This window comes from Mediterranea sp. ET5 (assembly GCF_023337025.1).
GTDB lineage: Bacteria > Bacteroidota > Bacteroidia > Bacteroidales > Bacteroidaceae > Phocaeicola_A.
In genome coordinates this window covers 1-115343 of sequence record NZ_JAMBLN010000003.1, presented here as the reverse complement: position 1 = coordinate 115343, position 115343 = coordinate 1, and the positions used below count along the sequence as shown (strand labels likewise).

Genomic DNA, 115343 nt, shown 5'->3' with positions numbered 1-115343 from the left:
TCTATGCGCTTCACCCGATGTTCATTGACCTGAACCAGCTGGGCAAGCTGGCGGATGACGGAAAGAATGCCGGGTTCGAGCAGTTGCGTGTCGAGCTGAATGCATTGCCCGATGTGGACTACGAACGGGTAAACCAGGCGAAGTGGGAGTACGTTCGTCTGAAGTTTGCGGAAGAGGGGGCAGCGGTCCTGAAGACAGAGGCTTACCGGAAGTTCTTTGCCGACAACGAAGACTGGTTGCGTCCTTATGCGGCATTCTGCTACCTGCGTGACAAGTTCGGGACGCCCGATTTCTCGGAATGGGGAGATTATGCCGTCTACAGTCGGAAAGCCATCGAGAAGCTGGCGGCTCCCGGCAGTGCCGCTCATGACGAGATTGCCCTCATTTACTACATGCAGTACCAGCTCCACTGCCAGTTGCTGAATGCGAGCGATTATGCACGTTCGCACGGTGTCATTCTGAAGGGCGACATTCCCATCGGAGTCAGCCGGGTCAGTGTGGAGGCATGGACGGAACCGCATTACTTCCACCTGAACGGACAGGCAGGTGCGCCGCCTGACCCTTTCTCGGTGAACGGACAGAACTGGGGACTCCCCACGTATGACTGGGAGCGGATGGCACAGGACGGCTATCGTTGGTGGGTGCGCCGGTTTAGCAAGATGGCGGAATACTTCACGGCATACCGCATCGACCACGTCCTGGGATTCTTCCGTATCTGGGAAATTCCTTCGCATGCCGTGCACGGGCTCTTGGGACACTTCGTCCCGGCACTCCCGCTTTCGCCGCAGGAGATTGAGAGCTTCGGACTGCCTTTCCGTGAAGACTTCTATACGAAGCCTTACATCGACGACGAGCTGCTGAACCGGACGTTCGGCAATGATGCCGTCATCGTGAAGGAAGAGTTTGTCCATCCCAGCTGGGACGGGCGGTATGAGCTGTATCCCGAGTATGCCACCCAACGTCAGGTAGAGGCACATTTTGCCGGGAAGGAGGATGCCCGCAGCCTGCGTCTGCGTGACGGACTGTACGCCCTGATCAGCAACGTGCTTTTCATTCGCGACACGTACCAGCCGAACCGTTTCCATCCGCGTATCCAGGCACAGGACGACTATTTCTACAGCCGTCTCAACCGCTATGAGAAGGGAGCCTTTGCACGGCTGCACCATCATTTCTACTACGAACGTCACAACGACTTCTGGTATCACGAGGCGATGAAGAAGCTGCCGCTGCTGACACAGTGCACCCCGATGCTTTCCTGTGCGGAGGACTTGGGAATGATTCCGGCATGTGTGCCCTGGGTGATGGAGCAGCTGCGCATCTTGAGCCTGGAGATTGAACGGATGCCGAAGACTCCCGGCTTGGCCTTTGCCGATGTGCCGCATTATCCCTACAGCTCCGTCTGCACGGTGTCGACCCACGACATGACAACCTTGCGGGGGTGGTGGCGTGAGACGCCTGCCCTGACGGATGACTATTGGCACTGGGTGCTGCAACGTCAGGGCTCTGCCCCGTCGGATGTGGATGGAGCGACGTGCGAGGCTATCCTGAGACGTCAGCTGGCTTCCCCGTCGATGCTGTGCATCCTGAGCTGGCAGGACTGGATGTCGACCGACGAACAGTTGCGCTGTCCGGATGTGGAGCGCGAACGTATCAATGTACCTGCCAACCCGCTCAACTACTGGCACTACCGCATGCACCTGACGCTGGAAGAGCTGATGCAGGCTGATGAGCTGAATGCACGCATCCGTCGGATGATCGACGAGTCGGGCAGAAGCTGCTGACGTGGAATGGGTCTGAAGAGAGAGGACTACAGACAGGAGACGCCGGTAACACGCTTCCCTTAGCAAAGGCAATCGGGGCGTGTTACCGGCGTCTTGTTGTATCCGGACGGTGCGTGTGGCAGTGGGTTACTTCAGTCCCAGTTCGTAGAGGCAGGCTTCCGTTTCCTGGTCGCTGCCCATGTGCTTGCCCAGGTCATCGGAGAGCTTGACACACTCTTTCCACGGCTGGTTGACATTCATCTTGCAGCGGGCGAGCTTCATCACGATGTTGGAAGGCTTGTAGCCCGTGTCGTTGGTGAGGTTGGTGCCGATGCCGAACGAGCAGCGTATCTTGCCGCGGCAGTAGTCCTGTATCTGGAGTGCCTTGTCAAAGTCGAGGGCGTTGCTGAAGATGATGGTCTTGGTCGTCGGGTCGACTCCCAGCTCGCGGTAACGGGCAATGAGGCGGTCGGTGAAGAGGAATTCGTCACCGGAATCGCAGCGGACGCCGTCGAAGAGCTTGGCCTGCTTGCGGCTGATGTTGCTCAGGAAGATGTCTGACGTATAGGTGTCCGACAGGGCAGTACCCAGGTCGCCGTCGTAGACATTGACCCAGTTCTCAAGTGCCATGTAGTTGGCATGTTTGTAGCCGAACTGTGCGCCGTGGAACATGAACCATTCGTGGGGATGCGTTCCCAGCGGTTTCATGTTGTACTTCATGGCGAAGTAGCAGTTGGAGGTTCCGGCGCAGTAGTGCGCATTTTCGTTGAGGTAGCTGATGACGGCGTCCTGCACGTTGAAGGAGAAACGACGCCGTGTCCCGAATTCCGAGAAGGTGAGTTTGTGCTCGTCCGAGAGTTGTACCTTTTCTGCCAGTTTGGAGCAGATTTGTTCCATGTTGGCTACGTTGCCGAAGAACCGGTTGCGCAGTTCGGAGATGATGGCGAGCAGAGGAACTTCATAGAGGGTTACCTTATACATGAAGTCGCTCACCTCCACGTGCAGGTGATGTTGCTCATCCCGTTCAATGCGGATTTTCTCCGGGTCGAAGTGGAACGACGAAAGCCATTCCCAGTAGAACGGGGGAAGGAAACGGCAGGCGCCCGACATGAACCGGATTTCTCTGGTAGTGAGACGGAGGCTGCTCATGGCTTTCACTTCTTCCTTCAGGGCTTCGACGAATGCGTCGGGATATTCCGTTTCATCCCGGTCCTTGAACGTGAAGGTTCCCATGGCGTACGGGAACAGTTTGATATAAGCGTACGAGGTCGTAAACTTATACAGGTCGGTATCTAGTATGCTCTTGATAATCATAGTCAGCGTGTTTGACAAATAGGATGTATGCGGACAAAATTACTGTTTGTTTTTCAAATGCTGACTGAAATGCGGGGCTTTTTCTGTTTTTCCGGCTGTTTTTGTCCGTGAAAGAAGACGGGAGACACTCGCGTACGGAGGGGAACGGAGAATTTCCGTCCTGTCTGTACGTGGGTGTCTCCCGGTTTTATGTTCAGCAGTTGTTGCGCTGACGGTAGGCGATCAGGTCGGCAATCGAGATGACTTTCAGGCCGAAGCGTCCGGCAATCTCCAGCAGCTGTGGCAGACGTGCCATGGTCCCGTCGGCGTTCATGACTTCAATCAGGGCTCCGGCAGGACGCAGACCGGCAAGGCGTGCTAGGTCGATGGCGGCTTCGGTGTGTCCGTCACGCCCCAACACACCCCGTTCGTTGGCATAGAGGGGGCAGATGTGTCCGGGACGTCCGAAATCATCCGCCTGAAAGGCAGGGTCGCTCAGGGCGCGGATGGTGGCTGCACGGTCGTGGGCAGAGACACCGGTCGTGCAGTCGTGTCCCAGCAAATCGGCGGTGACGGTAAACGGGGTACCCAGCAGCGAGGTGTTCCGTTGTGTCATGGGCTCCAGCTCCAGTTTGCGGCAACGTTCCTGGGTCAGAGGGGCGCAGAGCACACCGCGTCCCTGGGTGATCATGAAGTTGACGATTTCCGGTGTCACCTTCTCGGCTGCCACGATGAAGTCGCCTTCGTTCTCTCGGTCCTCGTCATCGACCACTATGATTACTTTTCCGGCCTTGATTTCCTCAATGCCTTCTTCAATTGTGCTTAGTCCAGTTTGTTTGTTCATCATCATTAAAAATAGAGTTCGGCACAAAGATACGCAGTTTTCCATGATATCCGCGAAGAAACGGACCGGCTTAGCATAATTATGTACAATAAATGTTACCGTCCGGTGCAGGGCTGTCCGTCCTTCGTCTGTCGGGATGACAAGAGGTTGTCGGTAAATCGGAAAGTGACGGATTGAAATGAAAGTTCGATTAAATGCTTTCTGTTTGTCTTTAATAGATGTTTATTTTGTGGTGACTGTAAGAAGGCGCGCTTCGAACGGAATAAAAAGGGACTATCTGTATGACTTTCGGGAGAGGATACCTACTTTTGTAACCAAACGAAAGGAAACTGATGGACTTTGCTTGCATATTGATGGATATGCCGGGGAAAGGATGACATCAGTGAATGTTTAACTCGAAAGAATGCAGACGTTATGAAAGTCAGATTTACGAAAATGCATGGCGCAGGAAACGACTATATCTATGTCAACACGATGAACTATCCGGTCGATGAACCCGGCAAATGGGCGGTGGAGTGGAGCCGTTTTCACACAGGCATCGGCAGCGACGGACTGGTGCTGATAGGCTCGTCGGAGAAAGGCGATTTCAGCATGCGCATCTTCAATGCCGACGGTTCGGAGGCGAAGATGTGTGGCAATGCCAGCCGTTGCATCGGTAAATACGTGTATGAAGCAGGATTGACGGCAAAGAGGGACATTGCACTCGATACGCTTTCCGGCATCCGTCGGCTTCACCTGGATGTCGATGCGGACAACCGTGTGAACCAAGTTACGGTGGACATGGGAGTACCTTCGGACATCCATCCGCTGACACTCGGTTGTGAGGCGCCGGCACACACGGGCATTGCCGTGTCGATGGGTAATCCGCATCTGGTGCTGTTTGTCGACAGGGTGATGGAGATTGATTTGTCGGAAGTGGGACCGCGGCTGGAACACCATCCGCATTTCCCCGACCGGGTGAATGTGGAGTTTGCACAGGTCATCGACGCACGACACATCCGGATGCGTGTCTGGGAACGCGGTTCCGGAGTGACCCAGGCCTGTGGCACCGGTGCTTGTGCCACGGCAGTTGCCGCCATCGCCTCGGGTTTGTGTGAACGGAAGGTGGAGGTGGAGATGGACGGCGGGACCCTGCAGCTGGACTGGGACGCTTCCACCGGACACATCCTGATGACGGGACCGGCAACAAAGGTCTTTGATGGAGAAATTGATTGGAATGTATAGCGGAGGAGGAGCGTCGGCTGGAAAAAAGTCGTATCTTCGTCCGGAGACAAACATACGAACAAAAAAAGCAATAACATACTATGGCTCTGGTAAACGAACATTTTCTGAAACTTCCGGGAAGCTACCTGTTTTCCGACATTGCGAAGAAGATAAACTCTTTTAAAGTGACGCACCCGAAGGCGCAGCTGATTCGTCTGGGTATCGGCGATGTGACCCGTCCGCTGCCCAAAGCCTGCATCGAGGCCATGCATCGTGCGGTGGACGACATGGCGGAGGCTGCCACCTTTCATGGATATGGCCCCGAGCAGGGGTACGATTTCCTGATTGATGCCATCATCCGGCACGACTTCGCACCGCGCGGCATCAGTCTGAGCCCGTCGGAGGTGTTTATCAGCGACGGCGCGAAGAGCGACCTGGGAAACATCGGCGAACTGCTCCGCTGGGACAACAGCATGGCAATCACCGACCCGGTCTATCCGGTCTATGTCGACAGCAACATCATGTGCGGTCGTTCGGGGGTGCTCGATGAGCAGGGAAAGTGGAGCAACGTGACCTATCTGCCCTGTACGGCGGAAAACGGCTTTGTTCCCGAACTGCCCAAGCATCGCATCGACCTGATTTATCTGTGTTATCCGAACAACCCGACCGGCACCACGCTGACCCGTGAACAGCTGAAGCAGTGGGTCGATTATGCCTTGGCAAACGACACGCTCCTGATTTTTGATTCCGCCTACGAGGCCTATATCAGCGAGGACGACGTTCCGCACTCCATCTACGAGATACGCGGTGCGAAGAAGGTCGCCATCGAGATTCGCAGTTTCTCGAAGACAGCCGGCTTCACAGGCGTACGCTGTGGTTATACGGTGGTGCCCAAGGAGCTGACAGCTGCCAACTTCGAGGGGAAGCGTATCCCGCTCAATCCGCTTTGGAACCGTCGTCAGTGCACCAAGTTCAACGGGACGAGCTACATCACCCAGCGGGGCGCCGAGGCGGTCTATACACCGGAAGGTCAGGCACAGATTCGGGAGACCATTGCCTACTACATGGAGAATGCACGCATCATGCGTGAGAGCCTTTCGGCAGCGGGCTTCCAGGTGTATGGAGGCGTGAATGCACCGTATGTATGGGTGCAGGCACCGGACGGGATGAGCTCGTGGAAGTTCTTCGACAAGTTGCTGTATGAGGCCCATGTGGTGACTACTCCCGGCATCGGCTTCGGACCGAGTGGGGAAGGGTATGTGCGCCTGACTGCCTTCGGCGAACGGGAGGACTGCGAGGAGGCGATGCGCCGCATCCGGAGATGAACGCCATCCGGACTGTTTGTCATAATGTCAAAATGTCAAATGAATCGCTCCACAGTGCCCTTCGTTGCACCCGAATACGAGTTGGTGACTGAAAAGGGCATTCTGGAGCGATTCGCAAAATACACCGTGTCAGGTGTGGAGTAGTATTTTCTTTCCTTTTGAACGCTTTCCGGGGGATTGTCTTCTTCCGAAGTGAGTTGTATCCTCTCTGATGTTCCCTTTTAATAGCTTCCGATTTGTTGACGCCGTTCATCTTCCAGCAAGCGAAACCTGCACTTTTTGCCTTTCAGTTTCCGAAGATTTGAGTTTTGCGGACGAAACAATATTGTTTGGAAGGTGAAACAATATTGTTTGACTCGTCAAACACTTGTGTTTCGCACGTGAAACCATATTGTTTGAGCCTCAAAATGTAAGTATTTCGAAAATGAAATGTATAGTTTTCTAAAAACGGAAGCTTTTTAAGCCGTTTTTGTTTACAGACATTTGCATTTGCTTGCTGGTTTGACGGAAATCTGCAAAGTGTGCGTTAGCCGAAAAACGTGTTTTTGTCGGTTTTGTCAAGCATTTGGTGCCTTTCCCTTTCTTTTTGCTTTCCGGGCACACTCGTTGCAAAGTCCCTTGATGACATAGTTGATGCTGTTCATGGAGAAACCTTCGGGCAGGGTGACCCGGGGAATGTGTATTTGCTTGAAGCAGAACGTCCGGTGGCACGCCTCACAGTAGAAATGGGTATGCAGGTCATCCACCTCGCAGTTGCAGTCGCTGCTGCAGAGGGCATACTTCAGCGACCCCGAACCGTCGTCGATGGCGTGGATGAGGTGATGCCCGAGGAAGAGGGTGATGGTGCGGAAGATGGTCGATTTGTCCATCGTCACGAGGCGGTCTTCCAGGTCGAGCAGGGAGAAGGCGCGGTCGGCAGCTAGCATCTCCCTTAGCACCAACAGGCGGTTGGCGGTCGGCTTGATGTCGCGCAGGGCGAGCAGTTTCAGATAGGTTTCTTCGTTTGCCATGGTTTGATAGCGAGTTAGGGGCGTACCGGAAGGGGCGTTTCATACTTGCCCAGCTGGATGCGCAGTGCATTGCAGATGGCGAGCATCGCCACTCCGACGTCGGCAAAGACAGCTGCCCACAGGTTGGCAAAACCCAGTACGCCGAGCAGCAGGATGATGATTTTGATGCCCAGGGCAAAGGTGATGTTCTGCCAGATGATTTGCCGGGTCCGTCGTCCGATGCGGAGGGCGGTTGCCACTTTGCCCGGCTGGTCGGTCTGTATCACCACATCCGCCGTTTCGATGGCGGCGTCGCTGCCCAGTCCGCCCATGGCGATGCCCACGTCGCTCAGTGCCAGCACCGGTGCATCGTTCATGCCGTCGCCCACGAAAGCCACGCGGTGTCCGTGGTCCTTGAGTTCCTTCAGGTGTGCCACTTTGCCTTCAGGCAGGAGGTTCCCGTATGCCCGGCGGACGCCCAATTGTCCGGCAAATTTAGAGACGATGCCCTGTTTGTCGCCCGAGAGCATCTGAATATTATCAATCTTTAAGTCTTTCAGGGCCTGGATGGCGGCTGCACTGTCCGCTTTCACGGTGTCCGACAGCACGAGGTAGCCCTCATAGTGCCCGTTGATGGTGCAGAGGATGACGGTCTCCTCCATCTCGTCCACAGTTGCCGGATAGCTGATTCCTTCCTGACGGAGCAGCCGGCTGTTGCCTGCCAGGTAGGTGTGTCCGTTAGCGGAGGTGGTCCGGATGCCCAGTCCGCTCATTTCCTTCTCTTCGGGGAAGGTCTGCAGGGGCAGTCGACGTTCGTTTGCCGTCCGCACGATGGCCTGGGCGATGGGGTGGTTGCTGTGCTGTTCCATCGAGGCCACCAGTTCGAGCAGTCCTTCCTCGGAAAGCGTGGTGGCGTGGATTTCGCTCACTTCAAATTCCCCTTTCGTCAGCGTACCGGTCTTGTCGAAAACCACCGAGTCAATCCGGGTGATGGCATCCAGGTAGTTCCCTCCCTTGAACAGGATACCCTGTCGGGAGGCTGCACCGATACCTCCGAAATAGCCCAACGGGATGCTCACCACCAGGGCACAGGGGCAGGAGATGACCAGGAACACCAGTCCGCGATAGAGCCAGTCGTCGAACACATACGTGAAGCCGGAGGCAAAGAGACTATATATATAAGGTAAGAGCACGACCAGGGCAGCCAGCAGAGTGACCGTCGGTGTGTAGACACGGGCAAAGCGTCGGATGAAGAGTTCAGCCGGAGCCTTTCGGGCGGACGCCTCTTCGACCAGCTGCAGGATGCGTGCCAGAGCACTCTCTCCGGCAGGACGGCTGACACGGAAGCGTGCAGGGGTGTCGGTGACAATCATGCCTGCCAGTACCTCGCCGTCGCGTTCGATGAGGCGAGGCATGCTCTCTCCCGTCAGGGCAGCCGTGTCGAAGGTGGCATGAGGTGTGAGCAGGACTCCGTCGAGCGGCACACGTTCACCGGGACGCACTTCCACTGTGTCACCGGGGCGTACGGCTTCCGGACTCCGTTCGTCGGTCTGTCCGTCGGCAGAGACGACACGTGCGGTCTCCGGACGCACATCGAGCAGGGAACGGATGTGTCCGCGTGCCCGGCTGACGGCTCCATCCTGAAGCTTTTCGCCCACCGAATAGAAGAGCATGACTGCTACCCCTTCCGGGTATTCGCCGATGTAGAACGCCCCGATGGATGCCAGCACCATCAGGGTAAACTCGTTGAAGAACTCTTTTTCGCAGATACATTCCCAGGCCTCCTTCACCACGGGAACGCCGACCGGCAGGAAGGCAATCAGGAAGTAGAGCAGTTCCGCTCCCTGAAAGGGGAACAGGTCCGTTGCATGGCTGCGAAGCCAGATTCCCAGTGCAAGCAGCACGAAGGAGAGGATTTCCGATATATATTTCTTCATAGCTGTGATGTGTTTTAGCGGTTTGACTGTTGCAAAGGTAAGAGAAAGCACTTGCAACTTGATTGCAAACAGAAATATTGTTCGTAATTTTGGGCGCTGAATCAAATAGAATACAAGAGTTATGGAAAAGACCATGGAGAAGCCCTACACTGTAGGAATTGACATTGGAGGTACGAACACCGTGTTCGGTGTGGTGGATGCACGTGCGAACATTCTTTCACACGACAGTATCAAGACAAAAGATTATCCGGATATCCATACTTACGTGAATACGCTGGCTGAACGTCTGATGGTGCTGATTGATGCCGCCGGAGGCATCGATACCATCAAGGGCGTAGGCGTGGGAGCACCCAACGGAAACTACTATACCGGGCAGATCGAGCAGGCGCCCAACCTGCCGTGGAAAGGCATTGTCCCTCTGGCACAGCTGCTGAAGGACCGTCTGGGTGTCCCGGTGGTCCTGACGAACGATGCCAATGCTGCCGCGTTGGGTGAGATGACCTACGGGGTGGCACGCGGCATGAAGGACTTTATCATGATTACGTTGGGAACCGGTGTCGGCAGCGGCGTCGTTGTCAATGGGCAGTTGGTCTACGGACACGACGGCTTTGCCGGAGAACTGGGACACGTCATTGTACGTCCCGGCGGACGCTTATGCGGCTGCGGACGTCACGGTTGCCTGGAGACCTATTGTTCCGCGACGGGCATTGTCCGCACGGTGCATGAGGTGCTGTCCTCGTCCGACGAACCCAGCCTGCTGCGCAACATTGCGCCGGAGAAGGTCACTTCAAAAGACATTTACGATGCTGCCGAGCAGGGCGACAAGCTTGCCCTGGAGATTTTCCGTTTCACCGGAACCATCCTGGGAGAGGCCTTCGCCAACTTCATCGCCTTCTCCAGTCCCGAAGCCATCGTGCTCTTCGGTGGTCTCGCCAAGGCTGGGCACTACATCATCGACCCCATCTGCGAGGCGATGGAGGCGAACGTGATGCCCATCTACAAAGGCAAGACCCGTCTGCTGGTTTCGGAACTGAAGGACTCGGATGCCGCAGTCCTGGGCGCCAGTGCGTTGGGCTGGGAGGCTTGACCGGGCAGGTTGGGGCAGGCGGACGTCTGCTCCAGCCCGACAAATGAACATACAACCTCAAAAACTTAAGAACTCAAACTATGAAATGGATAGGAGTAGGCTTGTGTCTCCTCTGTCTGCTCTTCCCCGCTGAAGTAGGGGCACAGGTGCAGGCGGCACTCGGCGAGGCACAACAGGCGACGGGATTTCACCAGGTGGTCAAGGAAAAGTTCATCGAAGGCAATGCGGGCTTCATGTCCCTGGTTGCCATCACGCTGGTGCTCGGTCTCGCCCTGTGCATCGAGCGCATCATCTACCTGAGCCTGGCGGACATTGATGCCAAGCGTCTGCTGACGGGCATCGACGATGCCTTGCAACGGGGGGATGTGGAACAGGCCAAGACCCTCTGCCGCGACACCCGGGGACCGGTAGCGTCCATCTGCTACCAGGGACTGATGCGTGCCGATGAGGACATCGAGGTGGTGGAACGCTCCATCGTGGCATACGGCACGGTGCAGGCGGGCTACCTGGAGAAAGGCTGTTCCTGGATTACCCTCTTCATCACCATTGCCCCTTCGCTCGGTTTCCTCGGGACGGTCATCGGCATGGTGATGGCATTTGACGACATTGAGCAGGCAGGCGAAATCTCCTCCGACATCGTGGCGGGAGGTATGAAGGTGGCACTCATCACGACCATCTTCGGACTGATTGTGGCACTCATCCTTCAGGTGTTCTACAACTACATCCTCTCCAAAATAGAGTCCATCACGGCGGATATGGAGGATGCCGCCATCTCGTTGCTCGACATGCTGTTGCAGTATAACTCCCGACGCGAAAAGAAGTAAGTCCCATGAAAGCCCGTCGTTTCTACAAGGTCTCCTATGCCGTGCTCTACGTGCTGTTGGCACTGGTGCTGGTGGCAGTCGCACTCTTCTTCGGGGTTGGCTATGACAATCCGGTCGGCGATTACAACCTGCCGCTGAACACCGACGTGCTGCTCTATGTGGTCTATGCCATGACGGTGCTGGCTGTCGGGGTGGCATTGGGTGCCGTTGCTCTCCGTTTTGCCCGTGTCTGGCGTCAGACACGCAGACGTGCCTACCGTCTGGTGGCGGGTACGGGGCTGTTCATCCTGCTGCTGGGGGTGACGTTGCTGTGTGCTTCGTCCCGTCCGATGCTGGTCAACGGGGAGTGGTTTGAAAGTGTGGTCTGGCTGCGTGTGACCGACATGCTGCTCTATGCCATCTATTTGTTGCTGGTCGTCGCCGTGCTCTGTGCGGTCCTGTCCGTGACGGGCGTGTTCCGTCGTATCCATTTTAAACGCTGAAGTCTATGTTCGGGAAGCGCATCAAACGGGGAGTGCCTGAAATCAATGCCACGTCGACCGCCGACATGGCATTCATGCTGCTGGTGTTCTTCCTGCTCGCCACCTCCATGGGCGTGAAGAAGAGCATCCGTCGTGAGCTTCCCCCTTCGACCGACTCGGTGCGTGTGGAACCCTTGCGGGTGAAGGAACGCGACCTGCTGGTGCTCCGTCTGGACGGAGAAGGCAGGCTGTTTGCAGGTTCCGAAGAAATCCCACTGACGGATGTCAAGGAGCGTGTGAAGCATTTCATTGCCAATCCGGACAATGAGGAGTCGTTGCCGGAGAAGCACTCGCGCGAAGTGCCGTTGCTGGGAACAGTGGAGGTGACGGATACCCATGTCATCGCGTTGCGTTATGACCCCCATACCGATTACCGGACCTATTTCGAGGTGCAGAACCTGTTGCTGGAGGCTTATCGCGAACTGCGCGATGCCGAGGCGGAGAAACGTTTCCACTGCACCTTTGACCGCGCCTCCTCCGAACAGCAGGAAGCCATCCGTGCCTGTTATCCGCAGCGCATTTCTGAGACGATGACCGCGGAGGAGAAAGGAGGGCGTGACTGATGGGAATGTTCATGCGCAGGAAACGTCGGCAGATTCCGGGACTGAACACAGCCTCGCTGCCCGACCTGATATTCACCATGCTGTTCTTCTTCATGATTGTGACCAACATGCGGGAGTCTTCGCCTCATGCACCCTTGGAGTTGCCTGCCGGACGAGGGCTGGAGAAGATGGGTGAGATGTCCGGCCTGCACTATATCTATATAGGTATGGAGCAAGGAAAGACTTATGTACAGTGGGACGACGATGTGTTGCCTCTTGGACAGCTTGAACATCGGCTTCGTCTGTCGCAACAGTCGGTAGAGACCGACGGACCCCTTGAAATTGCCTTGGGGGTCGACGGACGGGTGGAGATGCAGCAAGTCGAAGAGGTGAAGCAGGTGCTGCGTCGCAATCGGGTGTCGGTGGTCTATTATCTGGGTGAGGAATCCCGTCCGGAACATTAAGACGAATCTTTACGTATTTAAGCTTTAAACGTTAAATGCGTCCCGAATCTTTAAAGAATGCCTTTGTCGGGACAAGTGATAAAATGTTCGGATTAATGACTGCATGGGCGGATTGTAACCCTTGTGGATGTCGGTTGAAAACCCTTGCTCTTTCTGTTTTGTTGTCAAAATGTTATTAAGGAGTACTTCTGTTCCGCTTTCGGCTCCTTTCCTTCTTGTTTTTTTATTATCTGTTTTCACTATTTAGCATGTAAAATATTTGTATGTCTATGAAAAGGACTACTTTTGTTCGACAATCATTTAACTATTCAACGAACATGAAGAGAAAGTTACTTTTCCTGCCTCTGCTCTTCCTTTGTCTCTTGGGTTATGCCCAACAGATAAACTGGAACGAGGCATTGCCTGCCGACTCGAAAACGTTGGTGGGTAAATTGCCGAACGGCATGACCTATTATCTTCGTCACAATGAAGAACCTAAGGAGCGCGCCAGCTTCTACATCATCCGTAACGCCGGCGCCTTGCTGGAGAATGACGACCAGGACGGTTTGGCACACTTCCTGGAGCACATGGCATTCAACGGCAGTAAGAATTTCCCGGGCAACAGCATGATCTCCACCCTGGAGCGTCACGGTGTGTCATTCGGTGGTAACCTGAATGCCTACACTGCCCACAACGAAACGGTCTACAACATCAGCTCGGTGCCTGTGACCGATGAGGCTGTCATTGACACCTGTCTGCTGATTCTGCACGACTGGACCTATTACCTGACGCTCTCCGACAAGGACATTGACGAGGAGCGTGGTGTCATCACCGAAGAGTACCGTACCCGTAACACCAGCGCCGCCCGTCTGCAGAAACAGCAGCTGGCTGCCTTGCTGAAGGGTTCCCAGTATGTGGAGCGCGATGTCATCGGTGACTTGAACGTCATCCAGAACTTCAAGCCGCAGACCATCCGTGACTTCTATCACAAGTGGTACCGCACCGACTTGCAGGCCATCGCCATCGTGGGTGACTTTGACGTGGCAAAGATGGAACAGAAGATCAAGGATATCTTCACTTCCATTCCTGCCGTGAAGAATCCTGCCAAGCGTCCGTTCTATGAAATCCCGTCTCATGAAGAGACCTACTTCTGTCTGGCAACCGACAAGGAAGCCACCAGCTCACGGGTGGAACTGGTACGCATTTACCGCGATGAGGACAACACCGGCAAGGTGACTTATCAGGACATCAAGGACGGTCTGATGCAAAGCTTCTACAACACGATGTTGTCAAACCGTATTGCTGAAATCATCCAGCGTGGCAATGCTCCCTTCCTGGGTGCCTCCATAGGGGTAGGAGGTATGGTGCGCGGCTATGCAGGCTATTCGTTGTCTGCCACTGCCAAACCCAATCAGGAGAAGGAAGCCCTGGAGGCTGTCATCCGTGAGAACGAACGTGTCATCCAACACGGATTTACCGAGTCCGAACTGGACCGTGTGAAGACCAACATGCTCACCAGCTTGCGCTCGATGCTGAAAGACGTCGACAAGACCAACAACGAACAATACATCCGCGACATGCAGGCCAACTTCCTGGAGAATGCCGGCATGATCAGTACGGAGGACTATGTGGCTGCTGCCGAGAAGGTCATCCCGACCATCACCGCCAAGGAGGTATCAGACCAGGTGAAGAAATGGTGGAAGGCTGACAACCGTGTCATCCTTATCTCCGGTCCGAGCGAGGGTGTGACCCACCTGACCGAGCAGGAAGCCCGTGACATCATCGCAGCTACTGAGGGCAAGCCCGTGGAGGCTTATACCGACAATGTGGTAAGCGGTAGCCTGATTGCCGAGGACCTGAAGGGTTCCAAGGTTGTAGCTACGAAGGAACTTCCGCAGTTTGAGGCTGTAGAATGGACGTTGGAGAATGGTGCCAAGGTGGTATTCCGTAAAGCTGACTTCGAGAAGGACAACGTGGCGTTGAGCGCCTTCAGTGCCGGCGGTACTTCCATGTATGCCGACCTCGACCTGCTGCCTGCCGCCAGCAACGTGAGTGCTTTCGTGGCTGCCTATGGTCTGGGCGACTATGACGCCATCTCCCTGAGAAAAGTGCTGACCGGTAAGAAGGCAGGTACGGGCATCGGTATCGGCGGTCTGTATGAGAGCGTGAGCGGAAGTGCTACGCCGCAGGATTTCGAGACCATGATGCAGATGATTTACCTCCGCTTCCAGAAACCGCGCTTCGATGCCAAGGCACACGAGGTACTGCTCAGCCAGAACCGCATCCGCGTACAGCAGATGGAGGGACAACCGCAGAAGATGATGCAGGACTCTCTGAGCCTGATTTCGACGGACTACAATCCCCGTACTCTCCTCTTCAACGAGGCTTATCTGGACAAGATTACATTGGACCGTATCGAGAAAGTCTATCGTGACCGCATCTGCGATGCCAGCGACTTCACCTTCATCATTGTCGGTAATGTGGAGCAGGAAGTGGCAAAGGCAATGGTTGAGAAATACATCGGTTCCATCCCGTCACTCAACCGTCATGAGAAATGGGTTGACCGGAAGGTGAGAGGTCCGAAGGGCAAGGTGGAGAAAGTGCTCTACTTCCCGTTGCAGAACCCGAAGTCAACGGTACTCGTGTCGTTCACTCACGAAATGAAGTATACGTTGAAGGACGGTTACCTGGTTGACATCCTTGCCAACATCCTGACCAACCGCTACACCAAGTCCATCCGCGAGGAGCAGGGTGGTACATACGGGGTAGGCGTGAGCGGAAACGTTTCGCGTGAACCGGTGAACAGCTACAATATCTCCATGCAGTTCGACTGCGACCCTGCAAAGGCTGCCGAGCTGAAACCGTTGCTCTATGCAGAGGTTGACAAAGTCATCAAGGATGGTGTGACAACCGAAGAACTCGACAAGGTGGTGAAGAACGCCTTGAAGGAGAGCGAACAGAGCAAGAACCACAATGGCTACTGGATGTCTGTCCTGACCAGCTACTACCAGATGGGCATTGATTTGAACGACCCGAAGAACTACGAGGAAATCATGCAATCGCTGACTCCGAAGGATGTTCAGGACTTTACGAAGAGATTCTTTAAGAATGCCGATGTGCTTGACCTGATTCTTGCACCGGATTCTGCCAAGAAATAAGCGGCTTCCCATAAAGCCGGATTGAAAATTGCCGTCGTGAGCCGGGTGCTTGCGACGGCAATTTTTTTTGTATGCCCGGAGGATTTACTCCGCTTCCTTGCGCTTATTTGGCTGAAAAGCACTAACTTTGCAGACCTTTTATCCCAAATCGTTCATTGGCTGCTCCGAGTCTAATGAACGATTTGGGTTTAGGTTTTGAGTTTCTCGGATGGTGTCGCTCCGGCTTTCGTGTAGACCGGAACAGCTTCCGATGACCCTCTTCTTTAATTTAAACGCATTGAAGGTGAAGAATATTAGACTGATTGTTTGGATAACAGCCTGTCTGCTGTCTGTGCAGTGCTTGTGGGCACAGCCGGCAGTGAGCAGCGACTCGATAGTGAAACACTTCCTGATGGACTCCGGTGTCAAGGTGACTGAAGGCAATCAGGTGAAACTGCTGAAAAGCGGTAAGGACAAGTTTGCAGATTTGTTTGAAGAGGTGCGCCGTGCCCGGCATCATGTGCACCTGGAATATTTCAACTTCCGCAACGACTCCATTGCCAATGCGCTCTTTGCCCTGCTGGCGGAGAAAGTGAAGGAAGGCGTGGAGGTACGTGCCCTGTTTGATGACTTCGGGAACATGTCCAACAACCAGCCGTTGAAGAACAGTCACCTGCGCAAGCTGCGCCGGTTGGGAATCCAGATTTATGCCTTCGACCCCATCCGCTTCCCTTACGTGAATCATGTCCTGAAGCGTGACCACCGGAAGATTGTGGTCATTGACGGACGTGTCGCCTACATGGGGGGCATGAATGTGGCGGACTATTACATCAACGGGACGGAAGTCGTGGGCAAGTGGCGCGACATGCACATGCGGGTGGAAGGTCCTGCCGTGGCGGAACTCCAACTGATTTTCATGGACATGTGGAAGCAGGTGACCCACGAAGACCTGGTTGCACAAGCCGCTTATTTTCCACAGCCCGAGGCGGTGACCGACAGTGTGGAGATGGCGATTGTAGACCGGTATCCCGGACGTACCCCGAAGTCGATACGTCGGGCTTATGTAGCATCCATCGACGCGGCACAGCGGAAAATCCAGCTCATCAATCCATATTTTGTCCCGACCCATTCCATCAAGAAAGCCCTGAAGGACGCCATCGATCGCGGCATCGACGTGGAGATTATGATTTCCGCCAAGTCGGACATCCCCTTTACGCCCGACGCTTCCACTTATTTTGCCTATCAGCTTGCCAAACGGGGTGCAAGGGTCTATCTGTACAACGGCGGATTCCATCATTCCAAGATTATGATGGTCGACGACATCTTCTGCACGTTGGGTTCCGCCAACCTGAACAGCCGCAGCCTGCGCTACGATTATGAGGTGAATGCGTTCATGTTCAACCGGGATGTGACCGACGAGCTGATCCGTATGTTTGAGGACGACAAGCTCTCTTCCACGCCGCTGACACGGGAAGTATGGATGCGCCGTACCCCTTGGAAACGCTTCGTCGGCTGGTTTGCCAACCTGTTTGCCCCTTTCCTGTGATTCCCTGAATACATCCCAAAACTGACTAGTCTCTGTTTCCGTCAACACGGCGGCTCAATTCGGTACACACAGGCGTTTGACATAGAACAAGTGGGGGATTAACAGACCAAAGTATAATACTTAGCCTGCCAAAGTATTATACTTAGACCCCCTAAGTATTATACTTTGCTCCGTCAAGAGCAGGTGCATAGCGTGTCTATACCGTGTGTCCGTCACGTCCATCCCGTATGCTTGTCGTGTCCAGTCTTTATTCCGTCAGGATAGCGGCAGGAAGATGCTTCTTCTGCCAGGTCGAATAGCCCGGTGTCAGGGCACGGGTAAAGCGGGTGGGGGAGGTCCCTTCGTCGGTAGACGTATCGGGGTTCTCCGGGTTCTCAGGCTCCTCCGGAGTCTCAGGTTCCTCGGTCGACCCGGTGTTCTCGGCATTGGGCGGAATGTTGCCTTCTACCCACTCCAGGGTATTGGCAAGGAGCAGCTCGCGTTCGTCGCCCAGGTCATACCAGGGGAAATAGGACAGCTCATTGATGACATACCGGGGCTCGAAGCCGGAGGCATAGTCCGACTCACCCTTGGCATTGTAGACGGTGGAAGTCACGGGGTAGATGACAAAGTCATACGGACTGTCGATGCGCGTCATGGCGACATTCTTGCCGGTGGTAGTTACGCCGATGAGGTTCACCTCCATGTAGGGGCGCAGGCAGTTGATCATCATTTCCGAAGCTGATGCCGTGTAGAGACCCGAGATAATGAAGAGGCGTCCCAGGTTGAGATTGTAGGAACTGTATTGAGGGTCGAGGTTCAGGGCGTAGTTCAGGTCCTGCCGTTTGTCGTTGAACTCGAAGTGTGCGAATTCCTCTCCCAGTGCACTGGAGGGAGCCAGCAGACTACCCAGTTCCTGGGCGCTGGTCACATAGCCTCCCTGGTTGTAGCGCAGGTCGAGGATGAAGTCGTTGACGCCCGCCTGCCTGAATTGCTGGAAGACGGAGAGCATCTGCTGCATGTAGGCGACATCGTCCGTGTTGTTGTCGTCGCGTCCCCTCATGAACTCGTTGTAGACCAGATAGCCAATCTTCCGTCCGTTCCGTTCGATGACCTTCTGTACGAAGAAGGGATTGTTTTCCATTGCCACGGCAGCCGGGAGCGTCACCTCGCGTGTCTCAGGCATCCACACGATGTTTCCCGTTGTCGGGTCGGTCATGGGTGTCGAGAGAGTCAGGCTGACACCCGAGCCGGTCGTCAGCAGGTCGGCATTCGAGGAGCTGACGTTCTTGCCGTTGATGGCGGTGATGCAGTCGCCCCGTTTGATGCCTGCCTGTTCGGCTGGAGACCCCGGCAGGACAAGCAGGACACGTGCCGTCTGGTGGGTCGTTGTTCCCGTAGGGTCGTTGCTGACGACAACGTCCATGCCGTAAGTGACGGGTTGCAGGTAGCTGCGGGTCCGGCTCTCCTCCTTCATCTCCAGGTAAGAATAACGGTCGTGCGAAGCCAGCAGCATGGGGAAGAACTCATCCACGGGGTAGAAGTAGTTTTCCGATTTCAGCTCGGGAATCTCCTGGTAGTAGAGATAGACATCCTTCATCTGGTTGGCAATCCACTGGTCCTCCTCCGTCTTCTCGATATATTCGTGGGTGCGGTCTTCGCCACAGGAGCTCAGCAAGGAAGCGACGGTGAGCAGGAGACCGGTCAGGTAAATGTTTCGTTTCATGTCTGATAAGATTTTTTGTCGTTGCAAAAATAGCCGATTCCACGCACATACGGCAAGGAGTGAGCCTTTCTTTTCGGACTTTTTAGGAGCTTCGCCCAAGATTTTGTACTATATTTGCCTCTCGATATCCCTTGTGCGCAAGTTATGAAGAAATTCCTGAAGGTGGCGGGACTTGTGATAGCCATTCCCGTCGGCTTGTTTATCATATTGGCTGTCCTGCTCTATGTTCCTGCCATCCAGAACTTCGTGGTGGACAAGGTGACGGGCATCGCTTCCGAAAAGACCGGCATGCAGATTCGTGTGGACAATGTGCGTCTGGGTTTTCCGCTCAGCCTGCGTGTCAACGGGGTGGACATCCTGTCGCATCGTCAGGACACCCTGCTGTCTGCCGGACAGTTGCAGGTCGATGTCCAGTTGCTCCCGTTGCTCCGTAAGCAGATTGAGGTCGACGGCGTCAGTCTGAAAGACGTACGGATGAACACCGAGGACCTGATTCCGTCCGTTGCCCTCCAGGGGACGTTGGGCGAATTCTACCTCTCGTCGCACGGAGTGGCACTCGACCCCGAGATTGCCATTGTCAACAAGGCCCTGCTGCGCCGGACACACCTGACCGTCAGTCTGCGTGACACCACTACTACAGATACCACTGAAACCTCTTCCCCCACGTACTGGAAAATCCTGGTGAAAAGCCTCCAATGCGAAGACGTCGATGTCGCGTTGCACCTGACCGATACCACACGGATGGCTGTCGGACTGGGCAACCTCGACCTGCAGGGAGGGGAAATCGACTTGCGACACGCTGCTTACAGCCTGCGTCGGCTGGTTGTGAAGGACGGCGCCTTCTCGATGGACAATGACACGTTGGAAGCCCTCCCGGGACTTGACCCTGCCCACCTGTCTTTCACACAGTGGAATGCCGAGATTGATTCGGCGTCTTATCAGGGACGGCGGATGGCGGCTGTTATCCGGAACTTTGCGTTGAACGAGCGTTCCGGTTTGCAGGTCCGTTCGTTTACCGGACGGCTGGATGCCGACGACGAAGCAATCCGTCTGCCGGAGCTTCGCCTGGAGACCTCCGACTCGTATGTGGAAACACGTGCCCGCATCGACTGGAAGGCACTGGAGGGAGGCGGCACTGCCGACATGAGCGTCCGTCTGCTTGCCGAACTGGGTAAGCAGGACCTGATGCTGCTGGCAGGTGGCATGCCGGAAGCCTTTGTGCGTGCCTACCCGAATGCGCCGCTCACCCTGCGTGCCGGGGTGGACGGCAACATGCAGCAACTGAAACTCACCGGTCTGCAGTCCGAGCTGAAGGGTGTCTATGAGCTGAGTGCCAAGGGAGAGGTCTACGATGTGCTCGACAACAGGAAGCGTCGGGGCGAAGTGGTGCTGGATGCCGTGACGCATGACCTGGACTGTGTGGCAGCCCTGGCAGGTCTGGCGGACAGTACCCTGGTCATCCCGCGGGGCATCACCTTCAAGGGCAATGCCGGGGTTGCCGGTGAACAATACACGGCGGACCTGGTGGTCACCGAGGGCACCGGTCGGGTGGAGCTGCAAGCCGACTGCCGGACGGATACCGAGACGTATGACGTGACATTGGCGGTGGACAGCCTCTACGGACGGGACTTCCTGCCTCACGATTCCTTATATTATGTGTCGGCTACGCTGGCGGCTCACGGACGCGGGTTTGACCCCTACCATCCTGCCACGCACGCACAGGCAGACTTGTCGGTGGAACGTCTGCAATATGCAGCCTATGACCTGACGGACCTGAAGCTCCGTGCTTCCCTGGCAAAAGGCGATGCCCGTCTGGAGTTTGACAGCCGGAACCCGTTGCTGGCAATGACGACCACCCTGGATGCGCAGTTGCGTCGCCGGGGAGTGGGCGGACGGTTGTTGGTGGACCTGGCGGACGTCAACCTGCCGGAGTTGCAGGTCGCTTCATTCCCCTTCCATGTCGGGGCACTGTTCACACTCGATTTCCGTACGGACTTCCGCAAGACACACTGGTGCAAGGGAGCACTGGAGAACCTGAGCTTCCGTTCGGAAAAGAACAACTATAAGGCGAAGAACCTCTATTTCAACGTAGACCTGCGTCCGGACTCCACCTGCATCAATGCCGATGCCGGCGACTTGAACCTGCACCTGGACGGACGGCGCGACATCCAGTCCATCATCCGGGCACTCTCAACCTTTGGGACGGAGTTGGCTGCACAGGCCGAGGACAAGTGGCTCGACCAGAACAAGCTGAAGGCACTCCTGCCGGACCTGTGCCTGCGCTTGAAGGTAGGTACCGATAATCCCATATACAATTACCTGGCGATGAACGGCTTCAAGTACGACGAGCTGTTTGCCGACTTTGACACTTCGCCGTTGAGGGGCATCAACGGGACTTCCCACATCTACTGCTTGCGCACCGACAGCCTGCAACTGGACACCATCCGTCTCAACATGATGCAGGATTCGTTGGGCGTGAAGCTCTTTGCCGAGGTACGCAATGCCCCCACCAACCGCCAGTTCGTCTTCGATTCCCGTCTGAATGCGTTCATCCATCCGAAGGGGGCGGGGCTGGAGCTGAACTACTACGACAGCAAGGGCGAGCAGGGAGTCCACCTGGGACTGAATGCCACGATGGCAGACGACGGACTGCGCTTCAAGTTCTACCCCGAGCAACCCATCATTGCCTTCAGTCCCTACCGGCTGAACCGCGACAACTACATCTACCTGCATAAGAACGGCCATGTGGAGGCTGACCTCCGGCTGGATACCCAGGACGGCGGACGTGCCTTCCAGCTCTATTCCGCTCCCGACACGGACGCTTGGCGCGACCTGACCGTATCGCTCCATCGGGTCGACATCGGCAAGCTGATGCAGGTGCTCCCTTACCTGCCCGACATCGAAGGCATCCTGGATGCGGAACTCCACTACATCCAGGCCGACAGGAACAGCCTGTCGGTGGCTTTCGAGACTGCCGTGGACTCGCTGGTGTACGAGCATACGCCGGTGGGCGACATCGCCTGTTCGGGCATTTACCTGCCCAAGGAGGACAACACCCACTTTGTCGACGCCCGCCTCTCCCTGGATGAAGAAGAAGTCGTGGCGCTCTCGGGCGACTACCACAATACCGGCGACGGACTGTTGGATATGACTTTGGGATTGAAACACTTCCCCCTGAAGCTTGCCAACGGCTTCATCCCGGACCGCATGGTGACGCTTTCAGGAGACCTCGACGGGGAGGTTGCCGTGAAAGGACGTACGGCGGCTCCGGTCATCGACGGACAGCTGGCACTCGACTCCGTCATGCTGGTGGCAGATGCCTACGGGGCACGTTTCCGGCTGGACAACCGTCCCGTGACCATCGAAGGCAGCAAGCTCAAGTTTGACAACTTCAGTGTGTACACCCGGGGCAGCAACCCGTTTGCACTGACGGGAACCGTAGATTTCTCCAACCTGACCAATACCCTGCTGGACCTCCGCATGGTGGCGCGGAACTATGAGCTGATCAATGCGCCGCGGCAGAAGAACTCGGTGGTGTTCGGCAAGGTCTATGTCGACATCTTCTCGACGCTGAAAGGCGATATGAACAACCTGAAGATGCGGGGAAACATCAACGTGCAGGGCAACACCGACGTCACCTACATCCTGAAGGACTCCCCGCTGACGGTAGAGGACCGGCTGAGCGGGTTGGTGACCTTTGTGGACTTCCGCGACACGACGGCCGTGCTGACTCCCGTGCAGCCGGTCTATACGGCTGGAGGAGTGGACATGCTGATGACCCTTCAGATAGATGAGGGGGCACAGGTGCGTGCCAACCTGAGTGAGGACGGCGAGAGCTACATCGCACTGAACGGAGGCGGTACGCTCTCGATGCAGTACACACCGCAAGGGGAGTTCCTCCTGTCCGGACGCTATACGGTGGTCGGCGGACAGATGAAGTATGCCTTGCCGGTCATCCCGCTGAAGACCTTTTCGCTGAAGAACGGAAGCTATGTGGAGTTCAACGGTAACCCGATGAACCCTGTGATGAACATTGCCGCTACGGAGCGTGTCCGTACCACGGTGACGGAGAACGATGTGCCCCGTTCGGTGAACTTCGATGTGGGTGTCGCCATCACCAATTCGCTGGAGAACATGGGGCTGGAGTTCACCCTGGAAGCACCCGAGGATGCGGGTATCCAGAACCAGCTGGTATCCATGTCGAAGGAAGACCGGGGCAAGCTGGCAGTCGCCATGCTGGCTACGGGCATGTACCTGGGTGAAGGGGGAGGCAGCAAGTCCAACGGCTTCAGTGCGAACAGTGCGCTGAACTCGTTCCTCCAGAGCGAAATCACCAACATTGCCGGCAATGCCCTGAAGACGGTGGACATCACGGTCGGCATGGAAGATGCCACGTCGGCAGACGGGTCGCAACATACGGACTACTCCTTCCGCTTTGCCAAACGTTTCTGGAACAACCGCATCAGCATTGTCATCGGCGGACGCATCTCTACCGGTAACGACGACCCCAACAAGGGAGGCACGTCGGAATCCTTCATCGACGACATCTCGGTGGAATACCGGCTGGACAACAGCGGAACGCGCTACATCCGTGTGTTCCACAACACCAACTTCGACAGCATGCTCGACGGCGAGATTACCGAGACGGGTGCCGGTATCGTGCTGCGCAAGAAGGTGAGCAAGCTGAGCGAGCTTTTCATCTTCCGCAAACGGAAGCAACCCGACCGCAACGAACAACCAAGAACTGAAAAATGATGAGACGACACGATTACCTTTTCTATATAGGTGTGCTGGCGCTGCTGTTGGCTGCCTGCTCCACCACCAGGAATCTCCCTGCCGACGAGGTGCTCTACATCGGTATCAAGGACACCGAAGTCGTGAACAAGGACAAGAGCGATGCCGGGAGCACCGCACTGGAGGAAGTGGAGGCAGCCTTGGCGTGTGCGCCCAACCATGCCCTGATGGGAAGCTCTTCCATCCGGGGACCGCTCCCCTATACGCTGTGGATATACAACAAGTATGTCAACAGCCAGTCGAAGTTCGGACGCTGGATGTTCGACAAGTTTGCCGCCACGCCGGTGTTCATCTCCACGGTCAATCCGGAACTGCGTGCCAAGGTGGCGACGAACGTCCTGCACAACTACGGCTATTTCCGGGGCAAGGTGGACTATGAAGTGCTGCCCGACGAGAAGAACCCCCGCAAGGCAAGAGTGCGCTATGTGGTCGACATGCAGCAGCCCTACTACATCGATACCCTCGTGTATGAAGGCTTTCCCGCTCCGGCGGACAGCCTGATTCAGGCAAACCGGAAAGAAGGTCTGTTGCTCCCCGGAGACAACTTCAACGTGACCCAGCTGGAGGCGGAACGCAACCGCATCGCCACGCTCCTGCGCAACAACGGGTACTACTACTACCGTTCCAACTACATCACTTACCTGGCGGACACCGTGCAGCACCGGGGACATGCCAGCCTCCGGATGCAGCCCGTGGCAGGCCTTCAGGCGCAGGTCAACCGTCAGTACACCGTGGGAGACCTGCGGCTGAACATGTACGACAACAACCGCTTCCGTGACTTCGAGCATTCCATTACCCGTCCGGGCATCTCCATTAACTACAACGGGGACAAGATACCGCTCCGTCCCGGAGTGCTGTTCAACAACTTCCGTTTCCGTCGGGGCGAACTTTACTCTGCCCTGAAACAGCAGTACACCCAGGAGAACATCAACAGCATGGGGCTGTTCAGCTCCGTGGAGTTCCAGTATATACCCCGGGACACCACCGGACGCAACAACGTGCTCGATGTGGACATCAATACCCGCTTCGACAAGCTGCTTGACGGCGAGCTGGAGTTCGACTTCAAGTCAAAGAGCAACGACCAGATGGGACCCGGCGCCTCGTTTGCCGTGTCGAAACGCAATGCCTTCCGCGGGGGAGAGACCTTCTCGGTACAGCTTGACGGGTCGTATGAGTGGCAGACCGGTTCCTCGGTCGAGGGCAACAGTGCGGTCATCAACTCCTACAGCTACGGCATCTCGATGGCTGTCGACTATCCGCGGCTGGTCATCCCCTTCTACCGTCCGCGCTGGTCGCCGTTCAAGCGGACGTCGCAGTTCAAGATTTACATGCAGAAGCTCAACCGTGCCGGCTATTACCGGATGCTTTCCTTCGGAGGAACGGCAACCTACACCGTGCAGACCTCTCCCGTGTCGCGCCACACGTTCACTCCCCTGCGACTGACCTTCAATGTGCTGCAAGGGACTACGGAGAAGTTTGACTCCATCCGCAATGCCAACCAGGCACTCTACATCAGTATGCAGAACCAGTTCATCCCCGCCATGAGCTACACCTATACCTATGACGACACCCCGTTCAAACGCAAGCGTCACCACACCTGGTGGGAGACCTCGGTCACCTCGTCGGGCAATGTCACGTCGGGCATTTACGCGCTCTTCGGAAACCGGTTCAATGAAAAGGACAAGATGTTGCTGGGTAACCCCTTTGCCCAGTTCCTGAAGGTGACTTCGGAGCTGCGGCGGACCTTCTCGCTGGGTGACAAGCTCTCACTGGCTACCCGTGTGTTCGGAGGAGTCATCTATGCATACGGCAACTCTTCCGTCGCTCCCTACAGCGAACAGTTCTACATCGGCGGCGCGAACAGCATCCGTGCCTTTACCGTCCGCTCCATCGGTCCCGGACGTTACCAGCCGCAGACGGGCATGTACTCCTACATCGACCAGACGGGAGACATCAAGCTGGAGGCGAATGTCGAACTCCGCTTCCCCATTTTCGGCGACCTCTACGGGGCGACCTTTCTCGATGCCGGCAACATCTGGCTGTTGCGCGAGGACGCACAACGTCCCGGCGCCAAGTTCTCGCTGAAGGACTTTGGCAAGCAGATAGCCCTGGGTACGGGTGTCGGCTTCCGCTATGACCTGGAATTCCTGGTGCTCCGCCTGGATGTCGGCATCGGCCTGCATGCCCCCTACGAGACCTCGCGCAAGGGGTATTACAACATCCCCAAGTTCTGGGATGGTCTGGGCTGGCACTTTGCTATCGGCTATCCCTTCTAATTCCTTTTCTCCCTTTATACACTACAGCCTTATCCTTTCTGCGTATGAAACGGAACAGACCCTCAGACAAAATAGTGCTCATCGCCATAGGCGTGGTGATTGTCTTCGCCTTCAAGCTATGCCGACGGGAGCATACCGAACCAGCCGACAGGTGGGAGGACGGCTCCCGCATCTCTTTGCCCGTCTTCTCGGGAAGCTCCGTCTCCGGTCCGTCTTCAGACACCCTGCAGAATGTGTCCGGTGGAACGGAATACTCCCGACAGCGTCCGTCGAACCGCCAAGAGCGTGACTTGTGGAACCGCCGGAACATGACGATGGACGGCGACGGGGATATCAACCCTGCCGATGCAGACCCGACGGAATATGACCTGATGCAGGAAGACCCCGACCTGTATGATTTCAATGCAGATTGACAATCGTCCCTGTCGTCGGATGCGGTGCCCGGCAGCCTGCACCCTGTCCGTCTGCTTTCTCCGCCCGATGGGACGGTAAGGGGACAAATGACCGATTCGGATTGAAAAAAGACGAAAGAACAGTACAACGCATTCTTCGATTTTCCCTAGCTTTGCAACGCGTTAAGGAGAAGGCACATCGCCCCCTTGACCATTGTCAAATTTAAAATCGCAGTATAGAAATGAAACCTACATTGTTTGTGCTGGCTGCCGGTATGGGCAGCCGTTACGGTGGTTTGAAGCAACTTGACGGGCTGGGTCCCAACGGGGAAACCATTATGGACTATTCTATCTTCGATGCCATCCGGGGTGGCTTTGGTAAGATTGTGTTTGTCATTCGTAAGGATTTTGAGAAAGACTTCCGTGAAAAGATATTGAGCAAATATGAGAACCACATCCCTGTGGAGCTCGTGTTCCAGTCTGTTGACAAGCTGCCCGCCGGCTTCACCTGTCCCGAAGGACGTGTCAAGCCGTGGGGAACGAACCATGCCGTACTGATGGGAAAAGAGGTCATCAATGAGCCGTTTGCGGTGATCAATGCCGATGACTTCTACGGACGAGACAGCTTTGCCGTTCTGGGACGCTGGCTGAGCGAACTGCCCGAAGGCGCGAAGAACCGCTATTGCATGGTGGGCTTCCGTGTCGGCAACACCCTCTCGGAGAGTGGAACCGTGGCACGCGGCATCTGTTCCACCAACGACGAAGGTTGTCTGACCACCGTCGTGGAACGTACCGAAATCATGCGTGTGGACGGAAAGGTATGCTACAAGGACGAACAGGGCGCATGGGTTGCCGTGGACGACAATACCCCCGTCTCCATGAACATGTGGGGCTTCACTCCCGACTATTTCAAGTATTCCGAAGACTACTTCATCGACTTCCTCAAGAACAACCTCGACAACCTGAAGGCCGAGTACTTCATCCCCTTGATGGTCAACAAACTCATCAATGAAGGAACGGCTACGGTGAAAGTGCTCGACACCACGAGCAAATGGTTCGGCGTGACCTATGCAGCCGACCGTCAGGGTGTGGTAGACAAGATTCAGTCGCTGGTTGATGCCGGTGAATATCCCTCTAAATTGTTTGAATGAAATCCATCCGAGAAATCTATCGCATCGGTCAAGGACCTTCGAGCAGCCACACCATGGGACCCCGTAAGGCTGCCGAAGCTTTCCTTGCCCGTCATCCGGAAGCCACCTCGTTCGAAGTGACCCTGTACGGCAGTCTGGCTGCCACCGGCAAGGGACACATGACCGACGTGGCAATCATGAATGCTTTCGCTGACCATGCGCCTGTCCGCATCCTCTGGGAACCGAAGATATTCCTGCCTTTCCATCCCAACGGCATGCTGTTCAAGGCGATGGACGCCAACGGGAACATCACCGAACACTGGACCGTCTACAGCATCGGCGGAGGGGCACTGGCCGAGGAAGGCAAGACGTTGGCAGAAGGTGAGGACATCTATGCCATGGACAGCCTGGTGGACATCATGCACTGGTGTGAACGTACCGGCCGGAGCTACTGGGAGTACGTCCAGATGTGTGAGGACTCCTCGCTGTGGGACTATCTGTCGGAAGTATGGAAAACGATGGAGGCTGCCGTCGTGCGCGGCCTCGATCAGGAAGGCGTCCTGCCCGGTCCGCTCAACCTGCGGCGCAAGGCGGCTTCTTACTACATCAAGGCATTGGGCTACAAGGATTCGCTCCGTTCGCGCGGACTGGTATTCGCCTACGCCCTTGCCGTCAGTGAAGAGAATGCTTCCGGTGGACGCATCGTCACCGCACCCACCTGCGGGTCTTGCGGGGTGATTCCCGCCGTGCTGTATCACCTGCAACAGAACCGTTCGTTCAGTGAGATGCGTATCCTGCGGGCACTTGCCACGGCAGGACTCATCGGGAACATCGCCCGTACGAAGGCGTCCATCTCAGGAGCAGAGGTAGGCTGTCAGGGAGAAGTCGGTGTGGCGTGTGCCATGGCTTCGGCGGCAGCTACCCAACTGTTCGGCGGCAGTCCGGCACAAATCGAGTATGCGGCGGAGATGGGGCTGGAACATCACCTGGGCATGACGTGCGACCCTGTCTGCGGTCTGGTGCAGATACCCTGCATCGAGCGGAATGCCTACGCTGCCGCCCGTGCCCTGGATGCCAACATCTACTCCACGTTCACCGACGGTTCGCACCGGGTGTCGTTCGACAAGGTGGTCGAGGTGATGAAACAGACAGGGCATGACCTCCCTTCGCTCTACAAGGAGACGGGAGAGGGCGGTCTTGCCAAGGATTACCGTCCGATGGACGAATAAGCCCTTCTGAAGACGACGGGCGGATGAGCCGCTTGTCAAAGGTCAACATGTTAAACGAATCGCCTGAGAAGGACCTTCCTCTCACCAACATACAAGCTGGTGGCGGAAGGGGCTTCTCAGGCGATTTGCTATCAGTCAAGTCGGTTATTGGATACCCAAGGATAAGGTTCGATTGGAATTCAAATACCGTTTGAAGGCTTCTCAAAGTGCGTTCATCTTGACTTTCTTCCTTCGTTCTCCTCATAGACAGTTTGCAGCAGCCTTTCGCCGAGGATGGGACGGTAATGTCCGCGTTCGTAGTAGTTGTGGTAGTCGGCGGTGTAGGCGTTGATGCCGCTGAAGTCGAAGACGACACCCCTGCCGAAGAGGTGGTCAAGGGCAGCCTTGTCGGCAGGATTCAGCTTGAGCTGGTCGTAGTCGGGACTGATAATCAGACGCACCTTCGTACGGTGGCGGTGCAGGAGGGCAGCTATCTGTCGCAGGAGCTGTGCCTGTTCGTCGCCGATGACCGGTGCCGCCACCACTTCCTGTGCCGGGCGGGGAGGGAACTCCTTGGGACGGTTGCGCCAGTAGGCTTCCTGCTGCTCGTCGATGAGGCGTTCCCGGGGATTGAGCGCGTCGTTGTTCTGCGGATTGCGTATCCGTCCGTAGGGATTCATGTATTTCATCGAGGAGGAGATGGTGCCCGTCATCCTGTAGCGGAGGTAAGCGAAGAGGAAGTTCGGAAGGGCAAAGGTCTGGAGCAGCTTCAGCTGTACGCCGACAAGGCTCTGTCCCGACACCTCGGGAGGGAGGAGGAAGCTGTAGCCCGATTGGACCTGGCTGCGCGACAACGAGGTGCCGTCGAGCACCAGCAGTACGTTCTTCAGCTCGGCACTGTCACGTTCGAGGGCCTGCAGCTTCAGGTAGATGGCACGCATGCTCTCGCCGTTGCCGAAGAGGCGGATGGCACGGTCGCCCGGGTCCAGGTGCTGTTCCCACATCCGGCAGGGGAATGCCATGGTGCACGAGTTGCCCAGGATGAAGGAGTTGAAGGGGATGCTGTCGCGGTTGTTCCGGTAGATGTTCCATCCCACCATCTCTTCGTTGAGCATCACGGCGGAGTCGTAGACGGGGTAACGGCGGAGCGTCATGAAGGGGTCGTCGTGGAAATAGAGCACGACGATGCCGGCGAAGGGGAGGAGCAGGAGGAGTGCTTTCAGGACAAGCTTCCGTGCGGCGGAGCCTGACTGGAGGGGAGGGGTATTCGGTTGTTTCATCAGAATTGCAGGTAAATGAAGTTTTCCGTCCCGAACTTGCCGTAGGCGAAGAGGACGAAGACAAACAGGTAATAGAGCACCCAGCGCAGGGCGGCAGGCTGACGTTCCAGCCGTTGCAGTACGTCGCCCCGTGCCATGAAGTGCTCATAGACCAGCAGGAGCAGCAGGGTGGCTCCGGCGACGATGCAGCTGCGGTCGGGGATGCCGATGGAGACTTCCTTCCAGCTGCTGTGCACGCGGAAGGACAGGTGGCCGATGTAGTAGAAGGCTTCCTCCAGCGTCTGTGCCTTGAAGAAGATGAGCGACAGGGCGAAGACCAGGTAGGTGCGCACCTGGGAGAGGAGGGTGAAGAGACGGTTGCCGAGACGGTTGCGCAGGGTGTTGCGGGCTTTTGCCGTCCGCTGTTCCCACACGATGACGATGCCCTGGATGAGTCCGTAGACCACAAACGTCCATCCTGCCCCGTGCCACACGCCGAGGGCGACGAAGGTGACCAGCAGGCTGCCGGCGATGCCCCACTGTCCCCATCCGCGGACGACGGACGCCAGCGGGAGGTAGAGGTAGTCGCGTACCCACGACGAGAGCGAGATGTGCCAGCACCGCCAGAACTCTGCCGTGGTCTGCGACGTGAAGGGGCGGTCAAAGTTGGGCGACAGCCGAAGTCCGAAGAGCAGGGCGCCGCCGACTGCCATGTCCGTGTAGCCCGAGAAGTCAGCATACAGTTCCACAGGATAGAGCAGTGCCGCCATGAGCAGCTGCACGCCCGATGCCTCGTGGACCGACGCGAACACATGGTCGATGTAGGGGCCCAGGTGGTCGGCAATCATCAGCTTCTTGATGAGTCCCACGAGGATGAGCTTGGCGCCGTAGGTCATCATGGGATAGGTGGCGGGGCGCAGTTCCTTCACCTGGGCGAGCAGGTTGCCCGGACGCTCGATGGGGCCGGAGAGGAACTTCAGGAAGAGGAGCATGTAGAGCAGGAAGTCCGTCACGTTCCGTTCCGCCTTCTCCTCACCCCAGTAGACCTCCGTCAGGTAGGCGAGTGCCTGAAAGGTGTAGAAGGAGATGCCCAGGGGGAAGAGGATGGAGGTCCCCGTCAGCTTCCCGGCATAGCGGAAGCCCGTCCAGCAGAGCACCAGGCAGAGGCAGGCGCCCCAGAAAGCCGCCTGCTGGCGTCCCGGGCGGTCTGCCGTCTTCTCGATGAGGATGCCTGCCCCGTAGGCGAACAGGGCGACAGCCACCGCCACCAGGAGAAACCCCACGTGGAAGTAGCCGATGAAGATGCAGCTCGATGCGAGCAGGACAGCTTTCCGGAGACGTTGCCCCACGAGGTAGCAGGCGGCGAAGCACAGCACGAAGAGGCAGGCAAATTCAGTGGATATGAATGACATGGGCTACGGCTTCATCTTGTTGGCAATGGCGGCGCAGAGGTCGCCCACGTTCTTCATCTTGACGATTTCGCGGAAGTTGAAGCGGACGCCGAAGGCCTTCTCCACTTCGCTGATGAGCAGCATGTTGGTCAGGGAGTCCCACCCGTCGACGTCGTGGGCGGTGGTCGTTTCGGTCAGGTTCAGACTTTCGTTCTTCAATACGTGTCGGAAGATCCCGTTGAGGGCTTCCAGGATTTCAGCAGTTGTTTTCATTCGGTTGTGTTTTGAGTGTGTACAAGTGAATCAGTGAAATGCGGCGGGACGGGTGGTCTACCCGATCAGTTGCCTGATGCGCGGACGGTCGGTCTTGTTGCTCTTGTTCAGCGGGAAGACCGGCAGGAAATGGATGCGCTTGGGCAGCATGTAGGCAGGCAGACGGCTTTGCAGGTGCTGCATCAGCGAGGCGGTGTCCTCGGGGGCATGTTCCACCACGAGGTGCAGTTCGCAGCCGCCTTCTCCCTGCAGGGCGAGTACGACCGCATTGCACCGGTGGGCATAGAACTCCTTGGCGCAGTGCTCGATTTCGCCCAGCTCGATGCGGAAGCCCTGAATCTTCACCTGGTTGTCCTTGCGTCCGCAGTAGATGAGGTCTCCGTCCGCATCGCGCCGGCACAGGTCTCCCGTCCGGTAGTAGAGCCTGCCGTCCCGACGGACGAAGCATTGTGTCGTCAGCTCCGGTTGCTGCCAGTAGCCTGTCATGAGTTGCGGTCCGCTGAGCCACAGCTCGCCGGTGGTGTCTGTGGGGAGGGGCTGTCCGTCCTCACCGACGATGACTGCCTTCATCCCGGCAAAGGTTTTCCCGATGGCGACCATGCCGTTGTGCTGCTTGCAGCCGTGTGCAGGCACGGTGTAACGGGTACAGTAGATGGTGGCTTCGGTCGGTCCGTAGAGGTTGATAATCTCTGCATGGGGGATACACGGACGGAACGCCTCGAGCAGGTCGGCGTCCGAGGCTTCGGCGGTGACCACGAGGTAGCGCAGGTCCGGGAAGCTGAGTTCGTGGAAGTAGGGACGTGCCAGCCGCAGGACGGAGGGAGCCACGGCAGCGAAGGTCAGGCGGTGCCGTTCCATGAGGTCGAGCACCTGGAGGTACTTCATCCCTTCCTGCGGCACGGTGTAGACGCAGGCGCCCAACGTGAGCGGGTAGAAGAACGACACCACCGAGACGTCGAACGTCAGCTCGAACATCTGCAACAGGCGGTCGTTCTCATTGAGCTTCCAGCCCAGCGAACGGTAGGCGGCATAGAAGGCGTCGAGGTTGGCATGGCTGATGGGGACCCCCTTCGGCGTCCCGGTGCTGCCTGACGTGAAGATGATGTACGCCGTCGTGTCCGCGAGGAACGTGTCGGGCGGAAGGTCGGGACACCCTTCGTCAGCGGTCGCCCCTTCGGCTGTGCAGCAACGGGGGATGGGGAGGTCGTCCGGGAGGATGTCCTGCCGGGCATACAGCACCAGCCCGATGCCGGCTTGTCCCACAATCTGCCGGTTGCGCTCGGCAGGGTAGTCGGGGTGGAGGATGACGTACGCTTTCCCCGTGAACCAGGCGGCGAGCAGGGAGGCATACGTCTCCATGGTGTTCTCGCCCGTCACGCCGACGACATCCCCGGCGTATCCTTCCAGCCGACGGCAGATGACGGCAACCTGCCGGAACAGTTGCGCATACGTGTATACCTTCTCTTCAATCACCAGGGCAGGACGCTCGGCATGTCTCAGGGCGGCAGTCCGGATGGTCGCCAGCAGGTGCCGGCGGTTTGCTTCGATATGAATCATAATTATTGTGTTGTTTTCCCCGAAGACTGCCTTTTGCCGGAATACTACTATTCCCGGATGCCTAAAAAGTGTGAAAAGACGGAAGATTCCCTTCGTGGGGGACAGGTCCGGTTGGGATGAAGCCTGGGCTTGTACCTTCTGCCGAGCAGGCTTGTACTTCGACTATACCGGGGATAGACGGACCAAAGTATTATACTTAGGCACCCTAAGTATTATACTTAGACCCCCTAAGTATTATACTTTGGTCCATACGGGTACGGGGTTAGTCACGTCTGTCCCTGACTTGGTGAGGCTCTAGGTGCGGTCTTTCTTTCCGAACGCCGGGTCTATCTTCAGCAGGGCGGTCACGGCGAAGGTTGCCGCGCAGCAGACCATGACCCAGATGAAGAAGTGTTCGTAGCCCATGAGCTCCTGCAGCTTGCCGGCTACCATGCCGGGCAGCATCATGCCTAGTGCCATGAAGGCGGTGCAGATGGCATAGTGCGCCGTCCGCTGTTCACCCTGCGAATAATATATAAGGTAGAGCATGTAGGCGGTGAAGCCGAATCCGTAGCCCAGCTGCTCCACGAAGATGCACGAGGAGATGACCCACAGGCTGTCCGGTTGGGCATAGCTGAGGTAGACGTAGACCAGGTCGGGGAGGGAGATGGCCCACACCATCGGCCACAGCCAGTGCTTCAGCCCGTGACGGGAAGCCGCTATTCCGCCGATGATGCCGCCCAGGAGCAGCCCGATGACGCCGACGGTGCCCTGCACGAAGCCCACTTCCTGCGTCGTCAGTCCCAACCCTCCTTCCGACACGGCGTCGATGAGGAAGAGGTTCGAGAGCTTGGCGAGCTGGGCTTCCGGCAAGCGGTAGAGGAGCATGAAGAGGACGGCTGCCCAGGCACGCGGCTTGGTGAAGAAGCTGACGATGGTCTGCCCGAAGCCCAGCCAGATATTCCGTCCCTGCATGCCGGACGGGATGCGGTCGGCTGTCGGACGGGGCAGGATGTACAGGTGGTAGAGGTAGAGGGCGATGAACAGTCCCCCCATCAGGAAGAAGGTGAGGGTCCAGGCGTAGGAGATGCGTCCGGTGGTGCTCTCCAGCCACCCCGCCAGCATGATGAGCAGCCCCTGTCCGGCAATGGTCGCGATGCGGTAGAACGTGCTGCGGATGCCCACGTAGAGCGACTGTTCGTGGGGCGTGAGGGCGAGCATGTAGAAGCCGTCGGCTGCGATGTCATGGGTCGCGGAACTGAAAGCCATCAGCCAGAACAGGGCGAGCGAGGCACGGAAGAACCCGTCGAGCGGCAATGTCAGGGCAACCCCGGCGAGCGAGGCGCCGATGAGCAGCTGCATGGTGGTAATCCACCAGCGTTTGGTCTTCATCAGGTCGATGAAGGGACTCCAGAATGGCTTGATGACCCAGGGCAGGTAGAGCCAGCTGGTGTAGAGGGCAATGTCGGTGTTGGAGATGCCGAGCTGCTTGTACATCACCGTGGAGATGGTCATCACGGCAACGTAAGGCAAGGCTTCGGCGAAGTAGAGTGTGGGAACCCAGCCCCACGGAGCGTATTTCGTTGTTTTCATGTCAGTAGCGTGTTTCAATCGTGGTGTGCGGATAGTAGTGATGGAGGATGGCGTCGTACGTGTAGCCTCGTTCGCCCATGACGGCTGCACCTATCTGGCACAGACCCACGCCGTGTCCCCATCCGGCTCCGAGGAGGGTGAAGCGGGCAGGCGGAAGCGACCGGTCACAGTCGACCACAAAGGCGGAGCTGAACAGGTGGGACCGGGAGAGCGCCCGGCGGATTTCCAGTTCCTTGCCCAGCGTGAACGTCCGCCGGGTGCCCTCGATGCGCAGGCGGCAGATGCGTCCCGACGGACCCCGTTGCAGCGGGACCAGCCGCAGGATGTCGCCAAAGTCGATGCCCGTCCGTTCGCGGAGGAGCGTCGCCAGTTCCGCCTGGGTGTAGGTCACCCTCCAGCGGTAGAAGTCGGTGGTCTCGCGGTCGTAGGTGTTGAGCACCTGACGGAGGATGCGGGCGTCCGAGGTGTGGCAGAAGGCGTCGGGGGCGGAGCGTATCCACCGTTCCGCCTCTTCCTCCCGGGTGAGGTCGGGCAAGGGTGCCGTCGTCCCGGCTTGGTCGCGGGCGGGTTGCAGGTAGGCGTAGTCGGTGTCGTCCCAGCAGGTGGAGAAGCGTTCGGTGATACCGCCGCAGCATTTCGAGAAGCGGGCGTCACAGATGCGTCCGTCCGCCACCAGCACCTGTCCGGCAGTCTCGCGCACGGCACGGAGCACGTTGGGGTTGTCCGCACGGGTCACGCCCTGGTAACGTTGGCAATGGTCGTCAGCACAGACATCGAAGCGTGTGTGGTCCTCGCGGTCATACCAGCGGATGAGGCTGTCGTCCGTCCGTACGGCCGACGGGGCGTTGTGGAGGTGACGCTTCTCCATCTGGACCAGCAGCCAGCTGCGGGAGATGACGGCATGCGCCTTGAGGAACTCTGGCGAGGAGGTCGCTTTCATTTCCGAGGAGATGACGCTCACCAGGTAGTCCTCCACCGGCAGGCGGTTGATGGCGAGGAGGCGTCCGTCAGCGACAAGGAGATGCAGCTCTCCGCGGAACGTCTGTGTCTCCCGACGCTCCCAGTGAAAGCCCACGCCGATGGTGACATCCCGGAGCGAGAACGAGGCGTCGGTGTCACAGGGGCGGAAGAGGAATGCCGCCTGCTGCACGCCGTCGATGCAGACCTGTCCTTCCCGGACGGTGGCTTGCCGGATGCCCGGCATGACGGGAGTGCCGTTGACGGTGTAGCCTCCGTGCAGCTCGAAGGAAAGGCGGTCGGCTTGCAGGATGCCGACCTGTACGAAGGGTTCGCTCATGACAGGCAGCTTTTGAGGGTTTCGACCATGCGCCGGCAGTCGGCTTCCGGGATGCCCACTTCGGCAATCAGGGCAGCGGCGGTGGCTGCCGTCAGCCGTTCGAAGTCCTCCCGTCGGGGAGTGATGATGAGTCCGCCCATGTCGAGTGCGCCCGGACTGACGAGCGGTGAAGGATAGGAGGCAGGGCGATGCTTGCTCCGGGGCAGGACCACGACGACGGTGGCGTCCGTCTCCTGCCATGCCAGCAGGTTGATGCCCGGTTCGGGTACGACGGACAAGCCCGGACAGGCAGCCAGGCAGGTGTGGAACACCCTTTCGGCTTCTGCATCGTTCCCCCGGCAGAAGAGCACCCAGCCGGGACAGGCATAGCCCTCCAGCGTGTAGGCGGAGAGACTTCCGTCAGCCGACTGAAGGAAAGGCTCGGCACTGAGCCAGCGGTGCAGGTCCCGTTCCAGGGGGACGACTCCCCGGCTGCCTGCCTGGAAGTGCAGATGGTCGGGAGCAGAGGCGCCGCAGCGCGGTCCGTTGTAGAACACGAGATGCCCCGTCAGGCTGCGTGCCATGCGGAGCAGGTCGATGAAGTGTCCGCGGATGCGTTGCGGGGTGTGCACGAGGCAGGGCAGGGTGAAGTGCCGGGGCAGGATGGGATAGGGGTTGACGAGCAGTTCATAGTGGTCGAAGCACGGGCGGTGCAGCTGTTCCTGCGGACGTTGCGGCAGGCAGAGGAAACACGGGCGCTGTGCCAGTGTCTCCCGGTCCATCTTTGCCCCAGTGGACACGATGCGTGCCGGGTTATGCTGCAACACCAGTCCGTTCTCCAGGGTGCGCTGCTCCACGTGCGCCAGTTCGTCGTAGCGTCGGCGTGTGTCGTGCCAGACTTCCAGCTGACGGCGGAAGTAGCTGTCGGCTTCGGCTTCGTCGGGGCAGCAGGCACGCCGGTCGCGGTTGTGGCGGATGCGTGCCTCCACCTCGAGGGTACGCAGACGGTCCTTATAGAGGTTGTTGGCATTGATGCGCTCGATGCTGAGGGCGGCGTCGGAGTTCCCTTCCCAGCGACGGCAGAGGTAGACCACGTCGTACACCCTGCCGATGCGGTAACGGCGGGAGAGCGTCAGTCCTGCCGCATAGTCCTCGCCGTAACTGGTGTTGGGCAGGAGATGCTGCCGCAGCAGAGGCGTATGGAAGGCACGCGGCGCTCCCAGCCCGTTGATGCGCAAGGCGTTGTTCCTGCCATTGTCGGGCGTCCACTCGCGGTGGTCGATGATGCCCGGCGGAAGGGTGTTCAGGGCAAAGTCCGTCATGCGGTAGGTGCCGATGACCATGCCGCACCGTTGGGTGTAGAAGGCATCGACCAAGGTCTGGAGCGTGTGCTCGTCGCTGTACAGGTCGTCGCTGTCGAGCTGGACGGCAAATTTCCCGCATGCCGGATGGAGGATGCCGGTGTTCCAGCAACCACCGATACCCAGGTCGTCCCGCTGCGGGATGAGATGCACGACGCGCGGGTCGTCGGCATACCGCCGGATGACCTCCGTGGTGCCGTCGGTGGAGTGGTTGTCGATGATGATGAGGTTGAAGGCGAACGAGGTCTGTTGCCGCAACACCGAACGGATGGCATCCTCGATGGTACGGACTCGGTTCCGGACAGGGATGATGACCGATGCCTCGACGGGGAAGGATGCCGCATGCAGGTCGATTTCCTCCCAGTCGTCTGGCTCCAGCCAGGCACCGAGTTGCTTCAGGTGGTCGGTGCAGATGCGTTCCATCTCCAGCTGTACGGCGCGGTTCCTGGGGTCCACGTAGTCGAACTGTTTCTCGCCCGAACGGCGGTTGTCCGTCTCCACTTCCGCATACAGAAATTCATTCAGGTGAACGATGCGCTCCGTCCCTTGTGCCGCTAGCCACAGCCGGAAGTGGTACAGTCCGGCATACGTGCAGTCCGGCACTTCTCCCTCGAAACAACGCCGGAAGTCGTTGCCGTCGACCAGCCACAGGGCGCCGAAGTCAAAGTCGTCGCGCAGGCTGCCCCGTTGGTAGTCGATGGTGGGGTGGGGCGTCCGTGTGCCGTCAACCTTCACCTCGTAACGGTCGGTGTAGACCAGTCCGGCTCCCGTCTGTCGTGCCACTTGCAGCAGACGTTCCAGGGCATGAAAGCCCAGTTGCACCGTCACCGGACGAGTGCAGAAGAGCAGGTATTCGGCATCTCCGGACGCCTGAGCCAGCTGTTTCAGTCCGTCGGTGGAAACAAAAGACGCCCCCGGCAGGAGCGTACATCCGGCAGGAGCTTCCGGTAATCCCGAAGTGCCGGTCAGCAGGAAGATGGAAGAAGGCTGTCTGTCAGTCTGCAAGTCGCGGAGCAATGCCTGCATCGGTTCCGGGTCGGCATAAGGCAGAAAACAGCAGAGTGTGGTTGTCATAAGCTTCGTGTTTTTGAGTATGTCCAAGTGCTTCGACCGCCGCGAGCCCACGTTGTCGCTCAGAGGAGGTCAGAGCCTGTACGATTTGGGGCTGAAAGGTCTGTCAGACCGGTGAAAGTTCAGCCGTCTACGTGATAAAGTGGCGCAAATATAAGGAATATCGTCGTTTTTTCTTTTACCTTTGTCTCGATAAAATGAAGACAAATTCAAAGAAATGGAGAATCAGAAACAACCTCTGCTGGGAATGACCTTGTTTGAGTTGCAAGGTGTGGCGGCAGAATTGGGCATGCCCAAGTTCGCAGCCAAGCAGTTGGCATCCTGGCTTTACGATAAGAAGGTGACGAGCATCGACGAGATGACGAATCTCTCGCTCCGCCACCGCGAACTGTTGAAAGAACGCTATGAAGTGGGCGCTTCCGCTCCGGTTGAGGCGGTGCGCTCGGTCGACGGGACGGTGAAGTACCTGTTCAAGACTCCTGAAGGACGTTTCATCGAGTCGGTCTATATCCCCGACGAAGACCGTGCCACCCTCTGTGTGTCCTCGCAGGTGGGCTGCAAGATGAACTGCCTCTTCTGCATGACGGGCAAGCAGGGCTTCTCTGCCAACCTGACCGTCAACCAGATACTGAACCAGATTTATTCCATCCCCGAACGGGACACGTTGACCAATGTGGTCTTCATGGGCATGGGCGAACCGCTGGACAACCTGGACAATGTGCTGGGAGCCCTCACCATCCTCACGGCAGACTATGGTTACAAGTGGAGTCCGAAGCGCATCACCGTCTCTACGGTCGGCTTGCGGAAGGGGTTGCGCCGCTTCATCGAGGAGAGCGACTGCCACCTTGCCATCAGCCTCCATTCCCCGTTCCCCGAACAGCGCAGCATGCTGATGCCTGCCGAGAAGTCCTTCTCCATCACGGAGGTGGTGGACCTGTTGCAGGACTATGATTTCAGCAAGCAACGCCGGCTGTCGTTCGAGTACATCATGTTCAAGGGCGTCAACGATTCGCAGATTTATGCCAAGGAGCTGGTGCGTCTGCTCCGCGGAGTGGACTGCCGCATCAACCTCATCCGCTTCCATGCCATTCCCGGGGTCGACCTGGAAGGCAGCAGCATGGAGCACATGACGGCTTTCCGCGATTACCTGACGAACCACGGCGTGTTTACCACCATCCGTGCTTCACGCGGAGAAGACATCTTTGCCGCCTGTGGCATGCTCTCGACCAAACGGATGCAAAACAAGGAGTAAGGCTTGGAATCGTCCAAGTCCCGGAATCTCAAGAAACAGAAACCTCACAAATTCAATCAATATGGAAAGAAACAAGATAAGAGTAGGAATAACGCAAGGTGACATTAACGGTGTGGGCTACGAAGTGATTTTCAAGACCTTCTCAGACCCTGCCATGCTGGAGCTTTGTACACCTATTATATATGGCTCGCCCAAGGTGGCGGCCTATCACCGCAAAGCCATGGAGCTGCAGGCGAACTTCAGCATCGTCAACTCGGCCTCGGAAGCCTCCCACGGGAAGCTCAGCGTGGTCAACTGCGCCAACGACGAAGTGAAGGTGGAGTTTGCCAAGCCGGCGGAGGAGTCCGGACGTGCCGCCCTGGATGCACTGGAACGTGCCCTGACAGAGTACCGTGCCGGATTGATCGACGTACTGGTCACGGCTCCCATCAACAAGGCGACCATCCAGTCGGAGACCTTTCATTTCCCCGGACATACGGAGTACATCGAGGAACGTGCGGGCAAGGGGAACAAGGCACTGATGATTCTCATGAAGGACGACTTCCGCGTGGCGCTCGTCACCGGACACATCCCCGTGAAGGACATCGCCTCCACCCTGACGCAGGAGCTGATTGAGGAGAAGCTCTCCATCTTCAACCGTTCGTTGAAAGTGGACTTCAACATCGACTGTCCGCGCATAGCCGTACTCGCCCTGAACCCCCATGCCGGAGACAATGGACTGCTGGGGACGGAAGAGAAGGAAATCATCATCCCCGCCATGGAGGCGGCATCGGCAAAAGGAATCCGTTGCTTCGGCCCTTACGCTGCCGACGGTTTCATGGGCTCCGACCAGCTGACGGCATTTGACGGTGTCTTGGCCATGTACCACGACCAGGGGCTGGCTCCTTTCAAGGCACTGGCGATGGAGGAAGGAGTCAACTTCACAGCCGGACTTCCCATCATACGCACTTCGCCCGACCACGGTACGGCATACGACATTGCCGGCAAAGGCATCGCTTCGGAAGCTTCCTTCCGCCAAGCCGTTTACGTGGCGATTGACGTCTTCCGCAACCGTCAGATTGACCGCGAGATTCATGCCAACCCGTTGCGCAAGCAGTACTATGACAAGCGCGACGACAGCGACAAGCTGAAGCTGGATGCGGTGGAGGAAGACACGTTGTAATCGGGTTAAAATGACACCCGACTGCTAAAAACTGCCAAAATTGCAGGCCTTATTGCGGTGTTCTTCGTACTTTTGTCTGCTAAACAGATAAGAGACTATGGTCACATCCGAAATACAACAAGTAAAGCTGAAGTTTGGTATCATAGGCAATTCGGAAGGGTTGAACCGCGCGATAGACATTGCTATCCAGGTAGCCCCGACCGATTTGTCTGTGCTCATCACCGGTGAGAGTGGTGTCGGTAAAGAACATTTCCCGAAGATAATCCATCAGAACAGCAGCCGCAAGCACGGGCAATACATTGCTGTCAACTGCGGTGCCATCCCTGAAGGCACGATAGACTCCGAGCTCTTCGGCCACGAGAAGGGTGCGTTCACCGGTGCCATCGGCGAACGCAAAGGCTACTTTGGAGAAGCCAACGGCGGCACCATCTTCCTCGACGAGGTCGGCGAGTTGCCCCTGTCCACCCAGGCCCGTCTGCTCCGTGTGCTGGAGACGGGGGAATTCATCAAGGTTGGTTCGTCAAAGGTCGAGAAGACCAACGTACGCATCGTGGCAGCCACCAATGTCAACCTGACCCAGGCGATTGTCGACGGACGCTTCCGGGAAGACCTCTACTACCGTCTGAACACCGTGCCCATCAAGATACCGCCCTTGCGTGAACGGCAGGAGGACATCTACCTGCTCTTCCGCAAGTTCGCTTCCGACTTTGCCGAGAACTACCACATGCCTCCCATCCAGCTGACCGACGAGGCACGCAAGGTGTTGACCGCCTATCCCTGGCCCGGCAACATCCGTGAGCTGAAGAATATCACCGAGCAGATTTCCATCATCGAGAAGAAGCGAGAGATTGATGCCACGACCCTGCAGACCTACATCCCGCTCCATCAGGAGAGACGCATCCCCATGCTGGCAGGCGGACGGGGTACGTCGTCGGGTGCCAGCTTCGAGAGCGAGCGGGAGATTCTCTACAAGATTCTCTTTGACCTCCGTTCCGACGTCACCGAGTTGAAGAAGCTGGTGCACGACATCATGAACGAACGTCAGCCGGGAACTGTCCCTGCGGCTTCCACGCCGTCGGTGCCCTACTATCCCGGACACCCCGACGTGCAGCTGATGCCTGCCCCGATCAACCAGATGCCTACCATCAGCATCCCCTCCACATCGCCCCATCCGTCCGCTGAAGAACAGGATGCGGCGGAATATGTCGAAGAGTCGCTGTCGCTCGATGATGTGGAACGCGAACTCATCAAGAAGGCACTGGAGAAGAACCACGGTAAGCGCAAGAGTGCTGCCAAAGACTTGAACATCTCAGAACGAACCCTATACAGAAAACTGAAAGAATATGGCTTGGAATAAACTCATCCGGAAAGGCATCCCCCTTGCCTTCGTCCTGTTGACCCTGTTGTCATGCACCATCTCCTACCGTTTCAACGGTGCGTCCATCAACTATGACAAGGTGAAGACCATCACCCTGAACAACTTCGAGAACCGTGCCCTCTATCAGTACGGTCCGTTGGCACCGTTGTTCAACAACAAGTTGCAGGACGCCTATGCCCAGCAGACGAAGTTGCAGTTCGTCAAGCGGGGAGGAGACCTGGAACTGTCGGGTGAGATTACCGGATACGATGTCTACAACAAGGCGGTGGCTGCCGACGGCTATTCTGCCCAGGTGGAACTGCGCCTGACGGTCAATGTGCGCTTCGTGAACAACACCAACCACTCCGAGGACTTCGAACAACGGTTTACCGCGTCGCAGACTTATGACTCCACGCTCCAGCTCACGGCTGTACAGGACGGGCTGATTGAAGAGATGACCAAGGAGATTGTCGACCAGATATTCAACGCCACGGTGGCGAATTGGTAACCCCTTTCATAACCCCCTTTGTCTCATGACCGACTTGCAAACCTGGATAGAGCACCCCGACCGTCTGGACCGCGACTCGCTCGACGTGCTGGGACGGCTGGTGGAGCGTTATCCCTACTATCAGACAGCCCGTCTGCTCTACCTGAAGAATCTTTACTTGTTGCACGACCCTGCCTTCACCGGAGAGCTGCACCGTGCCATCATTTATATCACCCATCGTGCCTCCCTCTGCCGTTTCATCGAGGGAGACCGTTCTCCACTGACGAAGGAGAAGTCCGGCGAGGCGGCTCCGGACGAAAGTTCCGACCGCACCCTGGCGCTCATCAATGCCTTTCTCTCGTCCGTTCCCGAAGAATCATCCTATGCCGCCATCGGCAATGGGATTGCGACGGACTATGCCGCCTATCTGCTGAAAGAGGAGGAACAGACGGACGAGAAGCCGGAAACCGAGGTGGCACCCATGCGCGGACAAGCCCTCATCGACCAATTCATCGAACAGGCGGATGAAGGCTTCTCTTTCCAGCGGAAGGACGAAGAAGCCGGATTTTCCACTGACGGAGCCATTGACGAGCGTCTGTCGGTGGACATCGACGAGGATGCCGACATCGACGACAGCTACTTCACCGAGACATTGGCAAAAATATACATCAAGCAGCAGCGATATGCTAAGGCTCTTGAAATAATTAAAAAGCTTAGTTTGAAATATCCAAAAAAAAGCACTTACTTTGCAGACCAAATAAAGTACTTAGAGAATTTGATTATTAACGCTAAATCAAAAAAATAAAATGACTGTATTTGTGATATTAGTTTGCCTCATCGTAGTGGCAGCAATTTTGATGTGCTTCATCGTTTTGATTCAAAATTCAAAAGGTGGCGGCTTGGCAGCCGGTTTTGCTTCATCCAACCAGATCATGGGTGTCCGTAAGACGACCGACGTACTTGAAAAAGCCACTTGGGGCTTGGCAATCTTTATGGTTGTGGTGAGCGTCATCTCGGCATACGCCCTTCCGACTGCCGGTCAACAGGACTCTGTCTTGCTGCAAGAGGCTCAACGTGAGAGTCAGACTAATCCGCAAGGCATTCCCGGTTTCGACGCTTCCAAGGTTAACCCGGCAGAGCAACAGGCTCCTGCACAGGGTGAAGCACCTGCCGCAGCCACAGAAGGCAATACCGCCGAACAACCGGCTGCTCCTGCCCAAGGCGAATAAGCCTCAGACATTTTCCCCGTACAATCTCTCAAATCGTTTATATGAGTCCGTTGCTCTTTCCGACAGGGCAACGGATTTTTTTTTGTATCTTTTCCCTTGGGTGGTATCTTCTTGTCCATCTCCTTTCCGGTGATTCGGGTTGAAGCGTCTGCTTGAAGCTCCAGTCTGTACGGTTACAACCCTGGAATTTGGTAACATGAGAGTACCAGATTGCCTTCCAGCCTTTGGTACTCTGAGTTCCAGCCTTTGGTACTCTGAGTTCCAGGCTTTGGGACCGTGAGTTCCAGGCTTTGGGACCGTGAGTTCCAGGCTTTGGGACTGCGAGTTCCAGGCTTTGGGACTGCGAGTTCCACGGCGTGGGACTGTGAGTTCCATGGCGTGGGACTGTGAGTTCCATGGCGTGGTACTGTGATTCCCACGGCGTGGAACTGCCATTCCCATGTGCTGGTCCTCCGATTCTCTTGCTTATCACCGGCTTCCTCACCTCTTGAAAGACTCGTTTTACAGTTCGTCAACCTTCCCTGAATACTCCTGCTTGAGGACTCCCGCACCAACTTTTTTTAAGTTTCTGGAAAAAAGTCGTAAAAATGGTGCCCGAAATTTTTTCTGAAACGTATTATATATAGAGAAGAAAAACAGGAATATTAACCAAATCAAGTTTCATTATGGAGAAATGCAGATTTTTAAGCTTCGTGATGTTGCTTTGTTGTCTGTTGCTCACACCACCGGTGCAGGCGCAGAATGACGACGGAAAGCGCATCACGATGGAGTTGAAAGGAGAGACCTTGTCAGCTGCTTTGAAGAAGCTGGAAGGGTTGTCCGGTTACCGGATTTTGTTTTCGTATGATGACGTCAGCGACTATCAGGTGAGCGGGCAAGTGAAGAATGCGACCGTTGAGGCTGCCTTGAAGATGATTTTGAAGGGGAAACCTTTCGAATACATCATCGATGGACGATTTATCAACGTCAGCCATCTGAATAAGAGTAAGAAAAAACCGACGGGAGGGGATAAAAAGATTACCGGCACGGTGCTGTCCAAAGAGGACGGACTTCCGGTCATCGGAGCCTCGGTCCGTATTGCCGGGACGGAGCAGGGGGCTGCCACCGACCTCAACGGACAATTCACTTTAGATGTTAAGCCGGGAACAGCCCTGCAGGTTTCATACATCGGCATGAAGACACAGACCCTGCAGGCCATGCCGGGGATGGAGATCATCCTGGAGTCGGATGCCAAGACCCTGAATGATGTGGTGGTGACGGGAATCTTCCGTAAAGCCAAGGAGAGCTATACGGGAGCGGCGACAAAGATAGGCGGGGAGAAACTGAAGATGTACAAAGGTCAGAACCTGCTTCAGACCCTGCGCAACGCCGACGCCTCACTGAATATCCCGATGAACAACATGATGGGTAGCGACCCGAACTCCCTGCCGCAGATGAACATCCGTGGCACATCCTCGTTGCCGCTCAGCATCAAGGAGCTGAATGAAACCACGAAACAAAACGTCAACACGCCGCTCATCATCATGGATGGTTTTGAAATCAGCCTGACCAAGCTGATGGACTACAACGATGAAGAAATCGAGTCGATCACCATCCTGAAGGATGCTTCCGCTACTGCCATCTACGGTTCACGTGGTGCCAACGGCGTCATTGTAGTGGAGACCAAACAGCCCGAACCCGGCAAGCTGAAGATGACAGCCATCGCCGGTCTGAGTCTGGAAATCCCCGACCTGACGTCTTATGACCTGCTGAATGCCCGCGACAAGCTGGAGCTGGAACGTCTGGTGGGACTGTATGAGTCGGAAGGAAAGCCTTCGCAGACCTTGGAGTATCAGAAAGACTATCAGAAACGCTTGAAAGATGTACTGTCAGGTGTAGACACGGATTGGCTGAATAAGCCCTTACGAACAGGAATTGGGCAGAGTTACAATCTGCGTTTGGAGGGTGGTCGCGAGGAGTTTCGTTGGGGAACTTCACTCTCTTGGAGAGATACGCAAGGTGCCATGAAGGGTTCATCCCGTCGGGTGTTCAATGGTGATATTACCCTGATGTACACGTATAAAGATTTGATATTCCGTAACTATACGAATATCGGGAACACATTGAGCGACAATAGCCCGTATGGTTCTTTTAGCACCTATGTGGAGATGCAGCCCTATTATCGCCCTTATGATGATGACGGTCGACTGATCCGTTATTTCCCGGGTCTTCACAAGACCTCGAATACCATACAGAATCCCTTGTATGATGCTACGCTGAACACGTTTAATAAAAGCCGTACGTTAGGAATTATCAATAACTTTTCCATCGAATGGAAAATATTGCCGGAGCTGATACTGCGTGGACAGCTGGGGCTTTCCACAACTCGTTCGACAAGTGACATCTTTTATCCGGCAGAACATTCCATGTTTAATACCAAAGCTAATAACAGTTCGAATCTGGAAATCATTCGTAAAGGTAGATATACGTATGGGAGTGGTGAGGGTTTCTCCTATGATGGCCGTTTGACGTTGAGCTATTCGAAGGTCTTTGCAGACAAGCATCAGCTTTATACCGGTTTTGATTATTCGATCACAGAGAGCAAGAGCAAAAACTACTCTTTCGTAGCAGAAGGGTTCAGCAGTCAGGATTTGCCTTTTTTAAGCAATGCATTGTCTTATGCATCTGGTCAGGCTCCGACCGGTAGCGAGATTATTAGTCGTCGTGTAGGTTTTACCGGGAATGTGAACTATACATATGACAACCGTTATTTTGTGGATGCTTCCTACCGTTTGGATGGATCTTCTCAATTTGGTGCTGACAAACGTTTTGCTCCGTTCTGGAGTATTGGTGCCGGATGGAACATACATCATGAACGGTTTATGGAGCCACTGTCACCCGTGGTCAATGCTTTACGCCTGAAGGCATCGTATGGTGTGACTGGAACCATGGACTTCACCTCGGCAGCAGCACGTACCATGTATCATTACAGTTCTGGAGACCGTTATGTCAGCTGGAACGCTGCTCACTTATCGGGATATGGAAATAAGAAACTGACTTGGCAAGATACCTATGAGACGAACTTGGGACTTGAGTTCTCTTTGTTTGATTACCGGATTAGCGGTGAATTCAACTATTATATAAAAGATACAGACGGACTGTTGTCTTCGATGAATATTCCCTTGGCCATGGGCTTTTCTTCCTATTCAGACAATGTGGGTAAAGTGCGTAACTCAGGTTTTGAAGCCTCTCTGAATGCATACCTGATTCGTGATACCCGGCATGACTTTAGTTGGATGGTCAATGGCCAGTTGGTTTATAATAAAAATAAAATCATTAAGTTGTCCGATGCTATCAAGGCGCAGAATGAAGAGTTTATTTCTGCTTCGTCATCTATAGCTCGTACTCAGCCAGCCCACTTGCTCTATGAGGGCCGCTCGATGTATGGACTTTATGTCGTCCGTTCACAAGGCATCGATCCTGCAACAGGTCAGGAGATGTATCTGGACAAGGATGGCAATGTCACCAAGAGGTGGAATAGGCAGGACTACACGTATGCTGGTGTTGATGCGACTTATGGTTCGCCTTATCGTGGAAATGCCGGTACTATGATTCGTTGGAAAGACTTGACACTGAACATCTCCTTTGGATATCAATGGGGAGGACAGACTTATAATAGCACATTGATCGACCGCGTAGAAGTCACGAATGGAACGATAGCTGTCCAGAATGTCGACCGGCGTGTGTTCAGTGACCGTTGGCAGAAGCCTGGAGACAGGACTTTCTTCAAGGCTTATGGAGACCAGGGAACATATGCCACTTCTCGTTTCGTGATGGATGACAATTGGTTTGATATACAGTCCGTGAGCCTGCAATATCGTTGGAATAGTGTCTGGTTGCAGCGTACAGCCAAACTACAGAGTATACTCTTCGGGTTGAACATGACCGATTTGTGGCACTTCTCTTCCATTAAGTACGAACGAGGTACTAGCTATCCGTTTGCTCGGAATGTACAAGGTAGTGTGACGTTCTTATTCTGATAAAACAGTAAAAGATTCCTATTATGAAAAAGAAATATATTTCATTCCTTTTTGCGGCCTGTTTGCTGGGGACAATGCCGTCTTGTAGCGACTGGCTGGATGTGACTCAAAATATAGAGAAGGATGCCGATAAGATGTTCGACAATTACAGCGGTTTTAAGGGCGCTCTTACGGGGTGTTACTCTGATTTGACAAAGAGAGATTTGTATGGAACACGTATGACGATGTCGACTGTAGATGCGTTGGCTTCTTTGTGGTATCTCGACATGTCAGTGGACTATTATGACTATATCAAGGAAAACTATTACCTGCGTAATCATGACTATAGTCAAACGATGTCTCAATCGATTTTTGAAAGTATCTATAGTAATATGTATAATGCTGTGTTGGAGGTGAATCGGGTTATTCAGGCTTTCCAAGAGGGGAAAGGACTTGTGATATCCGATGCAAAATCGCGCGCAGTGGTTGAAGGTGAAGCTTATGGGTTGCGTGCCTTCCTGCATTTGGACATATTGCGTCTGTTTGGACAGGTTCCCGTGGAAGCATCCATACAAGTAAAACTTCCTTATGCAGAGGTTACCTCCTTTGAACAATCGTTGACTTATTATACCTTTGATGAATACGTCTCGAAACTCAAGGAGGATATTGAGCGAGCTAAGTTGTTATTGAAAGAGAATGATCCGGTCGGACAATATACCTTGTTAGAATTGAACCAAGTAGGCACAAAGGACAGTGATGTAACTCTGGATGATGATTTTATGTCCTATCGTCAATACCGCATGAACTATTGGGCTGTGCGTGCTTTGGAGGCTCGTATATACCTCTATCTGGGAGACAAGGCGAAAGCGCATGATGTTGCGTTAGAGGTAATAAATGCAAAGACAGCTTCCGGTAAGAATGTGGTCGAGCTTAGCAGTTTTCAGGATTATGGTCAGGCAACTCATAAGGTGTATTCTTCTCCATCAGAATGTCTGTTCTCTCTTCATTTTGCTAATTTGCATGATATCTCTGTACCTTTGCTTTATGGCAAGCCGGAAGTGGAAGGGGAAACTAATGCCGGGGTTGTGAGTGCACAGCGAAATCTGGTTATGTCCACGACATGGAAGGATGATTTGTTTGTAGGTTGTGACCCTAATGATGTCCGGGAGGATATATGGTCAGATACTAAAGACTCGCAGAATCATGAATACCCGACTATTAGTAAATATTATGTGGAAGAAGATTCACCGGGAATTATTCCGCTGTTGCGTTTGTCTGAGATGTATCTGATAGCGATGGAGGGTGCCACTACGCTGGAGGAGGTCAATACTCTTTATTCGAAGTACATGGTATCCAAGAATGTATCCCGTTCGGATTATTTTAAATCTTTTGATGACCTGAAAATTGAATTGCCTAAGGAATATCGTCGTGAGTTCTTTGCAGAAGGGCAGATGTTTTACTTCTATAAACGCAATAAGACCCAGCGCCTGTGGTCAAATGAAAGCATGTTGATGGATGAAGGGCTGTATATTATCCCCAATCCTGATACTGATTTTTAACTCATAAATGAAAATAGCTATGAAGAATATATACAAGTTTTTATTAGGTCTTTGTACGGTGTTCCCGGCGTTGACGTCCTGTGAGAAGGATTTACCGGTATACAACAATGAGGCATGTGGTCTGATGTTTGAGTATAAGTATGAACGTGACTCTGTATTTGGTTATTCTTTTGCCTTTGGACCTAGTGATGTGACAATTGATACCGTGTTTATGAAGGTTTCTCTGTTGGGTAATGTAACTGATTATGATCGCCCCATAGCCCTACAGCAGGTGCTTACCGGTAAGAATGATGCCCGACCGGGTGAACATTACGTACCGTTCGATGATCCTTCACTGGCTTCTAAATACATATTGCCCGCCAAGGCTACGTCTGCGACTATACCAGTGGTGTTTAAACGGGACGCAACGTTGAAGTCTGCTGATTATATCCTGAAACTGACGTTCAAACCGAATGAGGCTTTTACTTTTGCTGCAAAAGAGCGTGCTTATCGTACGCTGACAGTTTCTGACCAATTGCTGATGCCGAATAACTGGCGTCTTTATTGCCAACACTTTTTTGGTCGTTATGGAAAGGTTAAACATCAGTTTATGATTGATGTGACAGGTTTCCGCTGGGATAATGAGTATGTGGATAACGAGGTAAAGCGGTATTTGAGCAGCGATCAGAACGTACTGTTCGGCTTGCAATATAAATTGCGGGATGCGGTCAAGCAATACAATGCCACGCATAAGGAACCCCTACGGGAGGGAGAAGAGTATGACAACGCGCTCGTTAAGTTTTAACAATTTAAAGTGATTACGGCTTATGAAAAAGATATATTATGGTCTGTTGGCAATGGTCTCCCTCTTATTGTCCTCATGTTTTGATGATAATGGAAACTATACCTATAAGGATGTAGAGGAGATTAAGATTGAGGGATTGGCTGAAATGTACAGTAATAACTCTTACAACGGAGAGGTGCTGGAGATTGATCCGGTCATTACGTCCAATTATACTGACTTGACTTATGAATGGTATATGTGGAGTATCGATAAAGAGGGAGAAGGCTCAAGCAATTGGGATGAAAATGAGGAACCTTATAAGGCTGAGCTTATCAGTACCGACAAGAAGTTGTCTTACCCGGTTGAGTGTCCGATAGGTCTGTATACACTGATGCTTAAAGTAACATCATCTTCTAATGGATATTTTGCAATGGCTACCACTCGGTTTGATGCGCAAACAGTGTTTACGCGTGGCTTCTATATATTGAAGGAAACGAAGGATGGAAATACGGAATTAGATCTTTACAGTCGTGATGGGAATGTATTGTCTGATTTGTTGACGGCTACAGGACATGGAGCTATGAAAGGAAAACCTTTGGCGTTAGGGGCCTTGCAGAGTCATTCAATGTTGGATGATAACAACGAATCTGTAGCGATACATACCGTATGTGTGACCACGCAAGATGGAGAGATTGGTCTGTTTAATACAGAAAATTTGGAACAGGCGCATAATGCACATACCATTATTACGGGTGGTCTGGATAAAGGGGAGATTCCCTATTTAGCCTTTACTTACGGATATAGTAATTATTTACTGACTGGAAGAGGATGTAATGTGGCATATATTCCAAGCATGATGCCGACTTCAGGAGCCATAGGAATCCCTGCGAAGACAGGAGGTGCCAGTCGTTTTGTAATGACCGATGGTGGATATACTGTCTATTATTGGAATAACGAAGAGCAGCGTATCGATTGTGCAGATTGCATGCAGTTTGGAGGAATGTTTACCTATGATGAGAATGGATTCTCTACCAAGGGAATGGAGTGCTTGATGTGTGGGCTTTCACAGACTGATGCCAAAGGCTATTTTCTTTTGAAAGATAAGGATGGGAAACAATATATTTATGAAATGGCTGCCCCTGTGGTAGGGAAAAATACCCCGACTCCTCATACAAACAAGCGTGTGGAAATTCCGGCAGACTCTAAGTTGGCATTAGCGACAGCCTATGCAGTGAATGCCAAAACAACCAATGTGCTTTATTATGTATATAATAATAAGCTATATACGTATAACTTGCCGAATTATACAGAGAACCCAGCTCCTGTCAATTTGCCGGGACTGCCTGCTGACGAGACTATTACGTATTTGTCTTATCAGTGGCAGGATTATGACAATGACGAGGATAATAATTTCGTTTACCTGGTAGTTGGTACACAAAAGGGAGATGACTATAAGATCTACATGTATGATTTGAAAGCCGGTATGCCTAAAAATCTTGTGAAGTCGTTTGGAGGTCAAGGGAAAGTGAAGATGTGTGTTTACATGTCTTCTGCAGTATATAGCGGTATCATCCGGAAACAAAACAACTCTCTACCCAATTAGCAGTCTTGTATCTCAATGCAGAAAGATGTGCCTATACATGACCCAGGCACCTTATACCTTCGGCAGATGCAAATATTCCATCACGAACTGATAAATGAGATAGACGAGGCGACAGGTCAATAAGTCGGTAGTCTGAACCGTTGCAAGGGGAACGTACCCGTGCTGGAGGTTTGCGGAAGCGAACTGACAGCCATGGTACGTTCCCCTTTTGTTGTATGCCTTTCGCTACACACCTCCATCCAGGCAATGTCCCCCTTTTCCGATGAAATAAATATTCACGAATCGCAAAATTCGTTGATGAACCTCAATATTTTTCTTTTATGACAAGAGTAGATGTTATCTGATGGTTCTACAGGGATTTGCTGCTTGATTAGTCGGTCCGATAAACTAAATCTCCAAATTTTTTTTGAACTTTCTTAGAAAAAAGTCGTAAAAATGGTGCCCGATTTTTTCTTTGAAACGTACTATATATAGAGAAGAAAAATATGAACATTCACTAAATTAAGTAGCATTATGGAGAAATGTAGATTAATGAGCCTTGTGATGTTGCTTTGCAGTCTGTTGCTCACCCCTCCGGTGCAGGCACAGAATGACGACGGAAAGCGCGTCACGATGGAATTAAAAGGAGAGAATCTGTCAGCTGCATTGAAGAAGCTGGAAGGATTGTCCGGTTACAAGATTTTGTTCTCGTATGATGACGTCAGCAAGTATCAGGTAAGCGGACAAGTGAAGGATGCGACCGTTGAGGCTGCCTTGAAGATGATTTTGAAAGGGAAGCCGTTCGAGTATGTCATCGACGGACGTTTCATCAATGTGAACCTTCTGAAAAATGGGAGTCAAAAACCCGTGGGGAGGGATAAGAAAGTTTCTGGAATGGTTATTTCAAAGGAGGACGGACTCCCGGTGATCGGTGCTTCGGTCCGTGTCATGGGGACCAACCTCGGTGCGGCTACTGACGTTGAGGGACGCTTCACACTCAACAATGTGGAAGATGGAGCCAAGCTGCAGGTGTCGTACATCGGTATGAAGACACAGACCGTGGAGGCATTGCCTTCCATGGAAATCCTGTTGGAGTCGGACTCCGAGACCCTGGACGATGTCGTGGTGACCGGTATCTTCCGCAAGGCGCGTGAGAGCTATACCGGTGCGGCAACTACCATCGGTCAGGAAAAGCTGAAGATGTATAAGGGCCAGAACCTGCTGCAGACACTGCGCAACGCCGATGCATCGCTCAACATCCCGATGAACAACATGATGGGTAGTGACCCGAACTCCCTGCCGCAGATGAATATTCGTGGTACCTCTTCTCTTCCGCTGAGCATCGATGAGCTCAACGAAACCACAAAGCAGAGCGTCAACACTCCGCTCATCATCATGGATGGTTTTGAAATCAGCCTGACCAAGCTGATGGACTACAACGATGAAGAAATCGAATCAATCACCATCCTGAAGGATGCTTCCGCCACTGCCATCTACGGTTCACGTGGTGCCAACGGTGTAATCGTTGTCGAGACGAAGCAGCCCGAGCCCGGTAAACTGAAGATGACCGCTACGGCCGGTATCACGTTCGAAGTCCCCGACTTGACATCCTATGACCTGCTGAATGCCCGCGACAAGCTGGAACTGGAACGTATGGTCGGACTGTATGAGTCAGATGGTAAGCCGACGACAACGATGGAATACGAACAGCTTTACAAGTCGCGTTTGAAGGATGTCTTGTCCGGTGTCGAAACGGACTGGATGAGCAAGCCCTTGCGTACCGGTATCGGTCAGAACTATAATGTCCGTCTGGAAGGTGGTCGTGACGAGTTCCGTTGGGGAACCTCCTTGTCCTGGAAGGATACACAGGGAGCCATGAAGGGGTCTTCCCGCCGTGTGTTCAATGGCGACATCACCTTGATGTATACCTACAAGAACCTGTTGTTTAGGAATTATACGAACATTAGCAACACTTTGAGCGACGAAAGTCCTTACGGTTCGTTTAGTAATTATGTACAACAACAGCCTTACAACAAACCTTACGATGAGAACGGGAATGTTATCCGTTATTTTGATACCACAGCCGGTTCGAGCGCTCAGTCACAGAACCCCCTGTATGATGCCATGCTGAACACGTTCGATAAGAGCCGTACGTTGGGATTGATTAACAACTTCTCCATCGAATGGCGGATTCTGCCGGAGTTGATCCTGCGCGGTCAGCTGGGATTGTCCACCACCCGTGGTACAAGCGACCTGTTCTATCCCGCCGAGCACTCCATGTTCAATGAGACGGATAATCTGGAATATGCCGGACTGGAGGGAATCAGCCGGAAGGGAAGCTATACGTACGGAACGAGCGACTCCTTCACTTACGACGGCCGTCTGACGCTGAGCTATTCGAAGACGTTCAAGGATGTACACCAGCTGTATGCAGGTCTTGATTATTCGGTATCGGAAAGCAAGACGCGTGACTATTCATTTGTAGCCGAAGGCTTCAGCAACGAAGACCTGTCGTTCATCACCAACGCCTTGCAGTATCAAAAAGGAGGTGCCCCGACGGGTAGCCAGATTATTGACCGCCGCATCGGCTTTACCGGCAACGTCAACTATACGTATGACAACCGTTACTTCATTGATGGTTCCTATCGTATCGACGGTAGTTCCCAGTTCGGTTCAGACAAGCGCTACGCTCCTTTCTGGAGTGTCGGTGTGGGATGGAACCTGCACCATGAAAAGTTCATGGAAGGTCTGACGCCTGCCATCAGCAACCTGCGTCTGAAAGCTTCCTACGGTGTGACGGGTGCCATGGACTTCAACCAGGCTGCCGTGGAGACCATGTACAATTACCTGTCAGCAGACCGTTATCTGAGCTGGAGTGCCGCCCACCTGCAGGGTCTTGGAAACAAGAACCTGACGTGGCAGGAGACACGTGAGTCGAACATCGGTCTGGAATTCTCCCTGTTCGACTATCGCATCACCGGTTCTTTCGACTGGTACATCAAGGATACGGAAGGATTGGTTTCCCACATGAATATTCCTCTTGCCATGGGCTTCTCCTCTTACTCAGCCAACGTCGGCAAGGTGCGCAACAGTGGTTTCGAAGCTTCTTTGAGCGCTTATATCATCCGGGACATGGAGCGTGACTTCAGCTGGATGGTCAGCGGACAGTTGATTTACAACAAGAATGAGGTCATCAAGCTGTCTGATGCCATCAAGGCACAGAACGATGAGTACGTCTCCACCGGTGACTTGTCCAACACCTCTCCAGCCAATCTGCTCTATGAGGGACGTCCCCAATACGGTATCTATGTCGTTCGTTCCTTGGGCATCGACCCGGCTACCGGTAAGGAAATCTACTTGGACAAGAACGGCAACCCGACTACCGTATGGAACACGGCAGACCGCGTTTATGCAGGTGTAGACGCCACTTATGGCTCTCCTTATCGTGGAAATGCCAGCACCATGATCCGCTGGAAAGATTTCACGCTGAACGTATCGTTCGGATACCAGTGGGGTGGCCAGACATACAACAGTACGTTGATCGACCGCGTGGAAGTGACGAACCTCACCATCGGCCGTCAGAATGTAGACCAGCGCGTGTTCAGCGACCGTTGGCAGAAACCGGGCGACAAGACCTTCTTCAAGGGCTATAGCAACGAGGCGACTTATGCCACTTCACGTTTCGTGATGGATGACAACTGGTTTGACATTCAGTCCGTCAGCCTGCAGTACCGTTATTCGACGGCCAGACTGCAGCAGGCAACCGGCTTGCAGAGCATTCTGTTCGGTGTGAACATGTCCGACTTGTGGCACTTCTCTTCCATCAAGTATGAAAGAGGTACCAGCTATCCGTTTGCACGCAACATTCAAGGTAGCGTAACCTTCTTATTCTAACTCTTAAAATGAATTCTCGATTATGAAGAAGAAATATATCTCAATGGCAATCGCAGCATTGCTGGCATGTGGGTTCGCATCCTGCAACGATTGGTTGGATGTGCAGCAGAACACGGAGAAAAAGGCTGACCACATGTTTGACAATTATGACGGTTTCAAGGGAGCTTTGGCTGGCTGTTATTCTGACCTGCTCAAATCGGACCTGTATGGAACCCGTCTGACCATGACTGACATCGAAGGGCTGGCATGCTTGTGGAGCCTGGACGTCGGTAACGACAACTACACCGACGGTATGTTGACCAGTGCCTATTTCCGTGAGCACAACTATTCGCATAACTTGACCGAGACTGCCATCCGCAGCATCTATGGGGCATTCTATAACACCATTCTTGAAGCCAACATGGTGATCAAGGCGTGTCCGGAGCACGGGCAGAACATCCCGGAAGAAGACTCCCGCGCAGTTGTGGAGGGCGAGGCGTATGCCATCCGTGCGTTGTGCCACTTTGATTTGCTCCGTCTGTTCGGACAGCTTCCGGTGAATGCCACGACGCAGGTGGAATTGCCCTATTCCGAGGTGACGAGCATCGAGGACCCGCTGGTTTACTATTCGTTCGATGAGTTTGTGGCAAAGCTGGAAAGCGACCTGAACAAGGCGGAATCCCTGATGAAGGACAACGACCCGGTGTTCCAGTACACGATGGACCAGCTGAACAACATCGGTGCAGAAGGATATGAGGACGTGTCGGTGGATGATGATTTCATGTATTCCCGCCAGTATCGTATGAACTATTGGGCGGTGAAGGCACTCCAGGCCCGTATGTACATGTACCTTGGTCAGGCACAAAAGGCGCACGACATTGCGATGGAAGTCATCAATGCGACGACCGCCTCCGGCGACAAGGTGGTGGAGCTGAGCTCTGCGACTGACTACGGACGTCCGGATACAGAGGTGACTGACGATAATCCGCGTCTGTTTGCTTCCCCCTCTGAATGTCTCTTCTCGTTGTATGTCCCCGATTTGTACGGACTGGCAAGAAGCCTGTTGAACGGCAATAAGTCCAGTCAGGCACAAGGCGACAGAACCTACCTGTTGCCCCAGAGCATGCTGAACGACCTGTTGCAGGGACTTGATGCGGCAACCGATATCCGTGCGCAATACCTGTGGGCAGTCATCAACGACGGACAACAGCACTACTACGGCACCACCCAGAAATACTATGCGGACGAAGACAGTCCGTCAGGCTGCATCCCCATGCTGAGACTGTCGGAGATGTATCTGATTGCCGTTGAAGGAGCTTCGACGTTGGACGAGGCGAATGACTTGTATGCGACTTACATGAAGTCGAAAGGTTCCTCACCGAAGGCATTTACTACCACCGAAGAGATGCGGACGGAACTGGAAAAGGAATACCGTCGTGAATTCTTCGCTGAAGGACAGATGTTCTACTACTATAAGCGGAACAACGTGAAACATTTGTGGTCGAAGGAGGACGTTGACATGAGAGAAGCCGACTACATCCTTCCTGTGCCCAACACAGAATATAATACGAACCGGTAAATAGGAAATAGCTATGAAAAGAATATATGATACCTTGCTGGCAGGGATGCTTTTGGCAGCTCCCTTGTTCGTCAGCTGTGAAAAGGACCTGTCCATCAATCCAAACCCGGAGAGCCGCATGGCTTTCGTCTATAAGAATACAGAGGATTCGCTCGTGTCCAATTCGTTCGCTTATTATGAAGACGATGTGGTGATTGATACCGTGTGGTTGGATGTCATGCTATATGGAACACTAGAAGATTACGACCGTCCGATTGCGCTGGAGCAGGTGACGACCGGGGAAAACGATGCCGTGCCGGGAAAGCACTATGTGGCGTTTGATGATGCCCAGCTGGCGGCATATTACAAGCTCCCTGCCAATCAGCTGGAAACCAAGTTGCCCATCGTACTGTTGCGCGACGCTTCGTTGAAGGAGGAGAATTACACCCTGAAGATAACCTTCAAGCCCAACGAGTATTTCGGGCAGAGTGTCAAGGAAAGAGCTTCGCGGAGCGTCCTGATTGCCGATCAGCTCGTACGGCCGAACAATTGGGACGGGACCATGGAGTGGTTCTTCGGCGAATATGGAACAGAGAAACACTTCTTCCTGATTCAGACCTTCGGCGGCAACTGGGACGATGCATACATCGAAGAAGAAATCCTGGCGTATTACTATACGGACCAGATGGTGCTCATGGGTATGGCGCGCAGAGCCGGAGAAGCCTTGAGCGAGTTGAATGCCGAACGTGAAGCCAATGGGCTGGGTCTGCTGAAGGAAGCTGACGGAACCGTTGTAGAAATTCCGATATTCTAATTAAAATCTGATTGTTATGAAAACAAGATTATCTATAGTCTTATTGTCATTGTTGACATTCAGTCTGACGTCGTGCTTTGACGACGATGGCAATTATACGTACCACGATGTGGATGAAATCACCATCAGTGGCATTCAGGAGTCTTATGCGAACATTTCCTATAGCGGCGAAGTGCTGGAGATAGACCCTGTGGTTGAGAGCAACTATACCGACCTGAAGTATGAATGGTCCATCTGGGAACCTTCGAAAGAGTTTGGTTCCAGTGGAAACAGGACCGATGATACGTATGCATCCGAGGTCATCGGGACCGAGAAGAAGCTGACCTATCCGGTCGAGTGCCCCATCGGCAGATACACCATCAAGCTGAAAGTCTATTCCGAGTCGACGGGCTATTTCGCTACGGCTTCGACCCGTTTTGACGTCGGTTCCGAGTTTACCCGCGGTTTCTACATCCTGAAGGAGACGGCTGACGGCAATACCGACTTCGACCTGTATGTGAACGAGGATACTCCCATCAAGGAGAACATACTGACTCTGACCGGGCAAGAGACGTTGAAGGGCAAACCGCTTTTCATCAGCAATGTGGCAAGCCATGGCTATCTGGATGAAGCAGGCGATTACCAGGGTGCCCATACCATTTGTGTGACGACTGAGGAGGGCGACCTGGGCTTCTATGACACCAATTCGATGCTGAAGATTCATGACCGGAGCGATGTGCTGAACGGAGGTATGGCAGCGGATGAGAAGCCGTACACCGCCTTCTCTTTTGGAGCCTCGAACTTCTTCCTCTCCAGCAAGGGTACGTACATGAGCTACGTGTATGCCATGATGCCGACATCGGGCACGTTCCAGATGCACGGCACGGGAACGAACGGAGGCAGCCAGTTTGTCTGCAGCGACGGCAGCTACAATGTCTTCTTCTGGGATGAGCAGAATCAGTGTGTCAATGTCTCCGAGAACATCCAGTTCGGACAGGTCTTCGGTACATACGACAACAATGGTTTCTCAACCGAAGGCTTGACCTGCCTGTCCTGTGGTTCCAACCTGGCAGTGAACAATGCGTACTTCATACTGGAAGGTGCGGACGGGAAGAGATACCTGCACGAAGTTTCCATGTCAGGAACGGACGGATACTTCAAGGCAACCCGCCACATGGAGCTGGAACCGGGTTCCAAGTTGGCAAATGCCACCGAGTTTGCCGTGAACGAGCTGACAGCATCTTACATGTACTTTGTCTACAACAATCAGGTCTATGTGTATAATCTGACGAACTATACGGAGGAAGACACGCCGCTGACACTGGAGGGAATCCCATCGGATGAGACCATCACCTACCTGTCCTACCAATGGCAGAACTTCAATGGTGATGCCGATTACAATTTCACCCATCTCGTTGTCGGCACACAGAAGGGAGATGCCTACCGGTTGTATATGTATGACCTAGAAATCGGACGTCCCAGCAAACTGGTTCGGAAGATTGAAGGAAACGGAAACATGAAGATGTGTACCTACACCACGTCTGTAGATTTCAACTACAACCGGGGAGACCAGAGCTCGTTCCCCAATTAAGCGTGACGGCTGGGCGGCATGAAAGAATGATTGCACCCTACATTTCTCTCTCATAAACAACCCTCAATGCAGAAAGCCCGGATGGCTCACACAATGTGAAACATCCGGGCTTGTTTATGGTGGTGGGAGTTCCGGTTATGAGTTCATGCTCATGAGGAACTCTTCGTTGTCTTTCGTACGTTCCAGGTGGTCCTTGACGAACGTCATTGCCTCGATGGGGTTCATGTCCGAGAGGTATTTGCGGAGAATCCACATGCGGTCGAGCGTCTGCTTGTCGAGCAGGAGGTCGTCGCGGCGTGTGCTCGATGCCACGATGTTCACGGCCGGGAAGATACGCTTGTTCGAGAGGTTGCGGTCGAGCTGAAGCTCCATGTTACCCGTACCCTTGAATTCCTCGAAAATCACTTCGTCCATCTTCGAACCCGTATCGATCAGTGCCGTGGCGATGATGGTGAGCGAACCACCGTTCTCGATGTTACGTGCCGCACCGAAGAAACGTTTGGGCTTGTGCAGCGCGTTGGCGTCGACACCTCCCGAGAGCACCTTGCCCGATGCCGGGGAAACGGTGTTGTAGGCGCGGGCAAGACGGGTGATGGAGTCGAGGAAGATGACCACGTCGTGACCGCATTCCACCATGCGCTTGGCCTTCTCCAGTACGATGCCGGCAATCTTCACGTGGCGTTCGGCAGGCTCGTCGAAGGTCGACGCGATGACTTCCGCGTTGACGCTGCGTGCCATGTCGGTCACCTCCTCCGGACGTTCGTCGATGAGGAGCATGATCATGTAGACATCGGGATGGTTGGCGGCGATGGCGTTGGCAATGTCCTTCATCAGGATGGTCTTACCGGTCTTCGGTTGTGCCACGATGAGGGCGCGTTGTCCTTTGCCGATGGGAGCGAAGAGGTCCACCACGCGTGCCGAGAGGTTGTCGTTGTATCCTTTGCAGAGGTTGAACTTCTCATCCGGGAAGAGCGGGGTGAGGTGGTCGAAGGGGACACGGTCGCGCACCACTGCAGGGTCTTTGCCGTTGATTTTGTTCACCTTCACCAGCGGGAAGTATTTCTCACCTTCCTTCGGCGGACGGATGGTACCTTCCACCACGTCGCCCGTCTTCAGCCCGAACAGCTTGATTTGCGATTGGGATACGTAGATGTCATCAGGCGAAGACAGGTAGTTGTAGTCCGACGAACGGAGGAAGCCGTAGCCGTCTTGCATGATTTCCAGCACACCGATGCCCGCGAGGATGTCCTCGAAGTCATATTCCTGCATGCGGCGGTTGTTCTGGTAGCCACGCTCGGACTGAAAGTTGTCGCCCCCGTAATTGTTGTTGTAGTTGTTTTGATAGTAGGGACGTTGCTGGTTGTTGTTATTGTTGTTGTAGAAACGTTGCTGGTTATTGTTGTTGTTGCGGCGTGCCCGTTGGTTGTTGGGGTTCTGGTTGGGATTGTTGTTCGGTTGCTGGGGCGCTGCCGGCTGTTCCATCTTGGTCGCTTCAAACTTGGTGAACAGCTCGCTGGGGATTTCCGCGTTTTCAGAAGGGAGGTCTTCGATAGGGATGAATTCGTCGCCGGTCGAGGTAGCTTCGCCGGTCGTTTCCTGCTGAGGCTTGTCCGTGGGCAGTTCGTCCTCGTTGTCATTGTCCGACTGGTCCTCCAGCTCTTCGAGCAGGGGTACCTCTTTGGCAGGTTTGGCAGCGGAAGCCGGTTTGGCAGCAATCTTCGGTTGGGCTGTTGCCTCAGGCTTGGCGGTCTCCTTGGCGGCAGGTTCCTGTGCGGGAGCCTCCTTCTTTGCCGGGAGTGCTGCCGGGACAGTTGCCTCCTTTACCGGAGCGGCATCAGCCTTGACCTCCTGGTTGGCAGCAGCCGGAGTCGTTTCCGGTTCAGCCTTTATCTCTTTCTCTTTTGCCGGTGTCACCTTGTTCTTGCTGCCCGGTTTGCGTCCCCGTTTCTTCGGAGCGTCGGTAGCAGCTGTCGTGTCGGTGTCGGCGGCAGCCTTGGTGTCTTTCTTTTCAGCCGCAGGTTCAGCGGACGGTTTAGGTGTAGCTGTTTTCTTAGGTTCTTCCACTTTTTCGGCCTTGTTCTGGTTGGCGGTGTAGACTTTCACCTTTTCACTTTTCTCTTTGCCGGCGATGCGTGAGCGCTTGCGGGTGTCTTTCTTCTTGTCCGCGTCAGCAGCCGCTTTCTTGGAAGCACCGGCGATGGCCTGCTCGTCCAGGATTTTGTAGACGAGTTCTTCTTTCCTGAAGGAATGGATGCGGGTGATTCCCATTTCTTGGGCAATAGTTTGCAGTTCCGACAAGGATTTGTCGTTCAATTGAATGATATTATACATATAAGTAAATGATCTTTTGTCCTCCTTTTGTTTTACGGATTCAGTTCCTGCATTGTAGGAAATAAACGCAGTTATCCCACTTTTAGAGTGTCCCACATGACACGTTCCGACAGGATACAGGAAATGGGGGAGGAGACAGTGTTTTTGATTTTATTTAAATTCGTTTGATTGGTTCGGCTTCGGAGTGAAACCTTGGTTTGTTATTGTAGCCGCAAAAGTAGTGATAATATTGAAACCGCGTATCATTTGGCGACAAAAATTTCGCAAAAAGTCAAATCTTCGTCCCTCGCAGCTTCATTTTGTGGCACTGTGACCTGCCGGTATTCCGTTTTGCAGACGCGGATGCGGAACCTGTGCACAACGGAAGACTGCCGTTGACATTTTGTCAAACAAAGGCCTCCACAGTGCCTTTCCTCGCATCCAAATGCAGTTTCGTGGATTTCGTGGCATTCTGGAGCGATTCGCAAAATACACATTGTCACCCATTCGCCTTGGAAGATGTTCTTCCGGAAAGTCTGTCTGGTCGTAATCCCTTCCGCCTGACATCGGACACAGATTGTACCGTGCAGAGTGAAACCTTCCGATTTGTTGACGCCACTCACCTTCCAGCGAATGAAACCTGCACTTTTTGCATTTCATTCTCCGAAGATTTGACTTTCACGGACGAAACAATATTGTTTGGGGAGGTGAAACTATATTGTTTGACGAGTCAAACACTTGTGTTTCGCAGGTCAAACAACATTGTTTGAGCGTTAAAACGTAAATATTCCAGAAATCAGATGTATAGTTTTCTAAAATCAAGGTCGTTTTCGGGGCTTTTCATTCACATACGTTCACGTTCGCGTGCTGGTTTGCCTGATTTTTGAAAAGTACGCGTCAGCCGAAAACACTGAAATCCGCAAATCATGTCAGCAAAAAGAGGATAACGGGTTGCAAACCGTCAAAAGGCGGTTCCCCGGTAACCCCGCGTCCGAATGATGTTAAGGATTGCAAAAGGTTGGAGAAACTTGCTGCATGATGCCGTGTCATACGCATAAATGGTGTAATTTAGCGTTACAAATTGGTTTAACTAAAAAGATACAGCACTATGAAGAAAGTTATCGCAACAGAGAAGGCTCCTGCAGCCATCGGTCCTTACAGCCAAGCCATCGAGGTGAACGGTATGGTGTTCCTTTCCGGACAGATTCCCGTCAATCCTGCAACCGGTGAGGTTGTCGAAGGCGGAATTACCGAACAGACCACCCAGGTGTTCGAGAACATTAAGAGCGTGTTGGCTGAAGCCGGGCTGACTACTGCCAATGTTGTGAAGACCACTGTGTTCATGGCTGACATGTCCTATTTCGCTGACATGAATGCCGTGTACGCCAAGTATTTCGAAGGCGCATTCCCTGCCCGTTCGGCTGTTGCCGTCAAGGGGCTTCCGAAAGGCGTTCTGGTCGAGGTGGAAAGCATCGCTGTGAGATAAAGTCATGATGCTCTCCCAACGTCCTCGCACAGGAAGGTTGATGATTTTGGTCGGGGCGTCCCTGGCCGTCATTTGCGGCATGCTTTACGTATGCCGCAATTTGTTTTGGGACCGCGGCTTCGAGATTACCGATGAGCTGGGTGGCAACATCTTCCCGTCCGCCATTCTCTCGACAGCTGCCACCGATGCCGAAATCATGGTGCCTGCCGACAGCAACTACGTCGGCAAGCCCCTGTCAGGCATTGCCCTGCGTGTGACTTCCGGGCGTGCCAATACCCGTGTGAGGGTCACCTTGAAGGAGTCGCCTTTCTTCTCCGAATCCATTTCGGAGTTTGTCTTGCCGAAGGCAGGAACGGAATATACCGTCTATCCGGAAATCGTGTGGAACTACGAAGCGCTGAAGAACAATGTGCAGTCCACTCCCCTGACCTTTACCGTCCGGATGGAGATGGACGGCAAGGAGTTGCCCGTACGCACCAAGACCCTGTCGGTGCGCAGCGTGAACGAGTGCCTGCTGGGCTATCTGGACTCCCGCAACAAGTATCACGACACCGGCATCTTCTTTGCCGCCTATGTCAACGAGGAGAATCCGTTGATAGACAAAGTGCTCCGGGAGGCTCTCAATGCGCGCATCGTGAAGCGTTTCTGGGGCTACCAGGGGACGGCAGAGCAGGTTGACCGGCAGGTGTATGCCTTGTGGTATGTGTTGCAGAAGCGCAATTTCAAGTACAGCTCCATCTCGAACACCAGCCTGTCGTCGAATGTGGTCTTTGCTCAGCGCGTGCGTACGTTTGACGACGCTCTGGCTGCCGCGCAGATCAACTGTGTGGACGGCAGTGTGCTGTTCGCTTCCCTGCTGAAGGCAATCAACATCAATCCCATCCTGGTGCGTCTCCCCGGACACATGTTCGTGGGGTATTACACCGACAAGACGCACAAGCACGTGAACTTCCTGGAGACGACGCTCATCGGCGAAGTCAATCTCGACGACTTCTTCCCCGAAGAGGCCTTGGACTCCACCGTGGTGGGAAAGTCGCAGGCTGAGGTATCGCGGCTGACGTTCGAGAAGTCGAAGCAGTATGCCACGCGCAAGTATGAAGAAAGCAAGGACAAAATCGAGGCAGGCGAGCGCAACTACATGTTCCTGGAGATTTCCCGGGAGACGCGCAGCCGGGTTCAGCCCATCGGCAAGTGACGTTCGCTTCTCATTCCCTGTTTGTCACACCTAAATACACAGATAACTATGGAAATAAAAGCAAGATTTGACCATTTCAATATCAATGTGCTCGACCTGGAGCGCAGCATCGAGTTCTATCACAAGGCACTGGGCCTGCATGAGCACCACCGCAAGGAGGCAGCCGACGGCTCGTTCATTCTGGTTTACCTGACGGACGACACCGGGCATTTCCTGTTGGAGCTGACCTGGCTGCGCGACCACACGGAGCCTTATGAGCTGGGTGAGAACGAGAGCCACCTGTGCGTCCGTGTGCCCGGAGACTATGACGAGGTGCGCCGTTTCCACAAGGAGATGGGGTGCGTCTGCTTCGAAAACGAGGCGATGGGGCTGTACTTCATCAACGACCCCGACGACTATTGGATTGAAGTGCTTCCGCTGAAAGAGGCGGGCATTTAACGACAGAGTGCCTATGGATAAAAAGAAATACATTGCTCCCGGCGGATGGTTTGCCCTCTACTATCCGGAACGGTGGAGCGAGTTTGAAGACGAAGAGGGCAGCTTCCTGTTCTATGACCCCGAGAAGTGGAACGGCAACTTCCGCATATCCGCCTACAAGGACCGTTCCTCCTCTTATGCCCGGGAGTCTGTTGCCGACGAACTGCGTCAGAATGACCAGGCACGTCTGAAGGCCGTGGGGAGCTGGGAGTGTGTCTACAGCTGCGAGACCTTCATGGAGGGCAACGAGGCCTACACCACCCACTTCTGGCTGACGGGAGCGGGCAACGTGTCGGTGGAGTGTAGCTTCACCGTGGCGAAAGGTTCGTCCGTCGAACCGGCGGAAGACATCATCGCGTCACTGGAGATACGTTCCGACAACCGGCGCTATCCCAAGGAGTACATCCCCGTCCGTGTGTTGGAAATCAACGAAATCAACCAGGCGTATGACTGGGCGTCCTCCTACATCAAGAAGGCACTGAAGAAGGACTTCACCGCTACCGGGCGCGACCTGGACCACATGCAGAAGGTCATCGACGGAGGCAAGCTCAATCCGCGTCAGACGGAAGCCTGGCAGGCATTGGGACTGACGTTCGGCACCATCCTGGTCAATGAGATGGACGGCATGGACTGGGTGACGGTGATTGACGGCAGTGAGGAGTACCCTGCCTTGCGTTTTGCCGATACCGACCTGGTGGTTGCCCCGCTGAACCTGTTTGCCGACAAGGTGCGCCGGGGAGAGCCGTGCGACGTGAAGAAAGAGTTTGAACGGATTAAGAACGAAGTGGAGCGGAGACTGTAATGGCAAATCCTTATTTACAAGTAGAAGGGCTGACGAAGAGCTTTGGCGACCTGCTGCTGTTCCAGCATATCTCGTTCGGCATTGCCGAGGGAGAACGCATCGGTCTGATAGCCAAGAACGGCAGTGGAAAGACTACCTTACTTAATATCCTGGCAGGCAAGGAGGGGTATGACGAGGGCAGCATCGTGTTCCGTCGCGACCTGCGGGTGGGATACCTGGAACAGTCGCCTGCCTATCCCGAAGAGCTGACGGTGCTGGAGGCCTGCTTCTATCACGGCAATGAGACGGTAGACCTCATCCGTGAATACGAACGTTGCATGGAGACCCCGGGCAATCCCGGACTGGACGACCTGCTGATGCGCATGGACCATGCCAATGCCTGGGATTACGAGCGGAAGGCCAAGCAGATTCTGTCGCAGCTGAAGATTGACCGCTTCGACCAGCCTGTCGGTCAGCTTTCCGGCGGTCAGCTGAAGCGCGTGGCACTGGCGAACGTCCTCATCAATGAGCCGGACCTGCTCATCCTCGACGAGCCGACCAACCACCTTGACCTGGACATGACGGAGTGGCTGGAGGAGTATCTGAAGCGCGGCACGCTGAGCCTGCTCATGGTGACACACGACCGTTACTTCCTCGACCGCGTCTGCTCGGAAATCATCGAGATAGACAACCGTCAGATTTATTCCTACAAGGGAAACTACAGCTATTACCTGGAGAAACGGCAGGAACGCATCGATGCCACCAATGCGGAGATTGCTCGTGCGAACAACCTTTACCGGACGGAACTGGAATGGATGCGCCGCATGCCGCAGGCACGCGGTCACAAGGCACGTTACCGCGAAGAGGCGTTCTATGACCTGGAGAAGGTGGCGAAACAGCGCATCCGGGAAAAGGATGTGAAGCTGGATGTGAAGGCATCCTACATCGGCTCGAAGATTTTTGAGGCAGACCATCTGTACAAGAGCTTCGGCGACCTCAAGATACTCGAAGACTTCTCCTACATCTTTGCCCGCTATGAGAAGATGGGCATCGTGGGCAATAACGGGACGGGCAAGTCGACCTTCATCAAGATTCTGATGGGGCTGGAACAGCCGGACAGTGGTACGCTGGACATCGGAGAGACCGTGCGCTTCGGCTATTATTCGCAGGAAGGCTTGCAGTTCGACGAGCAGATGAAAGTCATCGATGTGGTGCAGGACATTGCCGAAGTTATCGAGCTGGGCAATGGCAAACGGCTGACAGCATCGCAGTTCCTGCAACATTTCCTGTTCACTCCCGAGACACAGCACAGCTATGTCTACAAGCTCAGCGGAGGCGAACGCCGCCGGTTGTACCTGTGTACGGTACTGATGCGCAATCCGAACTTCCTGGTGCTCGACGAGCCTACCAACGACCTCGACATCGTGACGCTGCAGGTGCTCGAAGAATATTTGCAGAACTTCAAGGGATGTGTCATTGTGGTGAGTCACGACCGCTACTTCATGGACAAGGTGGTCGACCACCTGCTGGTCTTTAACGGTCAGGCTGACATCCGCGACTTCCCCGGCAACTACTCCGATTACCGCGCCTGGAAGGAAGCACGTCAGCAACAGGAGCGGGAAAAGGCTGCTGCCTCTTCCGAGGAGAAGACGGAGAAGACCGCCCGTGTGCGCCTGAACGACAAACGCCGGATGAGTTTCAAGGAACGCCGGGAGTTTGAACAGCTGGAGAAGGACATCGAAGCACTGGAGGCGGAGAAGGCGCAACTGGAAGCCGACTTGTGCAGCGGAACACTTTCCGTTGACGAGTTGACCGAGAAGTCAAAGCGTCTCCCCCTGTTGAATGAGGAGTTGGATGAGAAGACACTCCGCTGGCTGGAACTGAGCGAGCTGGAGGGATAACAGAACACGGGAAGGTGCGTCTGCAGAGGCTTCATGCCTGTTTCTGCGGACGCACCTTCCCGTATTGTACATTGATTTATTCGTTCAGGCTTTTGTTGATGCTGTCGATGTAGTCGAGCACTTCGTTCCGTCCGGTCTGCTTCTCGGCGGACGTGAGGAAGTAGGGGGGAAGCTCTTCCCATTGCTCCTCCAGCTTGTGGAGGTAGTTGGCGATGTTCTCGCGTTGCTGGGTGATGTTCAGCTTGTCGGCTTTGGTGAAGATGATGGCAAACGGCACCCCGTTTTCCCCCAGCCATTCGATAAACTCCAAATCAATCTTCTGTGGTTCGTGGCGGCTGTCGACGAGCACAAACAGGCAGGTGAGCGCCTCACGGTCCAGGACATAGTCTTCGATGATTTGCTGTATCTTTTCCTGTTGCTTCTTTCCCCGCTTGGCATATCCGTAGCCCGGAAGGTCCACCAGGTACCACTGCTTGTTGATGAGGAAGTGGTTGATGAGGAGGGTCTTGCCCGGAGTGGAAGAGGTCATGGCAAGTTTCGGCTTGCGGGTGAGCATATTGATAAGGCTCGATTTTCCCACATTGGAGCGTCCGATGAACGCATACTCAGGCAGTCCGTCCTGCGGACATTTGTCAATCCGGGTGTTACTGATTTTGAATTCTGCGCTGGTTATTTCCATGATAAGTTCGTGTTTTTAGTATAAATAGACGACAATGCCAGTCCGGCAAAAGTCAGCAGCCCGTTGACCATCAGTAACTCATAGCCGAAACTGTAATTCGTGTACAAAGATACAACGAGGTCGGTTAAGTAGCAAATGACGGGGGAGGCAATGGCAATGAAAGGGACCATCCGGTCGCGCGGACGCAGTCGGGTGAACAGTCCGAAGGCGAACAGTCCAAGCAACGGACCGTAGGTGTAGGAAGTCAGCGTGTAGAGCGTGTCAATGATGCTGGGACTGTCCACCGCCTTGAACACCAGGATGCAACCCACAAAGATGATGGAGAGCAGCAAATGCACTTGTTTGCGACGCCGTTCAGCCTTCGCCGTTTCCATCCGCTCGATGTCGAGCAGGTCGATGCAGACGCTGGTGGTCAGTGCCGTCAGTGCCGAGTCTGCACTGGAGAAGGCGGCAGCCAGGATGCCTATGGTGAAACAGACCAGTACCCCGTATCCCAGGTAGCCCCCGGCAGCAAACATCGGGAGCAGGTCGTCGCCCCGTGCAGGGACAGGCAGGTGGAGCTGTGTGGCGGCAAGGAGCAACAGGATGCCCAGGGAGAGAAAGAGGAAATTCACCGGAAGGAACGAAAGTCCGTAGCAGTACATGTTCTTCTGCGCTTCTTTCAGGTTGCGGCACGTCAGGTTTTTCTGCATCATGTCCTGGTCCAGTCCTGTCATGACAATGGTGACGAATACCCCGCTGAAGAACTGCTTGAAGAAGTTCTGCTTGGACACCCAGTCGTCGAACACGAATATGCGGCTGTGTTCATCGGTGATCACTGCCCTCCAGAGGTCCTCCAGGTCCATCTGTAAGAGTGAAGCTACGGAGAAGAGCATCAGGATGAGCGTCAGGAGCAGGCAGAGGGTCTGGACGGTATCAGTCCAGACGATGGTGCGTATGCCGCACCGGTGGGTATACAGCCAGATGAGCACGACCGTCCCGGCAGCGGTGACGACGAACGGAATGCCGTAAGCGTCGAAGATGAAATGCTGGAGGATGAGGCATACGAGGTAGAGCCGCAGGGAGGCTCCCAACAGTTTCGACAGGAGGAAAAAGGAGGCTCCCGTGCGGTAGGAATGACGTCCGAGCCGTTTTCCCAGATAGGTGTAGATGGAAGTCAGGTTAAGCCGATAGTAGAGAGGCAGCAGCAGGTGTGCGATGACCAGGTAACCGAAAAAGAACCCCATGCACATTTGCAGGTAAGTCATGTCGATGCGGGTGACCATGCCCGGCACGGAGACAAAGGTCACACCGGAGAGGCTTGCTCCGATCATGCCGAAGGCAACCAGTTGCCAGGGCGATTGCCGATTGCCGCGGAAGAAGGTATCATTGTCGGTCCGTCGTGAGGTCATCCGTGCCACGAGCAGCAGCAGACCGAAGTATGCCAGCAGGATGAGGAGGATATAAAGTCCGTTCATGCAAACAGGTTTATGGTTAGACGGCTGCAAAGATAGTGCAAAAACGTCGTAGAAGTACGTACGTTACCTGTAAAGCTGGAAGTGTGTTGTAAGCCGGATTTTGGAGAGAGTGTCTGATGTCTTGATATGTTGCTAAGGTTTCTGTCTTGATTTCTTGGCTACTGGCTCAATAAATTCCCCTGTAATCCGTATCTTTGCGCACCAAAGAACGAGATGATTGTTTCAGACTTATGATAAACCAACAATACCCTTCCGCCCTCTTGGAGAAGGCGGTCAATGAATTTGCCAAGTTGCCGGGCATCGGACGGAAGACAGCGATGAGGCTGGTGCTCTATCTGTTGAGGCAGGACACTGCCATGGTGGAATCGTTCGGCAACGCCCTGATAACACTTAAGCATGAAGTGAAATACTGCAAGGTGTGTCACAACATATCCGATACGGAGGTCTGCCGGCTGTGTGGCAATCCGCAGCGCGATGCATCTACCATCTGCGTCGTAGAGAACATTCAGGATGTCATGGCGGTGGAGAATACGCAACAGTTCAAGGGACTTTACCATGTTTTGGGAGGAGTCATTTCCCCGATGGACGGCATCGGACCTTCGGACTTGGAGATTGACAGCCTCGTCAAACGTGTGGAGGCTGGCGGCATCAGGGAAGTAATCCTGGCACTCAGCTCCACGATGGAAGGCGATACGACCAATTTTTACATCTTCCGTAAACTTTCCAGGTTTGATGTGAAACTGAGCATCATTGCCCGGGGTATCTCCATCGGCGATGAATTGGAATACACCGACGAAGTGACGTTGGGGCGTTCCATCGTGAACCGGACTTTGTTTACCGGAACCAACTGAAAAACGTTGCATAACGAATCAAGATACATTATGGAAGAAATACAGAAATGGACACGCCGACTCCTGGTCGAATACTGCATGTTCTGGCTGATAGCCCTGCTGCTCGTGGCTGCTTTTGAATGTGGCTGGTTGGAGGAGGGAGGACTGGTCGGTCAGGACCGTTGGGAGTTTGCCTTGGAGACAGCCTCTATTCTGTTGACACTGGCTCTCATTCCCGGAGCGTTGAGGCTGTTCAGCAGGAAAGTGTTGACATGGCGTGCCTTGCCCTTGCTGGAAGCTTTGAAGGCTTACCACCGTTGGAACCTGATACGGCTGATTATGTTGGCGGTGATTGCCTGGGGAAACCTGGTGCTCTATTACCTGACGCTGAATAACATCGGCGGATTGTGTGCCTTGCTGGCATGTCTGGCCGCCCTGTTTTGTGTTCCCGGTAAACGGAAGCTGATGAACGAATTGGAAATTACGGAATAATGAAAAGACAACTGCTTTCCACGGAACGAATCGTGTTGCGTGCCCCCGAACCGGAAGACCTGGAGGTGATGTACCGCATGGAGAATCTGCCCGAGATGTGGGCGGTCAGCAATGCTACGGTCCCATACTCGCGTTATGTGCTGCGCCGGTACATAGAGAACTGTCGGAATGATATTTATGCCGATCGTGAGTTGCGTCTCATGATTCAGACCGTTGAAGGACACAGGGTCGTCGGGACGGTCGATCTGGTGGAGTTCACTCCCTTGCACGGGCGTGCGGAAGCAGGCATTGCCATTCTGGAAGAATATAGGAGGAAAGGATATGCGCGTGAAGCCTTGGAGCTGATGTGTCATTATGCCTTCCGCCAACTCGGTCTGAACCAGCTTTATGCCTATGTGGCAGTGGACAACGAAGCCTCGTTGGCGCTTTTCGAGTCGTGTGGCTTTACACGGAAGGTGGAGTTGAGAGACTGGCTGTGCTATGAACGTGCATACAAGAATGTCTATCTCTTGCAGTGTTTTGCTACTTCTTACGTCTGAACAACCCTCTGACACGGCGCATGATGCGCAGGCCGGTCATTACGCCGTCGAACACAGCGATGCCGGAGTTTACGGAGTTCATCAGCATCTCGACCTTGGTCGTGGCTTTGACCGGTGAGAACAGTTCGGTAGCCGTCTGCTGGATGCGATCTCTTTGCTCTCTGATTTGCAGACGTACGGCTTTCTTTTGTCTCGTGATTTCTTCGAGTGTAATCTGGGGTTTGCTGATTCCGGTATTCATGAGCGGATGATTTTTAGGCGTTTTCGTTGTTGTCGTCGTTGTTCATAAACAGGTTTGCGATGAACTTCACCAGGGGGCGCACGATGAGTTGTTTGCGGAAACCGTAGATGAGCGCCAGCAGGATGAGCAGGGCCGCTGTGATAATGGCAAAGCTGACGGTCAGTCCGCCCACGTGGGGAGCCATGATGTAGGCAAGGCTGAAAGACAGGTAGAACAGTGCCATCATGCCCAGGATGATAGCGATGGTTGTCAGGATGATGGCGGAAGCCAGGATGGTGAGTTTCTCCACAAGTTCCAGACGCAGGTAGTCCTTTTGGAGCAGGATGTAGTTCTTGCATTCCACAAAAAGCTGTTCCAGACTCTCGATGCTCTTATCGTTCGCAAACATAGGCGCAGGGATTTAAAATAGGGGGGATACTGGGGTTTAAAAGTATCATATCAGATTCCACAATGACAGCCGGAGCATGTCGGGCAGAATCTGATATGATAAGAAGTCAGGGGGAAGAATGTAGGATTATTCTCCATCGCCCTTCACTTCAGATGCGATTTCGTCAACCAGATCGTTGAGTTGTTTACGATCGAGTTTGATGCCTCTTTTGCGGAGGGCTTCACTTATTTTCAAACGAGTGTCTTCTCCCTTTTCCGGAGCAAACAAAATACCGCATGCAGCACCCACAACGGCTCCGCCAAGGAATGCAGCTAAAATACTTAAACTTCTCATAAGCTCTGTTGTTTAAAGTTGAGTTCAAAGGCAAATATAACGATAATATGTTCAGAGTATGCATATTTTCAAGGTTTTTAGAGAAAAAAGTGAAGGATGGAAGCAATCGGGCACTTTTTTCGTCCAAAATACACCGACTCTTAGGAAATAGTGTTATTTTTGCTCGATAAAAGTCTGAGTGTATATTAGTATAGACAAACAATATATGATTAAGAAGATGAAACGTTATTGGATTTTAGGGGCAGGCTTGTGCCTGGCCGTGATGTTCGGTTCTTGTAAATCGAGCGAAAGTGCTTATAAAAAGGCATACGAGAAAGCAAAGCAGCAAGAACTTGCCCAACCGCAAGTGAGCGAGCCTGTCGAAGTAGCTCCCGTTGTCAGTGCACCGGTGACTACGACCACCACGACTCCGACCAATGTCTCCGTCCGTGAGGAAAAGGTGACGATGGTAAGCGGTAATGGCCTGAAGACTTACAGCGTTGTGTGTGGAAGCTTCGGCGTACAAGCCAATGCCGAGTCTCTGAAAGAGTGGTTGGACAAGGAAGGCTACAATGCCATCATTGTGAAGAATGAAGAACGCAACATGTATCGTGTAGTGGTTGAGTCGTTTGACGACAAGACACAAGCTGCTCAGGCTCGGGATGCCTTCAAGGCCAAGTATCCCAACCGTTCGGATTTCCAGGGCTCCTGGTTGCTCTATCGTGTCTATTGAGATGAATTGAAACCATTTTTCTTTCATAGTTTGAAAAGAGTTGCTTTTGTGTCGTGCAAGGGCAACTCTTTTTTTCTGCCTCTCTCCTGAACGGTAGTGGATGCTGTCTGAAGCGACACGGCTGAAGGAAAACTGCAAACACATTTTACAGCTTTTTTGCCTTTTGTTGGAGCTACCTACGGCTTTATTGCTTAATTTTGCAACAATTATGAGCAGAATTGTAGCAATTGATTATGGAAAAAAACGCACGGGGATAGCCGTGACCGACCCCTTGCAGCTTATAGCGAACGGACTGACAACCGTGGCGACATCCGAATTGTTTGATTTCGTGATGGATTATGTTCGCCGGGAACCGGTGGAACGCATCCTGGTCGGTCTGCCCAAACAGATGAATAATCAGCCTTCGGAAAATATGAAAAACATTACTCCCTTTGTCAATCGTCTGCGCAAGGCTTTGCCCGATATGCCTGTGGAGTTTGTGGATGAGCGCTTCACGTCGGTGCTGGCTCATCAGGCGATGCTTGATGGAGGACTGAAGAAGAAGGACCGTCAGAATAAGGCGTTGGTCGATGAAATCAGTGCTACCATTATCCTGCAATCTTATCTGGAATCAAAAAGAATGTAATATACCAAGATGATTTTACCAATTTACACACTGGGACAGCCTGTCTTGAGAAAAGTGGCTGAGGAGATTACTCCTGAATATCCGAATCTGAAAGAACTGATAGAAAATATGTATGAAACGATGGAGAAGGCCGATGGCGTGGGTCTGGCTGCTCCGCAGGTAGGGCTTCCCATCCGTATGTTTGTCATTGACCTTGACTGCCTGAGCGATGAGATGCCCGAGTACAAGGATTTCCGGAAAACGTTTATCAATCCGGAGATACTGGAAGTCGGTGGCGAGGAAGAGTCCTATGAAGAAGGGTGCCTGAGCTTGCCCGGTATTCATGAAACGGTAAAGCGGATGAACAAGGTTCACATGCGTTACCAGGATGCTGACTTTGTGGAGCACGATGAATGGATTGACGGCTTCCAGGCACGCGTAGTCCAGCACGAGTATGACCACTTGGACGGGAAGGTGTTCATTGACCACATTTCCACCCTTCGCCGCCAGCTTATCAAAGGAAAGGTGAATGCGTTGCTGAAAGGCAAGGCGCACTGCTCCTATAAAGTGAAAACAGTTCGATAACGGAATCAACCAACTAAACTGCCGTACGGAGAATTAAACGATGATGCGTAGACTTCTGATAGCATTCCTTTGCTGCCTGCCCGGATGGGTAGGGGCACAGATTAACACCGACAGGGTGATGGCCATTGCACGAAATGCGTTGTTCTTTGAAGACTACGTGTTATCCATCCAGTATTTTAACCAAGTGATCAGTGCAAAGCCCTATCTGTATGAACCGTACTTCTATCGGGGAATTGCGAAAATCAATCTGGAGGATTTTCAAGGTGCGGAAGCCGATTGTACGAAAGCCATCGAGCGTAACCCGTTTGTCCCCGGATGTTACCAGATACGTGGATATGCCCGTATTCGTCAGCATAAGGTGGACGGCGCCATTGAGGACTACAAGAAGGCTCTGGAATATGATCCGGAGAACAGCGGACTGTGGAACAACCTGGCACTCTGCCGCATTGAAAACAAGGATTATGAGGGTGCCAAGAAGGATATCGATCGGCTGATAGCCCTGGCTCCCCGTGAATCGAACGCTTTCCTGATGCGGGCAGACGTCGCTATGCGTCAGAAGGATACACTGTCTGCAGAGAAAGACATCGACAAGGCGATTGAAGTGGATGCGTACAATTCCACTGTGTGGACAGCCCGTGCCGTACTCCGCTTGCAACAGGCAAAATACAAGGAAGCGGAAGGCGACCTGGACCAGGCGATTCACCTAGCAGTGAAGAATGCCGATAACTACATCAACCGTGCTCTGGCACGTTACCACCAGAACAACCTCCGGGGAGCCATGGACGACTATGATGTGGCACTCCAGATTGACCCGAACAACTTTATCGGACACTACAACCGTGGTCTGTTGCGGGCATACGTCGGCGACGATAACCGTGCCATTGAAGACTTTAACTTTGTCATCGAGCAGGAGCCGGACAACATGATGGCGATATTCAACCGGGGTCTGTTGCTTGACAAGACCGGAGACTTGAGAGGAGCCATCAAGGATTATTCGACGGTTATTGATGAGTATCCGAACTTCCTGACCGGCTATTATTACCGGGCTGCGGCACGACGCAAGATTGGTGACAGGAGAGGGGCGGAGGCCGACGAACTGGTCCTGTTGCGTAATCAGCTGGACCGTTACAACGGAGTGAAGCAGCAGACTGCCGCCGATCATAAAACCCGCAAGAAGTCAGATCGGAACATGGAGAACTACGGCAAGATTGTGGTGGCAGACAGCGACGAAGATGCGCCGCATTACAAGAACGAGTACCGCGGACGTGTGCAGGACAAGAATGTACGTATCGCTTATCAGCCCATGTATGCGCTGACTTACTATGAGAAGCCCGGCAATGTACGCCGTACTATCCATTACTACAGGTATATTGACGAGTTGAACCGTGACACCTTGTTTGCCAAACCGCTCCTGATTACGAACAATGAGGCTCCGTTGACCGAGCAACAGGTTAATGAGCACTTCAAGTGGATTGATGACCACACGGCAAGTACGGCGTCCGATAACAAGACGGATGCGAAGTTACGTTTCTTGCGGGGACTGGACTTCTATCTGGTGCAGGATTTCGAGAATGCCATTTCCGATTATACGGCAGCCATCGTAGCCGACGATTCGTTCATGCCTGCCTATTTTGACCGTGCCCTTGCCCGTTACAAGCAGCTGGAATATCAGAAGGCTGAGTCACAGATGGACAAGAATGCCGGCAACGTACTCCCCTCAGGCGCTCCGGTAGTAGTGAAGAATGCAGACTATGAGTTGGTGAAGAATGACCTCGATCAGGTCATTAAGCTGGCACCCGATTTCGCATACGCCTATTACAACCGTGCCAACCTGTTTGCCATGCTGGGAGATTATCATGCAGCGATTGTTGATTATAATAAGGTGCTGGAGCTGGATGCCGATTTTGCGGATGCCTACTATAACCGGGGTCTTACCTATATATATTTAGGCAATAACCAGCAAGGCATCGCCGACCTGAGCAAGGCCGGTGAGCTGGGACTTTTCTCCGCCTACAATGTAATCAAGCGTTTTACGGTACACGAGTAATAACATTTTTAAGAAAAAGAAGACTGTGTCGCAAAGAAATTGTTAATTTTGCGCATCGTAAATCAGAAATAATTCATGGAACTATGATAAAAATAACTTTTCCTGATGGTTCCGTTCGTGAGTATAACGAAGGGGTAACCGGCCTGCAAATAGCAGAAAGTATAAGTGCGCGGTTGGCACAGGATGTGTTGGCTTGCGGAGTGAATGGCGAAACTTACGACCTGTCTCGTCCGATTCAGCACGATGCTTCTATCGTGCTCTACAAATGGGACGATGAGGAAGGTAAGCATGCTTTCTGGCATACAAGCGCCCACTTGCTTGCCGAAGCGTTGCAGGAACTCTATCCGGGCATCCAATTCGGTATCGGACCGGCAATTGAGAATGGTTTCTACTATGATGTAGATCCGGGCGAAGCCGTCATCAAGGAGTCTGACCTTCCTGCCATTGAAGCGAAGATGGCGGAACTGGCAGCCAAGAAGGAGACATTGGTCCGTCGGGACATTGCCAAGGCCGATGCCTTGAAGATGTTTGGTGAAAGAGGCGAGACCTACAAATGTGAGTTGATTTCCGAGCTGGAAGATGGTCATATCACGACTTATACCCAAGGTGCATTCACCGACCTTTGCCGGGGTCCTCACTTGATGTCCACAGCTCCCATCAAGGCTATCAAGTTGCTGTCTGTTGCCGGTGCCTATTGGCGTGGTCATGAAGACCGCAAGCAGTTGACCCGTATTTACGGCATCACGTTCCCGAAGAAGAAGATGCTCGATGAATACCTCGTCATGCTGGAAGAGGCCAAGAAGCGCGACCACCGTAAAATCGGTAAGGAGATGGATTTGTTCATGTTCTCCGACACGGTTGGTAAGGGACTTCCGATGTGGTTGCCGAAAGGTACGGCACTGCGTCTGCGTCTGCAGGAATTCCTGCGCCGTATCCAGTCACGCTATGACTATCAGGAAGTGATGTGTCCGCCTATCGGTAACAAACTCCTGTATGTGACTTCGGGACACTATGCCAAGTATGGAAAGGATGCGTTCCAGCCGATTCATACGCCGGAAGAAGGGGAAGAATATTTCCTGAAGCCGATGAACTGTCCGCATCACTGCATGATTTATAAGAATTCACCCCGTTCGTACAAGGACCTGCCTTTGCGTATTGCTGAGTTCGGAACCGTTTGCCGTTACGAGCAGAGTGGTGAGCTTCACGGACTGACCCGCGTCCGCAGCTTTACGCAGGATGATGCACACATCTTCTGCCGTCCCGATCAGGTGAAGGAAGAGTTCCTGCGTGTGATGGACATCATTTCCATCGTATTTAAATCCATGAATTTTGAGAACTTTGAAGCACAAATCTCCTTGCGTGACAAAGTAAATCGTGATAAATATATTGGTAGCGATGAGAACTGGGAAAAGGCAGAACAAGCCATTGTGGAAGCCTGTCGCGAGAAAGGATTGCCCGCCAAGGTTGAATATGGAGAAGCCGCTTTCTACGGTCCTAAGCTCGACTTCATGGTGAAGGATGCCATTGGTCGCCGTTGGCAGTTGGGTACCATCCAGGTGGACTACAACTTGCCCGAACGCTTCCAGTTGGAATACATGGGCTCTGACAACCAGAAGCACCGTCCGGTGATGATCCACCGTGCTCCCTTCGGCTCCATGGAACGCTTTGTGGCAGTGCTGATTGAGCATACGGCTGGAAAATTCCCCTTGTGGCTGACTCCTGACCAGGTAGCCATCCTGCCTATTTCGGAGAAATACAATGAATACGCCGAGCAGGTGAAGGCATACTTGAAAGCTCACGAGGTACGCGCCCTGGTGGATGACCGCAATGAAAAGATTGGCCGTAAGATCCGTGACAATGAGATGAAACGTATCCCTTACATGTTGATTGTGGGCGAGAAGGAAATGGAGAATGGCGAAGTTTCCGTCCGCAAACAAGGCGAAGGTGACAAGGGAACGATGAAATACGAAGATTTCGCTAAAATTTTGAACGAAGAAGTTCAGAATATGATAAATAAGTACTAAATTTGCAGCCGTTTGTCAGAAGTCCCCTGTAGGGAGGCTTGGGCAAACGGCTGAATTTGAATAATCATTAACCAACAAAACAAACAGGTAGAAAGACAATTTTTTGAATGAAGAATGACAATTTGAAAGGGCAACATCGAATCAATGAACAGATTCGTGCCAAAGAAGTCCGCATCGTGGGCGATAATGTAGAGTCAGCAGTGTATCCTATAGCACAAGCTTTGCGAATGGCTGAGGAGCATGAATGTGACCTGGTCGAAATCTCACCCAATGCTGTTCCGCCTGTTTGCCGTCTGATCGATTATTCCAAATTTCTTTATCAGTTAAAGAAACGTCAGAAGGAACAAAAAGCCAAGCAGGTGAAGGTCAACGTGAAGGAAATCCGTTTCGGACCTCAGACCGATGACCACGACTACAACTTCAAGCTGAAACATGCCATCGGCTTCCTGCAGGATGGTGACAAGGTGAAGGCTTACGTGTTCTTCAAGGGACGTTCCATTCTGTTCAAGGAACAAGGTGAAGTGTTGCTCCTGCGTTTTGCCAATGACCTGGAAGAATATGCCAAGGTGGAGCAGATGCCGTTGCTGGAAGGCAAGCGGATGACCATCTCACTGGCTCCTAAAAAGCCTGCTTCTCCGAAAAAGGCTGCCGCTGCCCCGGCACAGCAACCGAAACAGGCTCCCAAGGCAGAAGAGGCTGCTGAGAAATAAAAAACGAAAGAAGCGTGTAACGCCGAGGTATAGTGCGTTGCCGCGAATCAATTAATAATTTAAAATTTAGTAAGATGCCAAAGATTAAGACTAACTCCGGTTCTAAAAAAAGATTCACTCTTACCGGATCAGGAAAGATCAAAAGAAAACATGCTTATCACAGTCACATTCTGACGAAGAAGACTAAAAAGCAGAAGAGAAACTTGGTTCACGCAGGTTTGGTTGACAAGGCCAACTTGGATTCCGTGAAGTCACTTTTAGCAATGAAGTAATTTCTTCGACAAGCAAACACTATTTTATTAACCGAATGCTTTAGCTTGAAGTTCGCCAATCCTGAGACAGGGACGCGACGCTAACATTCAAAAACGATTAAAACTATGCCAAGATCAGTAAATCACGTTGCTTCAAGAGCAAAAAGAAAGAAAATTTTAGGTCTTACCAGAGGTTACTTTGGTGCAAGAAAGAACGTTTGGACCGTTGCCAAGAATACTTGGGAAAAGGGTTTGACCTATGCTTATCGTGACCGTAAGAACAAGAAACGTAACTTCCGTGCATTGTGGATTCAGCGTATCAACGCTGCTGCCCGTCTGGAAGGTATGTCTTATTCGAAGTTGATGGGTGGTCTGCACAAAGCCGGTATTGAAATCAACCGTAAGGTTTTGGCTGACCTTGCCATGAATCATCCCGAAGCATTCAAGGCTGTTGTTGAAAAGGCCAAGAACGCTTGATAGACAGGTTTGAACATATATACTGCAAGTATATAAGAAGGATGTATCGCAGAGATGCATCCTTTTTTGTGCCCCTATGTTTGAACAGGAGGCATTCTCCGTCGACTTCGTCAGCCTTTCCGCCATCTTGTCAGCCTTTGATGGTAAATAATGTTTGCATTCAGTTAAAGCGGAACGCTGTTTGTTTAAATAATTTTCCAAAGAATTAAAAGCCGGGGCGGGTGACTGACAAGATTTCCTACAGGCACATAGTTTGCAATTTCCTAAGTGAACCGCGAGGCCGGAAGGCGGAGGGGTTCAGTGAAACAAACTATAAAATAACAATTAAAATATAGGAGATTACAACTATGATGCCGAGTAGAAAGTACAACAATCAGAACTGGTTACCGAGTATTTTCAATGATTTCTTTGATAACGACTGGATGGTCAGAACCAATGCGACTGCCCCTGCTATCAATGTCATCGAAAATGATAAGGAATACAAAGTGGAAGTCGCAGCCCCGGGCATGACCAAGGAAGACTTCAACATCCATTTGAGTGAGGACAATGAACTGGTCATCACCATGGAGAAGAAGAACGAAACCAAGGAGGGCGATGAAAAGAATAAGAAATACTTACGTCGCGAGTTCTCTTACACGAAGTTCCAGCAGGCACTGGTACTCCCCGATGATGTGGAGAAAGACAGAATCAGTGCCAACGTGGCTGACGGTGTGTTGACCATCGAGTTGCTGAAACGTACGCCGGAAGAGAAAGCCAAAGTCAATCGTGTGATTGAAGTGCGCTGACGTCCGTCGGTGAAACACCGGAACAAGCCGGCGCGGATGATGCAGATGAATCAGAACAGCTGTGTCATCCGCGCCTTTTTTGTGTACGTATGGCTGCTTCCGGTATACTGGCATGAAAAGGGAGAGGAAAGGACAAAGACTTTGGATGAGATAGGGGATATTCCAAACAAAATCCATACTTTTACATGTGAATCAAAAAACAAGCTTGAGTATGAGAATTATTCATCAGATGGGAAATTGGAGGTTGCTGGCTGCTCGCAAGACGGCTTTCCTCTGCTCGCGGCAAGTGCCGGGTGAGGGGGAAAGGCGGATTGGCGAATGGCTGGGAGCCTTGTCAGAGAATGACGGTTGTGTGATATGCGGCAACCTGTTGCCGTTGGAACAATGGATGTTGTCCCGCCTGCTGGAACGACGGATTCCGACTGTGCTGGTCCTGGCGGAAGCCTTGCCTTTGCAATGGTCGGCAGAGGTGGAACAGGCGTTGCAGGAACAGCGCTTGCTCGTGGTGACACATTGCGACGCGAACATCCATCGTGTGACCCGTTCATCGGCGCAAGACAGGAATGAGTTGATGATTGAGCTGGCGGACGAAGTGGTTGTCGGCTATGCCCTGGAAGGAGGGCATGTAGAGAAGCTGGTAGCCAACCTGCCGAAGGTACGTCGGCTGTATCCTTAATGAATGTCTGACACGCCTCTTTATAAATTCACATGGATTATGGCTGATAATTATATTGAACGTCAATACGAACAATACGAAGCACGGAAGGCTGCTTGGGAGAAAGCCCGTAAGTTGGGCAAGAAAAAGCTGAAGACGACACGTCCCAAGACGAAGAAGGACTGACGTGAAAGCTCCCTGATTGCCATCCACACGACATCCACGTCCGGGCGGAATGCGCTCAGATGTGGATGCCGTAGTCGTGCTTTATCTCGTCCATCACAAACGTGCTCTCCAGCGAGCCCAGGCTGTCGATGGTCCCCAGCACATTGAGAATGAACTCCTGATAGTATTTCATGTCCGGTGCATGAATCTTGAGCAGGTAGTCATAGCTGCCCGAGATGTTGTAGCATTCCGTCACTTGCGGGATGTCGCGGATGATGCGCGTGAATTCGTCGGCTATCTCCTTGTTGAGCCGGCGGAGCTTCACGCGGCAGAACACCACGAAGCCCCGGTGGAGCTTGTCAGCATCGAGCACCGCGATGTATTTTCTGATGTAGCCGTTGCTCTCCAGCCGTTTGAGGCGTTCAAAGACTGGAGTCGAAGAGAGATGCACGCAGGCTGCCAGCTCCTTGATGGTGAGCCGGGCATTCTCCTGCAAGGCACGCAGGATGGCGAGGTCGGTCTGGTCAAGTGTATCCATGAGAGAGAATATTATTCTGTTTGGGGAGTGTATTTTGTTTCGAAATAGAACAGACGTTCTGTTTCTTCCTGCAAATATAGGATTGTTTTCCATAGATTCCCGGTTTCTTGTGAGATATTTCTTCCTGCTCTAACTTTGCAGACAGAAGACAGAGGGGCGGTCCTGTTGGTCGCATGCCCCCTTCGTCGGTTAATCTGAAAACGTAATGAAAGGAGAATGAACGATGGAAAGAAAGAATTGGCATTTTGAGACTTTGCAACTTCATGTGGGGCAGGAGCAGCCCGACCCGGCAACCGGCGCACGGGCCGTCCCCATCTATCAGACCACCTCGTATGTATTCCGTGATTCCGCCCATGCGGCAGCTCGCTTCGGGTTGCAGGATGCCGGCAACATCTACGGACGGTTGACCAACTCCACCCAGGATGTGTTCGAACAGCGGATGGCAGCCCTGGAAGGAGGAGTAGCAGCGTTGGCTGTCTCGTCCGGTGCGGCCGCCATCACATACGCCCTGCAGGGGCTGACGTCTGCCGGCGATCATCTGGTGGCGGCGCAGACCATCTACGGAGGAACGTACAACCTGCTGGCACACACCTTCCCGACGTATGGCGTGACGACAACCTTTGTCGACCCTTCTTCCGCAGCCAACTTTGAGGCAGCCATCCGTCCCGGGACTAAAGCCCTCTTTGTGGAGAGCCTGGGCAATCCGAATTCCAACCTGATTGACCTGGAGGCTGTGGCGGAAGTTGCTCACCGGCACGGTATCCCCCTCGTGGTCGACAACACCTTTGGTACCCCTTACCTGATACGTCCGTTGGAGCATGGGGCGGACATTGTGGTACACTCGGCAACCAAGTTCATCGGCGGTCATGGCACTTCGCTCGGCGGAGTCATAATCGACGGCGGACGTTTTGACTGGGTGGCATCCGGACGTTTCCCCCAACTGACGGGACCCGACCCCAGCTATCACGGTGTATGTTTTGCCGATGTGGCAGGCGCGGCAGCCTATGTCACCCGCATCCGTGCCGTCCTGTTGCGTGACACCGGCGCCTGCATCAGTCCCTTCAATGCATTTCTGTTGTTGCAGGGACTGGAGACTCTCTCGCTGCGTGTGGAACGTCACGTGGAGAACGCGCTCCGTGTCGTGCGCTTCCTGTCGTCCCATCCGCGTGTGAGACGGGTGAACCATCCGTCGCTTCCCGACCATCCCGACCACGCCTTATACGAGAGGTATTTCCCACACGGGGCAGGTTCCATCTTCACCTTCGACATCGACGGGGGAGAGACCGAGGCACACCGCTTTATCGACCATTTGCAACTCTTTTCCCTGTTGGCGAATGTGGCGGACGTGAAGTCGCTGGTCATCCATCCTGCCAGCACCACCCATTCACAACTGTCACCCGACGAGTGTGCCGCACAAGGCATTCACCCCGGGACCATCCGTCTCTCCATCGGCACCGAACACATCGACGACCTGCTGGAAGACCTTCGTCAGGCTTTTGAGACTTTGGGTTGACCGACGGACGGGAATGAGGATGTCTGCCTTCCTTGTTTCGGTCTGCTTCCCGGAGAGGCAGGGTGAAAGCAGAATCCTCTGTTTGCCTGACGGAATGCATCGAAACGCCCTTTTCTGCTAACTCGTACTTTTCAAAAATACGATGAACTAGAGAAGAAACGTGAATGATTGCAAACGAAACGTCCGGAAAAAGCCTTTGATTTTAGAAAACTATACATTTCGTTTTCGAAAAACAGACAAAACGTGCCCGGAACAATATTGTTTCGCGAGCCAAACAATATAGTTTGCCGCGTCAAACAATATAGTTTCATGCCCCAAACACGATTGTTTCGCGCCCGGAAGTCAAATCTTTGGAAAATGAAACGCAAAAACACCGGGTTTCACTCTCTGGAAGGACCTGCGTGTCAATAAATCGGATGGTAATAAAAGAATGTGCAATCCGCTACTATTTCTGGCCGTATGTCTTCAATGGGGATAAAAAGGTATCAAAGAGAGAGAATTCATGCAGATAGGGTATCTATCTGTATTTTGCGAATCGCTCCAGAATGCCCGTTCTGCTCACCAACTCGTCTTTTGGTGCGAAGAATGGGACTGTGGAGCGATTCGTTTGACATTTTGTCACTCACAGGTTCTTCCGTTCGTGCAGCGCAAAGTTCATGAAGATGGACGGGAGTCCCCCGTCTTGCCCCTGCAGGCGTGCGAAGCAGAATTCGCGGTTCATGGTGAGGTCCTTGATTTCGATGACACGGAGTTTCCCTGTCGCCAGTTCGTTGGAGATGGAGCGGATGGAGACGATGCCCAGACAGTCGGTACATTCCAGAAAATGCTTGATGCTTTCCGTGCCGCCCAGGTAGAGCAGGACGTTGAGGGCGGAAAGGCGGATGTTGTGGGCTGCAAGGGCTTTTTCTATCACGTCGAGTGTTCCCGAGCCGATTTCGCGTAGTACGAGTGGCAGCCGTTGCAGTTCGTCGAGGCTGATTTCCTCGGCGACAGCCAGCCGACTTTTGGTGCGCATCACCATCACCAGTTCGTCGTCGAGGAAGTGGGCATACTTCAGGCTTGGCAGCCGGGAGGAACCTTCGAGCAAGGCAAGGTCAATGCGGTGTTCCTGCAAGGCAACTTCCACTTCGCGCGAGTTCCCGTTGAACATGGAAACGGTGATGTGTGGAAATTTTTCAATGAATTGCGCGAGGAGGGGAGGCAAGACGTATTGGGCGATGGTCGTGCTTGCTCCCAGGCGTAGCTCTCCGCTGTATTCGTTTCTCAGCAGATTCATTTCAAATTCCAGCCGGTTATAAGCTTCGAGAATGGCTTCGCAATGGTCCAGCAGCAGACGTCCGGCATGGGTCAGTTCGATGCGGCTGCCCAGACGCTCGAAGAGACGGGTTTGATAGTGGTTTTCCAGTTCCTTGACATGCTTCGTCACGGCAGGCTGGCTGATGAACAGTTCCTGCGCGGCCTTCGTATAACTCAGGTTGCGAGCTACACAACAGAATACTTTCAGGCGGAAGTCCGACATGGCATGTATGTTATTCCAACTCTTCGGGACGTACACCCAGGGCATGCAGCAGGGAGTATCCCAGGTTGCAATGCCGGAAGGGGAAACGGGCAGCCTCGTTCGGGTCGATGGAGAAATGGCAGACTTCACGGTCCTTGGCTTCCTGCAGGGCTTTCACGGTCTCGTCGCCATATAACGCCATGTCTCCCACCAGGATAACCTGGCGTGTGCCCTGCGACACGGAGAGAGCCTGCGCAAAGTCGGCGACCATGGAATCACTGCTCGTCAGGGCTTCCGTTGAAAAAGAGCTGAATGAAAATTCGCCCAGGTTGCTGCGGAAAGCCACGCTGTGCAGCTCCTCGTTGAGGTCCGAGGGTTCACAGAAGGTAAGCTTCTGCAGGAGGTTCGGGTGGATGAATATCACTTGGATGTGGTTGTCGCCGGGACGGATGCCGGCATCCAGGGCAAGACCTTCAATCAGGGCAGGCAGGTCTGCCTTGGGCAGTTTCCGCTTGACGATGTGACTGAAGAAGTCCCTCATGGTGTGTCCTATTTTCTCCAGGTAGCTGGCGTCAATCAGAATGACAATTTCGTCAGTTTTCAAATCTTCTTTCTTCATAACCTTAAATTATGGAATAAAGGTAGGAAATTCGGGCTTTTCAGACAAGTTTTCAGTACCGAAATCTTTTGAGATGCCGTCTTCGGGGTGTCAAACTTGCAGTATAAAGTGCTGAAAATACGACATTTTGTCATTATTTTTCACTTGGCAAGGCGTTTGAAGTAAGACTAGCGTATTTTGAAAAAGCAAAATAAAGAAAGGAGAACAAGATATGAACTTTAACAACTTTACCATCAAATCGCAAGAAGCGGTGCAGCAGGCTGTCAACATGGTGCAGAGCCTCGGACAGCAGGCCATCGAGCCTGAGCATTTGCTGGCAGGCGTGCTGAAGGTCGGTGAGAATGTGACGAACTTTCTCTTCCAGAAACTCGGCGTGAATGACCGGCAGATAACGACGGTGCTCGACAAGCAGATCGCTTCCTTGCCGAAGGTTTCAGGTGGAGAACCTTACCTGAGCCGTGAAGCGAACGAGGTCCTGCAGAAAGCTGTAGAACTGTCTAAGGAACTGGGCGATGAGTATGTTTCACTGGAAGCCATCATCCTGGCTATCCTTCAGGTGAAATGTACGGCGTCGACCATCCTGAAAGATGCCGGAGTGACTGAAAAGGAGTTGCGTGCCGCCATCAACGAACTGCGTCAGGGACAGAAAGTGACTTCGCAGTCAAGTGAAGACACCTACCAGTCGCTGAACAAGTATGCCATCAACCTGATTGAGGCTGCCCGTACCGGGAAGCTTGACCCGGTGATTGGCCGTGACGAGGAAATCCGTCGGGTACTGCAAATCCTGAGCCGTCGTACGAAGAACAACCCGATTCTGATAGGTGAACCGGGTACCGGTAAGACCGCCATCGTGGAGGGACTTGCCCAACGTATCCTCCGTGGCGATGTCCCCGAGAACCTGAAGAACAAGCAGCTCTATTCACTGGATATGGGTGCGCTCGTGGCAGGTGCCAAATATAAAGGCGAATTTGAGGAACGTCTGAAGTCGGTTATCAATGAGGTGAAGCAGTCGGAGGGGAACATCATCCTCTTCATCGATGAAATCCACACATTGGTGGGTGCCGGAAAAGGCGAAGGCGCCATGGATGCTGCCAACATCCTGAAGCCGGCATTGGCACGTGGCGAGTTGCGCAGCATCGGTGCCACGACCCTCGACGAATACCAGAAGTATTTCGAGAAGGACAAGGCACTGGAACGCCGGTTCCAGACCGTCATGGTCGATGAACCGGACATTGCCAGCTCCATTTCCATCCTGCGTGGCTTGAAGGAACGCTATGAGAACCACCATCAGGTGCGTATCAAGGATGAGGCCATCATTGCCGCCGTGGAGTTGAGCAACCGTTACATCACCGAACGTTTCCTGCCTGACAAGGCGATTGACCTGATGGATGAGGCTGCCGCCAAACTCCGGATGGAGCGTGACTCGTTGCCGGAAGAGCTGGATGAAATCGAACGTCGGTTGAAACAGCTGGAAATCGAACGGGAAGCCATCAAGCGGGAAAAGGATGAAGACAAACTGGCCCAGCTCAACAAGCAGATTGCCGAGCTGAAGGAGCAGGATACTTCTTTCCGTGCCAAATGGCAGAGCGAAAAGGAACTGGTGAACCGGATTCAGCAGAACAAGAAGGAAATCGAACAGCTCAAGTTCGAGGCTGACCGTGCCGAACGTGAAGGCGACTACGGCAAGGTGGCAGAGATACGCTATGGCAAGTTGCAGGCTTTGGAGAATGAAATCAAATCCATTCAGGAAGACCTGAAACACAAGCAGGGCGACAATGCCATGATTAAGGAAGAGGTGACCGCCGAGGATATTGCCGACGTCGTATCACGCTGGACGGGAATCCCCGTGAGCAAGATGTTGCAGAGTGAACGCGAGAAGTTGCTCCATCTGGAAGACGAACTTCACAAGCGTGTCGTCGGTCAGGACGAGGCCATCCAGGCTGTGGCAGATGCCGTGCGACGGAGTCGTGCCGGACTGCAAGACCCGAAACGACCCATCGGCTCGTTTATCTTCCTGGGTACGACGGGTGTCGGTAAGACCGAGCTGGCGAAGGCGTTGGCTGAATACCTTTTCGACGACGACTCGATGATGACCCGTATCGACATGAGTGAGTATCAGGAGAAGCATTCCGTTTCCCGACTGATAGGAGCGCCTCCCGGATACGTCGGTTATGATGAAGGCGGACAGCTCACCGAGGCTGTGCGGCGTAAGCCTTACTCGGTGGTCCTCTTCGACGAGATAGAGAAGGCACATCCCGATGTGTTCAACATCCTCCTGCAGGTGTTGGATGACGGACGTTTGACCGACAACAAGGGACGTACGGTGAACTTCAAGAACACCATCATCATCATGACGTCGAACCTTGGTAGTGCCTACATCCAGAGCCAGTTTGAGAAGATGACCGATGCCAATCGCGAACAGCTCGTGGAGGAGACCAAGAACGAAGTGATGAGTATGCTGAAGAAGACCATCCGTCCCGAGTTCCTGAACCGTATCGACGAGACCATCATGTTCCTGCCGCTGAACAAGGCACAGATCGAGCAGATTGTAGCCTTGCAAATCAAGGGCATCCAGAAGATGCTGGCAGAGAACGGAGTGACCTTGCAGATGAACGATGCTGCCATCCGCTTCCTGGCAAGTGCCGGATACGACCCCGAGTTCGGTGCCCGTCCTGTGAAACGTGCCATCCAACGTTACTTGTTGAACGACCTCTCCAAGAAACTCCTGGCACAGGAGGTTGACCGTAGCAAACCCATCGTGGTGGATGCCGCCAACGACGGTCTGGTGTTCCGCAACTGACAGTTAGACTTATTGTGATAACCCCCGAATCCCCTTGTCTGTCATCCGAAAGGAGCAGGCAAGGGGATTCTTTTTTGCGAAAATCCTAATAAATGAGGATTGTCCGTCCGCGCTGCATGCGCTTATTTTGCAGCATCAATAAACAAGTAAAGATGAATAGAAGAATACTGTTTTCAAGTTGTGTATGTCTGGCTGTGGCAGGAGTGCAAGCTGCACCTGCCGACCGCGATACGACCAAGGTAGTCAATGTGGAAGAGATTGTCGTTGTGGCATCGCCCAAGGAGAACACGACCTTCCGCCGTCAGGCATTGTCGTCGACCATCCTTTCGCGCGAGCAGCTGGAGGCCGACCAGGTGACATCCATCAAGCACCTCACGGGGCTGGTACCTAACTTCTATATGCCTGATTACGGTTCCAGACTGACCTCTGCCATCTACATCCGCGGCATCGGTTCACGCATCAATACACCTGCTGTCGGGCTGTATGTGGACAACGTGCCCTATCTCGATAAGTCAGCCTTTGACTTCAATACCTATGATATTGAGCGTATCGACGTGTTGCGTGGTCCGCAGTCAACCCTTTACGGACGCAATGCCATGGGCGGACTGATCCGTGTCTATACCCGTAATCCCTTCCGCTATCAAGGTACCCAGCTTTCGTTGGGTGGAGCCACCGCCAACAATTCCTATCGTGCTTCACTGACGCACTATCACCGCATCAGCGACCGCTTTGCTTTCTCGGCGGGTGGCTTCTATGAGGGCGCACGTGGTTTCTTCAAGAACGCTTACCTGGACCGTTATGCCGATCCGTTGCAAAGCGGAGGCGGACGTATGCGTGCCATCTGGTTGCCTACGGAGAACTGGAAGCTCGACTTCACTGCCAACTATGAGTACAGTGATGAAGGAGGCTATGTCTATGGTCTCTATCATGAAGATACGGGTGTGACTGACCCCGTCAGCTCAAACGAGGAAGGCAAGTACCGTCGCGGTCTGTTCAATGCCGGACTCTCGGCAACCTATCAGGGCAACAACTATATCTTCAACTCGGTGACCAGCTACCAACGGCTGGATGACCGCATGTACATCGACCAGGACTTCACTTCGAAGGAGATTTACACCCTTGAACAGAAACAGCGGCTGAACGCCCTGACGGAAGAGCTTTCGCTGAAGAGCCTGCCCGGCAAACGCTGGCAGTGGGTGACCGGTGCATTTGTTTCCTATCAGAATATGCGTACGAACAGTCCCGTGTTCTTCCATCGCGACGGTATCTCCATGCTGGAAGGGATGCTTAACGGAGTCTTCTCGAACATCCACGGTGCTCCTCCCATGAGTATCGACATCACGAGTGAAGGCATGCCGGTCTATTCCAACTTCCGTACGCCGGTAACTGACCTGGCTCTCTTCCATCGGTCTACCTTCAACAACCTGTTGGTTGACGGACTTTCGCTGACCGTAGGCTTGCGTGTCGACCACGAACGCCTCTCGATGGACTACGATGCCAGTGCGGCAGCCAGCTATAACTTCAGCATCGCGATGGGGCGGAATCCATTGGCACTTACTTTCGACAACAGTTCGTATGCGATGGGAGGAAAGTTGAAGAACCACTACACCCAGCTGTTGCCCAGCTTCTCGCTGAAGTATGATTTCAATGCGGGCAACAACATCTATGCGACTGTCAGCCGTGGTTATCGTTCGGGCGGATACAACATCCAAGGTTTCTCCGAACTGATACAGACGGGCTTAAGCGGTAGATGGATGACGGAAGTGAAAGAAGGATGCATCGACATGGTTGACAAGATGGACTTCCCACCTGCAATGAATGCGATGAAGGAGAAAATTAAGAATACCATTGCAGGCAGTATGCCTCCGGCTGTAGAGCCAGATGTGGCAGCTTCCTACTATAAACCCGAATACACTTGGAGTTACGAGGTCGGTACCCACCTGACCCTGTGGAACGGCAAGCTGCATGCCGACCTGGCTGCCTTCTGCATGGATACGCGTGACCAGCAGATTGCCCGCATGACACGTTCCGGACTGGGACGCTTGACTGTCAACGCCGGACGCAGTCGCAGTGTGGGTGCGGAAGCCGCTTTGGCTGCACGTTTTGACCGCCACTGGAGCATGAACGCCTCTTACGGCTATACACGCGCCACGTTCACCGACTATAAGTCTACATTGGATTCCGACGACAAGCAGTTCATCGACTATTCAGACAACACGGTACCTTTCGTACCCCGCCATACACTCAATGTGGGAGCTTCCTATTCGATGTTCCTGAAAAGCGATGCGTTGCGGCAGATCACCTTCCATGCCGGTTATACGGGTGTGGGTGAGACCACTTGGAATGAAGCCAACACGATGGGACAGGGATTCTACGGGACTTGCAATGCCAACATCCAGTTGCGTACCAAGGTGTGTGACATAGACTTGTGGGGACGTAACCTGACGGACCGCTCTTATCACACGTTTGGCATTGAGAGCATGAGCCAGTGGTTCATGCAGCCCGGCAAGCCACGTCAGTTCGGAATTGACCTGCGCTTCTCCATCTGATAGAGCGATTGTTACAGAGAAGTTGATTTGATTTTATACACTTAACCACAAAGATGCCCAAGGTCCTCATCGGAAGGAATACCCCTTCCTGATGGAGGACCTTGGTGTTTTTACAGGCTATGGCTGTGGGTTGCCTGCCAGCTCTCTCCGGTGAGACATTCCCGGAGGATGGGCTCATAGTCTTTCGGTTGTATCTTCTGCCGGATAATCTCCTCGAACAAGGCAAACATCCATGCGGTGTGAAGCCGGTTGTAGAATCCGGAGATGGTATCCTTGCCGTCAGTCCCTGCGGGTGATTGTGGCAGGAGGGTGCTGTATTGCCGGGAGACCCTCTCTTTGTAGTCGTCCAGAGAGGAGCCTTGTGCACAGAAGAACAACAGCTTCAGTTGGGTGCGGTGCTTGCTGAGCAGGGCCGTGCAGTCCCTGATGATTCGTTCCGGGTCATTTGCTGCCAGTGTCTGTGAGTCGCCGGGTTCCGTCGTGTCGGGATGCAGCCGGAGCATCTGTTCGAGGGTGGTGATGGCAGGGCGTACGATGGTGCAGAACAGGGCATCCTTGCTGGGGAAATAGTTGTAGATGTTACTCAGGCAGATACCCGATGCACGGGCAATGTCGCGCATGGATGCCTTCTGAAAGCCTTTCCGGAGGAAGATGGCTCGCGAGGCGGTGAGCAGTCGCTTTTCAACAGAGTGTTTCAATGTCTGCATGACGTGTTCTTTTAACGGTCGGATGCAAAAGTAGGAGCTTGACCGATGCGTGTCAATACCTAAAAATGGTGATATTGCCGCCCGCCAATTGTGTATTGGCGATTGGAATTGTAATTTTGCAGACAGAATCCCGATGTGAAGATAATCATGGAAGCAGACGAATACAGAACCATTGCCGCTCCCTCGGAGGCCATCTATACGGAGAAAAGAAGCAAGTTCATCGCCATCGCCCTGCCGGTGCGTACGGTGGAGGAGGTGAAGATGCGCCTGGAAGAATATCAGAAGAAATATTATGACGCACGCCACGTGTGCTATGCCTACATGCTGGGGCATGAGCGGAAGGACTTCCGTGCAAATGACAACGGAGAGCCTTCGGGTACGGCAGGCAAGCCCATCCTCGGGCAAATCAATTCCAATGAACTGACCGATGTGCTCGTCATCGTGGTGCGCTATTTCGGTGGCATCAAGTTGGGGACGAGCGGACTCATCGTGGCCTATCGCACGGCAGCTGCTGAGGCGTTGGCTGCTGCTGCATTTGTCGAGCGGACGGTAGACGATGAGGTGGAAGTCCTTTTTGAATATCCCTTTATGAACGACGTGATGCGAGTTGTGAAGGAGGAGGAACCCACCATCGTCTCGCAGACCTACGACATGGACTGCATGATGCGTCTGCGCATCCGTCGGTTGTCCATGCCGCGCCTGCGTGCCCGGCTGGAGAAGGTGGAGACCCTCCGTTTTGTTGACGGGGAGTAGGCGTCAGAGGGTGAACATCCCGGCAGCGTCGTCCCAGCGGAAGCCTTCCCAGGTAAAAGCCTTCAGAGCCTCCGGATCGGTGATGCGCCCTTTGAGCAGGTAGCGTGTCATCTCTCCGCGGCACATCTTGGTGTAGACCACGATGCTCCGCAACTTGTCCCCTTTCCATACGCGGAACTCCAGTGTGATGACCTTCACCTCGCGGCAGACACGTTTCCAGTCGAACAGTCGTTTCATCTCCTCACTGGCAAGATTGACCAGTATGCCATCGTCGGCCTTGACGCGCTCCAGCAGGAGACCGGTCAGTCGGGACTGCCAGTAGGCGAACATGCTTTGTCCGCCGTTGTCGGGCAGCACGGCGTCGCCTTCCAACCGGTAGTTGTGGATGAGGTCCAGCGGACGTAGGAGTCCGTAAAGGAAAGAGGTGATGTTCAGGTGTGCCTGCGCATAGCGGAAGTCGTCGGCACTGAAGTCATCGGGAGCAATGCGCTTGAACACGATACCCGTATAGGCGAGCAGTGCCGGCAGTTGCGGATTGTCTGCATCGTGGAAATGGCGGTAACGCAGCTGGTTCTCCGACGCAATCTGTCGGTTGACGCGCAACAGTTGTTCCACCTCCTCGGTGCTGAGGGAGGCAAGTTGCAGCGCCAGTTGCGACGCTTCTGTTTCAAACGGGGGAAGGGTAGTGAGGGGGACGGCAGTCCCGGTGCTGTCTGCCATGGTCTTGGCACAGGATAGTAGTATTTGCATGACGATTGGGGCTAAAGAGACATCTCTCGTGAGCGAATAAAAAACACCGACGACGCGGATTGCACAAGGAAACAGGTTGCTGTGTAGTCCGCGTCGTCTGCGTCTATTGGAGTCTGGACAAGTGTCCGTCGGGTTGCTTATTCATGTTCCCGGATGATTTCCATCCCTTTACGGATGGCTTCCTCGTTCATCGGGATGAGGTGATGGTGGCGTTCGGGCAGTGTCTTGCGCAGTCCTTTCAGTACCGATTCGATGGACACCATCGGACGGAGTTTCAGGAGTCCGCCCAGCACAATCATGTTGAAGGCTTTCATGTTGTTCATCTCGGCAGCTGCATCCATGGCGTCGATACGGTAGACCTTGATGTCCTTACGCGTCGGCGGCTGGCTGATGCCGTATCCGTCGTAGATAATGGTTCCACCCGGCTTGACCTTGCTTTCAAACTTAGCCATGGAGGGCTGGTTGAGGATGATAGCCGTGTCATAGGTACTCAGGATGGGCGACGAGATGCGTTCGTCGCTGATGATGACCGTCACGTTGGCAGTACCGCCACGTTGCTCCGGACCGTATGCCGGCATCCAGGTCACTTCCTTTCCTTCCATCAGGGCCGAGTAGGCGAGTATCTTACCCATCGACAGCACACCTTGTCCGCCGAAGCCCGATATGATGATTTCTTCTGTTTTCATAGTGTTTTACTCCTTATCTTTTAAGTCACCCAACGGGTAATAGGGGAACATGTTCTCTTCCATCCATTTGTTGGCAGCCACAGGCGACATCTTCCAGCCCGAGTTGCAGGTTGCCACAATCTCGACGAGGTTGGAGCCTTTGCCGTTCATGGAGTTTTCGAATGCCTTTCGAATGGCTTTCTTGGCTTTGCGGATGGCGGCTACCGTCTGAACGGACTGACGGGTCACGTAGGCAGTGCCTTCCAGCGTAGCGGCGATTTCGGTCATGCGGAGGGGATAGCCGTGGATTTTCGCGTCGCGGCCATAGGGACAGGTAGCGGTCTTCATGCCCATCAGGGTGGTCGGTGCCATTTGTCCGCCCGTCATGCCATAGATGGCATTGTTGATGAAGATGATGGTGATGTTCTCGCCACGGTTGAGCGCATGGATGGTCTCGGCCGTACCGATGCAAGCCAGGTCGCCGTCACCCTGATAGGTGAACACCAGGCGGTCGGGCCAGAGACGTTTGATGGCAGTTGCCAGGGCAGGCGCACGTCCGTGTGCAGCCTCTTGGCAGTCGATGTCAAGGTACTTGTACATGAACACGGCACAACCTACGGGCGATACGCCGACGGCTTTGTCTGCCAGGCCCATCTCTTCGATTACTTCGGCAATCAGTTTGTGCACCACGCCATGGCTGCAACCCGGGCAGTAGTGCATCGTGTTATCGTTAAGGAGAGTCGGTTTCTTGTAAACCAGATTCTCGGGTTTGATGATGTCTTCTCTTGTCATAAGTCTTGCGTTTTTTTACTTGAAACGTATCATGCGCATCACTACTTCCGTCATCTTGATGGCGAGTGACACACCACACGCATAGTAGAACGGTTGCGGGCTGTCTACGGCAAAGTAGAGGATGATGGTGACAACCGTTCCTATAATAAATAAGAGGTTGAGCAGGTTACGGATTTGCTGTTTGTCCATAAGCGCAGGTTACTTCATTAATTTCTCTTTGAGAGCGGTGACCACTTCGTCGGGAGCAGGCACGATGCCGCCCATGCGTCCGAAGTATTCCACCTTCACGCCGTTGTTGACAGAGAGGCGCACGTCTTCAACCATCTGTCCGGCATTCAGCTCGACGGTGAGGATGCCCTTCATGTGGTGTGACAGACGTTCGATTTCTTTTGACGGGAACGGCCACAGGGTGATGGGGCGCAGGATACCGACCTTGATGCCCTCTTCACGTGCCAGCTCAATGGCTTTCTGGGCGATGCGGGCGCAAGAACCGAAGGCGACGATGAGGTAATCGGCATCCTCGCAGGCGATTTCCTCGAAACGTACTTCCTTCTCGCTGATTTCCTTGTACTTGGCCTGCAAGTGGATGTTGCGTTGCTCCATGATGGCGGAATCGAGTTCAAGCGAGGTGATGATGTTCGGTTCGCGGGTCTTGGGCTTTCCGTTGGCTGCCCAGGGGCAACGGGCGATGACTTCCTCGTCGGTGAGTCGTTTACGCTGTTCGGGGAGGACGACCTTCTCCATCATCTGACCGATGACGCCGTCAGAGAGGATCAGTGCCGGATTGCGGTATTTGAATGCCAGTTCGAAGGCGAGGTCGACAAAGTCAGCCATTTCCTGAACCGACGAGGGAGCGAGGACGATGAGGCGGTAGTCGCCGTGTCCGCCACCCTTGGTGCTCTGGAAATAGTCAGCCTGGCTGGGTTGGATGGTTCCCAGACCGGGACCTCCACGCATCACGTTAACGATGACTGCCGGGAGTTCGGCTCCGGCAATGTAGGAGATGCCTTCCTGTTTCAGGCTGACACCGGGGCTGGAGGAAGAGGTCATTACTTTCTTCCCGGTGGCTGCTCCACCATAAACCATATTGATTGCAGCAACTTCACTTTCTGCCTGAAGCACGACCATGCCCGAGGTTTCCCAGGGCTTCAATTCTGCAAGTGTTTCGAGGACTTCCGACTGTGGAGTGATGGGGTAACCGAAATAAGCGTCTACACCGGTACGGACTGCGGCGTGTGCAATGGCTTCGTTACCTTTCATGAGTACAACATCTTCTGCCATATAGTTAAAATTTAGATTTTTGTTTTATATACAGAAATACACCCGTCCGGGCAGACAATGGCGCACGAAGCGCAACCTATACACTTGTCCTCCAATTGCATCGAGAACGGGTATCCTCTCTTGTTGACCTCTTTTTGGGAGAGACCTAAAATTTTCACCGGGCACGCCACCACGCACAGGCCGCATCCTTTGCAGCGTTCGGTGTCGACGACTATCGCCCCTTTAACTGTTGCCATAAAAATTACTTTATTGGTTGTACATATCCTTGTTATAGAACTCTAAGATATCCATCGCCATGGCGCGTGCCTGGACGGCAGGACTTTCGGGATTGAGTGCAATGGCCTCCAGGTAGTTGTTCAGGGCCATTTGCCAGTCTCCCAGTTTGCGGTAAGCATTGCCACGCAGGTAGTAAAGTTCGTCGGCTGCTTCCGGGGAGGGGACAGCCAGCTGTTCGTCGAGGTGGTGGATGGCTTCGTCCACTTTTCCGGCATCCAGCAACGCTTTCGCAATATTCACATTTTCGTTTGTTTTGTGCATATCAAACCTGTTTTGCTGTCACAAAGATAGTTTTTAATTTGAGAATACCTACTTTTTAGAGGTTATAAATTGTACATTCTGTTAATAATCTCAAATGGAAAGAGCTTAATATACGGCTTAATACACAACATGACAGTGTTTTAACCGGGAAGGTCGGAATGGTTGTAAATGAAACTATCATTTGTCTTTTTGTTGTTTCCTCCTGGCTCTGAAAGGTTGCTGTCGTGCCGGGAACGGCATACAAAAAGCACGAAGACACCGCGTGCAGTTTCAGGCGACAGGCTGTCCTGTCTCTCGCTGTGTCTTCGTGCTTCTCTTCCCGGTACCGTTGGCTGAGACGGTACGCGGATGTTGGAGAGTCCGGAGGGGGTTATTTCATCCAGACACCGATGATTTCACCCACGAACATTTCCGTCTGCTTGTTGGGGTATTGGGCTTTCACGGCTGCGTCGGTGACGGACGACGGGGTCAGCAGCTGGGTGGCAATCTTCTTGCACTCGATGATGAGCCATGCCTCGGCAAAAGCCTTGCTGCCCGAAGGAGTCGTGATGGGGGTCAGCTTGCTGCCGGCTACCTTGTTGCCGTCGCGTCCGGAATGGGTACCTACATATTGGATGGCATCCTGATAGGCAGGTGTATAGAATGACAGCGTGTAGGTGTCGTTCTTCTGCATGATGCCGTAGGTGTAGCGGGAGGGGTCGATGAAGCAGTAGGCGACGGGTCGGTTGAACAGGTTGCCCAGTCCGCCCCATCCGCCTGCCATGGGGTTGAAGAGTTCATCATTGCCGGCAGTGATGATGAATGCATCGCTGATGAGTTTCACGGCATTGCCGGGAATCTGGTCGGGGTTGACCTTGCGGAATCCTTCCATGCCCTGAGCAGCGGAGGCAGCCTGTGCGGGTTGTGCATTGTTGGCGACAGTCGTGACGACGGGGGTAGCAGGTGCGCTCGTGGGGACATTGACGGTCACGACCTTGTCATTGGTGGTCACACCGGAAGTGGCAGGAGCCTGCTGGGCTTTTGTCACGGCGGGAGCTGCCTGTACGGCGTTCTTGCCGATGGCATTTTCGATGTCCTTGAACAGCTGGTCCTTGAAGTCGATGGTCTTTTCACGGAACTTGCCGACGACGCGTGCCAGCTTGGTCTTCTTCTTGTTCAGTCCGAACTCGTCGGTGATGAGTTCCTCGGCACGGTAGCGCACACCTCCGTCGCGTGCCTCGTCATACCAGTAGCGGATGCGGCTCAGCTCCACGGTACATTCACCTGCAGCGCACTCCACGCGGCACTGGTAGTAGATGCGTGTACGGTCCAGCGACAGCAGGCTGGAGGAAAACACCAGATATTCTTCTCCGATGGCTCCCAATTCACCGTTGGCCTCGTTTTGGGTGATGAGCTTGTTTTGGGGGAACTGGTCCGTGGGCTGGAATTTGCCGTTTGCCCACATCAGAAGAGCCTGATAAAGTTCTTTCTGGGAGAGGGAGGGGGCTTTGAAAGTTTGACGGAAGGTCACATAGCCGTCTTCCACGGGGACAGCTCCTGCCAAATATTTGGCATCATCCTGCGCCCAAAGCAGTGAAGGGAGCAGACATAAGAGAAATAGAATCTTTTTCATAGTGTCATACATTTAAATCAGTAGCGCAAACTTATGCTTTTTTCGCTATAATTCGTCCCCCGGTATTGAATTTTTAAGAATATAGCTTACTTTTGTGCTATCGGAAACATACCTTATATAATATACACCATGCATGAATCAAAATTGATTATAGTGGTCCCTTGCTACAACGAGCAGGAGATGCTGGACTACACGACCGATGAACTGCTGAAAGTCATAGACCGCCTGCGGCAGGACGGGAAAATCGGGACCGGAAAGATTCTGTACGTCGATGACGGCAGCAAGGATGCCACCTGGAGCATCATCGAGCGTCTGACCCGTCGGCATGAGGCTGTCTGCGGACTGAAGCTGGCTCACAACGTGGGGCACCAGAATGCGCTGTGGGCAGGACTGGAATGGGCGTCGCTTAATGGTGACGTGTCGATTTCCATCGACGCCGACCTGCAGGATGACACGCATGCCATCGACGAAATGGTGGATTGGTACAATCAAGGGACGGACATCGTCTACGGGGTGCGCAAGGACCGGCAGACCGACTCCGTCTTCAAGCGGCAGACCGCACTGATGTTCTACCGGCTGGTACGTAACCTGGGCGAGGAAATCATCTACAACCATGCGGACTTCCGTCTGATGAGCCGACGGGCGTTGAAGGCACTCATGACCTATCCCGAGCGCAACATCTTCCTGCGCGGCATGGTACCCCGCATCGGACTCTCGACGGCGTGTGTCTACTATGACCGTAAGGAGCGCATGGCGGGCGAGTCGAAATATCCCTTCTCGAAAATGTTTGCCCTGGCGATGGACGGCATCACGTCGTTCTCGGTCCGTCCGTTGCAGTGGATTTACATTGCCGGGTTCATCATGGTCTTCCTTGCCTTGGTTGCCATCACCTATTGCCTGAGTGTCTATCAGTTCAGCGAGGTCGTATGGGGATGGACGTCCATACTGATATCCATCTGGTTCATCGGTGGCGCCACGTTGGTCTCCATAGGCATTATCGGTGAGTATGTCGGCAAAATCTATCGGGAGGTGAAGCGCCGTCCCCGCTACTTTGTCGAGAAGATTGTCGACGGGGAGGAAGAACAACAGATGGGGCGCGACTTTTGAGGAACAAGGATTCGTATCCGGAAATACAAAATGCAGGAGGGTGTATCGCGATGAGCGATGCACCCTTCTGCATATAATAAAGGTATGCTTCTTGACACACCTTCCTCCGTACATTTGCGTTTGACCTGACAAACACAAGTCTTCGACCGGGCAAACACAAGCGTTTGACCTGACAAACTAATTAGTTTGATAGACCAAAGTATTATACTTTGGCTGCCTAAGTATAATACTTTGGTGGTCTAAGTATTATACTTTGCTCTATTAAACTACTATGTTTACCAGGTCAAACGCTTGTGTTTAGTGAGTCGAACCCTTGTGTTTGGCAAATCAATCACTTGTGTCCCCTTCCGTCAGGCATGATGCGCCTTCTTCGGGAACACGCGGCGGAACCACAGGTAGTAGCCGGTGATGGGCAGTGCGGAGGCGAACAGGGCTGCCAGGCAATAGAGAATGCGCGTCAGCCAGCCACCCCAGGTGCCGGTATGCACGGCATAGATTTGACCCCTGATTTTTGCGGAGGCAGGCAGGTCGGCATACGGCGTGAAGGTCGTCAGCTTGCCCGTGGAGGGGTCGAACTCATAGCGGTCGCCGCCCATCGTGTTGCCGAACCGGTTGAGAACGACGGTGGCTGTACGGTTGGCATTGATGCTGATTTGTCGGTTCTCCGGATTCCGGGTTGCCAGTTCCTCATAGACCGTCTGCCAGGCAGCGTAGGTCTCTGCCCGGTCCCGTCCTTTCTGCTTTCCAGCGGAAGCCGACGGTCCGTGTCCGCTGCCTTGCGGACTGCTTGCCCCGAAGAGGGTATGGGAGCCGTCGCGATACCAGTCGAACGACCAGGTCAGTCCGGTGAGTGTCATGCAGAGCAGCAGCAGGCAGGTGTAGACTCCCACGGCGACATGGAAGCTGTAGCAGAACCGGCGCAACCCGTGTGCTGGGGTCACCTTCAGGCTGTTGCGCAATGCCTTCTTCGTGCGGGGCCACCACATGAGGATGCCCGAAAGGATGACGAAGACGAAAGCCAGCGTGGCGGTTCCCACAATGACCTTCCCCCAGTAGATGCCGCCATTGTCGGGACGACTGCCCAGCAGCCAGCGGTGCAACTTGAACATGGTGAAGAAGAAGGGGATGCGCTTGTAGGCTCCCTTCACCTCGCCGGTGTAGGGGTCGACGAAGACCGATGCATGATGAGGCTTGGACAAGTTCACCTGGTAGGTGCGGGCAGGGTCGGGATAGACGGTGATGCCCGTCACCTTGACCTCATCGGGGAGGGTAGAGGCTACCTTCGCCGCGATGTCACCAACCGGCATCCGGTGGTCACCCACGGCTTTCACCCGGTAGAGGTCGGCATACATCCATTGGGTGAATTCCTTTTCGAAGGCAAGGACTGCCCCCGAGAAGCACACCAGCGTCAGGATGATGCCGAAGGGGAGGGCGAGCCACAGATGGAGTTTCTTTGCAACTTTTTTCATGAGGAATGGGATTCAGAGGTTCGTCAGTCGCCCAGCTTGCCTACACCGTCGAGTGAGGTCGCTTCCACGACGAGACCCTTGGTGGCCTTGGCGGATGCCGGGGTAATCTTGTAGATGGCAAGGTGGCTGCTTGCCGTGGTCACGCCGATGTAGGCATTGCCGTTCTCCATGTAGGGGATGCTGCTGAAGCCGGTGATGTCCTCGGGCAGACCATCGACGTACGCCAGATTGCCGTTGGAGACGTTGAACACGGCGAGCCGGTTGCCTACAGGCTTGGATTCGGTCAGCGGACGGTCGTACATCAGCATGAGGAAGTAGTTGCCGCCGATGTACCATGTGCGGAGGAAGGAGAGACCGCCGGTCTTCTCTTCGATGTTGTAGTAGTAGTTCCGGTCAAACTCTTCCGCTTTCGTGTCGATGCGCACCACGCCTGCCGGCAGGGTGGTCTGCTGACGCTTGTCTGTCATGGCCTTGGCATAGCTCGGCGAGAACACATAGACGTAGCCGTCGTCGGCAGCCCATGTCATCTGGTAGTACTGCGACTTGAATCGTCCTGCAGCATAACTGATTTTGTCGGTCTTGATGTTCTTGTGTTGGGTCAATGTCTCGTCGGTGAAGATGGACACCCAGCATTCGTTGGGGTATTGTGTCCATTGCAGCTCGTCCTTCTTGTAGGAGCTGCTGCCCTGTCCGCCGGCTTCCTTCTTGATGAGGTCTTCGTTGCCGGGGAGCACCCACTTGTAGCTGCCGTCCGCGTTCTTCTGCATGCAGCTGTACTGGCTCAGTCCCATCGGGACGGCTGCCGCATAGAGCTTCTTGCCCACCTGTTGCAGACCGGCGAGTGTGACGAACTCACCGTTGCCCAGGAAGTTCTCGGCGAGGAACGGGGTGGAGGCATTCACCTTGTTCGACGTGTAAGTCTGTTTCTCCACATCGAGGTAGGAGATGAGGAACGATTTGGGCAGATAGCCGTTGGCGTCAGCCAGCTCCTTCGGGCCGTTGCCGCTGGAGGTCGTCATGATGTAGCCGTCATAGAATCCGTAAGTGGTGAAGCGGTTGACGTTGTACTCCTGGGTACGCTTGGTGATGTTGTGGTCGCCATCCATCACAAACGACTGGGTTGTCCCGGCGTTGCCCTGGTGGTAGTTGAGCGCATAGAGGTATTTGTTCCCGTGGAACAGCCAGTAGGTGGCACCCTCGTTCACCAGTCCGTTGCCGACGGGGGAGACCGTGCCGCTTTCCAGCGATTCGACGGGCAGCAACAGGTGCGCTTCCGTTCCGGCAGAAGGTTTCACGGTCGCAGCAATCACATAGGAACCCTTCAGGTTCTTGTCCGGAGTCTTGCTGTCGTCGATGGGGTTATCGTCCGAGCAGGCAGTCAGTGTCATACCACCGGCAACCAAGGTTGCAAGGATGCCGGTCAACAAATAGTTCTTATTCATAATTAAGGGATATTTTAGGGGTTGTGAGAATCAAGTTCGTTTATCCGCCGAAGCTGACGCGTATCTTGCCGTAGAAGGCGCGTCCCGCCTTTTGCAGGCTGAAGTTGTCATAAAGCTTCTCGTCGGTCAGGTTGCGGCACTCGAACGAGAAGTTGTAGCGTCCGCCTTTCAGGCTGTAGCTCACCAGCAGGTTGTGGGCAAACTGGTTGGGGACATAGAAGTCGTTGGTACTGCCGAATATCTCCGGATAGTAGGAGAAGCGGTGCGTGTACTGGCTGTCGTAGGTCAATGTCAGCAGGTTGTCCTTGCCGCCCAGCTTGTGCCAGTAGAAGGTCACGTCGTAGTCGGCGAACCGGTAGGGCACGTTGGAGATACGCGCCTTGTAGCCCAGGTTCTCCACGGCGTGTCCCGTGCTGCCGATCTGGTATTTCTCGTTGTCGCGGACGTCCATCTGCGTGAAGTTGCCCCCGACGCTTAGCAGGTGCTTGAAGGCATAGCGCACCGAGAGGTTGTAGCCCTTGGTCAGCACTCGGCCGTAGTTGGTGTAGGTGGCATTCTCGCGTCCGCCGCTCAGGTCCTGCACGTTGCGTTGGATGTAGTCTCTGGTGTCGCGGTAAATCAGGCTGCCTTCCGCGTAGACAGAGTGGTCGTCCAGCTTGGCGGAATAGCTGAGGTTCAGGTTGAGGTTGTTGCTGTTCTCCGGACGGATGCCGATGTCTCCGCTCTCCAGGTCCTCGTCGCCGAACATCTCTTCAATGGTCGGCAGGCGGTAGGCTTTCTCGTAGGAGAGCTTCACCTGCAACTCCGGCAGGATGAAGTAGGTGCCGGCAGCTCCGTATCCCCAGGAGTCGACCTTGCGGCTGGTCCGTTCATAGTTGCTCCCGGTGCTGGTGGTCGCCATCGGTCCGGCGACGTACTGGCGGTAGTACTTGCCGAACACCGACACGTTCCAGTGCTCCGAGGGCATCAGGCGGTAGGAGAGTCCGGTGATGTTCTTCCGTGTCTCTTTGGCGATGGCGTCGGTCTGCTCTTTGGCAGCGAGGAGCGAGGTGTTCTCCCGACGGAAGGCATTGAACACGTGGTTGAAGGTGAAGGCATGTGCCTGCCCGATGTGGTAGTTGGCGGTGAGCGTACCGTTCCAGTTGTCGTTGTCCGAGCGGGTCCGTTGGTACGACTGTTCACCCGGTGAGTTCAGTTCCTGCCGTTCGCCCAGCCAGTTGTACTGGTAGCGTGCGGTGTCTACGTTGGTGGTCGCGTTGCGGTTGTAGTTCGCGGTCAGCACCACGTTGAGCCCTTTGGTCAGGAGGTTGCGCTTGCTGTATTCGAGAGACGGCATCAGGGAGTGTCCGTGGCGGTGCTTCTCCCCGAAGACGGTCTTCTGACGGACGCCCGTCTGTATCTCCTTGTACATGTGTGAATAGGTGAAGCCCACCATCAGCCGGTCTGCCCACGGCTTGCCGGTGATGCCTGCCTTTGCCACGACAGCCTCGTTGTGGTAGTTGTCATGGAAGCGGCGGACACGCACCTTCTCCGCATCGTTGAAGCTGCCCGTCTCAAAGTTCTTGATGGGAGCGTCCACGTGGTAGTCGTTGTCCGAATAGTTCTGGAAGGCATTGACCTCGTAGGTGAAGCCGTTCTTCAGGGCTTGACCGAAGTGGACGAACGACTTGTGCGTGTTGAAGGAACCGTAAGAGTAGGAAGCGTCGAGGAACCAGCGTCGCGGCTGTTTCTCCGTCACGATGTTGATGACGCCGCCCAGTGCGTCCGTTCCAAAGCCGACGGGGACGACACCCTTGTAGATTTCAATGCGTTTGGCGAAGCTGACGGGGATGTTGTTCAGTCCGAATGAGCTGCCCACCCCCTCCTGGGGCACGCCGTCGATGAACACCTTGACATGCTTTCCGCTGAAGCCGTCGAGCATCAGTTGCATGTCCGAGCCTACGCCTCCGCTCTCGCGCAGTTTCACGCCGGGTGCAGTGGCGAGCGCATCGCTCAGGTTCTTGGTCGTGTTCTGCATGTCGCGCGTATCGATGGCGATGGCGTTGTAGGCGGAACGTTGTACCCGGCTGACGCCTGTGGCGGTCACTGTCACGGCATTCAGCTCTTTCGTGTCGGGGCGGAGGGTGAAGTCGAGCGTACGCCGTTCGTGGCGGTTGAGCGTTATTTTCCGCTGCACACCTTTATATCCCATGGCGGTGACGACGAGGGTATATTCGCCCTCCGGAGCCGAGAACCGGTAACGGCCCTTCTCGTCCGTCTGGGCACCGAAGGAAGTTCCTTTCAGGTGGATGGTGGCAAAGTCGATGATTTCATTATCGGAAGAGACGACCCGTCCGCTGATGAGGATGCGTCCGTGATGGTCGCCGTGGCGCTGTGCATGCGCCGGGGAGATGCCGGTGAGGCATATCAGTAAAGAGACTAGTGCAAGGTATAACTTCATCATGATCTGTGTAGTGTGGTTTTTGTGCTGCAAAGGTACGCACAGTGCTCTTATGCATACAATCGCAAGAAATAGGTAAATTCCCATTTCTTAAACACAGACCAGTCCGTACAGTCAATACCTACTAATCGTGGTTTCTTGGAAAAATGTGGGTTAGCTCAGTACCCGGCAAGCGCCGACGTAGCGCTTCAGGTAGTAGGGTTCGCTGGAGGAGGAGATACGTACGCCGGTGCGGCTGGCGTGGATGAAGGAGAAGTCGCCCGTCTCGTGGTTCACCTGTGTCACGATGCCCACATGACCGATGTTGCTGCCCACGCGTGAGCCGCAGAAGAACACCAGGTCCCCCTTGCGCAACTCCCGGCAGTCGTCGATTTGTGTCCCTTCCAGGAACTGGGAACGGGAGGAGCGGGTCAGTGAGATGTTTTCTTTCTGGAATACATAAGTGGTGAAACCGGAACAGTCGAACCCTATTTTGGGATTCATGCGCCCGCTGCGGTAGGGGACGCCGATATACTTCATGGCGCGGTTGACAATGTCTTTGCCCGTCACCGTGGTGGAGTCAGTCGGGAGGACTTGTGCCGAAGTCGTGTGCACAAGAATAATCAATACGAGGGTCAGTAGGTTCCGAAAAAGTTTCATAAGGCTGCTTACCAGAGTGTGATTAAGGTTATGATTTCGATTTACGAGGACCGAAGTTAAGTAAAATCGTTTTTCACTCCGTTCCTCGTTTGTTTCTTTTTCGAAAGGACGGCGGATTTTAAGGTTTGTTCGTAAAAAAGAGGGTGGGGTGGAGCATGGTCAGATAAATATCAAGTGGTGGAAGTAACAGAAGGCCGCCAAGTGTGACATACATGCTGGAAACGCCGTTTCTAGCATCAAAATGTCCGACGGGGAGCTGGAAACGCCGTTTCTAGCATCAAAAAGTTCGACGGGGAGCTGGAAACGCCGTTTCTAGCATCAAAAAGTTCGACGGGAAGCTGGATACGACGTTTCCTGCATCAAATAGTTCGAAAAGAAGCTGGATACGACGTTTCTAGCATCAAAAAGTTCGATGGGAAGCTGGAAACGACGTTTCTAGCATCAAAAAGTTCGACGGGAAGCTGGAAACGCCGTCCAGCCGTTTCAAAGTGCTGTCAATCCAGCCGAAGCACATCGCTTCTTCCACTGCGTCGATGTACCAGAATGTTCCGTCGTCCACAGGACGTCCGCGTTTGACTTTCACCCAGCACTCCCTTGCAGTGGCATGATGCGTCATGAGCCATTGGCGAAATTCATCGCGGCTTTGTATGGACAATATATTTTGCGGTTTACTGATACTCATATTTTTTACCGGTTGTTTCGTTTGCAAAGATAGGAAAATCGGGAAGCAGGGCAAGATGCTCCATTGTGGTGTATTTATGGCAACACGCACTTTCCGATGTCGGACTTGAATAATGCGGAGGTGGCTGAACGGATGTACGATTGGTTGCGGAAAAAGGATTTGGACTGATATTTCTGTAAAATTGGTACAAACGCAGAGGATATGTTTATCCTGCCATAGCTTGAATGGCTGTATTTTAGCAACAGGAAACAAGATAGAACGATTTATATAAATGTATGATAATATGGAAACAGTAAGATTGCACAACGGTGTGGAAACACCATCCGCAAAAGCGGCATCTCCCGCGAGGTATTGGACGGAGGCAAGAGCCTTTTCTTCTCACATTATTGATACTGTAAACTTTTTACTCACATTCAAAACAAATTGACTATATGAAAAAGATTCTGTTTTTATTACTAGCAATATCAATGACAAATATTCAAGGAATTATGGCACAAGAAAAGATTACACAGACTGCCGGACGCATGCAGTTGGGAGAATTTGCTCCAAAATTCGCTGAACTTAACGATGACGTTCTTTTCGGAGAAGCGGTATGGAACGATTCCACGCTTTCGCTCCACGACCACAGCATGGTGACTATCTCTATCCTTCTCGGCAAGGGGATGGTTGACTCCTCTTTCCGCTCGCACCTTGAAATGGGCAAGAAGCATGGCATCACCCGCAAGGAAATAGCGGCGTTGCTGACACAGGCCGCTTTCTATGCCGGATGGCCAAACGCATGGGCCGGATTCCGTGTGGCAAAGGAGGTCTGGGCGGATGACGATGCGGCTACTGAGAAGGAACGCTTCCAACAGCAGATGATTTTCCCCATCGGCGAACCGAATACCGCATACGCCAAATATTTCATCGGCAACAGCTATCTGGCTCCGATATCCAAGGAGCAGGTACCGTTCAACAATGTCACTTTCGAGCCGGGCTGTCGCAACAACTGGCACATTCACCATGCGACCAAAGGCGGCGGACAGATGCTGGTCTGTGTGGCAGGCAGGGGCTGGTATCAGGAAGAAGGCAAGCCTGCCGTACAGATGCTTCCGGGTGATGTCATTCATATCCCGGCGAATGTGAAGCACTGGCATGGTGCGGCAGCAGACAGCTGGTTTGCGCATCTTGCCTTTGAGATTCCGGGAGAAAATGCATCCAACGAATGGCTGGAGCCCGTGACAGATGAAGAATATGGCAAACTGTTTCAGACTTCGGCTGATTGATTTCATAAGTAAATACAAGGATAGCATAGTGGTTATCACGCTATAGCGTGGGCTGCTATTAATACTCATTGTAATTTGATACCGCAAAGTTCCCGTCTAAAACGAAATCATATTAATAATTTGCACCATTACATAGCTTATAGATATCTTGTTATCCGAGTATTATTAAATCCCTAAAAATGGGTATTGCCCGACAATTTCAAGCCTTGTACCTTTGCAAAAAATTAAAAACAGACATTGTTTGTTATAAATGCAAGTGCTGAAAGAGGACATACGAGGACGAATATTAAAGGTTGCCAGACAACAATTCGAGCGGAAAGGCTATTCCAAAAGTTCCATGCGTGAAATAGCGGAATTGGCAGGGGTTGGTGTCGGAAACATCTACAACTACTTCACGAACAAAGATGAATTATTCCATGAAGTAGTCCGTCCTGTCTTGTGCGCTTTGGAAGCCATGCTGCAAGAACACCACGGCATACGAGGCGAGGACATTATGATGATGCGGTCGGAGAAATACCTGAAATCCTGCATAGACGAATATGTTTCGCTGATTGACAAGCACCGCGCGCTGATGGGAATCCTGTTGTTCCGTGCGCAAGGTTCTTCGTTGGAACGCTTCCGCGAGAATTATACTGACCGTTCTACGGAATTGGTCAAGGCGTGGTTCGCGTCCATGCAGCAAAAGCATCCCGAAATCAATACGGCGGTGTCCGATTTCATCATCCATCTGCATACGGTATGGATGTTTACGATGTTCGAGGAACTGCTGATGCACTCCGTACCTCGGCAGGAAATGGAGGCTATTCTGCACGATTACATACTGTTTGAAATTCAAGGTTGGAGGGCAATTATCAAAATATGAGATACAAGCAACGCACATACAGACAATCAACCGCATCAGGACGGCTGGCAGGGAGGAAATCTTCACGGAGGTTTCCTCCTTTTTTTATGAACAAATCTGAATATCGTTCACTAATAGAATAAAGACATGAAACAGAAACACGAGTTTAAGAGCATTGTGGCGGAAACACTGCTTATTCCGTTATACATGAGAGCCAAAGAAAGCCGCCGGGATAATCCCATCCTGTATGACAAGGCTGCGGAGCGGTTGGCGGACAGTCTGGAATACGATTACTCCCAATTTGACGGGGCAAAACTGAGCGAAGTGGGATGTGTGGTGCGCGGATGGTATTTCGACCGTGCCGTGCGGCGGTTTATCGAAGCGCATCCCCATCCGGTCGTGGTCAATGTAGGCTGCGGACTGGACACCCGTTTCCAGCGTATTGGTGACCGGAAAGCGGTCTTTTATGATTTGGACTTGCCGGAGGTCATCGCTTTGCGCCGAGAGTTGATACCCGAACAACAGGGAAATGCCTATATCGCGGCATCCTTACTGGAAACTGATTGGATGGACGACCTGCAACGGGAACATCCCGATGCGCAATTCATTTTCATCGTGGAAGGTGTGCTGATGTATTTTTATGAGAAACAAGTGAGAGCCTTCCTGCACCACGTAGCGAGCCGTTTCGGGGGAGGCGAACTATGGTTTGACGTGTGCGGCACGATGATGAGCCGACACGGAGTAAAGCCCGATTCTCTTCGCAAACACGAGGCTCAAATCCGTTCAGGGCTGAGTGACGGGCATTTAGTGGAACAATGGGAACCGGCTTTGCGGCTTATCGAGCAAGCCAACTATATGAAGTTCTTCCGTCCGCGCTGGGGCTTTTTCTTCGGGCAGATATTGGGGAGGATGACTCGGCTGTGCTACAAGTTCAGTTCGTTGCTGGGGTATAAAATCATTTCAAAATAACGCAATAACAATGGAGAAGTCAAAAAAGAAAGAAGGTTTGTCCCGACTGTTCGAGATAGCGGGGCAAAGGAAAGGTCTGCTCATATTAGCAGGTCTGCTGTCCGCCGGAAGTGCGGTATGTATGCTTGTGCCTTATTGGGCTGTTTATGAAATCTTAAAAGAGTTGTTATCTCATGGCGTAAACCCTGCCGCTTCGGACGGAACGTATATGATGCGCTGGGGATGGATAGCGTTTGGAGGGCTTGTTGGCGGACTGATATTGCTCTATGCTGCTCTGATGTCCTCCCATGTGGCGGCATTCCGTATTCTGTACGGGTTGCGCATCCGTTTGTCCGAGCATATCGGCAAGTTACCTTTGGGATATCTGAACAACACTTCCACGGGAGCCATTAAGAAAACGATGGACCAGAACATCGAAAAGATTGAAGGCTTCATCGCCCATACCATCCCGGATTTGGTCAATGTCGTGGCAACAGTGGCGGTGATGCTGGTCATCTTTTTCTCTTTGGATGTATGGCTGACGGTGGTCTGTCTGGCGGTTGTGGTGCTTAGCCTCTTCCTGCAATTCTCCAATTTCATGGGAAAACGGGCAAGAGAGTTCATGTCCATCTATTACGATGCACAGGAAAAAATGAGCGCATCCTCCGTGCAATATGTGCGTGGAATGCCTGTCGTCAAGATTTTCGGGCAAAGTGTCCGTTCGTTCCGTCAGTTCAACGCCGAGATACAAGCATACAAGACATTCGCCTTGAAGTGCTGTGACACTTATCAGAACGGGATGATCGCATTTACCGTCTTGCTCAATTCGATGGTGACATTCATCCTCCCGATGGGCATCCTGCTGTTGCAAGCCAGTCCGCAATCACTCTCATTGGCAGTGGTGTGGCTGTTTTTTATCATCATGGGGCCGGGTATGGCTTCTCCCGTTTACAAACTGACCTTTTTAGGAGGGAATACGCGCGAAATTAACGAAGGGGTGAACCGCATTGACCGCATATTGGAAAAGAAGCCTGTGCCGGAGCCGGAACATCCGCAAGTGCCGACCGCTTACGATGTGGAATTTCGTCATGTGTCATTTTCCTACGAAAACACGGAACAGGGAACACGTACGGAAGCCTTGCGTGATGTCAGCTTTGTCGCGCCACAAGGAAAGATAACCGCTCTCGTAGGTCCGTCTGGAAGCGGCAAATCAACGGTTGCCAACCTGATACCTCGGTTTTGGGATGTGGAGCAAGGGGAAATCTGCATAGGTGGTGTGGATATACGCCGGATAGCTACCGCAAAACTGATGGACATGGTTTCATTCGTGTTTCAAGACACTTTCCTTTTCTACGATACGCTGTATGAGAACATTGCCGTCGGCTCTCCTGATGCCACAAAAGAAAAAGTGATAGCCGCCGCAAAAGCTGCCCAATGCCACGACTTCATAGAGTGTCTGCCGCAAGGCTACGAAACACGGATTGGCGACAAAGGCGTCTTTCTGTCCGGCGGCGAAGCCCAACGGATATGTGTGGCTCGTGCCATATTGAAGAATGCGCCGATACTGGTACTGGACGAAGCGACTGCCTTTGCCGACCCTGAAAACGAGCATAAAATGCAGATGGCTTTGCAGTCACTGATAAAGGACAAGACGGTCATCGTGATTGCCCATCGTCTTTCTTCCGTTATTTCCGCGCATCAGATTGTCGTGATGAAAGAGGGACGTATCGTGCAATGCGGAAAGCATGAACAACTGTCCGTGACCGAGGGCGTATATAAGAATATGTGGGATGCCTATACGAGCGCATACCATTGGACGTTGAACAAAAATTAAATAAAAGGAGAACTGTATATGAATGCAATCAAAAACATTACAATAGGACATACCGAACGGCTTTACAAGCCTGTGGGTTACACCATGCTTGCCAATTTGGTCAATATCGTTCCGTTTTGCCTTTCCATAGAGGCGATACGCATCATTTTCAATGCGTTTGACGGAAGTGGACAGCCGCTCGACACGACCCGTCTTTGGTGGATATTCGGCGTTATGGTTGTGTATATGCTGGTCATGGCTTTGGCGGAAAGGGCAGCTTATCGCGCCAATTTCCGGGGAGCTTACGAGATGAGCGCTTCGGGACGTTTGTCGTTGGCGGAACACCTGCGAAAACTTTCATTAGGCTTTCTGTCAAGGCGTGACCCCGGCGATTTGTCCTCCATGCTTATTACGGACTTCATGATGGCAGAAACCGGCATCTCGCATCACCTGCCCCAACTGATGGGTGCGGTAGTGATGCCCGTATTGGCTTTTGCTTCCTTGATATGGATAGACTGGCGGATGGCGGTCAGCATGTTTGCCGCGTTGCCACTTGCTTTGCTCGTCCTGTGGGCAAGTACAAAGGCGCAACGGAAGCTGAGCGGCAGACAAATCCAGGCGAAGATAAACGCGGGAAACCGGTTGGAGGAATACTTGCAGGGCATCCGGGTGATGAAAGCCTACAATCTGTTGGGCGACCGTTTCGTCCGGCTGCGCGATGCCTTTGCCGAACTTCGCCGTGCCTGCATCCGTCAGGAAGCCCTGTTAGGGCCATTCGTCCTGTTGAGCATCACGTTGGTACGTGCAGGGCTGACGATGATGGTGCTGTGCGGAACATACCTGCTGTTGGGAGGCCAACTTTCCATACTTGTGTTCGTGCTGTTTCTCGTAGTCGGTTCCCGTGTGTTCGACCCATTGACTTCCGCCCTGACCAATTTCACAGAGTTCCGATACTTTTCCATTGCAGGAGGACGTATTCTTTCCTTAATGAACGAGCCGGAAATGAAAGGTGAACGGCAATCCCCAACGGCAGGAGACATCCGGTTTGAGCACGTATCGTTTGCCTATCAGGACAAGGAAGTGCTGCACGACATAACCGTCACGCTCCCCCAAAACTCCTTGACAGCTCTTGTTGGCCCTTCGGGAAGCGGGAAAAGCACGGTGATGAAACTTTGCGCCCGTTTCTACGACCCGCAGCAGGGACGCATCTTCTTTGGCGGTATGCCGATGGACGAAATAGCCCCCGAAAGTCTGATGAGCCACATCTCTATGGTGTTCCAAGATGTCTATCTGTTTCAAGACACTATACGCAACAACATTCGTTTCGGCAAGACGGATGCAACAGACGAGGAAATTATTGCCGCCGCCAAGAAAGCCTGTTGCCACGACTTCATCATGCGCTTGCCGCAAGGCTACGACACGATGGTGGGCGAAGGAGGCTGTACCTTGTCCGGAGGCGAGAAACAGCGCATATCCATCGCCCGCGCCATACTGAAAGACGCGCCTGTTATCCTATTGGACGAAGCGACCGCCTCGCTCGACCCAGAAAATGAAGTAGAAGTGCAGAAAGCCATCGACTCTTTGATTAAAGGACGCACCGTCATTGCCATTGCCCACAGGCTCAAAACAATCAAGGATGCCGACCGGATAATCGTCTTGGACAACGGGCGGATAAAGGAAGAAGGCACACACGATGGGCTTGTCAAAAAGGACGGACTTTATGCTCATTTGTGGAATATACAGGAAAGTATTTCCGGGTGGAAACTGTAGATAAAGATGTGTTAAATTGCAAACTTCGTTACCATCACTTCTGTATTGAATGTGCGGTGGCATTGGCTTACTGTATGAAGTCAGCATTATAATTGTCAGAAAATCTGAAAAGGAAACAATCACAATAGTATAAACATTTAATCAATTTCAAAATGAACAGGTCAGAAAACTGTATTCTCTCTTTTGGGAAGAGATTTGCATCATCGGCACATCACTGCCGAACAGGATGTAAGGAATGAACTTTTTGCATTACTCGCTTCTGCGAGAGAAACTTATCTCCAGGATGTCATTGACTGCGGCAAACCTTATCGCCGCTTCGTGGACGACTTCATCAACAGTCACCGGTATATAGACTGTGACAATGTGGTCTGCCGGAACTGCCACGCAATGAACCTTCACATTGCCAAGGTCCTTCTGACCGACCTGGCTGAACGCACCCGCTTTTTATTCGTGGCGGACACCTTTTCATTCGAGAACTGCATGGAACTGAAAAGGATGTATGACATTTCAGACCCCGGCTCTCCCGCCGACCGGGATGAAACCGGCTTTTCCCTGAATGCTCCACCCATTTCTTTTGGCTGTGATTTGACCAAAGAACAGATGACAGGTATCGTGGCTTGCGCCAATACTTATCATCTGTTTTGCGTTTCTACAGTCCGCATGGAGGATATGGAAGCTCTTTTTGCTTGCAAGAGGGGATTTCAAATCCGGGTGAACAACATCCGCCATGTGGCCGTACTCTTCGATGCCCTTCTTGAGAGGTCATACATACAGGCGCACTGGCAGTCTGTTCTCGCTCGCGGAGGGTTCCTGCTGTCGAAAGACGGGAAACGTACCGTCTCGGCTACCAGTCTGTCATCGGCTTTGTCTGCGACAAGAAATAAAATGACCTCGGTGGCATACGGCATCCGAAAAGCCGTGAGCGAACTGGATGAATGAAAGAAACTGCCAAGAAACCAAACATGTGAAAAGTAAAAGCGTGAGAGTTGCCATGACACTTGCTTAGTGTCATTGTCTCTCGTCCGGATATAGCGGACACATCGCATAACTTTGGCCTCCGTCAGCGCAATGCTCGACGGAGGCTTGCTTTGTATGCTCGGCATGAGTATTAGCTAACGGGTGCAAGTCCCCAATGAGCCCTAATAGCGGGAATCATACAGCCAATAGCAAGGGTGTCCATCGCGAGTTGGAATCTGAAAGAAGCTGGCGGCAAACATCTGGTCTGACGAACAGAAACTTCATATAAGGCATATAACCGTGGGTAAGGTTGCAAAGCCAACCAAAGCCCTATAGCTATTCGGAACGGTTGATGTAAATGAAGCAGACATAAGACTGAAAGTTAATACCCTTATCCGAGGAGGTCTCACGGACGCATGAGAATAGTGAAAATCTTCGATACAGTATGCCACAGTCGTCTGATAGAAATACTGAGCCGTACAATAAAGGATGGAAGAGTGGTGAGTCTTATACACAAATATCTCCGCAGCGGAATCCTGAATCATGCTATGTTTGATGCGAGCAACGAAGGCACTCCTCAAGGTGGTCCATTAAGTCCCCTGTTAAGTAATATCATGCTTAATGAACTCGACAAGGAACTAACCCGAAGAGGTCATCTTTTTGTTCGGTATGCTGATGATTCAATGATATTCTGCCGAAGTAAAAGTGCGGCGAAACAGACCAAGGAATCCATTACCCGATTCATAGAGGGTAAACTTCATCTTAGAGTAAACAAGGAAGAGACAACAGTCTCATATGTCAAAGGTGTCAAATACTTAGGTTATTCCTTTTATAACTCCAAAGGTAAATTTGAATTATACGTCCATCCCAAATCCAAAGCGAGGATGAAGTCCCGTTTGAAAGAACTGACAGGTCGTAGCAACGGAATGGGTTATGAACGTAGGAAACAAAAACTCAAGGAGTACATAAGAGGGTGGATAGGATATTACCACCTTGCCAACATGAAACGTCTTCTCCTTGAAACAGACGAATGGTTACGACGTCGCATACGAATGTGTATATGGAAATCTTGGAAAAACCCAAAGACGAGAATATCAAATCTGATTCGATGTGGAATCCCTAAGAGGAAAGCCTATGAATGGGGTTATACTCGACTGGGGTACTGGCGTATTGCTGACAGTTGGATAACACACAGTTCTATGACTAACGAACGACTAAAAATTGCCGGGTATCCAACCCTTTATGAGGAGTATCTCAAATGGTATCCTAAATAACGTGAGTTCGATATAAGAGCTTAAATTAGTTGTTTGAG

The 115343-nt window shown here is 53.4% G+C and carries 92 protein-coding genes and 3 pseudogenes (1 of these 95 running past the window's edge); 60 read left to right on the top strand and 35 right to left on the bottom strand.

The features are described 5' to 3' along the window. A protein-coding gene (locus tag M3087_RS03335) for a 4-alpha-glucanotransferase (RefSeq protein ID WP_249093747.1) crosses the window boundary here: on the top strand, positions 1-1781 show its 3' portion. 871 nt of this gene lie to the left of the window's left edge; the window shows 1781 of its 2652 coding nt (coding positions 872-2652); its start codon lies beyond the left edge, outside the window; the stop codon is at positions 1779-1781. Between the two features lie 126 nt (positions 1782-1907). Here M3087_RS03335 and pncB read toward each other — a convergent pair whose 3' ends face one another. Together pncB and ribB are read right to left on the bottom strand one after the other, a co-directional pair. Further along, entirely contained in the window at positions 1908-3074 is a 1167-nt protein-coding gene (pncB, locus tag M3087_RS03330; RefSeq protein ID WP_249093745.1) for a nicotinate phosphoribosyltransferase, read from the bottom strand. 205 nt (positions 3075-3279) lie between these two features. Further along, positions 3280-3897 (bottom strand): annotated as a pseudogene (ribB, locus tag M3087_RS03325) (3,4-dihydroxy-2-butanone-4-phosphate synthase); the annotation flags it as partial. Positions 3898-4311: 414 nt separating this feature from the next. Between ribB and dapF the strand changes: the two are divergent. Together dapF and M3087_RS03315 are read left to right on the top strand one after the other, a co-directional pair. Continuing rightward, a complete protein-coding gene (dapF, locus tag M3087_RS03320; protein ID WP_022383327.1) occupies positions 4312-5121 on the top strand; it encodes a diaminopimelate epimerase in 810 nt (269 codons plus the stop codon). 80 nt (positions 5122-5201) lie between these two features. Further along, a complete protein-coding gene (locus M3087_RS03315) occupies positions 5202-6425 on the top strand; it encodes an LL-diaminopimelate aminotransferase (protein WP_022383326.1) in 1224 nt (407 codons plus the stop codon). Positions 6426-6982: 557 nt separating this feature from the next. Here M3087_RS03315 and M3087_RS03310 read toward each other — a convergent pair. Continuing rightward, on the bottom strand, positions 6983-7435 hold the full coding sequence (locus M3087_RS03310) for a Fur family transcriptional regulator (protein ID WP_249093743.1): 453 nt from the start codon (positions 7433-7435) through the stop codon (positions 6983-6985). Positions 7436-7449: 14 nt separating this feature from the next. Further along, entirely contained in the window at positions 7450-9351 is a 1902-nt protein-coding gene (locus M3087_RS03305) for a heavy metal translocating P-type ATPase (RefSeq protein WP_249093741.1), read from the bottom strand. A gap of 121 nt (positions 9352-9472) precedes the next feature. Here M3087_RS03305 and M3087_RS03300 point away from each other — a divergent pair, with 121 nt between their 5' ends. The 7 genes from M3087_RS03300 to cls all read left to right on the top strand — a co-directional run bounded on the left by M3087_RS03300 (position 9473) and on the right by cls (position 17451). Continuing rightward, complete coding sequence (locus tag M3087_RS03300; RefSeq protein ID WP_106484596.1) at positions 9473-10438, top strand: ROK family protein; 966 nt, start codon at positions 9473-9475, stop codon at positions 10436-10438. Between the two features lie 80 nt (positions 10439-10518). Then, positions 10519-11262: a MotA/TolQ/ExbB proton channel family protein gene (locus M3087_RS03295; RefSeq protein ID WP_022383321.1), complete on the top strand. Its 744-nt coding sequence runs from the start codon at positions 10519-10521 to the stop codon at positions 11260-11262. 5 nt (positions 11263-11267) lie between these two features. Next, positions 11268-11744, top strand: a complete 477-nt coding sequence (locus tag M3087_RS03290) for a hypothetical protein (protein ID WP_022383320.1) — start codon at positions 11268-11270, stop codon at positions 11742-11744. A 5-nt stretch (positions 11745-11749) separates the two neighbouring features. After that, positions 11750-12346: an ExbD/TolR family protein gene (locus M3087_RS03285; protein WP_249093739.1), complete on the top strand. Its 597-nt coding sequence runs from the start codon at positions 11750-11752 to the stop codon at positions 12344-12346. Next, positions 12346-12789 (top strand): ExbD/TolR family protein, encoded by a 444-nt coding sequence (locus tag M3087_RS03280; RefSeq protein ID WP_022383318.1) that lies wholly within the window; start codon positions 12346-12348, stop codon positions 12787-12789. Before M3087_RS03285 ends, M3087_RS03280 begins: the two co-directional genes overlap by 1 nt. Positions 12790-13106: 317 nt before the next feature. Continuing rightward, positions 13107-15926 carry a M16 family metallopeptidase gene (locus tag M3087_RS03275; RefSeq protein ID WP_249093738.1) on the top strand — a complete coding sequence of 940 codons (2820 nt, stop codon included), beginning with the start codon at positions 13107-13109 and terminating at the stop codon, positions 15924-15926. Between the two features lie 292 nt (positions 15927-16218). Continuing rightward, a complete protein-coding gene (cls, locus tag M3087_RS03270) occupies positions 16219-17451 on the top strand; it encodes a cardiolipin synthase (protein ID WP_369861210.1) in 1233 nt (410 codons plus the stop codon). Between the two features lie 247 nt (positions 17452-17698). Here cls and M3087_RS03265 read toward each other — a convergent pair whose 3' ends face one another. Next, entirely contained in the window at positions 17699-19156 is a 1458-nt protein-coding gene (locus M3087_RS03265; RefSeq protein WP_249093736.1) for a S41 family peptidase, read from the bottom strand. 144 nt (positions 19157-19300) lie between these two features. On the opposite strand from M3087_RS03265, the gene M3087_RS03260 reads away from it, so the two are divergent. The 5 genes from M3087_RS03260 to M3087_RS03240 all read left to right on the top strand — a co-directional run bounded on the left by M3087_RS03260 (position 19301) and on the right by M3087_RS03240 (position 28977). Beyond that, positions 19301-23911: a translocation/assembly module TamB domain-containing protein gene (locus M3087_RS03260; protein WP_249093735.1), complete on the top strand. Its 4611-nt coding sequence runs from the start codon at positions 19301-19303 to the stop codon at positions 23909-23911. Beyond that, positions 23908-26226 (top strand): BamA/TamA family outer membrane protein, encoded by a 2319-nt coding sequence (locus M3087_RS03255; RefSeq protein ID WP_410796813.1) that lies wholly within the window; start codon positions 23908-23910, stop codon positions 26224-26226. Before M3087_RS03260 ends, M3087_RS03255 begins: the two co-directional genes overlap by 4 nt. A gap of 44 nt (positions 26227-26270) precedes the next feature. After that, on the top strand, positions 26271-26639 hold the full coding sequence (locus M3087_RS03250; protein ID WP_249093731.1) for a hypothetical protein: 369 nt from the start codon (positions 26271-26273) through the stop codon (positions 26637-26639). 221 nt (positions 26640-26860) lie between these two features. Further along, positions 26861-27769 (top strand): hypothetical protein, encoded by a 909-nt coding sequence (locus tag M3087_RS03245; RefSeq protein ID WP_022385190.1) that lies wholly within the window; start codon positions 26861-26863, stop codon positions 27767-27769. Beyond that, complete coding sequence (locus tag M3087_RS03240) at positions 27766-28977, top strand: L-serine ammonia-lyase (protein WP_022385191.1); 1212 nt, start codon at positions 27766-27768, stop codon at positions 28975-28977. The genes M3087_RS03245 and M3087_RS03240 overlap by 4 nt, the downstream gene beginning before the upstream one ends. A gap of 212 nt (positions 28978-29189) precedes the next feature. Here M3087_RS03240 and M3087_RS03235 read toward each other — a convergent pair whose 3' ends face one another. From M3087_RS03235 to M3087_RS03205, 7 genes are all read right to left on the bottom strand, one after another. Then, entirely contained in the window at positions 29190-30236 is a 1047-nt protein-coding gene (locus tag M3087_RS03235; RefSeq protein ID WP_249093729.1) for a histidine kinase, read from the bottom strand. After that, a complete protein-coding gene (locus M3087_RS03230) occupies positions 30236-31627 on the bottom strand; it encodes an MBOAT family O-acyltransferase (RefSeq protein WP_249093727.1) in 1392 nt (463 codons plus the stop codon). Before M3087_RS03230 ends, M3087_RS03235 begins: the two co-directional genes overlap by 1 nt. Before the next feature lie 3 nt (positions 31628-31630). Next, the gene (locus M3087_RS03225) at positions 31631-31879 is read right to left on the bottom strand and encodes an acyl carrier protein (RefSeq protein ID WP_022385194.1); all 249 of its coding nucleotides are present in this window, start codon (positions 31877-31879) and stop codon (positions 31631-31633) included. A gap of 57 nt (positions 31880-31936) precedes the next feature. Further along, positions 31937-33436, bottom strand: a complete 1500-nt coding sequence (locus M3087_RS03220; protein WP_249093725.1) for an amino acid adenylation domain-containing protein — start codon at positions 33434-33436, stop codon at positions 31937-31939. Between the two features lie 294 nt (positions 33437-33730). Beyond that, positions 33731-35008 (bottom strand): MFS transporter, encoded by a 1278-nt coding sequence (locus tag M3087_RS03215; RefSeq protein ID WP_249093724.1) that lies wholly within the window; start codon positions 35006-35008, stop codon positions 33731-33733. A gap of 1 nt (position 35009) precedes the next feature. Next, positions 35010-36305 carry a SpoIID/LytB domain-containing protein gene (locus M3087_RS03210; RefSeq protein ID WP_249093721.1) on the bottom strand — a complete coding sequence of 432 codons (1296 nt, stop codon included), beginning with the start codon at positions 36303-36305 and terminating at the stop codon, positions 35010-35012. Continuing rightward, positions 36302-38719, bottom strand: coding sequence for a DUF4922 domain-containing protein (locus M3087_RS03205; protein ID WP_249093719.1), 2418 nt, complete (start codon positions 38717-38719; stop codon positions 36302-36304). The genes M3087_RS03210 and M3087_RS03205 overlap by 4 nt, the downstream gene beginning before the upstream one ends. 214 nt (positions 38720-38933) lie before the next feature. On the opposite strand from M3087_RS03205, the gene rlmN reads away from it, so the two are divergent. The 14 genes from rlmN to M3087_RS03135 all read left to right on the top strand — a co-directional run bounded on the left by rlmN (position 38934) and on the right by M3087_RS03135 (position 59920). Then, the gene (rlmN, locus tag M3087_RS03200) at positions 38934-39968 is read left to right on the top strand and encodes a 23S rRNA (adenine(2503)-C(2))-methyltransferase RlmN (protein WP_106484614.1); all 1035 of its coding nucleotides are present in this window, start codon (positions 38934-38936) and stop codon (positions 39966-39968) included. A gap of 61 nt (positions 39969-40029) precedes the next feature. After that, positions 40030-41130, top strand: coding sequence for a 4-hydroxythreonine-4-phosphate dehydrogenase PdxA (pdxA, locus tag M3087_RS03195; protein WP_106484615.1), 1101 nt, complete (start codon positions 40030-40032; stop codon positions 41128-41130). Positions 41131-41227: 97 nt separating this feature from the next. Next, positions 41228-42487 carry a sigma-54 interaction domain-containing protein gene (locus M3087_RS03190; RefSeq protein WP_106484616.1) on the top strand — a complete coding sequence of 420 codons (1260 nt, stop codon included), beginning with the start codon at positions 41228-41230 and terminating at the stop codon, positions 42485-42487. Next, a complete protein-coding gene (gene lptE / locus M3087_RS03185) occupies positions 42474-42995 on the top strand; it encodes an LptE family protein (protein ID WP_022385202.1) in 522 nt (173 codons plus the stop codon). The genes M3087_RS03190 and lptE overlap by 14 nt, the downstream gene beginning before the upstream one ends. A 25-nt stretch (positions 42996-43020) precedes the next feature. Continuing rightward, on the top strand, positions 43021-43779 hold the full coding sequence (locus tag M3087_RS03180; protein ID WP_249093718.1) for a tetratricopeptide repeat protein: 759 nt from the start codon (positions 43021-43023) through the stop codon (positions 43777-43779). Between the two features lies 1 nt (position 43780). After that, positions 43781-44203: a preprotein translocase subunit SecG gene (gene secG / locus M3087_RS03175; RefSeq protein WP_249093716.1), complete on the top strand. Its 423-nt coding sequence runs from the start codon at positions 43781-43783 to the stop codon at positions 44201-44203. A gap of 665 nt (positions 44204-44868) precedes the next feature. Beyond that, positions 44869-48222, top strand: a complete 3354-nt coding sequence (locus tag M3087_RS03170) for a SusC/RagA family TonB-linked outer membrane protein (protein ID WP_249093714.1) — start codon at positions 44869-44871, stop codon at positions 48220-48222. 23 nt (positions 48223-48245) lie between these two features. After that, a complete protein-coding gene (locus M3087_RS03165) occupies positions 48246-49760 on the top strand; it encodes a RagB/SusD family nutrient uptake outer membrane protein (RefSeq protein WP_022384243.1) in 1515 nt (504 codons plus the stop codon). A 19-nt stretch (positions 49761-49779) separates the two neighbouring features. Further along, entirely contained in the window at positions 49780-50544 is a 765-nt protein-coding gene (locus M3087_RS03160; RefSeq protein ID WP_022384244.1) for a DUF4843 domain-containing protein, read from the top strand. A 22-nt stretch (positions 50545-50566) separates the two neighbouring features. Then, complete coding sequence (locus M3087_RS03155; RefSeq protein WP_249093711.1) at positions 50567-52126, top strand: PKD-like family lipoprotein; 1560 nt, start codon at positions 50567-50569, stop codon at positions 52124-52126. A 513-nt stretch (positions 52127-52639) separates the two neighbouring features. Next, positions 52640-55999, top strand: coding sequence for a SusC/RagA family TonB-linked outer membrane protein (locus M3087_RS03150; RefSeq protein WP_249093709.1), 3360 nt, complete (start codon positions 52640-52642; stop codon positions 55997-55999). Positions 56000-56021: 22 nt separating this feature from the next. Continuing rightward, a complete protein-coding gene (locus M3087_RS03145) occupies positions 56022-57557 on the top strand; it encodes a RagB/SusD family nutrient uptake outer membrane protein (protein WP_249093707.1) in 1536 nt (511 codons plus the stop codon). Positions 57558-57570: 13 nt separating this feature from the next. Further along, a complete protein-coding gene (locus M3087_RS03140) occupies positions 57571-58350 on the top strand; it encodes a DUF4843 domain-containing protein (protein WP_106484625.1) in 780 nt (259 codons plus the stop codon). 16 nt (positions 58351-58366) lie between these two features. Continuing rightward, entirely contained in the window at positions 58367-59920 is a 1554-nt protein-coding gene (locus tag M3087_RS03135; protein WP_249093705.1) for a PKD-like family lipoprotein, read from the top strand. Positions 59921-60055: 135 nt separating this feature from the next. Here the strand turns inward: M3087_RS03135 and rho are convergent, their stop codons facing one another. Then, on the bottom strand, positions 60056-62251 hold the full coding sequence (rho, locus tag M3087_RS03130) for a transcription termination factor Rho (RefSeq protein ID WP_249093703.1): 2196 nt from the start codon (positions 62249-62251) through the stop codon (positions 60056-60058). A 1087-nt stretch (positions 62252-63338) separates the two neighbouring features. Here rho and M3087_RS03125 point away from each other — a divergent pair. The 5 genes from M3087_RS03125 to abc-f all read left to right on the top strand — a co-directional run bounded on the left by M3087_RS03125 (position 63339) and on the right by abc-f (position 68070). Beyond that, positions 63339-63716, top strand: coding sequence for a RidA family protein (locus M3087_RS03125; protein ID WP_022384251.1), 378 nt, complete (start codon positions 63339-63341; stop codon positions 63714-63716). Positions 63717-63795: 79 nt separating this feature from the next. Further along, positions 63796-64911, top strand: a complete 1116-nt coding sequence (locus M3087_RS03120) for a hypothetical protein (protein WP_369861094.1) — start codon at positions 63796-63798, stop codon at positions 64909-64911. A gap of 48 nt (positions 64912-64959) precedes the next feature. Next, a complete protein-coding gene (locus M3087_RS03115) occupies positions 64960-65349 on the top strand; it encodes a VOC family protein (protein ID WP_022384253.1) in 390 nt (129 codons plus the stop codon). A gap of 13 nt (positions 65350-65362) precedes the next feature. Then, positions 65363-66190 (top strand): DUF3805 domain-containing protein, encoded by an 828-nt coding sequence (locus M3087_RS03110; protein ID WP_249093702.1) that lies wholly within the window; start codon positions 65363-65365, stop codon positions 66188-66190. Then, on the top strand, positions 66190-68070 hold the full coding sequence (gene abc-f, locus M3087_RS03105; RefSeq protein WP_249093700.1) for a ribosomal protection-like ABC-F family protein: 1881 nt from the start codon (positions 66190-66192) through the stop codon (positions 68068-68070). Before M3087_RS03110 ends, abc-f begins: the two co-directional genes overlap by 1 nt. Before the next feature lie 76 nt (positions 68071-68146). On the opposite strand, the gene yihA is transcribed toward abc-f, so the two are convergent. Then, positions 68147-68749 (bottom strand): ribosome biogenesis GTP-binding protein YihA/YsxC, encoded by a 603-nt coding sequence (yihA, locus tag M3087_RS03100; RefSeq protein ID WP_022384256.1) that lies wholly within the window; start codon positions 68747-68749, stop codon positions 68147-68149. Then, entirely contained in the window at positions 68740-70206 is a 1467-nt protein-coding gene (locus tag M3087_RS03095; protein ID WP_249093675.1) for a sodium:solute symporter, read from the bottom strand. The genes yihA and M3087_RS03095 overlap by 10 nt, the downstream gene beginning before the upstream one ends. A gap of 233 nt (positions 70207-70439) precedes the next feature. Between M3087_RS03095 and recR the strand changes: the two genes are divergently transcribed. The 3 genes from recR to M3087_RS03080 are packed head-to-tail and all read left to right on the top strand — an operon-like array spanning position 70440 to position 72067. After that, positions 70440-71057, top strand: a complete 618-nt coding sequence (recR, locus tag M3087_RS03090; protein ID WP_106625761.1) for a recombination mediator RecR — start codon at positions 70440-70442, stop codon at positions 71055-71057. Between the two features lie 30 nt (positions 71058-71087). Continuing rightward, positions 71088-71528 carry a hypothetical protein gene (locus M3087_RS03085; RefSeq protein ID WP_022384259.1) on the top strand — a complete coding sequence of 147 codons (441 nt, stop codon included), beginning with the start codon at positions 71088-71090 and terminating at the stop codon, positions 71526-71528. After that, on the top strand, positions 71528-72067 hold the full coding sequence (locus M3087_RS03080) for a GNAT family N-acetyltransferase (RefSeq protein WP_106484640.1): 540 nt from the start codon (positions 71528-71530) through the stop codon (positions 72065-72067). Before M3087_RS03085 ends, M3087_RS03080 begins: the two co-directional genes overlap by 1 nt. Here the strand turns inward: M3087_RS03080 and M3087_RS03075 are convergent. The 3 genes from M3087_RS03075 to M3087_RS03065 form a co-directional block, all read right to left on the bottom strand. Further along, positions 72051-72308, bottom strand: coding sequence for a hypothetical protein (locus M3087_RS03075; protein ID WP_022384261.1), 258 nt, complete (start codon positions 72306-72308; stop codon positions 72051-72053). The genes M3087_RS03080 and M3087_RS03075 overlap by 17 nt on opposite strands. A gap of 13 nt (positions 72309-72321) precedes the next feature. After that, entirely contained in the window at positions 72322-72696 is a 375-nt protein-coding gene (locus M3087_RS03070) for a phage holin family protein (RefSeq protein WP_022384262.1), read from the bottom strand. Positions 72697-72822: 126 nt separating this feature from the next. Next, complete coding sequence (locus M3087_RS03065; protein WP_022384263.1) at positions 72823-73029, bottom strand: YtxH domain-containing protein; 207 nt, start codon at positions 73027-73029, stop codon at positions 72823-72825. 217 nt (positions 73030-73246) lie between these two features. On the opposite strand from M3087_RS03065, the gene M3087_RS03060 reads away from it, so the two are divergent. From M3087_RS03060 to M3087_RS03010, 11 genes and pseudogenes are all read left to right on the top strand, one after another. Next, positions 73247-73741, top strand: coding sequence for an SPOR domain-containing protein (locus M3087_RS03060; protein WP_022384264.1), 495 nt, complete (start codon positions 73247-73249; stop codon positions 73739-73741). A gap of 208 nt (positions 73742-73949) precedes the next feature. Beyond that, the gene (ruvX, locus tag M3087_RS03055) at positions 73950-74366 is read left to right on the top strand and encodes a Holliday junction resolvase RuvX (protein ID WP_022384265.1); all 417 of its coding nucleotides are present in this window, start codon (positions 73950-73952) and stop codon (positions 74364-74366) included. 9 nt (positions 74367-74375) lie between these two features. Beyond that, complete coding sequence (gene def, locus M3087_RS03050; protein WP_022384266.1) at positions 74376-74930, top strand: peptide deformylase; 555 nt, start codon at positions 74376-74378, stop codon at positions 74928-74930. Positions 74931-74970: 40 nt separating this feature from the next. Then, positions 74971-76977 (top strand): tetratricopeptide repeat protein, encoded by a 2007-nt coding sequence (locus M3087_RS03045; RefSeq protein ID WP_249093673.1) that lies wholly within the window; start codon positions 74971-74973, stop codon positions 76975-76977. Between the two features lie 83 nt (positions 76978-77060). After that, positions 77061-79001 (top strand): threonine--tRNA ligase, encoded by a 1941-nt coding sequence (thrS, locus tag M3087_RS03040; RefSeq protein WP_106484643.1) that lies wholly within the window; start codon positions 77061-77063, stop codon positions 78999-79001. A gap of 107 nt (positions 79002-79108) precedes the next feature. Beyond that, entirely contained in the window at positions 79109-79711 is a 603-nt protein-coding gene (gene infC / locus M3087_RS03035) for a translation initiation factor IF-3 (protein ID WP_106484644.1), read from the top strand. Positions 79712-79785: 74 nt separating this feature from the next. Beyond that, entirely contained in the window at positions 79786-79983 is a 198-nt protein-coding gene (gene rpmI, locus M3087_RS03030; protein WP_022384270.1) for a 50S ribosomal protein L35, read from the top strand. A gap of 105 nt (positions 79984-80088) precedes the next feature. After that, complete coding sequence (gene rplT, locus M3087_RS03025; RefSeq protein ID WP_022384271.1) at positions 80089-80439, top strand: 50S ribosomal protein L20; 351 nt, start codon at positions 80089-80091, stop codon at positions 80437-80439. 347 nt (positions 80440-80786) lie between these two features. Next, positions 80787-81224 carry an Hsp20/alpha crystallin family protein gene (locus tag M3087_RS03020; protein ID WP_249093672.1) on the top strand — a complete coding sequence of 146 codons (438 nt, stop codon included), beginning with the start codon at positions 80787-80789 and terminating at the stop codon, positions 81222-81224. A 211-nt stretch (positions 81225-81435) separates the two neighbouring features. Next, positions 81436-81900, top strand: a complete 465-nt coding sequence (locus M3087_RS03015; protein ID WP_022384273.1) for a hypothetical protein — start codon at positions 81436-81438, stop codon at positions 81898-81900. A gap of 39 nt (positions 81901-81939) precedes the next feature. Then, positions 81940-82047 (top strand): annotated as a pseudogene (locus M3087_RS03010) (oxidoreductase); the annotation flags it as partial. A 73-nt stretch (positions 82048-82120) separates the two neighbouring features. On the opposite strand, the gene M3087_RS03005 reads toward M3087_RS03010, so the two are convergent. Then, positions 82121-82582, bottom strand: a complete 462-nt coding sequence (locus M3087_RS03005; protein ID WP_022384275.1) for an Lrp/AsnC family transcriptional regulator — start codon at positions 82580-82582, stop codon at positions 82121-82123. Between the two features lie 223 nt (positions 82583-82805). Here M3087_RS03005 and M3087_RS03000 point away from each other — a divergent pair, with 223 nt between their 5' ends. Then, positions 82806-84095, top strand: a complete 1290-nt coding sequence (locus tag M3087_RS03000) for an O-acetylhomoserine aminocarboxypropyltransferase/cysteine synthase family protein (RefSeq protein WP_249093670.1) — start codon at positions 82806-82808, stop codon at positions 84093-84095. Positions 84096-84717: 622 nt separating this feature from the next. On the opposite strand, the gene M3087_RS02995 is transcribed toward M3087_RS03000, so the two are convergent. Together M3087_RS02995 and M3087_RS02990 are read right to left on the bottom strand one after the other, a co-directional pair. Beyond that, entirely contained in the window at positions 84718-85614 is an 897-nt protein-coding gene (locus M3087_RS02995) for a LysR substrate-binding domain-containing protein (RefSeq protein WP_022384278.1), read from the bottom strand. 10 nt (positions 85615-85624) lie between these two features. Continuing rightward, positions 85625-86212: a DUF6621 family protein gene (locus M3087_RS02990; protein WP_022384279.1), complete on the bottom strand. Its 588-nt coding sequence runs from the start codon at positions 86210-86212 to the stop codon at positions 85625-85627. Positions 86213-86423: 211 nt separating this feature from the next. Between M3087_RS02990 and clpB the strand changes: the two genes are divergently transcribed. Together clpB and M3087_RS02980 are read left to right on the top strand one after the other, a co-directional pair. After that, complete coding sequence (clpB, locus tag M3087_RS02985) at positions 86424-89012, top strand: ATP-dependent chaperone ClpB (protein WP_106484650.1); 2589 nt, start codon at positions 86424-86426, stop codon at positions 89010-89012. A 152-nt stretch (positions 89013-89164) separates the two neighbouring features. Then, positions 89165-91561 (top strand): TonB-dependent receptor, encoded by a 2397-nt coding sequence (locus tag M3087_RS02980; protein ID WP_249093668.1) that lies wholly within the window; start codon positions 89165-89167, stop codon positions 91559-91561. 110 nt (positions 91562-91671) lie between these two features. On the opposite strand, the gene M3087_RS02975 is transcribed toward M3087_RS02980, so the two are convergent. Further along, entirely contained in the window at positions 91672-92268 is a 597-nt protein-coding gene (locus M3087_RS02975; protein ID WP_249093667.1) for a TetR/AcrR family transcriptional regulator, read from the bottom strand. Positions 92269-92415: 147 nt separating this feature from the next. Here M3087_RS02975 and M3087_RS02970 point away from each other — a divergent pair, with 147 nt between their 5' ends. Beyond that, entirely contained in the window at positions 92416-93021 is a 606-nt protein-coding gene (locus tag M3087_RS02970; RefSeq protein ID WP_022384283.1) for an IMPACT family protein, read from the top strand. A gap of 3 nt (positions 93022-93024) precedes the next feature. Here the strand turns inward: M3087_RS02970 and M3087_RS02965 are convergent, their stop codons facing one another. The 8 genes from M3087_RS02965 to M3087_RS02930 form a co-directional block, all read right to left on the bottom strand. Beyond that, complete coding sequence (locus tag M3087_RS02965; RefSeq protein WP_249093666.1) at positions 93025-93771, bottom strand: YaaA family protein; 747 nt, start codon at positions 93769-93771, stop codon at positions 93025-93027. Between the two features lie 137 nt (positions 93772-93908). Then, complete coding sequence (locus tag M3087_RS02960) at positions 93909-94457, bottom strand: 2-oxoacid:acceptor oxidoreductase family protein (protein ID WP_022384285.1); 549 nt, start codon at positions 94455-94457, stop codon at positions 93909-93911. A gap of 6 nt (positions 94458-94463) precedes the next feature. Next, positions 94464-95228 carry a thiamine pyrophosphate-dependent enzyme gene (locus tag M3087_RS02955; protein ID WP_249093663.1) on the bottom strand — a complete coding sequence of 255 codons (765 nt, stop codon included), beginning with the start codon at positions 95226-95228 and terminating at the stop codon, positions 94464-94466. Positions 95229-95243: 15 nt separating this feature from the next. Further along, the gene (locus tag M3087_RS02950; protein WP_022384287.1) at positions 95244-95417 is read right to left on the bottom strand and encodes a hypothetical protein; all 174 of its coding nucleotides are present in this window, start codon (positions 95415-95417) and stop codon (positions 95244-95246) included. A 9-nt stretch (positions 95418-95426) separates the two neighbouring features. Next, complete coding sequence (locus tag M3087_RS02945; protein WP_249093661.1) at positions 95427-96509, bottom strand: 3-methyl-2-oxobutanoate dehydrogenase subunit VorB; 1083 nt, start codon at positions 96507-96509, stop codon at positions 95427-95429. Positions 96510-96520: 11 nt separating this feature from the next. Continuing rightward, positions 96521-96745, bottom strand: a complete 225-nt coding sequence (locus tag M3087_RS02940) for a ferredoxin family protein (RefSeq protein WP_022384289.1) — start codon at positions 96743-96745, stop codon at positions 96521-96523. A gap of 10 nt (positions 96746-96755) precedes the next feature. Further along, positions 96756-97046 (bottom strand): tetratricopeptide repeat protein, encoded by a 291-nt coding sequence (locus M3087_RS02935; RefSeq protein WP_022384290.1) that lies wholly within the window; start codon positions 97044-97046, stop codon positions 96756-96758. Between the two features lie 370 nt (positions 97047-97416). Beyond that, positions 97417-98658, bottom strand: coding sequence for a DUF4468 domain-containing protein (locus M3087_RS02930; protein ID WP_249093659.1), 1242 nt, complete (start codon positions 98656-98658; stop codon positions 97417-97419). A gap of 129 nt (positions 98659-98787) precedes the next feature. On the opposite strand from M3087_RS02930, the gene M3087_RS02925 reads away from it, so the two are divergent. Beyond that, a complete protein-coding gene (locus M3087_RS02925) occupies positions 98788-99765 on the top strand; it encodes a glycosyltransferase family 2 protein (RefSeq protein WP_249093657.1) in 978 nt (325 codons plus the stop codon). Positions 99766-100115: 350 nt separating this feature from the next. Here the strand turns inward: M3087_RS02925 and M3087_RS02920 are convergent, their stop codons facing one another. The 5 genes from M3087_RS02920 to M3087_RS02900 all read right to left on the bottom strand — a co-directional run bounded on the left by M3087_RS02920 (position 100116) and on the right by M3087_RS02900 (position 106437). Further along, positions 100116-101234 carry a PepSY-associated TM helix domain-containing protein gene (locus tag M3087_RS02920; protein WP_249093655.1) on the bottom strand — a complete coding sequence of 373 codons (1119 nt, stop codon included), beginning with the start codon at positions 101232-101234 and terminating at the stop codon, positions 100116-100118. A gap of 23 nt (positions 101235-101257) precedes the next feature. Then, positions 101258-102676 carry a DUF4374 domain-containing protein gene (locus M3087_RS02915; RefSeq protein ID WP_249093653.1) on the bottom strand — a complete coding sequence of 473 codons (1419 nt, stop codon included), beginning with the start codon at positions 102674-102676 and terminating at the stop codon, positions 101258-101260. A gap of 40 nt (positions 102677-102716) precedes the next feature. After that, positions 102717-105119 (bottom strand): TonB-dependent receptor, encoded by a 2403-nt coding sequence (locus tag M3087_RS02910; RefSeq protein WP_249093651.1) that lies wholly within the window; start codon positions 105117-105119, stop codon positions 102717-102719. A gap of 150 nt (positions 105120-105269) precedes the next feature. Beyond that, a complete protein-coding gene (locus M3087_RS02905; protein WP_022384296.1) occupies positions 105270-105755 on the bottom strand; it encodes a C40 family peptidase in 486 nt (161 codons plus the stop codon). Positions 105756-106155: 400 nt separating this feature from the next. Beyond that, on the bottom strand, positions 106156-106437 hold the full coding sequence (locus M3087_RS02900; protein WP_249093649.1) for a YdeI/OmpD-associated family protein: 282 nt from the start codon (positions 106435-106437) through the stop codon (positions 106156-106158). 488 nt (positions 106438-106925) lie between these two features. On the opposite strand from M3087_RS02900, the gene M3087_RS02895 reads away from it, so the two are divergent. The 7 genes and pseudogenes from M3087_RS02895 to M3087_RS02865 all read left to right on the top strand — a co-directional run. Continuing rightward, positions 106926-107702 (top strand): carboxymuconolactone decarboxylase family protein, encoded by a 777-nt coding sequence (locus M3087_RS02895; RefSeq protein WP_249093647.1) that lies wholly within the window; start codon positions 106926-106928, stop codon positions 107700-107702. Positions 107703-107952: 250 nt separating this feature from the next. Next, positions 107953-108564, top strand: a complete 612-nt coding sequence (locus M3087_RS02890) for a TetR/AcrR family transcriptional regulator (RefSeq protein ID WP_249093645.1) — start codon at positions 107953-107955, stop codon at positions 108562-108564. A gap of 126 nt (positions 108565-108690) precedes the next feature. Continuing rightward, positions 108691-109512, top strand: a complete 822-nt coding sequence (locus M3087_RS02885; RefSeq protein ID WP_249093643.1) for a class I SAM-dependent methyltransferase — start codon at positions 108691-108693, stop codon at positions 109510-109512. 10 nt (positions 109513-109522) lie between these two features. After that, positions 109523-111325 carry an ABC transporter ATP-binding protein gene (locus M3087_RS02880; RefSeq protein WP_249093640.1) on the top strand — a complete coding sequence of 601 codons (1803 nt, stop codon included), beginning with the start codon at positions 109523-109525 and terminating at the stop codon, positions 111323-111325. 18 nt (positions 111326-111343) lie between these two features. Further along, a complete protein-coding gene (locus M3087_RS02875) occupies positions 111344-113074 on the top strand; it encodes an ABC transporter ATP-binding protein (protein WP_249093638.1) in 1731 nt (576 codons plus the stop codon). A gap of 183 nt (positions 113075-113257) precedes the next feature. Continuing rightward, positions 113258-114013 carry a hypothetical protein gene (locus M3087_RS02870; protein ID WP_249093636.1) on the top strand — a complete coding sequence of 252 codons (756 nt, stop codon included), beginning with the start codon at positions 113258-113260 and terminating at the stop codon, positions 114011-114013. A gap of 446 nt (positions 114014-114459) precedes the next feature. Further along, positions 114460-115305, top strand: a pseudogene (locus M3087_RS02865) (reverse transcriptase domain-containing protein); the annotation flags it as partial. Between the last annotated feature and the right edge of the window lie 38 nt (positions 115306-115343).

Bases quoted from the DNA above. Each gene is read 5' to 3' on its own strand.
- M3087_RS03240 (WP_022385191.1), top strand. From the start codon at position 27,766: ATGAAATCCATCCGAGAAATCTATCGCATCGGTCAAGGACCTTCGAGC.
- M3087_RS03135 (WP_249093705.1), top strand. From the start codon at position 58,367: ATGAAAACAAGATTATCTATAGTCTTATTGTCATTGTTGACATTCAGT.
- M3087_RS03265 (WP_249093736.1), bottom strand. From the start codon at position 19,156: ATGAAACGAAACATTTACCTGACCGGTCTCCTGCTCACCGTCGCTTCC.
- M3087_RS03315 (WP_022383326.1), top strand. From the start codon at position 5,202: ATGGCTCTGGTAAACGAACATTTTCTGAAACTTCCGGGAAGCTACCTG.
- M3087_RS02965 (WP_249093666.1), bottom strand. From the start codon at position 93,771: ATGCAAATACTACTATCCTGTGCCAAGACCATGGCAGACAGCACCGGG.
- def (WP_022384266.1), top strand. From the start codon at position 74,376: ATGATTTTACCAATTTACACACTGGGACAGCCTGTCTTGAGAAAAGTG.
- M3087_RS03285 (WP_249093739.1), top strand. From the start codon at position 11,750: ATGTTCGGGAAGCGCATCAAACGGGGAGTGCCTGAAATCAATGCCACG.
- M3087_RS02975 (WP_249093667.1), bottom strand. From the start codon at position 92,268: ATGCAGACATTGAAACACTCTGTTGAAAAGCGACTGCTCACCGCCTCG.
- M3087_RS02935 (WP_022384290.1), bottom strand. From the start codon at position 97,046: ATGCACAAAACAAACGAAAATGTGAATATTGCGAAAGCGTTGCTGGAT.
- M3087_RS03310 (WP_249093743.1), bottom strand. From the start codon at position 7,435: ATGGCAAACGAAGAAACCTATCTGAAACTGCTCGCCCTGCGCGACATC.
- M3087_RS03205 (WP_249093719.1), bottom strand. From the start codon at position 38,719: ATGACAACCACACTCTGCTGTTTTCTGCCTTATGCCGACCCGGAACCG.
- M3087_RS03015 (WP_022384273.1), top strand. From the start codon at position 81,436: ATGAGAATTATTCATCAGATGGGAAATTGGAGGTTGCTGGCTGCTCGC.
- M3087_RS03220 (WP_249093725.1), bottom strand. From the start codon at position 33,436: ATGATTCATATCGAAGCAAACCGCCGGCACCTGCTGGCGACCATCCGG.
- M3087_RS03115 (WP_022384253.1), top strand. From the start codon at position 64,960: ATGGAAATAAAAGCAAGATTTGACCATTTCAATATCAATGTGCTCGAC.
- M3087_RS02905 (WP_022384296.1), bottom strand. From the start codon at position 105,755: ATGAAACTTTTTCGGAACCTACTGACCCTCGTATTGATTATTCTTGTG.
- M3087_RS03065 (WP_022384263.1), bottom strand. From the start codon at position 73,029: ATGAGAAGTTTAAGTATTTTAGCTGCATTCCTTGGCGGAGCCGTTGTG.
- yihA (WP_022384256.1), bottom strand. From the start codon at position 68,749: ATGGAAATAACCAGCGCAGAATTCAAAATCAGTAACACCCGGATTGAC.
- M3087_RS03145 (WP_249093707.1), top strand. From the start codon at position 56,022: ATGAAGAAGAAATATATCTCAATGGCAATCGCAGCATTGCTGGCATGT.
- pncB (WP_249093745.1), bottom strand. From the start codon at position 3,074: ATGATTATCAAGAGCATACTAGATACCGACCTGTATAAGTTTACGACC.
- M3087_RS03020 (WP_249093672.1), top strand. From the start codon at position 80,787: ATGATGCCGAGTAGAAAGTACAACAATCAGAACTGGTTACCGAGTATT.
- dapF (WP_022383327.1), top strand. From the start codon at position 4,312: ATGAAAGTCAGATTTACGAAAATGCATGGCGCAGGAAACGACTATATC.
- M3087_RS03120 (WP_369861094.1), top strand. From the start codon at position 63,796: ATGCTTTACGTATGCCGCAATTTGTTTTGGGACCGCGGCTTCGAGATT.
- M3087_RS02920 (WP_249093655.1), bottom strand. From the start codon at position 101,234: ATGAAAAAAGTTGCAAAGAAACTCCATCTGTGGCTCGCCCTCCCCTTC.
- M3087_RS03305 (WP_249093741.1), bottom strand. From the start codon at position 9,351: ATGAAGAAATATATATCGGAAATCCTCTCCTTCGTGCTGCTTGCACTG.
- M3087_RS02990 (WP_022384279.1), bottom strand. From the start codon at position 86,212: ATGAAGAAAGAAGATTTGAAAACTGACGAAATTGTCATTCTGATTGAC.
- M3087_RS03190 (WP_106484616.1), top strand. From the start codon at position 41,228: ATGGTCACATCCGAAATACAACAAGTAAAGCTGAAGTTTGGTATCATA.
- M3087_RS03085 (WP_022384259.1), top strand. From the start codon at position 71,088: ATGGAAGAAATACAGAAATGGACACGCCGACTCCTGGTCGAATACTGC.
- M3087_RS02900 (WP_249093649.1), bottom strand. From the start codon at position 106,437: ATGAGTATCAGTAAACCGCAAAATATATTGTCCATACAAAGCCGCGAT.
- abc-f (WP_249093700.1), top strand. From the start codon at position 66,190: ATGGCAAATCCTTATTTACAAGTAGAAGGGCTGACGAAGAGCTTTGGC.
- clpB (WP_106484650.1), top strand. From the start codon at position 86,424: ATGAACTTTAACAACTTTACCATCAAATCGCAAGAAGCGGTGCAGCAG.
- M3087_RS02890 (WP_249093645.1), top strand. From the start codon at position 107,953: ATGCAAGTGCTGAAAGAGGACATACGAGGACGAATATTAAAGGTTGCC.
- M3087_RS02960 (WP_022384285.1), bottom strand. From the start codon at position 94,457: ATGAAAACAGAAGAAATCATCATATCGGGCTTCGGCGGACAAGGTGTG.
- rlmN (WP_106484614.1), top strand. From the start codon at position 38,934: ATGGAGAATCAGAAACAACCTCTGCTGGGAATGACCTTGTTTGAGTTG.
- thrS (WP_106484643.1), top strand. From the start codon at position 77,061: ATGATAAAAATAACTTTTCCTGATGGTTCCGTTCGTGAGTATAACGAA.
- M3087_RS02875 (WP_249093638.1), top strand. From the start codon at position 111,344: ATGAATGCAATCAAAAACATTACAATAGGACATACCGAACGGCTTTAC.
- M3087_RS03170 (WP_249093714.1), top strand. From the start codon at position 44,869: ATGGAGAAATGCAGATTTTTAAGCTTCGTGATGTTGCTTTGTTGTCTG.
- M3087_RS03250 (WP_249093731.1), top strand. From the start codon at position 26,271: ATGAAACGGAACAGACCCTCAGACAAAATAGTGCTCATCGCCATAGGC.
- rpmI (WP_022384270.1), top strand. From the start codon at position 79,786: ATGCCAAAGATTAAGACTAACTCCGGTTCTAAAAAAAGATTCACTCTT.
- M3087_RS03295 (WP_022383321.1), top strand. From the start codon at position 10,519: ATGAAATGGATAGGAGTAGGCTTGTGTCTCCTCTGTCTGCTCTTCCCC.
- M3087_RS03225 (WP_022385194.1), bottom strand. From the start codon at position 31,879: ATGAAAACAACTGCTGAAATCCTGGAAGCCCTCAACGGGATCTTCCGA.
- M3087_RS02925 (WP_249093657.1), top strand. From the start codon at position 98,788: ATGCATGAATCAAAATTGATTATAGTGGTCCCTTGCTACAACGAGCAG.
- M3087_RS02915 (WP_249093653.1), bottom strand. From the start codon at position 102,676: ATGAATAAGAACTATTTGTTGACCGGCATCCTTGCAACCTTGGTTGCC.
- M3087_RS02945 (WP_249093661.1), bottom strand. From the start codon at position 96,509: ATGGCAGAAGATGTTGTACTCATGAAAGGTAACGAAGCCATTGCACAC.
- M3087_RS03290 (WP_022383320.1), top strand. From the start codon at position 11,268: ATGAAAGCCCGTCGTTTCTACAAGGTCTCCTATGCCGTGCTCTACGTG.
- pdxA (WP_106484615.1), top strand. From the start codon at position 40,030: ATGGAAAGAAACAAGATAAGAGTAGGAATAACGCAAGGTGACATTAAC.
- M3087_RS03165 (WP_022384243.1), top strand. From the start codon at position 48,246: ATGAAAAAGAAATATATTTCATTCCTTTTTGCGGCCTGTTTGCTGGGG.
- M3087_RS02955 (WP_249093663.1), bottom strand. From the start codon at position 95,228: ATGACAAGAGAAGACATCATCAAACCCGAGAATCTGGTTTACAAGAAA.
- M3087_RS03000 (WP_249093670.1), top strand. From the start codon at position 82,806: ATGGAAAGAAAGAATTGGCATTTTGAGACTTTGCAACTTCATGTGGGG.
- M3087_RS03080 (WP_106484640.1), top strand. From the start codon at position 71,528: ATGAAAAGACAACTGCTTTCCACGGAACGAATCGTGTTGCGTGCCCCC.
- M3087_RS02930 (WP_249093659.1), bottom strand. From the start codon at position 98,658: ATGAAAAAGATTCTATTTCTCTTATGTCTGCTCCCTTCACTGCTTTGG.
- M3087_RS02940 (WP_022384289.1), bottom strand. From the start codon at position 96,745: ATGGCAACAGTTAAAGGGGCGATAGTCGTCGACACCGAACGCTGCAAA.
- M3087_RS03045 (WP_249093673.1), top strand. From the start codon at position 74,971: ATGATGCGTAGACTTCTGATAGCATTCCTTTGCTGCCTGCCCGGATGG.
- M3087_RS02885 (WP_249093643.1), top strand. From the start codon at position 108,691: ATGAAACAGAAACACGAGTTTAAGAGCATTGTGGCGGAAACACTGCTT.
- M3087_RS02880 (WP_249093640.1), top strand. From the start codon at position 109,523: ATGGAGAAGTCAAAAAAGAAAGAAGGTTTGTCCCGACTGTTCGAGATA.
- secG (WP_249093716.1), top strand. From the start codon at position 43,781: ATGACTGTATTTGTGATATTAGTTTGCCTCATCGTAGTGGCAGCAATT.
- M3087_RS03230 (WP_249093727.1), bottom strand. From the start codon at position 31,627: ATGTCATTCATATCCACTGAATTTGCCTGCCTCTTCGTGCTGTGCTTC.
- M3087_RS03210 (WP_249093721.1), bottom strand. From the start codon at position 36,305: ATGAGCGAACCCTTCGTACAGGTCGGCATCCTGCAAGCCGACCGCCTT.
- M3087_RS02995 (WP_022384278.1), bottom strand. From the start codon at position 85,614: ATGTCGGACTTCCGCCTGAAAGTATTCTGTTGTGTAGCTCGCAACCTG.
- M3087_RS02950 (WP_022384287.1), bottom strand. From the start codon at position 95,417: ATGGACAAACAGCAAATCCGTAACCTGCTCAACCTCTTATTTATTATA.
- M3087_RS03245 (WP_022385190.1), top strand. From the start codon at position 26,861: ATGAAACCTACATTGTTTGTGCTGGCTGCCGGTATGGGCAGCCGTTAC.
- M3087_RS03150 (WP_249093709.1), top strand. From the start codon at position 52,640: ATGGAGAAATGTAGATTAATGAGCCTTGTGATGTTGCTTTGCAGTCTG.
- M3087_RS03075 (WP_022384261.1), bottom strand. From the start codon at position 72,308: ATGAATACCGGAATCAGCAAACCCCAGATTACACTCGAAGAAATCACG.
- M3087_RS03280 (WP_022383318.1), top strand. From the start codon at position 12,346: ATGGGAATGTTCATGCGCAGGAAACGTCGGCAGATTCCGGGACTGAAC.
- M3087_RS03095 (WP_249093675.1), bottom strand. From the start codon at position 70,206: ATGAACGGACTTTATATCCTCCTCATCCTGCTGGCATACTTCGGTCTG.
- M3087_RS02910 (WP_249093651.1), bottom strand. From the start codon at position 105,119: ATGATGAAGTTATACCTTGCACTAGTCTCTTTACTGATATGCCTCACC.
- infC (WP_106484644.1), top strand. From the start codon at position 79,109: ATGAAGAATGACAATTTGAAAGGGCAACATCGAATCAATGAACAGATT.
- M3087_RS02980 (WP_249093668.1), top strand. From the start codon at position 89,165: ATGAATAGAAGAATACTGTTTTCAAGTTGTGTATGTCTGGCTGTGGCA.
- rplT (WP_022384271.1), top strand. From the start codon at position 80,089: ATGCCAAGATCAGTAAATCACGTTGCTTCAAGAGCAAAAAGAAAGAAA.
- M3087_RS03235 (WP_249093729.1), bottom strand. From the start codon at position 30,236: ATGAAACAACCGAATACCCCTCCCCTCCAGTCAGGCTCCGCCGCACGG.
- M3087_RS03005 (WP_022384275.1), bottom strand. From the start codon at position 82,582: ATGGATACACTTGACCAGACCGACCTCGCCATCCTGCGTGCCTTGCAG.
- M3087_RS03125 (WP_022384251.1), top strand. From the start codon at position 63,339: ATGAAGAAAGTTATCGCAACAGAGAAGGCTCCTGCAGCCATCGGTCCT.
- M3087_RS02970 (WP_022384283.1), top strand. From the start codon at position 92,416: ATGGAAGCAGACGAATACAGAACCATTGCCGCTCCCTCGGAGGCCATC.
- M3087_RS03180 (WP_249093718.1), top strand. From the start codon at position 43,021: ATGACCGACTTGCAAACCTGGATAGAGCACCCCGACCGTCTGGACCGC.
- M3087_RS03255 (WP_410796813.1), top strand. From the start codon at position 23,908: ATGATGAGACGACACGATTACCTTTTCTATATAGGTGTGCTGGCGCTG.
- M3087_RS03260 (WP_249093735.1), top strand. From the start codon at position 19,301: ATGAAGAAATTCCTGAAGGTGGCGGGACTTGTGATAGCCATTCCCGTC.
- M3087_RS03215 (WP_249093724.1), bottom strand. From the start codon at position 35,008: ATGAAAACAACGAAATACGCTCCGTGGGGCTGGGTTCCCACACTCTAC.
- M3087_RS03070 (WP_022384262.1), bottom strand. From the start codon at position 72,696: ATGTTTGCGAACGATAAGAGCATCGAGAGTCTGGAACAGCTTTTTGTG.
- M3087_RS03060 (WP_022384264.1), top strand. From the start codon at position 73,247: ATGAAACGTTATTGGATTTTAGGGGCAGGCTTGTGCCTGGCCGTGATG.
- M3087_RS03160 (WP_022384244.1), top strand. From the start codon at position 49,780: ATGAAGAATATATACAAGTTTTTATTAGGTCTTTGTACGGTGTTCCCG.
- M3087_RS03110 (WP_249093702.1), top strand. From the start codon at position 65,363: ATGGATAAAAAGAAATACATTGCTCCCGGCGGATGGTTTGCCCTCTAC.
- M3087_RS03140 (WP_106484625.1), top strand. From the start codon at position 57,571: ATGAAAAGAATATATGATACCTTGCTGGCAGGGATGCTTTTGGCAGCT.
- ruvX (WP_022384265.1), top strand. From the start codon at position 73,950: ATGAGCAGAATTGTAGCAATTGATTATGGAAAAAAACGCACGGGGATA.
- M3087_RS02895 (WP_249093647.1), top strand. From the start codon at position 106,926: ATGGCACAAGAAAAGATTACACAGACTGCCGGACGCATGCAGTTGGGA.
- M3087_RS03155 (WP_249093711.1), top strand. From the start codon at position 50,567: ATGAAAAAGATATATTATGGTCTGTTGGCAATGGTCTCCCTCTTATTG.
- M3087_RS03275 (WP_249093738.1), top strand. From the start codon at position 13,107: ATGAAGAGAAAGTTACTTTTCCTGCCTCTGCTCTTCCTTTGTCTCTTG.
- lptE (WP_022385202.1), top strand. From the start codon at position 42,474: ATGGCTTGGAATAAACTCATCCGGAAAGGCATCCCCCTTGCCTTCGTC.
- rho (WP_249093703.1), bottom strand. From the start codon at position 62,251: ATGTATAATATCATTCAATTGAACGACAAATCCTTGTCGGAACTGCAA.
- M3087_RS03300 (WP_106484596.1), top strand. From the start codon at position 9,473: ATGGAAAAGACCATGGAGAAGCCCTACACTGTAGGAATTGACATTGGA.